Origin of the sequence: Bradyrhizobium sp. SZCCHNR2028 (genome assembly GCF_032380995.1) — a bacterium.
In the GTDB taxonomy this organism is placed as follows: domain Bacteria; phylum Pseudomonadota; class Alphaproteobacteria; order Rhizobiales; family Xanthobacteraceae; genus Bradyrhizobium.
On the sequence record NZ_JAUHJF010000003.1, the window covers coordinates 285,921 to 398,210 of the forward strand.

Below are 112,290 nucleotides of genomic sequence, written 5' to 3' on the forward strand. Positions count from 1 at the left end.
TGCGGTTGCGCTCGCGCTGGTCCCACAGCCTTCCAAGGGCAAATTGCAGCATGGCCAGCGCGCCCGCATCGCCGGCAACACTCTTGGCGAGGTCCTCGACGATTCCCTCGTCGAACTTGAGCCCGACCGTGGTGGCCGCGCTCTCGATGATGTGCTGCACTTCGGCAGCGTTGGGCGGCGCAAGCGAGAAGCGCGCGGCCGGGTTCTCCCCGAGTGACTTGAGCGCGGCGAGCTGAAGCGCCGGTTGCTGGTACCGCTCCTCGATAATGAGGATGGTCCGGTCCGGCTGGCCACGCGCTCCGACCAGTGCCTGAACAAAGCCCTCCCTCGTCTTCTCGTCCGAGCAGATCGTAAAGATCTGCTCGAGCTGATCGACAACCATGATAACGGGCCTCCCCGGAAATACGCCGTCGAGCAGGGCGCCAAAAAGCTCTGGCGAACGTTCGAGCTTCTGCTTCTGCTCGGTGATCCATGTTTCGAGTTTGGGTAATGCGGGATTGGCAGCCGCCTCATATATGCTCGTGAGCAACGCGGCGAACGGATCTGCTCTCGGAACTACGACCAGAACGAGCGGGCTCTTGCCTTCCCCGACAATCTGCGACTTCATCCTTGGGATGGCGCCGGCCATTACAATCGATGTCTTGCCGCTTCCCATCGGGCCGGTGACGAGCACTACTCGCTGTTCGCGAAGCTGCTCCAGAAGTCTTCGGACAGCCTCCTCGCGCCCGAAAAAGCGCCCTGCGTCGCCTTCGTCGAACGGGTTCAACCCTATGTAGGGATTGGCGGCGCTGGTGAGGTCCGGGGCGTGCGATGGGTCGAAGGGGGCGAGGGCGGGCAGCGTGGCAGAGAGAGCCTCCCGATCGCCGGCCGAAAACTGATACGACGTCCAGTAGGTAATGATGTTCTGGGCAGCCTCGCGGTCGGCCGGCGAATCTATCCATCGTCCCGCCGCCTGCGCCCGATCGACGAACTTATGGACGTCGGCAAGCAGATCTTGGTCGTTCTCTCGATCGCGGGCCGCGCGCATCAACGCGATGTGTTCGGCGCGCAATTCGGTTAGCGAGGTGAATGTTGACGGCACCGGTCCTGAGGCTTCCGGCGCAACTTGGTGATCTTTCGACATGGCTCACACCTTGTCAGACAGTTCTCGCAAAGGCTCACGGATCTTCAGGATGTCTCCACACTGCGCCTTGAGATCTCGATCGACATTGAAGAAGTGAAGAAGCGCCGTATCGCGGAATAGTTTGAAATTTCTGCGCAGCGTGCCGAAATTGGTAACGTGGCTGGCGATCGTCTCGTCGACCCGGCTGGCGTACTCCTTGGCATCCTTCGCCCAGTCCGCTTCAGCCTGCGTGGATGCGATCTCGTCGACGCGCGACTTGATCGCCGGCCAGAATTCCTTGAACAGGTCGAGCGATTCCGGTGTGTTCTTTTCGATGTTGTCTTCGGCCTCCCAGAAATCCTTCTCGATTCTCTGCCATTTGTCGTGTTCCGCAACCCGGCTACTCAGTTGCGACTTGATGTTCCTCAAAGATGCGATCGCCTCTTGAAGGTCGGCAGCCGACGCATCCCCTGCCGGTTTGGCGGCGACAGCATTGGCGAGGATTTCGCTCAGCTCTCTCAACGGGAGCTCTTCGGCATATCGGTTGAGCGATGCATTGACCCTGCTCTGTTCGGAGACGATCACGCTCCGAAACGGGAACACCGCAGTGATCACATCGTGCGTATCCTCGTCGCGAACGGCCTTCCGCAATTTCGGAATCGCCGATTCGAGCTCCTCTATCCAGCCCCGCACATGCGTCCGATCGGCGCCGACCTCCGGGAGCAGTTCGGCCGCCTCGCGCACGCGGCTGCAGATTTTCGCGAGGTCGATGACGTGTTGTTGGAGCCCGAACGATGCTTGCGGATCGCGCCCCAGTTCCTTGGCACAATCGATGATCTCGCGGTAATGTCGCAATTGGATGTCGTGCAGGCAATCGTGCAGCTCCTTGTAATGAAAAAGAGCGTCGATTCTGCTGCTGACCTGGTCGAGCGTTTTGCGCGAGGCGGCGACGACGGAGCGTATCCCGGCGTCCTCCTCGACTTCCCGACGCAGGCTATTGATCCCGGTGTTGAGTGTCTTGACGCTGGCCGGGGTGGAAATGCGATCGAGGTGCTCGTCGACAACCCTCTGAAGGGCCTCGTTGGACTGTTGATCCTCCCAGTTCTTGATGCCATTGAGCAGGTCGAGAAGCCGGCCGTCCCCTTCGACCATATCCAGGAGATCGAGGACGATGTTCGGTTTCGGCTGATCCCAGGACAGTCGATTGAAAACGACTTTGCCCATCGTCGTGCGAACCAGGATCTTCAGATCGTTCATGTTGAACGCATCGCAGATGCCATGGAGCAGCTTCTTGTCCAAGAGAGAGTCCGCCCCTTTCGCGGAGCCGGCAGCGTCTGTCTCGACCATGGCCTCTACGCCCTTTCACTTGAAGCGAAGCGGACCCGGCGCATCATGGCGCCTCGAACTCGATCTTGCCTGCAAGCCGCTGGCGGATCATTCCAATCGGAATGCCCTGATTGAATTTCGGCGAGCCCCAGGCAGGGTCGCCCATGTGATGCATCGCAACCAGCGACCATTCCATATTGAAGCACGGGGACCCCGATGAGCCTCGGTCGCTGTTAGTGGCATAGCGAACCCGTGTGCCGTTGCCGTTCACGCCGAGCACAGCTTGCGTGTCCACGGCGAGCTTCAAAGGGCTCCCGTCCGGATGCTGGGCTATCAGCAGCGGCATGTCGATCTCAAGTGGCGGCTGTGTCTTGGGCATTGCGATCCAGCGCCGTCGCGGGGCACCGGAGCCGGCGTTCTTGTCGATCGGTTCGTTGCCGATGGATCGCGCCAAGCGGGCGAGTACGAAATCGAGTTCGTCGACCGCTGGAAGATCTCGGTCCGGCTGACCTTCGGCCTCGGCCTGGCTGTAACGCGCGAAGTCGATGCGCCAATCTGAATCGTGCAGCGGCACGACAACTCCTTCCGAGCGCGAGCCATCGGTGAGAACCTTGTAATCAAAATGGCAGGCGATCGCGGCCGGACGTGCCGTCCCCTCGATCGCGGACTCGAGCACGTGATAGTTGGTCAGGATGAGATCCGGTCCGATCAAGAAGCCGGTCCCCATCGCGTTGCCGTCAAACTCAATGCGGCAAACTTGGCCCTCGATCTGTGCCATGCATCCCCGCCACACGCCCATATCGAAGGTCTTAAGTCGCGGACGCACGATCGCTTCGAGGCCGCTTGCGGTGGCACGCTCGGGCGCCGCGGTGACGGACTTGCCCGCGTTCTGTACCGACATCGTCGGCGCCATGCCGAACTTCTCGTAGAGGCGTCGTATCTTCTCGTGGTCAGGCTTCGTAAGATACGCAGCGCGGGCCAAATCGACGACGATCGTCGCGCCCTTTCGCTCCGCCCAGTCGATCAGTTGAAACGCCACGTAGTTGTTCGGACCGGGTGTAACAATGTCTTCCAGCCGTTCGTTTAATCGAACGCGGACCATCATCTCCAATTCTCTAGGATTGAACGCTGCGACAAGCGCTTCCTGGAACTCGCCGAAATCGATGCCCGGTATCATCGCACCAGATCCTGCGCGAACTGAGGTGCCCGCCCGGCCGACGACCGGCACACGACGTCTCGTTGAAGCCGATGGGCTCGTCATCTCGGTGCCCCTCATTGCTCCACAGAACAATGTGCTGCGCTCAAGCTCTACTTTCAAGAGTATTGTTGACCGTATGTAACCTCCCGCTGAAGTCACCGGAGGGACGGGAGGCCGCCAGATCCGGTCTGGAGAGTGTGGATCTTGTCGCGACGACCTCTGGTCGCATCGCATGCGGGCCACGCGATCGGGGCTACGTCCCGCGCCTCACCGCGAGCCGGTCAGCGGGGTGAGCAGACTGCCGTCGGAAGCGAACGCGGCGACGTGATCCGAGATGACGAACGAAGTAAGATCGCGCCCGACGACAAGCGGGCCCTGATAGGCCGTGCGCGTGCGCGCGACCAGCGCATCCTCCGGCACGTCCTGGACCGGCTTCACGGTCGCAAACACGATGTGCGAGTAGACTGCGAGCTTCGGCTTCGCCTCGCTGAAGATCCTGCCGGCCTCCTCGGGCGAGGTGTGGTGGTCCTCGATGGCGCGGTAGTTCGGGTAGGATTTCAGCAGCTCCGGATCGATGACGGCGACCTCATGGATCAGAAGATCGGCCCCCTTCGCCGCCTTCTCCACCCGCGGATCGGGCTTGGTGTCTCCGGACAGCACGACCTTCTTGCCGTCGAACTCGACGACATAGCCGAGCGCCGGCTTGATCTTCTCGCCGTGATTGACCTCGATGGCGCTGACCCTGACGCCGTTACGCTCGTAGACGACGCCCGGCCCGATATCGGCCGCGGCGAAGGCGACGCCTTCGGGCGGATAGTGCTCGTCATCGATGCGGATGCGGATGTCCTCGGAGAAGGCTTTGGTGAGATTCTCCGTCATCGCCACTGTTCCCTTCGGTCCGAACACGACCATCGGCCCCTTGCGCGAGGCCCAGGGCGTGCCGATCCATCCGCTCAGCCACATGTCCGGCAGCCCCACCACGTGATCGGAATGCAGATGGGTGAGGAAATGCGCGGTGACGCTGCCGAGCGGGATGTTCTTCTGGAACAGGCGGATCGTGGAGCCGCGTCCGAGGTCGAACAGCAGCCGCTCCGGCCCGGCCTCGATCAGGGTGGAGGCGCTGAAGCTCGACAGGCGCGGCGTCGGCGTGCCCGTCCCGAGCAGGGTCACCTTCATCTCGGCCGCCGCGGCCGGCGACGATCCAACCGCTGCGCAGACCACGACTGCCACGGCTCCCAACCAACTCCGCATGAACGTCTCTCCCGTCTTCACTGGTGTCATTGGCGCGATGCCGCGCCTGCCCATTCTATCAGCTCGTCAAAGGCCGTGGCAGCGTGCTGCAGGAGCACAACGTAACGCTGAATTAACCGTGCAGGACTTAGTTTCAACACTGGATCATCCGGCGCGCTAAGAGCCGGCTTTGAGTGGCGAAACATGGCGTTGCCGAACAAAAAACTCTCTCTTCCGGCCGCCGAGGAGCGCCGCCGTTTCCAGCGGGTCAAGGTCCACCTGCTCGGCCGCTACATGCTGCCGGACCGCCGTGAGTTTCCCTGCCAGGTGATCAACATGTCGCCGGGCGGCCTCGCGCTGCTCGCGCCGGGCATCGGCAATGTCGGCGACCGCGTGATCGCCTATCTCGACCATATCGGCCGCGTCGAAGGCAAGATCACCCGCATCATCGACAACGGTTTTGCGATGACGATCGGCGCCACCGCGCGCAAGCGCGACAAGCTCGCCGCGCAGCTGACCTGGCTCGCCAACCGCGACATCCTCAACCTGCCGGAGGATCGCCGCCACGACCGTATCATTCCGCGCAACCCGATCGCGGTGCTGACGCTCGAGGACGGCACCAAGATGACCTGCCGCATCATCGACATGTCGCTGTCGGGCGCGGCGATCGCGGCCGAGACCCGGCCGCCGCTGAAATCGCAGGTCATGCTCGGCCGCGTGCAGGCGCGCGTGGTGCGAAATCTCGAAGGCGGCTTCGCGATCGAGTTCCTGCACGCCCAGATCGCCGAAACGCTCGAAGACAGCGTTACCGCGCGGTAAAGCCGCAAGCCTCTGAAATCCCGCAACTTCACGGAGCACACGGCGTCCGCCACCGCGGGCGCCGTGTGGCGTTCGGCCAGCGCACAGGTGGTCCGGCGCGGTTAATGGCTGGCGGGCAAAGCGCGGCAGACCCTGCAACGGCAGCGGTTCCCGGCTTAATGCCGCGCATTCGATTCAACCCCGAACGATTCAAATTTTAGCTAAGTTCGATTCAAGTGAAAGTCGAATAAGCCCTTTGTTTTACTTGGATTTGCGTCAAATCCATCGTGGCGATTTAGCGGCAGCGAAAAATCTTTATGAGACACATGGTCCCAACGAAAACGGGGGGCCAAAAATGGTCAAGCGGACGGGACAGGCAAAAGGGTGGGCGGTCGCAGCCTTCCTGATGGCGATGGGCGGGATGGCGCATGCCGGCGATGACCGGGTGCTCTATGCGAGCCTTGGCGACACCGCACGGGCGCCGATCGGCTGGGTCGAGTTCTGCACCGAGACGCCCGAGGAATGCCGCGGCGGCGCGTCGCAGCCCCGCGACATCGTGCTGTCCCAGACCGCCTGGCGCGATCTGCTAAAGGTCAATCGCTGGGTCAACGAGAACGTCAAGCCCATCACCGACATGGACCATTGGGGCGTGGTCGAGAAATGGTCGCTGCCGACGGACGGCTACGGCGACTGCGAGGATTACGTGCTGCTGAAGCGCAAGCTGCTGATCGATGCCGGCTGGCCCCGCGAGGCGCTGCTGATCACGGTGGTGCGCGACAAGAAGGGTGAAGGACACGCCGTCCTCACCGTGAAGACCGACAAGGGCGAATACGTGCTCGACAATCAGAACGAGAGCGTCGTCGCCTGGACCGAGACCGGCTACCGCTTCGTCAAGCGGCAGTCGCAGGGCGATCCCAACGTCTGGGTCTCGCTCGGCGACGGTCGCCCGGCAGTGGCCACCGCCAGCGCAAGAGAACGCTAAGGCGTCCGCGAACGCTGATCAGAGAGGCGAGACACGAATTCGAGTTACGCGACCCGGTCACATCCCCACCCCTCCCCGTCCCAGACCGGTTCGCGCGCGGCCAGGCCTCCCCCAAGGCCTGGCCGCAACTTTTTTGAGCCAGCCGAAGTTCACGAAAACCGCTTGAATTCCACGGCTTGGCAGCACCGTTCCGGTCCCGCTCGCCGATCCCCCCGTCACTTCGGCCGCTCGGGCCAGGCCCGACTGACCTGATCGCGCAGTTCCTCGAGCCCGCACGCGAGGCGCAAGTCCTTCCGTATACTCGTTTTTCGAGGAGTCGGCGGCTGCTGCAGCCCCGCCATACAATCCAAGATCAGCAGTGTTCCACATCAACACGCGAAGATTGATCGCGCTGAGGCTGTGGTGCTAGAGTGCTTCCACTTTAGCGCGGGGCATTGCTATGGGGATGAACCTCGATGCCGTGATCTACTTGCAGCGGAACGGACATCTGACCGGCAGGAAAAACAGAATTCTCGATATCGGGCCGCAGACTATCTATTTCGCACGCGCCGAGCAGATCACGGAAATCGTCGAGCGCCTGGGACAGCCGCGTCCTGACGCAATAACGGTTGATCGGCTCGTCCACTTCTCGACGCCAAGAGCGGACGAGAGAACGACGATGCTTTCCGAGATCACGGATCTCGCAAACATCGAATATGAGGCGATCGATGTTTGTCCCGGGCTGAAGAACACCAACATCCTGGATCTCAACTTCGACGAACTCCCTTCGCAGCTCCGTGGCCATTTCGACGTGGTTCTCAACTTCGGCACCACCGAGCACATCGTCAATCAGTGGAACTGTTTCGAAGTGATGCATGACGCCATGAAGGTCGGCGGCGTGATCTACCATCAGCTGCCAGCGAGCGGCTATCTCGACCACGGATACTTCTGCTACACGCCGCTCTTCTTCCGGGAGCTTGCCCAGGCCAACGGCTACGAGATCGAGTGCCTCGCAGTCACCCATGCGGGCGAAAACCGGATCGACGCTCTCGGCATCACTTGTCTCGGCGGCGATACGATGTTGAGTGAGCCGGCCCATCTCGCCGACAACAATCGCGTCCCCCAGCTCAATCTTCACGTCATCCTGCGGAAGACGATCGACCAGGCGTTCCGCCCCTCGCTCGAGATCGCTACGACCCACAGCCAACTGAGCGAAAGGATGCGAGCTCGCTACAGCGACCTCCTCCAGTTGCAGGATCGCATCGAGGCGCTTGAGTCGGAACTCGGCAGAACGGTGAGCCCCCGCCTTATCCGCTGGCTGCAGAAGAACTACGCTCTGCTGCGTGGGAGCGCGCGCGCCCCCGTCCGGCTGCCATAGCGAAAAGTGGCCTACCGTTTCTCGAATTGTGATGCCAGAGAAGCGTAGCTGGCATCAGTATCTGCCATCGGGCGCAGCCGCGCCTTCAATCGACCAGGCCGTGGCAAAGGCTGCGGCCAGGATCTCTCGCGCGTCGGGCACGATCGACTGTCACCGTGAATCTCTCCACGACGCCGTGCTGAGAGCAGGCCGAGATGCAAGCGTCCGCCGTTAGAGGCCAGCGGCGATCTCGACCGTCCCAGCTCCATCACCCGCCAGGAAGCACGGAGGCTTGGGCCGGCAATGGACCATTGTTCAAGCACGTCTGCGGCAGTCGGTCGAACGCGCGAACAAACTCCGACGAGAACCGCTTCGAGCTGTCAAATGACAGATGAGCCTCGTCGACGAAGGTGAGATCGTCGCCGGTATCAGCATCGATATACATCGCCCCGATCGTCTCGGCGAGTTGCTTGGTCGGATCCGGCTTTGGCCAGATTTCGGTCGTCGGCATCGGGACCAGGACGACACAGTCGGCAGGCATGCCAATTCGCTTCAAGAAGTTGTTTGCCTCGATCGCCGAGAGCGGCACATTGACCTGAAAGTCCCGCAACTGGCTCCGACGAACTCGCGGGCGCTGGCGATCCGCCATCAGCACATCCCGCCAACGAAAATAGCCATCCACTGAGGATCTGAAGGCCGTCGGCGCAATTTCGCAGTCGACAAACCGTAAATTGCACAGGGCTGGCTGGGCCCACATCTCCCCCTTCTTGACCAGAGCCCGCCCGAGCTCCCATCCATCATGCAGCGCGGCCAAGGCGGGCTCGCTTACCCGATCGTTGAAATAGGGATCGACACCAATCACCAGCACACGCGGACGCAGATGGTGCTTCACCGCAAGCGCAGAGAAGAACGTCTGCTGGTCCTCATAGCCGAATCCGAGATTAAACTGCCGTAGACCGCGTGCGGCAAAATACGACCGCACTTCGGCCGTGCTGAAAGCAAACATCGTGCGGCTCGACCCAGTAAAGACCACATCGGCTGCCTTCAGGTTGGCAAGCGCCCTGCGCTCGATCCCGAACCAAAACGCAGCATGCTCGAAGTCTCCAAATCGGCGCGCGCTGCAGTAGCTGATGAACTGATCAGGCTCCGGCGCCAGCTTGCATCCGGCGATCGAGATCCCCCTGCCGCCATATGCGATCGGAGCCGCCAGGCAACCCGATACAATGACCATGGCAATATAGATCAACAACCAAAGTTTGTGCCCATCACGCACGCGCGCGCCCCCCCTCTGCCGGCCGGAAAAACGGTTAGCAAATACCACATTGTTCGCCATCACGCGCAAAAAATCGACTTAAGATTGAATTCAGAGTCTAACGCAATCAATAACGGTATTTTTATACTTATCTAAGCCGAGTTTCCGGCAAGCCGGGGTGAGCTGCCGGAACAAAAAAAAGCCCGGCGGCGCGGGGGTCGCGGACTTCGTAGTTCGGCGTCTTGCCGTGGGTCGCGGACGGTGGGAGGCACGTCATCGCCTCGCGTAAGGTCGTCTCGATGCGCAACTTTTTTTGGCCTTGCTTTGACGATATGTCGCAGGCGGGGCGCGGCAATGGCCGGCCAACCTTGTTTTCCCTCGACCGTCGGGTTTAGGTTGTCGGCATGATGATGATCCTGCGAAGCGCGACCCTGCTGGCCGCGGCCCTGACGCTGGCGAACTGCTGCATGTCCGGCACCGGCTGCTCGGGACCGCTGGCCTCGGCCGGCGCACCTGCAGCCACGCCGGCGATGGCCGCTGCGCCCGCCGTGATTGCCGCGCAGCCGACGAGCGCTGCGGCCGACTGGGACGGCCGTGTCGCCACCTCCGACGCCGACACCGAGATGGCGACGGAGCCGGACATCGGCACGCCGCGCAAAGGCGCCAAGCGCCGTGGCGACTCGCGGGTCGACGTGATGTCCGCGCAGTCGAGCTCCGGCTATCGGGGCCGGATGAGCTGGGAGGAGGAACAGGCGGCCGACCTCGCCGACGAGGCCCGCCTCAAGCAGAAGCTCACGATCTGCCGGAACTGCAGCGCAACGCAGTAAGCATCTGTCCCGCCGCATTTTTCGGCTGGTCGCGACCGCCGCACGGAACCGGCATGGTGCATGGCGCGGCGGCGCGCTTTCGGACTTGCAGGCCTCGCTTTTGTCGGATTTCCTAATCAAACCTTGACGACTTGGTTCGTCCGTCAGACGCTCGATTTGCGGGCTGGGCTCTGCTCGAGTTTTCGCCTCTCCCAGTTTTCGGGAGGAGCATCCGAAGCTTTTTCAATTTGGGTGGTTTCGTGATGAATCCGGTGACGCGCGACACCAGACGCTACCCCGAGAAGCTCAGCCCGAGCCCCGTCAAGGGCGCCCAGCCGATCGCGTTCGCAGCCGCGACGCTCGTGGTGCTGGTCGCGGGCATCGGCGGCATCATGTTGTGGCGTGCCCATGGGGGCGCGCCGGAAGCCGAGCGCGGCGCGGTGACGCGGCAATTGCAGGCGCGCACTGTGCAGGCGTCCGAGCAATTGGTGGAGAAGACCAAGGGCCTGGAAGCCACCCAGCAGGAATCGATCGATCAGCTGCAGATGATGCAGGAGCAGATGCAGAGCATGCGCCGCCTGCTCGCCGCCCAGCAGGCCGACACCAAGCGGCTCTCGGACCAGGTCTCGACCTTGAAGGACTCCATCGACGGCCTGCGCCAGTCCTTCGCCAGCACCCAGAGCTCGGAGCAGGCCGCGCCGGCCCCGCGCAACCGCAGCATCCGCGCCCGCGCCCATGCCAGCCGCAGCGGCCATCGGCATCGCCGCAACCGGTCCTGATATGGCCGGTCCTGACACCTGCTCGTAGAATTTCCCGCCGAATTTTCCCGGGCCCCTGTGAAGTGCTTCACAGATTGAAACCGGGAGTCACGCCATCCTGCCTTCACCGGATGGCGAGCCAATTTCAGGATGGCACAGGGCCAATTTCAATATCCGGGGCTGGCAAGGTCGTTGGCGCCATACTGCGCCGACGGCCTTGTTCTTTGTGGGATCGCGTTCGACCGCCCGGAACGGACCCGACTGCCGCGGCTCTCCGGCTGGTGACTTGCTTTTCCCAGTCAATTCTCGGCTCAATGCGCCCGCAAGACGCAGAGGAGCCCCCATGTCCGCCGATCCAGCACTGACCTCCGATGTCATCGGGCTGACCACGGTCGCCCCCTTCTCACGCCGCGGCTTCATGACCGCGTCCGCTGCCGTGACGGCCGGCTACACGCTGGCTGCCGGCCCGGTGCGGGCCGAGGTCATCACCACCGACAGCAATGGCCTGAATGCCGGAGATGCGAAGATCAAGGTCGGCGACCGCGACATGCCGGCCTATTTCGCCCGCCCCGCCAGCGCCAGCAGCCCGCCCGTCGTGCTGGTCGCGATGGAGATCTTCGGCCTGCATCAGTACATCAAGGACGTGACCCGCCGTCTCGCCAAGCTCGGCGCGTTGGCCGTGGCGCCGGACTACTACTTCCGCAGCGGGACCGACCTCACCAAGATCACCGAGATCAAGGACCTGCTGCCGATCGTGAATGCCAAGCCCGACGCGGAGCTGCTGTCGGACCTCGACGCGACCGTGGCCTGGGCCAAGTCGCAGGGCGGCGACAGCTCGCGCCTCGGCATCGTCGGCTTCTGCCGCGGCGGCCGCAACGTGTGGGAATATGCGGCGCATAGTTCGGCGCTGAAGGCGGGCGTCGCGTTCTACGGCCCGCTGATCGATCCGCCCAATCCGGCCTGGCCGAAGAGCCCGACGCAGCTTGCACCCGAGATGAAGGCGCCCGTCCTCGGCCTCTACGGCGAGGCCGACACCGGTATTCCCGTCGCCAGCGTCGAGGCCATGAAGGCCGCGCTCGCCGACAACAAGAAGACCGCGGAGTTCAAGATCTATCCCGGCGCGCCGCACGGCTTCCACGCCGATTATCGCCCCAGCTATCGCAAGGACGCCGCCGAGGACGGCTGGGTGCAGATGCAGGCGTGGTTCAAGAAATACGGCGTGCTGAGCTGACGGCCGCCGCCCGGGCGAGCGAACCGGGGAAGACTGCCCTTCCCCCCCCCCCCGCGAGACGTCCCGCTTGTCGCTTGCGCTCATGCGGGCTCCGGGCTGTCGGCGGTTAGCGCAGGCGATGATCGTCGCGACGGATCTTCGCCAGCTGCCTGCCGCCCTGCTCGAGCTCCCAGGCCATCCAGACCAGCGCTGCGCCCAGGCCGACGACGACGCCCATGAAGACCAACGTGAGTTCAGGGGATGTGAGTGTGTTCATCATGCCTGGATCCCATGCAAGCGTTGCGCCAGCTACTTCTCCGTTGCGCGCCGCCGATCGGAGCGACAACAAAAGGTGACGAGATGTCGTTAAGGCGAAGTGACCGGATCGGCCGGTCACCTCGCCCAAGCTTCATTCACACACCTCGACGTTCCGATAGCGCCAGCCGTGCGCCGTGCGCACGCGCTTGCGGGCGACGTAGCAGCCGCCGAGATCTTCGTAGGTGTACGGGTAGTAGTAAGGATAGCCTCCGTAACCGTAGTAGCCGGGATAGCCGAAGCCGAACCCGATTCCGAAGCCTGGACCAAAGCCATGATGATAACCGAATCCATGATGGAAACCGCCGCCATGAAAGCCGCCCGGCCCGCGCGCCGATGCCATGCCGGGCACCATCGCCGTCGCGATCACGGCACCCGCCAGCAATCCCATCAATCTCTTGCGCATCGATCCGTCTCCAAATTCAACCGGCATGACAATGTCATTGCACTCGGTACTCTCAGCCGAATGTCTCTAAGCCGAATTTGGAACGGCGCGGGGGCAACCCCGCTCACATCTGCGCGATCTCGATGTCGTTGTGTGACGTCCGGAGCCGCGGGCAATATTCAGCAACCGCGGCAGATGCTCTTGACCTTCCGGTCGACCGTCTTGTTCTCCTGCTGAATCTGCTCATCGGTCGCATCACCGGCGCGGTTCGGTCCCGTTGCCGCGGTGCCTCCCGCCGCTCCACGACCCGTGCCGGTCGTGACGCCGGAATTGCTCGACCCCGACCCGCTCGCGCCGGAGCCGGACGACTGAGCCGTGCCGAGGCTGTTAGTCCCGTTGGTGCCTGCCGCCCCCGGTTGCGACAGCCGCGAGGGATTGTTGCCGCTTCCGGCTTCGTTCTGCGCGTTGCCGAGACCGGCGGCGTTCCCTGATCCCGCGGCGATACCGGTCGTGCCGGTGCCGGCGGCCCCCGCACCCGGCGCGCCGCCGCCAGCGCCTCCTCCACCGCCCGCACCGCCTTGCGCGAACACCGCTGTGGCCGTGCTGAGGCCTGCAATCACGATCAAAGTGCCCAACGAAAATCTGGCCATGTGACCGTCTCCCTTTACGCTTCAACCCGACCGGGCGGACCGCGTTCCGGAACGAATGTTGGTCGGAGAGGATTGATGGGGCGAGGAGACCGAGGAGCCGTGCGCAAGCTGATCGCCTTCGACGAGGACACGTTCGGCAAGCTCAAGCAGCTGGGCCGCGATCAGATGCTGAGTCTGCAGGATCTCGCCGACGAGGCGTTCATGGACCTGTTGGAAAAGCACGGCGTACCGGCGGATCTGAAGGACGCGCTGCGCAAGAGCGCTGCGGAGGATGGCGATGGCGCAGGCAAGCCTGCGCGCAAACGGAAAAGCGAGACCGACGACAAGTCCAGAAACCAGTCGAAGCGCAAACCGAAGCAGAGAAGCAGGGCATCAGCATGAGCACCGACCCCGATCCGTTCGAGCAGGGCGAGCGCGCCGCGCACGAGAACATTCCGGCCGAGGCCAATCCCTACCACGACGGCAGCGAGCAGCATGCGCTGTGGGCGAGCGGCCACGAACGTGTCGCCAGCGCAGCCGAGGCCGGCGAGTCCGAAGGGACGGAAGGGACGTGAGCGATCTCCGATAGCCCGACAGTTCGATCCGCGGCGAGGTCAGCCGATCTTCTTCAGACCCTTGGTATAGCGCGGTCCCTTGGCGACATAGGCCTTGGCCGCGATACCCATGCGCTCGACCTGCGCCGGCTCCAGCGTGCGCACGACACGCGCCGGCGCGCCGATGATCAGCGAGTATTCCGGAAAATCCTTGCCCTCGGTGATGATGGCGCCGGCGCCGACGACGCTGCCGCGGCGGATGTGCGCGCCATTCATGATGATCGAGCCCATGCCGATCAGGGCGTCGTCCTCGACCGTGCAGCCGTGCAGGATCACGTTGTGGCCGACAGTGACATTGCGGCCGACGCGCAGCGGGAAGCCGGGATCGACGTGACAGGTGGCGTTGTCCTGGATGTTGGAGCCTTCGCCGATCTCGATCGAGTCATTGTCGCCGCGGATCACCGCGCCGAACCAGACGGTGACCTCCTTGGCGAGCTTCACCCGGCCGATCACGGTGGCATTGTCGGCGATGTAGTAGTTGCCGTCCGCCGGCAGCTCGGGCGCCTGCCCGTCGAGTTCGTAGATGGCCATCGAGGTCTCCCGTTCGCAGGTGACCTTGGCACAGCCGCCAGAGCGATTTCAAGCAACCGCGGCGGCGGCGCCCGGCACGGGAACTAGGTCAGCACGCCCGCGGCGCGCAGCGTCATCACCACGAAGGTGCCGGACATCATGCTCCAGAAGCCGGCGATGACGGTCGCCAGCATCACGAACTCGAAGCGGCGGCGCTCGATGCGCGCGCCGCGTAGCGTGTTGCGCATGATGATGAAGGGCGCGGCGAACACCAGGAACGGCACCGCGGCGAAGCGCCGGGGCGTGACGCCCTCCTGCAGCAGCTCGAAGCCCGGCGGACGTTCGGCATAGGCCTGATAGCCGCTCGCCAGGGCACCGGCCAAGGCGAAACCGATGAGGAGCGAGAACAGGGAATTGAACGCCTCTGCCGACATCGTACGCACTCACACACTTGCAGAACAGCCCGATGCTGGTTTGGCAAAAAGTGCTCGCGCCCGCCACATTATCCTTAAGGAACGGTTAACGGCGGCCGCAGCCGGTGCGCGGCTCCCTGCAGGTAAGTTTCTGCGGAATGCCGCATCGCCGTGGCATAGTCACCGCTGATTCGGCCTTGAGATCCCTGCCCGCCATGACGATGTTTTCGGTCCGCAGTGCCCGCCCTTCGAACGGACATGGCCATGCCGTGCCGATCATCCTGGGCTGCGTGCTGGCGGCGGCGGCGATCGCCCTCGTTGCCTACCTGCTCTGGCCGACCTGGCGCGCCAGCACCTTCAAGGGGCCCGAGCGCCTGCCGGTCAGCATCGGCAGCACCGTGTTCAACGTGCCGGCGGCCGCCATCCGGGTGAAGGTCCAGCGCCACACCGGCCCGCAGGAGCGCGTCGATCTCGGCTTCGAATATCCCTCGCTCACGCCGCCCGAGGCGCCGCATCACGTCAGCGCCGACCAGATCGATCAGGCGCCGCACCCGATCGATCGCATCTTCGTCTCGATATCGGCGCATCACGACGCGATGTCGCCCGAAACGCGACTGAAGACAATCTATCCGCGCTACCTCAATCCGGCTGCCGTGTCGGTGCAGGACGGGCTGAGCATGCGAAGCTTCCGCGCGGGCACACCGTACGACGTGGAGGATCTGTTCACGGCCGAGCAGCCTTTGCTGGTCGCCCGCTGCACGCGTGACGCCGCCACGCCCGGCATGTGCCTCAGCGAACGCCGCGTCGAGGGCGCGGATCTGATCTTCCGGTTTCCGCGCAGCTGGCTGTCACAGTGGCAGGACGTCGCCGCCGCGATGGAGCGGCTGACGGCGCAGATGCATGCGACGAAGTAGGAAGTAGTCAGTCGTAGCCCGGATGAGCGCAGCGATATCCGGGGTCTTTCGCCCAGCGCGTGTGAACCCGCATGTCGCTTGCGCTCATGCGGGCTACGCGCTCTAGGACTTACTCCACCAGATCGTCTTCCAGGATCGCCATCTGGAACTGGAACGAGCGATCGTCGTCCTCGTCGTCGACGAACAGCACGCCGATGAACTCCTCGCCGATATAGACTTCGGCGGAGTCCTCCTTCTTCGGCCGCGGCACTACACGGATCTTGGGATTGCCAAACACGCGCTTCAGATACGCGTCGAGCTTCCTGACTTCCTGAACGTCCACGGTGATCTCCAATCGACAGCGAGGTTTGCGGATGATGAGGACGTTGCAGCGCGAACGTCCGTGTCCTTGTGATTTCGACATTGTGATTTCGACATTCCGGCCCACCGATCGAGGCAAGACGAGCCGGCGATGTCGAACGACCTGAAAGGGACGCCGTGGATCTCACATTCACTCCGCCAAGACAAACGGCGGATCGTCAAATCCACAGACGCCGATGTGTTGGCACGAATTTCCCTGGATGAGAAGGTCTTGACTTCGCTGTCGCCGACGCGCTCGCGGCTCAGATCCCGATCGCGTTGATCATCTGATCCATGGTGCGCGACGGCTCCGCACAACCGGCCTCGCCGACGATCTTCGCCGGCACGCCTGCGACGGTGACGTTGTTCGGTACCGGCTTCACGACGACGGAGCCGGCAGCGATGCGCGCGCAATGACCGACTTCGATGTTGCCGAGCACCTTGGCGCCGGCGCCGATCAGCACGCCGTGACGAATCTTGGGATGCCGATCCTCGTTCTCCTTGCCGGTGCCGCCGAGCGTCACGCCATGCAAAATCGAGACGTTGTCCTCGATGATGGCCGTCTCGCCGCAGACGAAGCCTGTGGCGTGATCGAGGAAGATGCCGCGGCCGATGCGCGCCGCCGGATTGATGTCGGTCTGGAACACGGCCGAGGAGCGGCTCTGCAGATAGAACGCGAAATCCTTGCGACTCTTGCGATACAGCCAATGCGCCAGCCGGTGCGTCTGCAGCGCGTGAAAGCCCTTGAAGTAGAGCAACGGATCGATGAAGCGCGAGGTGGCGGGATCGCGATCGTAGACGGCGACGAGATCGGCGCGAAACGCATGGCCGAGGTCCGGCTCGTCGCGCAGCGCATCGTCGAAGGTCTGGCGGATCAGGTCGCCCGACAGCGCGGAATGATCGAGACGATCGGCAACCCGGTGCACGACCGAATCCTCGAGCCGGCCGTGGTGCAGAACGGTTGAATAGATGAAGGTCGCGAGCTCGGGCTCGCGGCGCACGATCTCTTCTGCCTCGTGGCGGATCCGATCCCAGATCGGATCAAGCGTCGCCAGCTTGCTGCCCTGCTGCGGATTGGTCTGGTGCATAGCCATGGCTGCTTCTCGCAGTTTCAGTGGGCGGGCCTTATAGCACGGCGCTGGGAACGATGTCCTCCGCGGGCTGCGCGAGGCCGGCGATCCATCCCAGCCAGCCCGCCTCCCAGAGAACACGGGATTGAGACATTTCCGTTACGCCCCGCCGGTGACGTCCCGGTTGCGCCGCCATGCCGTTCGGCACCGCGTCGGCTCAAGGTGGGCAGCCGGAACCCGAAATCAAGACGATCGTGGCGGAAGAAGCGGCGGACACCGTGGCTGCGGCAAAAGGAACCACCCGGGCACAGAAGGCCGACCATTCCCCCGTTCAATCCCGGGATCGGCTTTACCATCCATCGCTCTGCGTCTACTAGTGAATATCGCCCTGACCATATTGCGGCCATGGTGCTCCTGATCGGGGGGACACGGGTATCAGTAACACTCAGATCCTGGACGAACGCACGACCGAGGCCGGATCGGCCTGGCTCCCCGTCATCGTCATCCCGCTCTTCCTGGTCGCGCCGGCGCTGTGGAACGGCTACCCGCTGCTGCAGTGGGACACCGGGGGCTACCTCGCGCGCTGGTACGAAGGCTATCTGGTGCCGAGCCGCTCGACCGTGTTCGGGCTCTATCTGCATTGGGGCGAGGGCTCGAGCTTCTGGCTCAATCTCGGTCTGCAGGCGCTGGCAACGCTCTGGATCCTGCAGCTCACCTTGCGCGTGTTGGGACTGGCCCAGCCGCTGCGCCTGCTCTGGATCGGCCTGCTGTTGGTCCTGACCACCGCCCTGCCCTGGCTCGCCAGCATGCTGCTGACCGACATCTTCGCCGGGCTGTCGGTGCTGGCGCTGTACATCATGGTCACGCAGGCACGCCGGACCTCCGTGCTGGAGAAATGCGCGCTGTTCGGCTTCGTGGCCTTCGCCTCCGCCACCCACAGCGCCACGCTCGGCGTCCTGTTCGGCCTGTGCTGCGTCGGCTGGATCGCCTATCCCCGGCTGCGCCGGCAGATCGCGCTCTCGGGCCTGGTCCAGGCCAGCATGACCATCGTCGCGGGGGCGGCGATGCTGCTCGCGGCCAACTTTGCCCTGTCCGGCCAGCTGGCGTGGACGCCGGGCGGCACCGGCGTCGCCTTCGGCCGCATGCTCCAGGACGGTATCGTGGCGCAATATCTGAAGGATCATTGCGCCCGCGAGAAGCTGAAGCTCTGCCCCTATCGCAACGAGCTGCCGCCCACCGCCGACGACTTCCTGTGGGGCAACAGCATGTTCAACAAGCTCGGCCGCTTCGAGGGCATGAACGACGAGATGGGCTTCATCGTGAAGCAGTCGCTCGCGGCCTACCCGCTGTGGCAGGCCAAGGCGGCGGCGATCGCGACGGCGGAGCAACTGGTTCACGTCGCGACCGGCGAAGGCACCAGCGGCTGGGTGCCGCACACCTATGGCATCATCGAGCGCTACATCCCCTCGCAAGTCCGGGAGATGCGTGCGGCGCACCAGCAGCATTGGGAGATCAATTTCGCCGTCGTGAACTGGCTGCACGTGCCGGTCGCGCTGGGCTCGATGCTCGCGGCAGCAGCGATCGCCGCTCACGCGATCTGGCGGCGGCGGCGCGATGACGTCGCCCTGCTCGCCAGCACCGTGACGCTCGCGCTGCTCGGCAACGCCGTGATCTGCGGCGTGATCTCCGGCCCGCACGACCGCTATGGCGCGCGGCTGGTGTGGATCGCCACCTTCACGGCGCTGATCGCAGCCGCGCGCTGGTTCGGCGGCGAGCGTGCGGACGTGCCGACGGCATGAGGGCCCCGTAGCCCGCATGAGCGACAGCCGAAGCCGCGAGGCTTCGGCGAAAGCGACATGCGGGTTCACACGCGCTGCGCCGGAAAACCCGTGCGCTCCGCTCGCCCTGGCTCCGCGTTCAGCGCCGCGCCAGGAAATCCACCACGCCGGCCTTGTAGACCTTGTCGCCGACCGCGCGCATGTGGTCGCGGTTGGGAATGTCGAGCACCTCTGCACCCGGGATGAGCGCACCGAGCGCGGGCCCCGAGCCCGACACTTCGTCCGTCGTGCCGACCGCGACCAGCACCGGCACCGCGATGCGGCCCGCATCCTCCCGCGAGATCAAGCCGCGCGAGCCGCGCATGCAGGCAGCCAGCGCCAAGCGGTCCGAGCGGGTCTGGTCGGCGAAGGCGCGGAAGGTGCGGCCGACGGGATCGGTCACGTCGTCGATCGACGGCGCCTCGAGTGCCGAGGCGACGTTCTCGCCGGGTCCGCCGCCTTCGATCATCGCCATGCCGATGCCGCCGAAGATCGCCGAGCGCAGGCGTTGTGGAGTGTTCAAGGCAATATGCGCGGCGATGCGGCCACCGAGCGAGTAGCCCATCACGTCGGCGCTGGCGAGGCCGAGATGATCCATCAGCGCGGTGACGTCGCTCGCCATCTCCGCGATCGAATACAGCGCGGGGTCGTAGAGCTTGGCCGAATCGCCATGGCCGCGATTGTCGAGCGCGATCACCCGGCGGCCGTCCTTGCGCAACTCGGAGGTCCAGCCCGGATAGATCCAGTTGACGGTCTTGGTCGAGGCGAAGCCGTGGACGAGCACGATCGGATCGCCCTCCCCCTCATCGATGAAGGCGATTTCAACAGCGCCGTTGTGAAAGCTCGGCATCGGTCGCGGATCCCGGAATGTGCAAGGATTGATCTTGAGCCGCAGTCTAGCCGCAGGGCGCGGCCGCGACCAGTTCGGGACGGACCGCAGCGGCCTGCATCTGGCGCAGGCGGCGCCGCTTGCTCCGGTCGAGCCAGGCCTGGGTGGCCCGCTCGGCCATCGCCTTGAGCGAGGCGACGAAGCTGAGCAGCGTCATTAACGCGCCGAACAGCCACAGCGCGAGATTGAACGCGCCCGCGGTCAGCAGCAGCGCGCCGCGGCCGAGCAGCTTCAGGATCGCGCGGGTCTGCCCGCCCTTGGCCTCGGCCAGGCGGGCCGCACGGGCAATGTCCTTCGGCCCTTCGGCGAGCTTGAGCGAATCGAGCGCGCCACGCGTGCCGGCCTTTTCGGTGACGCGGCCGACATCCTTGGCGAGCCGCACCAGCGCGCCGGCCTTCTCGGCGCGGAACGCAGCCCGGATCGCGGTCGCGGTCTGGCCCGGCCGCAGCACCGAGCCCGAGGCCACCGCCTGCTGCAACAGCGGCGCATCGACAACCTCGCGCGCCGAGCGCCCGGCCCAGGCGGCGAGCCCCTCGCCGAGCCGGCCGACTTTCCGCGCGTCCTTGACCAGGGTGAGGCCCGCCCGCACCGGCGCGGCAGTCCCGACCGAGGCATAGGTCGCGGCCGTGACGGCAAGGCCCGCAGTCGCGAGACCCAGCACCAGCCGGTCGGTCTCCTCGCCCATCACCAGATGCTTGCCCTCGCGCACCGCGTCGCGGATGTCGCCGAACACGAAGAGGTCGCCGGCCACGGTGCCGGACAGGCTCGCGACGTCATCGGCCTGTCCGGTGACGAGCCCGCTGGCGAAGCGCTTGGCGACACTCCCCGGCGCCTTCTCGGCGGCCACGGCATCGCTCACCCGCTGGATCAGCGCCTCGTCGAGCGCAACGCGATGATCCTGTGCGAGCGCGACGAAACTCTCGGCGAGATCGGTATCGCCCGCCGCGAGCGCATCCTCGATGTTGCGAGCAATCCGCGCCGGATCGTTCTGCAGAACGGACGCAATCTGAAGCTCCGACAGCCTCGCCGGGTCATCCTGTGCCACGATGATGGCTCCGGCCCCATAGGCGTGCGGCCATATCGCAGCGCCGACCGCGGCGCTGACGGCAAGCCCGGCCAGCGCCAGACTGATTCCCAGCTTGATTCGCTTCGAGATCACGCCGCCTTCACGTTGTCGCGGGGACGATGCCGAAAGACATAGGATGTCCTGTGCCTGACACAACGGCCCCGACGAAAGAAGGGCTTCTCGGCGGGCCTGAGTTTGTGTCGAATCCACAGGCCACAACATAACGGCGTGCGTTGCACCAAACGCGGGTTCCCAACACTAGGAATTGGCCTTAAGGCTCAGTATGGTCGCGCCGTTTTCGACGCGTGCGGCCCTGCGACCTCAGTCCCGTCCTGCTCCGTCGTGCTGACCGCATACGCTCCCGTTGCCACGCGAGGTGATACCGATGGCCGATAACATCGTCCCGCATTTCCACAATGATGCCGGTGTCCCCGTCATCGAGATCGGCTCGCATGAGTTCATGTGCGTGGGCGCCAATCCGCCGTTCGATCATCCGCACGTGTTCCTCGATCTCGGCAACGACAAGGAAATCATCTGCCCGTACTGCTCGACGCTGTACCGCTATGCGCCGGACCTCGCCGCGGGCGAAGCGCGGCCGCCGGAATGCGTATTGAAGGACGTCGCCTGATCGGCGTGTCGTGGCATCGCGTACCGTCTATGTGGCTGGAGCCGGGATTGGCGGCCTGACGGCTGCGCTCGCGCTCGCCACCAAGGGCTTCCGCGTCGTCGTGCTGGAGAAGGCCGAACGGCTCGAGGAAGTCGGCGCCGGCCTGCAGCTGTCCCCCAACGCCAGCCGCATCCTGCTCGATCTCGGCCTGGGGCCGCGGCTGACCGCGCGCGCCGTGGTGCCCGACGCCGTCAGCATCATGAGTGCGCGGGCCGGCGGCGAGATCGCCCGCCTGCCGCTCGGCGAGGCCGCGAGCCAGGCGGCTGGCGCGCCCTATTGGGTCATCCACCGCGCCGACCTGCAGGCGGCGCTGGCCGCGGAGGTGATGGCGCATCCGGACGTCGAGCTGCGGCTCGGCTGCCAGTTCGAGGACGTCGCCGCCCACGCCAAGGGCCTGACCGTCGTGCATCGCCGCGGCAATGAGCGCCGCCAGGACGTGGCGCTGGCGCTGATCGGCGCCGACGGCGTGTGGTCGGCGGTCCGGCACCATCTGTTTCCGCAGGTCCGCGCCGCGTTTTCCGGCCTGATCGCCTGGCGCGGCACGCTCGACGCCCGGCAATTGCCACGCGAATTGACCGCAGCGCGGGTGCAGCTGTGGATGGGTCCCGAGGCCCATCTCGTCGCCTATCCGATTTCTGCCGGCCGGCAGGTCAACGTGGTCGCGGTGGTGCCGGGGACCTGGAACCGGCCGGGCTGGAGCACGGAGGGTGATCCGAGCGAGCTGAAGGCGGCGTTCGCCCCACCGCGCTGGCCTGCGACGGCGCGCCTGCTGCTCAACGCGGTCGACGGCTGGCGCAAATGGGCGCTGTTCGGCGTCCCCGAAGGCATCGAATGGACCGACGGCAGCGTCGCGCTGCTGGGCGATGCCGCGCATGCCATGCTGCCCTTTGCGGCGCAAGGCGCGGGAATGGCGATCGAGGATGCGGTGGTGCTCGCCAAGAGCCTGAGCGAGGCACGCCCGGACGGTCCCGGCGCGATCCCGGCTGCGCTCAAACGCTACGCCAAGCTGCGCCGTCCGCGCGTCGGCCAGGTGCAGCGCACCGCGCGCAATCAGGGCCGCCTCTATCACATGACCGGGCCGCTGGCGCTGGCCCGGGATCTCAGCATCAAGGCGCTCGGACCGCAGCGGCTGTCGGCGCGGCAGAGCTGGATCTACGACTGGCGGCTATAGGTTGCCGCTGCGGCTGCGGTCAGTAGACCGAGCCGTCGCGCGGCAAGATCGATGGTGCGCCGGAATTGCTCGAGGCCATCGGCCGCGCATTGCGCGCCGGCTTGACCGGCTTGCCACCCTTCGCGGCCGCCGGCGCCGGCGGCGTTTCCACGCATTTGTTGCGGCGCCAGGCCTCTTCGGCGAATTGCGACTGGCCCCTGATGGCGACATAATCGTTGCGATACGCGACCTCGGCGACGATGGCGCCGCCGGCTCCGGTCTCCGCCTTGGCCATCAGGCCCTGCAGCTCGGCCGCGCGCGCCGCGAGCGCCTTGCGCTCGGCTTCGAGCTGCTTGCAGTCGTAGAGATCGTATTTGGCGGGATCCGCGAAGGCCGTCGACACGCTGTCGCTCATGCCTGCGCAGCCTGAGAGCAGCCCACCCAACACGAACAGTCCTGCGGCGAGCGCGAGGCGACGGGAACGAAGGCGATCGGTGGTCATGCAGCCTCGATCATGCGGCGGCCTCGAGACGTCGACGCGATTGTGGGCCGATCGGCCGCGAACGGCGGCAGTGTTCGCCTCTGCGATGGTCTTCGGATTCGTCACGCTCACCTCGCCCTGCGACCGGTCCGCAAGGCATGCGGATCCGAATCGTTTTCTCGTGATGGGTCCGTGCCTTACAACGGCCGCTTCGTCCATGTCTTGCACCACGTGATCCCAGACTTGGCAAAGCGCTTCAACGCGAAGGCATCTCAAAGCAGCTGGTGACGGCCGGATTGAGGCTTTACCAAGGCGCTCTCGCTGGCTTAAGCAGAGGATGAGCTTCAGAGCCAAAGTGCAACCTCGTCCGGCCTCGCCGGATGGTGCGCCAGGTCTCTGAAATCAAAGCGCGGACGTGGCGGAATCGGTAGACGCAAGGGACTTAAAATCCCTCGATGGCAACGTCGTGTGGGTTCGAGTCCCACCGTCCGCACCAGCGCTATGCGCGCCTTCCTTGACCGCCCTGCCCGGCTCAGTTCAACGCCGCCAGCCGCTCGAGCTCGGCGAGATCGGTGACCTCCAGCGTGCCCTCCGAGATCGTCAGGATCTTGCGATCGCGAAACAGCGCCAGCACGCGGCTGACATGGACCGATGTCAGGCCGACGGCGTCGGCGATGTGCTGCTGCTTCAAGGGAAACGGATAGCGGTGATTCTGCATAACGCTGTGCGCCGCGACGCGCCGCATCAGGCTGAGCAGCAGATGTGCGATCCGACGCTCGGCCGGACGCTGGCCGAGAACGGTGATGAGCTCGTAGGAGGCCCGGCCGTTGTCGCCGAGCGAGCGGAACACCTCCATCATGACCAGCTCGTCGGCGCGGCACTGCTTGCGGACCTCCTCGCCATCGAGCCGGCTGACCTGGACCTGGGTCAATGCCTTGGCCGAGAAGCTCATGCCTTTGGCGAAGATCGCCGCCGGCGAGAAGATGTCGCCCGGCAGCAGGAAGCGCAGGATCTGGCGGCCGCCATCCGACAACTGGATGTAACGGAATGCCCAGCCGGTGCAGAGCACGAGCACTTCGTCGCGCGCCTCGCTCTGGCATTTGATCTGCTGGCCCGCCCGGACGGTGAAGAACTGCTGATGGAGCCGCGGCAGCGCCGACTGCTCCCCGCAGGCATTGAACAGCGCGGCACAGAATCCGGAATTGAGGTGAGTGCAGGAGACGCAGCGGGCGGCTAGATCGGGGTCTGATCGCAGCATCAAGGGGGGTGCTTGTGTCCAATCTGTCCGCCGAGCCGACTTCGTCGCGCGGCCGTCGGCACGCAGCGGCGGCCGCTCCGAGTGAGCGGATGCCGAAGCCTCCGGCATGCCTGACAGCTAAGATGGAACCGGTCCGCAGCGATATAACTTGGATTAATGACGTGGCTGAAAGTCGCGCATTCGTCCGCCCCGGCGGCCTTCACGGCGCGATCAGTCGTTTGGACGCGGATCTCACGCCCAAGCAATGATCGACGCGGCTAGCGCCTACGCCGCCTGCGCTCGCGCCGTCAGCTCCGCCATGGTGGTGGATTTGAAGCTCGGCCGCGCCTCCAGCCGTTCGATCCAGGCGACGAGATTGGAATGGCCGGCGGTCAGCTCCGTCCAGTCCGGCGTCAACGACAGGAAGCTCGCCTGCGGCGCGGCCTGCAGATCCGCCAGTGACAGATGGTCGCCGACCATGAACGGCTGCTCGCCGAGCAGCCGCGACAACTCGGCGATGACGGCTCTCGCCTGCGGCATCGCGCGCGCGATCGCGGCTTCGTCGGTGATCGTGCCGAAGAATTGCGGACCGACGATGCGCTGGAAGATGATGACGTTGCAGACGCCCTGGAACAGGTACCAGTCGCTAGTCCATACGCGCGGCCGGATTGACTTCCTCGTCTACGCGCAGCAGGTTACAACCTTTGCGGGACGAATTGTACTAGCCAAATGCATCGAGTGGTTTTCCATTCATTCGGGACGTGGGACCGGGGGGCCTCACCTTGCGCACAGTTTTGCTTGCTACTGCCTCGGGATTGATTGTTTTTGCATGCGCCGCCAGTAGCTGCGTGCAGGTCCCGCGCCGGGATGGGATCGCTGCCGTGGACGTCAATGCTGTCGTCAAACGGATTAAGTGCGACCTTAACAGGGCTGTTCTGGATAAGGCGTACTCCCTCTTCCCGGAAGAAAAGCTACCCGAACGGCGGCAGCCCTTCCTCTTTTTACGCTCGTGGGCTGCCAAGATTCGACTGACGGTCGCCATTGACGATAGCTTCCAGATCAATCCGGGAGCCTCGTACACGCAGCCACTCCGCACCGTGAACAATGTCGCCCAAACCTTCACGATCGGCGCGGGAGGTGGTTTGACGACGCAAGCGATCAGGCAGGAGGACGTAGAGTTTCTTATGTCGTTCAGGGATCTCGATGCGGAGAACGACAGCGGACGTCTGAAGACCGGGCTCTACGACTTCTGTCGTCCCGATCCTGGATTGCTGCTCGAGAGCGATCTGGGTTTAGACCGCCTCATTGACGCGGCTCTCAAGCCGGTCGAGACCGGCGTTTTGAGACCGGGCAACAATTTTGGACCGGGCGCATCGCCGCCGCCTGCCATTCCCAAACTGGACCTCCCGACAATCGTTGCCGAACGGCGAAAGGTCGATCCGAAGGCCATACCTGAGGATTCCATACGAACCATTGCGGCCCAGTCCGAAAAGATGAGGCAATTTTCAACTCAGCTCATTCAGAAATTCAACATTCCTGAACTGGCGGATAAGACCACCAAGGAGCTGACGGAGGCACCGTCGCCGAAGAATGAAAGCGCGGAACGGATCAAACAGATTCTTGCGAACTCGGCCGAAGCCACCCGCATCGAGACGAAGACACAGGCCATCATAAACAATGTGGTGAAGCCTCGTTACAGTATTGCGCAGGGAGCGCTCGACGGATCGTGCCTAAAGCCGGTCGCTGAAGCGCAGTTTGAGGCCATTGCACAATCAGCCAACGTTTCGACGTTCGTTATCAATATCGACAAGGCGGCCGAACTCACTTCTGATCATCCGACCACAGCGCCTCCATCTAAAGCGGACGAGGAGAGATTGAAGGAAGCCGCGGAGCAATCCGCGGCTGATCTCAAGAAATTGGTTGAGGCCCGCGACAAGGTCATCGTCGCCACGAATACGATGAGAGACGCCATGCTCACCTGTTTGGTTGAGACGAAGAAGATACAGGAGGAAAAGAAGAGAGAAGGCCCGGCGGTCTTCGATCCGGTGTCAACCATAAGTGAAACAGTCAATTTCTATATAACACTGACGGGAAGCGTCACACCGACCTGGAAATTGGTGCGGGTGACGGCACCCACCTCGGGAAATTTCCTCTCAGGCACGCGCAAGGATACAAATACTCTGATACTAAGTATGGGTCGACCGACACCTGGATCCAGCGCCGGACCTACGTCCGCCATCGACCAACAAATTCTCTATTCGATACTCGGACAGGCGATCCCAGCATCGAGGCCGTAGCGTCATTTCTCACGCGCCAGCTTACCATCGCGACGCAGAGTGTCGCTAATGGCCCTCGATGGCCAGCGTCGTAGCGATCGCGCCAATAGATGAACCGGGTGCGGGGTCGCCTTCACCTCACCGAAAACCCATTCTGGCGTGCTCTTATTGCGTCTCGAACCCATTGCACTCGACGTCACTCCTTTGGAATGACTTTGACCTCTTTCAGTAAACTTTTCAGTTTGCCTTGTCCGCCGAGCCAACAAATATCTGCAATGTCTTTTCGGTGTCCGCGTACGTTCGCAAGATCGAATTCTCGCCATCGATACCGGCCGTGGCGCTCAGCTTGCTCTTCGTCAAATCTGGATCTCCGACTGTCCTCGCTGCGTACTTGTCCAACTCTTCTTCACACTTTACGCGCGGATTGTAGAGAGCAAGCCGCACCAGTCCAATGCGCTTCTGCAGCGCATCGCCAAACGGCGAGACATATTGCGCATCCCATATCGGGAAGGATTCGGGATGCTCCATGAAGACCCCTTACGGAAACTCCGATTCGTCGCTGAGCTGTCGATCAAGGCCCTCCTTATTGGCGCCACGAAACCAAGGGGGAACGAACTCTTCAACAGGCTGCCCCCGGAACCTCTCCCCCGGCCACATCACCGCGCGTGCGCGGCGACAATCAAGGTGAGAACTCCGCGACGATGAGGATGAGAGAGCCGACCTGGCGAAAGAGAAAGAGCAGTCCTGCAGCCTCGTTCAGGAGGCCGATACGGCCCGGCTTTGTCCCGAACAGGACAGCGGACTCGGATCAGCGGCGCGATACAAGCTGACGCCCGCCTGATCCGACTTGAACGCAACGTCGCTCCATCAGTGATCTGATCTGCAGTGATCTGATCTACGGATCCGGCGTGGGGCAAGCCCTGCTCGCCGATGACGGCGCGACCGGCGGCTTGTTCCGCGGCGGCAGGCCCGCTCGGCTGGTCGCACCTAAACGACCTGCGGAGGCTACGCCGCATGCGCTCGCGCCGTCAGCTCCGCCATGGTGGTGGATCTGAAGCTCGGCCGCGTCTCCAGCCGGTCGATCCAGGCGACGAGGTTGGGGTGGCCGGCGGTCAGCTCCGCCCATTCCGGCGTCAACGACAGAAAGCTCGCCTGCGGCGCGGCCTGCAGATCCGCCAGTGACAGATGGTCGCCGACCATGAACGGCTGCTCGCCGAGCAGCCGCGACAACTCGGCGATGACGGCTCTCGCCTGCGGCATCGCGCGTGCGATCGCGGCTTCGTCGGTGGTCGTGCCGAAGAATTGCGGGCCGACGATGCGCTGGAAGATGATGACGTTGCAGACGCCCTGGAACAGGTACCAGTCGCTGATGTTCATCACCTGGTCCATACGCGCGGCCTGCCTGACGTCCGCGGGCGTCAGGGCCGGCTCGGGCAGCATGCGGTCGAGATAGCGCAGGATCGCCTGGGTCTCGTACAACACGAAGCCGTCATGCTCGAGCACCGGCACGCGCCCGAAGGGATGACGCGCCAGATGCGCCGCTCCCTTGGAGTCCCCCGGCGCCAGCGCGGCGAGCCGATACGGCGCGCCCTTCTCCTCCAGCGCGATCAGCACGCTGCGCCCGAACGGGCTTCCCGGCACGGAATGGACCACGAACTCGGACATCACGGTCTCCCCACTCTTATGATGATTTGCTCACGATGACGTCGGCGACCGCTCGGCCTCGGCCACGAAACGCTGCAGCAGCCCCGGCCAGCCGCCTTCGACGTCCCGCCGCATCGATGCGCCCGCCTCGCTGCCCATGGTTTCGAACTTGTGGTGCAGCAGCTCGACGCGGGTCACGTCCGCGCCTTCGACGACGAATTGCACATCGACCTCCGAGCGCATCGCCGCGTTCGGCTTCCACTGCGCATCGATCTGCCACAGCATGACGAAGCGATGCGGCGGCTCCCATAGCGTGATGGTCGCGACCGTGGTCGCCGTGCCGTCCTCAGCGATCTCGAGCCAGCGACCGCCGAGCTTCGGCTCCAGCAGCACCTTCTCGATCGGCTTGCGGCCGACCCCATGCGTATGCGGCCACCAGCGCGTCAGGCCGCGCGTGAAAACGTCGAACGCATGGTCGATCGGCGCCCGGACACGGACGAGCTTCCGAACCGGCGCGATCACGGCACCCTCACTCATCGATCCTCCCTTTCGTCTGCCGATGCGTGCGCTCCGCCTCGATCTTGAAGGCGAGCAGTGCGTCGTCCCAGAAGCTGTCGAGCCAGTCGCGGAGCTCGGCCAGCCCCTCACGGCGCAACGAGTAGATGCGCCGTACGCCTTCGCTGCGCTCCTCGACCAGCCCGGCATCCTTCAGCACCTTCAGATGCTGCGATACCGCCGGCCGCGACACCGGCATCCCGGCCGCAATCGCATGGACCGGGCGCGGCCCGCCGCGCAGCCGCTCGAGCACTTCCCGCCGCGTCGGGTCCGCCAACACGTTCAGCGTCGTTCCGTAAGCCATAGCTTACTGTAAGCTGCGACTTACATAATGGTCAAGGGCGGCAGGTCGGGGAACGCGAGAGCCTGATCCAGCAGATCTCACCACCACCGGTTGCAGGAAGAAACCCGCCATTAACCACAACCGACGAGGGTGGAACCAACGGCTACCGGCGTCCGGGCCGGTCACTGCGTGCGACCTCGCTCAGGCCAGCCGGGCTCGCCATCAATGAGAGGCACGATGCTGGGATTCCGCCGAAAGAACGAACCATCGGACGCCCCGCTTGCGTCCGACACCTCCGCACACGACGCCTTCCAGGACGCGCTGGCGCAGTGCCTCGGCGACTGGGCGGACGGCAAGCTCAATCGCGATGTCGCAGGTGTCGATGCTGCCGCGCTGCGCGCCAAGCTCAAGCCGCAGCTGATCGAGGCCATCCATCGCCTCGGCACTGCGCTCGCGGCCCGCGCGTCCCAGGATCTCGATTCGGTCGTCGACCTCTGCATCAACAGCAACGAAGCCTCGATCAGCGCGGCGCGCCTGATCGGCGCCTCCAACAATCAGTCCGAACGCTGTCAGAGTCTCGCTTCCGCATCGGTCGAGATGCAGGCCTCCGTACACTCCATCCGGTCGACGTCGACCGAAGCCGCTGCCGAGGCCGCCGCGACGCGCCGGGCCGTCGAGAACAGCGTGACCGCGGTACAACGGACGTTGCAGACGATGAACGGCATCGCCAGCTCCGTGCGCGACACCTCGGCGAAGATCGCCGATCTCAGCGCCGCCTCCGCCGAGATCGGATCCATCGTCGGCACCATCGACGCAATCGCCAACCAGACCAACCTGCTGGCACTCAATGCCACCATCGAGGCGGCGCGCGCCGGCGAATTCGGCAGGGGCTTCGCGGTGGTCGCAGCCGAGGTCAAGAACCTGTCGCAGCAGACGACCAAGGCGACCGAGGACATCAAGGGCCGCATCGAGCGGCTGCAAGCCGAGATGAGCGGCATCGTCGAGGCCATGGCCGGCGGCGCCAAGGCGGTCGAGGTCGGCATGTCCGAGATGAACGATCTGGCGCAGGCGATCGATCAGGCCGGCACCCGGACCGCGGTGGTCAGCACCAAGATGGACGAGATCTCCGGCATTCTCGCCGAGCAGTCCGCCGCAACCGACGAGGTCGCGCAGGGCATCACCATCATCGCCGATCTCGCGACCGCCAATGCCAACGAGGTGATGTCGCTCGCGGACACCATGGGCAAGACGGACGCGAAGGTCGGCAAGATGCTGGGCGAGATCGCCAAGCTCTCGCTCGACAACCAGGTCGTGAGACTGGCCAAGGCCGATCACGTGATCTGGAAGAAGCGGCTGGTGGACATGTCGGTCGGCCGGCTGCAACTTCGCGCCGACGAGCTCTCCGATCATCACACGTGCCGGCTCGGCAAATGGTACTATGGCGAAGGCGGCCAGCGTCTGGCCGGCGATCCGGCATTTCGCAACCTCGAACGCCCTCACGAGGCGGTGCATCGCCACGGCAAGGAAGCCGCGCGCCTGTTCAGCTCAGGGCGCATCGATGAAGCCCTCAACGAGATCGGCAAGGTCGAGGTCGCTTCCAGCGAGGTGTTGGCGGCGCTGGACGAGATCAGGGCCTCATAGCTACGAGGCTGCTGCCGACGTCACGTCACTCCATCCGCGCGTCATCCGGGGCGTGCGCAGCACGGGCCCGGAATCCATAGCCACAGGACAGAGCGTGGTGCGAGATGGCCATGGCGCTTGTCTTCGCCACATGACGGCGCGTGGATATGGATTCCGGGCTCATCGCTGCGCGATGCCCCGGAATGACGGCGAGAGAGCCGGCCCCGTCGGCAGTCGCGTAGCCCGGATGAGCGCGGCGACATCCGGGTCTCCTCCACAGCGCGTTTGAACCCGGATGTCGCTGTCGCTCATCCGGGCTGCGGCTACGGGCCGCGGCCGACGTCACGTCACTCGCTCTTGTCGACGTTCCAGAACACAGGCACGGCCTGCCCTTCCAGGACGCCGGTGATCGATTTGCGCCAGGCGCTCGGCATGAACCATTGCCCGAGCGGCACGTAGATCACCTGGTCGTAGACCTCCTGCTGAATCTGGGCGGCGATCCGCTTCTGGTCCTCCGGCTTCGTGGCCTTGGCGAAGGCGTCGCGCAGCTCCTCCATCTTGGGATCGTCGGGCCAGCCGAACGGGCTCTTCTGGCCGCGTGCGCCGACGAAGGTGCTGCCGATCGGATTGCCGGAGTCGGCGATCACCGAGTTGGTGAAGAACATGTTCCAGCCGCCCTCCTTGGGCGGCTTCTGGCTGGCACGCCGCGTCACCACGGTCTGCCAGTCCGTCGTCTGCAGATCGACCTTGAAGCCGGCCTCGCGCAACAGCTGCGCGGCGACCACCGGCTGCGCCTTCAGGGTGATCGCATCGCCCGGCGCGAGGATCACGACGGGCGTACCGTCGTAGCCGGCCTCGGCCAGCAGCTTCTTGGCCTGCTCCATGCCGTTGCCCTTCACCAGCGTCTCCGAGCCGATGTCGGATTCGAGCGGCGTGCCGCAGCCGAACACGGCGCCGCAGATCGTGTAGTACTTGGCGTTACCGACGAGCGCGTCGAGCACATCCTTCTGGTTCAGCGCCAGGAACGCCGCACGGCGGATCTTCACATTGTCGAACGGCGGAAACAGGAAGTTCATGCGTCCCAGGGTCTGGTAGCCGAACTTGTTCAGCACGTTCATCGAAAGATCGGGATTGGCTGATAGCACCGGCTCGAGGTCGAGCGGCGGGAATTCCATGAAGTCGATGTCGCCCGCCTGCAGCGCGTTGACCGCCGTCTGCGCATCGGGCATCGAGACCCACTCGACGCGGTCGACCTTCACCACCTTGCCGCCGGCCGTCCAGCTCGGCGGCTCCTTGCGCGGCACGTAGTCGGTGTTCTTCTCATAGACTGCCTTCACGCCCGGCTGGAATTCAGCCTTCACGAACTTGAACGGTCCGGAGCCGATCTGCTCCGAGATCTGCTGGTTCGCGGGCGTCTCGGCGAGACGCTTCGGCATCATGAACGGCACGTAGGAGGACGGCTTGCCGATCGACTCCAGCACCAGGCCGTAAGGCTCCTTCAGCTTCAAGGTGATGGTCTTGGCATCGGTGGCCTCCAGCGAGGCCGTGGCCTCCATCAGCTTCTGGCCCATGCTGTCGTTGCGGCTCCAGCGCTTCAGCGAAGCGACGCAGTCCTCGGCGGTGACCGGCGCTCCGTCGTGCCACTTCAGGCCGTCGCGCAAGGTGAAGGTGTAGGTCAGCTTGTCGTCCGAGACCTTCCACTCCGCCATCTGCGGCTGGACCTGAAACTTGGCGTCGGTCCCGAGCAAGGTGTCGTACACCATGTAGCCATGGTCGCGCGTGATGTAGGCCGGCGTGAACACGGGATCGATGACGCGCAGATCCGAATGCATCACCGCCGTGATCATCTTCTTGCCGGCGGCGAGGGCCTGGGTCGTCACGCCCGCCATCGACACGGCCATGACCGAGGCGACGAACCATGAAACGAGCGCGGATGAGGTCCGGCGCGAAGTATGTGACATGCGATCTCTCTTGGCGTGGCTTCCATCCGAGGGCCCTGATACCGATCAAGGCCTGACGAGGCGTCTTGCGTCGCGTCTGCAAACGCGGAGCAAAGAGTCTCGGCAAGGAGACTTGCAGCAGTTCCATCGCAGGTCAATCGCCATGGGCGCATGGGTCACCGCATCGCGCGGATGCACATAGCGCGGCTGCGACGATGGCGTCCCGCCATCTGGAACTCGGCTGCACCTGGTCCGTTATGCGCACCAGCAAGGAGCTTGACGATGCCGAATGAAGTCACCGAACCGCGGGATAATGGCCGACGTCCGACCGCACCTATCCGCACCGGCAAGACGCCACCCCAGGATCAGATCAGCCCGCCCTTGATGGTCGACGGCCTGGAAGCGGTCCGCGATCCGCACTGCTGAAGCGCGGCTCATGCACAAGGCGAGCGCAAGAACAAAAGAGAGACGCGGCGAAGTCTCCGCTTCACCGCGTCTCTCGTTGCGTCACGAGTTCGGCGCGCGGCCTACTCGCTCTTGTCGACGTTCCAGAACACCGGCGTGGCCGGGCCGTCGAGCACTCCGGTCAGCGACTTCCGCCAGCCGCTCGGGAGCAAATACTGGCCGAGCGGGATGTAGATCACCTTCTCGTAGTTCTGCTTCTGGATCTCGGTGGCGATCTTCTTCTGCTCGTCCGGCGAGGCGGACCGCGCATAGGCGTCGCGCAGCTTCTCGATCTCGGCATCCTCGGCCCAGCCGAACCAGCCGCCCTTGGTGCCGCGGCCGCCGATCGACACGTTCGCCACGGGATTGGCGACGTCGGCGCCGACCCAGTTGGTGAAGAACATGTTCCAGCCGCCCTCCTTCACGGGCTTCTGGCTGGCCCGCCGTGTCACCACCGTCTGCCAGTCGGTGGCCTGCAGGTCGACCTTGAAGCCGGCCTCGCGCAACAGCTGCGCCGCCACCACGGGCTGCGCCTTCAAGGTGGTGACGTCGCCCGGCGCCATGATCGCGATCGGCGTGCCGTCATAGCCGGACTCGGCGAGTGCCTTCTTGGCTTCCGCCATGCCGTTGCCCTTGATCAGCGTCTCGGCGCCGACATCGGTCTCGAGCGGCGTGCCGCACACGAACACGGCGCCGCAGATCTTCTGATACTTGTCGTTGCCGACGAGCGCGTCGAGCACGTCCTTCTGGTTCAACGCGAGGAAGGCCGCGCGGCGCACCTTCACGTTGTCGAACGGCGGGTTGAGGAAGTTCATGCGGCCGAGCGTCTGGTAGCCGAACTTGTTCAGCACGTCGATCTTGAGCTCGGAGTTCGACTCCAGCACCGGCAGCATGTCGTAGGGAAGGTTCTCCATGAAGTCGATGTCGCCCGATTGCAGCGCGTTCACCGCGGTCTGCGCGTCCGGCATCGTGACCCACTCGACGCGGTCGACCTTCACCACCTTGCCGCCGGACGTCCAGCTCGCCGGCTCCTTGCGCGGCGCGTAGTCGGTGTTCTTCTCGTACACCGCCTTCACGCCCGGCTGGAATTCCGCCTTGACGAATTTGAACGGGCCCGAGCCGATCTGCTCGGAAATCTGCTGGCCCTGCGGCGTCTCGGCGAGACGCTTCGGCATCATGAACGGCACCAGCGAGGACGGCTTGGCGATCGACTCCAGGACGAGTCCATAGGGCTCCTTCAACTTGAGCACGATGGTCTTGGCATCGGGCGCCTCCAGGCTCGCCGTGAAGTCCATCAGCTTCTGGCCCATGCCGTCGTTGCGGCCCCAGCGCTTCAGCGAAGCGACGCAGTCCTCGGCGGTCACCGGCGTGCCGTCATGCCATTTCAGGCCGTCGCGCAGGGTGAAGGTGTAGGTCAGCTTGTCGTCGGAGACCTTCCAGTCCGCCATCTGCGGCTGGACCTTGAAATTCGAATCGGTCGCCAGCAGCGTGTCGTAAACCATGTAGCCATGGTCACGGGTGATGTAGGCCGTCGTGAATCCGGGATCGATGACGCGCAGATCCGAATGCATCACCGCCGTGATCGTCTTCTTGCCGGCTGCGATGGCCTGGGTGCTCAGCGCCGTCGAGAGCGAAAGCACGGAAACGGCGAGGCTCGTCGCGAGCGTCAGACGTTTCCAGCGCGGGCTGTGGAACATTACGAGGTCTCCTGAGTGGATGGTTTGACCTGAAACTGATCAGATCCAGATCATTCGTTGGGCGTGCAGATCAATCCTTGTGCGAACTAACATGCTGTAAGTCGCAAGCTTTCGACAGTTGCAGAGGTCGCCTTTCGCGTCAATCCGCATTCAGCGCATGCGGCCCGTGGCTGACAATGCCGTTAACGTCTGCATAGCTTTCGCTTTACAAAGCGCGCCCGCCTGCGTCTCGTATCATGAGATCGCGACAATGCCTTGAGAGAGCACCAATGAATCCAGCCCATCTTCCCTTTGATACCGAAATCATGCTGCAGGGCTTGCGCGGCTGGGTCGAGTGCGAAAGTCCGACCTGGGACGCCGCCGCGGTGGAGCGCATGCTGGATCTTGCCGCGCGCGACATGGCGATCCTGGGTGCGACGATCGAGCGCATCGCCGGGCGCCAGGGTTTCGCCGGCTGCGTGCGCGCCCGATTCGCGCACCCGCGGCAGGGTGAGCCGGGCATCCTGATCGCCGGCCACATGGATACCGTTCACCCCGTCGGCACGCTGGCCAAGCTGCCTTGGCGCCGCGAGGGCAACAAATGCTATGGGCCCGGCATCTGTGACATGAAGGGCGGCAACTATCTCACGCTGGAAGCGATCCGCCAGCTGATCAAGGCCTCCATTGCGACGCCGCTGCCGATCACCATCCTGTTCACGCCGGACGAGGAGGTCGGAACGCCCTCGACCCGCGACATCATCGAAGCCGAGGCGCAGCGCAACAAATACGTGCTGGTGCCCGAGCCGGGCCGTCAGGATAATGGCGTGGTGACCGGCCGCTACGCCATCGCCCGCTTCAATCTCGAGGCGATCGGGCGCCCGAGCCATGCCGGCGCGCGGCTCGGCGCGGGTCGTTCCGCCATCCGGGAAATGGCGCGACAGATCCTCGCCATCGACGGCATGACAACGGAGGACTGCACCTTCTCCGTCGGCATCGTTCATGGCGGCCAGTGGGTCAACTGCGTCGCCACCACCGCCACCGGCGAAGCGCTCAGCATGGCGAAACGGCAGGCCGACCTCGATCGCGGCGTGGAGCGCATGCTGTCCCTGTCCGGCACCACCGACGACGTGACCTTCAAGGTGACGCGCGGCGTGACGCGGCCGGTGTGGGAGCCGGATTCCGGAACCATGGCGCTGTACGAGAAGGCGCGCGGCATCGCCGAGCAGCTCGGCATGGCGTTGCCGCACGGCTCGGCAGGCGGCGGCTCGGACGGCAACTTCACCGGCGCGCTCGGCATTCCGACCCTCGATGGCCTCGGGGTGCGCGGCACCGACATGCACACCCTGAACGAGCACATCGAGATCGACAGCCTCGCCGAGCGCGGCCGTCTGATGGCGGGGCTGCTCGCGACGCTCGACTAGATCGCGGCACACGACGCGCAGCCCGCATGAGCGTCAGCGACATGCGGGTCGCGCCCGTCCCCCGGGGGCACTGCGCGCGCCGGGCTACGCTGCGCAGCAGCACGGTTTCATTTTCCGGGACCTGCGCGGGGCGAGTGGACAATTACTCCGCAGCGCGCGCATGATGGCATGCGGCTTGCAAAGTTTCGCGCAAGGTTCGCCGCAAAAGTGCTGCGACATTGTTCGCATATGCGATGGTTCGCGCGGATCACGAACACCGTGTCGTCCCGTGTGCACGAGCAGATGAGCGAACACCGGAGACCTTGAAAGCGATGGATATCGGTGACATGCACACTCTCTCACGACGTTGCGCGCGTCGCCCCAGCACCATGAAGGCGGTTCTCTCGAGATGATCGGTTATCTGCTTCGCCGCATCCTCGCATCCATCCCCGTGATGGGCGTGGTGGCGCTGTTCGTCTTTCTCCTGCTGCGGCTGACGCCGGGCGATCCCGCCGCGATTCTCGCCGGCGACAACGCGACCCCTGAGCAGCTCGAGCGCATCCGCGCCACGCTCGGACTTAACGAGCCGCTCTACATCCAGTTCTTCACCTGGATCAATCAGCTGCTGCATGGCGATCTCGGCGTATCGCTGATCTCGAAGGTGCCGGTGCTGCAGATGATCGGCCAGCGCATCGAGCCGTCGATCTCGGTCGCGATCTCGACCATCATCCTGTCGATCCTCGTCGCCGTCCCGCTCGGCGTCATCGCGGCCTGGAAGCACGGCACCTGGATCGACCGTTTCGTGATGGCGCTTTCGGTGATCGGCTTCTCGGTGCCGGTATTCGTCATCGGCTACATCCTGATCCAGTTGTTCGCGATCAACCTGCGCTGGGTCCCTGTCCAGGGCTTCAAGAGCCTCAGCGCCGGCTTCGGCCCGTTCTTCGAGCGCATCATCCTGCCGACCTGCGCATTGTCCTTCATCTACGTCGCGCTGATCGCGCGCATGACGCGCGCCGCGATGCTCGACGTGCTCGGCGAGGACTTCGTGCGCACCGCGCGCGCCAAGGGCGTCAGCGAGATCGCGGTGCTGCTGCGCCACGCGTTGCGAAATGCGGCCGTACCCGTCATCACCGTGATCGGCTCCGGCTTCGCGCTGTTGATCTCCGGCGTCGTGGTCACCGAGAGCGTGTTCAACCTGCCCGGCATCGGCCGCCTCACCGTCGACGCCGTGCTGGCGCGCGACTATCCGGTCATCCAGGGCATGATCCTTCTCACCTCCTTCATCTATCTCGCGGTCAATCTCCTGATCGACCTCGCCTACACCCTGCTCGATCCACGCATCCGCTACTGAGGCCCTCATCCGATGGCGATCGTTACCACCCCTGAGCCGTCGATCCCGGTCACCACGCGACTGGGTCCCCGGTTCGGCTTTCTCACCTCGACCCCGATCATCGCCGTGGCGACCGTCTGCCTGTCGCTCATCGTGCTGATCTCGATCCTGGCACCGCTGCTGGCGCCGCACGATCCCGTGCTGCTCGCGCCAGCGCAGCGGCTCAAGCCGTCGAGCGCGCAACACCTGCTCGGCACCGACGCCTATGGCCGCGACCTGTTGTCGCGCACGATCTATGGCGGCCGCATCTCGCTTCTGGTCGGCGTCGGCGCCGCGATCATCTCGATCGCGATCGGACTCGTGATCGGCCTCGTCTCCGGCTTCTTCCGCTGGGTCGACGCCATCCTGATGCGCGTGATGGACGGCCTGATGGCGATCCCGAGCATCCTGCTCGCCATCGCCGTCGTCTCGCTGTCGGGCGCCAGCGTCGGCACCGTGATGATCGCGATCACCATCGTCGAGATCCCGCGCGTCGCGCGCCTGGTTCGCTCGGTCGTGCTGACGGCACGCGAGGAGCCCTATGTCGAAGCTGCGATTTCATTGGGCACGTCGATGCCCAAGATCATGTGGCGGCATCTGATGCCGAACACGATCGCGCCGCTGATCGTCCAGGGCACCTACATCTGCGCCGCCGCGATTCTCACCGAGGCGATCCTGTCGTTCCTCGGAGCAGGCATCAGCCCGGAGACGCCGACCTGGGGCAACATCATGGCCGAGGGCCGCTCCTACTTCCAGATCAAGCCATCGCTGATCTTCTGGCCAGGCCTGCTGCTGTCGATCGCCATCCTCTCGATCAACCTGATCGGCGATGCCGCGCGCGACGCGCTCGACCCGCGCATGAAGCAGCGCGAGGCCGGCAAGTGACAATGGTTTTTCGTCATCGCGAGCGAAGCGACGCGATCCAGGGGCCGCACCCGGAGCTCTGGATTGCTTCGTCGCTATCGCTCCTCGCAATGACGGTGGAGAAATGAACACATGACCGACACCATCCTCGACATCGACAATCTCGTCGTCACCGTCGGCAAGACGAAGAACCCGAACGGCCCGCGCATCATCGACGGCGTCTCGATCAAGGTCGAAAAGGGCGAGACGCTCTGCGTCGTCGGCGAAAGCGGCTCCGGCAAATCGGTGACGTCGCTGACCACCATGGGCCTGTTGCCGAAGAACGCGCTGCATGCCGTCGGCGGCAGCGTCAAGCTGGTCGGCGAAGAGCTGCTCACCGCGAGCGATCGCCGGCTGCGCGAGCTGCGCGCCACCCGGATGGCGATGATCTTCCAGGAGCCGATGACCGCGCTCAATCCGGTCGTGCCGGTGGGCCGCCAGATCGACGAGGTCCTGCGCGCGCATACGTCCCTCGATGCGCGCACGCGGCGCAAGCGCATCCTCGACATGATGGAGCAGGTCCACCTGCCCGACGTCGAGCGCATTTTCGGCTCCTACCCGCACCGCCTGTCGGGTGGCCAGCGCCAGCGCATCATGATCGCGATGGCGCTGGTGCTCGAGCCGAAACTCCTGATCGCCGACGAGCCGACCACCGCACTCGACGTCACCACGCAGAAGCAGATCCTCTCGCTGATCCGCGAGTTGCAGCGCGATCACGGCACCGCCGTGCTGTTCATCACCCACGACATGGGCGTGGTCGCCGAGATCGCCGATCGCGTCTCGGTGATGCGCCAGGGACGCCTGGTCGAGACCGGGCCGCTCGACAAGATCCTGCGGGCGCCCGAGATGGACTACACGCGCAACCTGCTCGCTTCCGTGCCCAGCCTGATCCCGCGCCCGCCGCGGCCGGACAGCACCGAGCCGGTGGTGCTGGAAACCAACGAGCTCGGCAAGGTCTATCGCGAGCGTTCGTTCCTCGGCAAAGCGCGCGAAGTCGTCGCCGCGCAGAACGTCACGCTCACCCTGCGCAAGGGCCGCACGCTCGGCATCGTCGGCGAAAGCGGCTCCGGCAAGTCGACGGTGGCCCGCTGCATCGTCCGGCTGATCGATCCGACCTCCGGCGGCGTCCGTCTGGCCGGCCATGAGATCTCGATCCTGACCCGGCGGCTGCTGCAGCCGCATCGCAAGCGGATCCAGATCGTGTTCCAGGATCCCTACCGCTCGCTCAACCCGCGGCTGACCGTCGGTGAAAGCATCGCCGAGGGACCGGTCAACTACGGCACCTCGCATGACAAGGCGATGGCGCGGGCGCGCGAGCTGCTCGAGCTGGTCGGCCTGCCCGCGGACGCGATCTCACGCTACCCGCACCAGTTCTCCGGCGGCCAGCGCCAGCGCATCGCTATCGCCCGCGCGCTCGCGCTCGATCCCGACGTGCTGGTCGCGGATGAAGCGGTGTCTGCGCTCGACGTCTCGGTACAGGCGCAGGTGCTGGAGCTGCTCGACGAGATCCAGCGCCGGCTCGGCATCGCCATCCTGTTTATCACGCATGACCTGCGCGTTGCCGCGCAGATCTGCGACGACGTCGTCGTGATGCAGAAGGGGCGCATCGTCGAACAGGGTCCGGCCGGCGAGATCCTGACGCATCCGAAGGAAGCCTACACGCGCGCGCTGCTCGAAGCGGCGCCGGGACGGAACTGGGACTTCGCCAACTTCCGGCCGGTGTCGGAAGCAGTGGCGTAGCAACGCCACCACCGCCGTCGCGGCAAGCGGTGAAGCAATCCAGACTGGATATCTAGACGGATCCTGGATTGCTTCGCAGCGAAGCAATCCAGGCGGCCCGGGGACTCTGAACTGCGTCGCTGAGCCGGCAAGGACCCACGACGAGACGCCACCGCGCCAACGCGCCGTCATCGTGGCCCGCATGCAAAACGGCATCGCTCGATCGCTTGCGTGGGCCGCGATACGCGGTCTAACGTCATCGCACCACCAACAGCCTGAGGCGGAGTGATGACGCGCGTCGCGATCGGCGGCTTTCTGCACGAGACCAATACATTCGCACCGACGAAAGCGGACTACGACGCGTTCATGCATGGCGGCGGCCGCGCCTCGATCGCCGATGCGGCCTCCGTGCTCACGACGATGCGCGGCATCAATGCCGGTCAGGCCGGCTTCATGGCGGTCGCAGAAGCCAACGGCTGGGACGTCGTGCCCACCATCGCCTGCGCGGCGAGTCCCTCGGCGCATGTCACCAGGGACGCGTTCGAGCGCATCACGACCGTGATGGTCGAGCGCATCAAGGCCGCCGGCCCGCTCGACGGCGTCTATCTCGATCTGCACGGCGCGATGGTGGCCGAGCATCTTGACGACGGCGAAGGCGAGATCCTGGCGCGCGTGCGCAAGGTCATCGGCCCGAACGTGCCGCTGGTCGCGAGCCTCGATCTGCATGCCAACGTCACGCCCGAGATGATGGCACGTGCCGATGCGCTGATCGCCTACCGGAAATATCCGCACACCGATATGGCCGACACCGGCCGCGCCAGCGCGGAGCACCTCGCGCTGCTGCTGCGCGCGAAGGAGCCGCTCGCGAAGGCATTCCGGCAATTGCCGTTCCTGATCCCGATCAGTTGGCAATGCACCAACGACCAGCCGACCAAGGGCATCTACGAGAAGCTTGCGGCGCTGCAGAGCGAGGCCGTGCCGACGCTGTCGTTCGCGCCCGGCTTTCCCGCCGCCGATTTCGCGCATTGCGGCCCGAGCGTGTTCGCCTATGGCCGGACGCAGGCCGACGCGGACGCCGCGGCGGATGCGATCGCGGCGATCGTCGCGGGCCACGAGGATGATTTCGACGGCCGCATCTACGCACCCGATGACGGCGTGCGCCATGCGATGACGCTGGCGAAGACGGCGACACGCCCGATCGTGATCGCCGACACCCAGGACAATCCCGGCGCGGGCGGCGATTCCGATACGACCGGCATGCTGCGCGCGCTGGTGCGCAACCGCGCCAGCCGCGCCGCGATCGGCATGATCTACGATCCGCAAGCGGCGCTCGCCGCGCATGCGGCCGGCGAAGGGGCCACCGTGACGCTGTCGCTCGGCGGCAAGAGCGGCATTCCCGGCGATGCGCCGTTCGAGGAGAGCTTCATCGTCGAGAAGCTGTCCGATGGCTGCTTCGTCGCGCCGGGTCCGTTCTACGGCGGCCGCAGGATGGAGATGGGCCTCTCGGCCGCACTCCGCATCGGCGACGTGAGAGTCGTGGTCTGCTCGCACAAGGCCCAGCTCGCCGACCAGGAAATGTATCGGTTCGTCGGCATCGAGCCGACCGCGCAGGCGATTCTGGTCAACAAGAGCTCAGTGCATTTCCGCGCCGATTTCGAGCCGATCGCGGAACATCTCCTGATCTGCGCCGCGCCCGGCGCGATGCCCGCCGATCCCTCCACTTTGCCCTGGACCAGCCTGCGTCCGGGCGTCCGCCTCAAGCCGAACGGTCCGGCGTTCAAAGCTTAAACCTCTCCAGGGAAACGCACCCATGCCCACCATCGATCGCATCCAAGGTTACGCCGACGAACTCACCGCCATCCGCCGCGACCTGCACGCCCATCCCGAGATCGGCTTCGAGGAGACGCGGACCTCCGGCATCGTCGCCGAGAAGCTCGCGCAATGGGGCATCGAGGTGCATCGCGGCCTCGGCGGCACCGGCGTGATCGGCGTGCTCAAGGGCAAAGGCGATAGCGGCAAGAGGATCGGCTTGCGCGCCGACATGGATGCCCTGCCGATGGAGGAGAACACCAACCTTCCGTGGCGCTCTACGATCCCCGGTCGCTTCCATGGCTGCGGCCATGACGGCCATACCACGATGCTGCTCGGCACCGCGCGCTATCTCGCCGAGACGCGCAATTTCGACGGCACCGTGCACTTCATCTTCCAGCCGGCAGAGGAAGGCCTCGGCGGCGCGCGGGCGATGATCAAGGACGGCCTGTTCCAGAAGTTCCCATGCGACGAACTCTACGGCCTGCACAACGCGCCGGACCTGGAGCACGGCGAGATCGCGATCCTGCCCGGTCCGGCCATGGCCGGCGCCGACTTCTTCGACATCCGGATTTCCGGTTACGGCGCCCATGGCGCGATGCCCGAGCGCTCCAAGGACGCGGTGGTGATCGCGACCAGCGTGGCACAGGCGATCCAGACCATCGTCAGCCGCAATGTCGAGCCGCTGCAGGCCGCGGTCGTCTCGATCACGCAGATCCACGCCGGCTCGGCCTACAACGTCATTCCCGGCGATGCCTGGCTGTGCGGCACCGTGCGCGCATTCTCGGACCCCGTGCGCGCGCTGGTGCGCGAGCGCATGCGCGCGATCTGCGCCGGCATGGCGGCGGCGTTCAATTGCGAGATCGATGTCGACATCCGCGACACGTTCAGCGTGCTGGTGAACCAGGAGGAGCAGTCCAAGGTCGTCGAGCAGGTCGCGCGCACCGTGGTCGAGCCGTCCAAGGTGCTGACCCGCTCGACGCCGAAGATGGGCAGCGAGGATTTCGCCGACATGCTGCAGACGATTCCGGGCGCCTATTTCTGGGTCGGCCATGAGGGCTCGGTGCCGGTGCACAATCCCGGCTACGTGCTCGACGACAAGATCCTGCCGATCGGCGCCAGCATGTTCGCCCGCATCATCGAGACTCGTCTGCCGGCAGCTTAGCGCTGATCTACGTCAATGAGCGGGCGCGAATTGAGATGAACTTCGGCAACGGAGCACCAGCATGCACAAGCCCGCCTCTGACGACATCACGTCGCTGCACGATCTCTCCGCCGTCGACCTGATCGCCGGCTATCGCGCGCGCCAGTTCTCGCCGTCCGAGGTGATGGACGACGTGCTGGCGCATGTCGCAGTGTGGGAGCCGCATATCAAGGCGCTGTATCTGCTCGATGTCGACGGGGCGCGGGCGGCAGCGAAGGCCTCGACCGAGCGTTGGGCCAAGGACGAGCCGGCAGGCGTCCTCGACGGCGTGCCGGCGACGGTGAAGGACAACATCGCCACCAAGGGCCAGCCGATGCCGCTCGGCGCAGCCAGCGTCACGCGCGCGCCGCTGGCGGCCGACGCGCCGCCGGTGGCGCGGCTGCGCGAGGCCGGTGCGATCATCTTCGCCAAGACCACGATGCCCGACTACGGCATGCTGTCGTCGGGCCTGTCGAGCTTCCATCCGCTGACGCGCAATCCGTGGGACCTGCGGATGAACCCCGGCGGCTCCAGCGCCGGCGCGGGTGCCGCGGCCGCAGCCGGCTATGGCCCGCTGCATGTCGGCACCGACATCGGCGGCTCGATCCGGCTGCCGGCGTCGTGGTGCGGTCTCGTCGGCCTCAAGCCGAGCTTCGGCCGCGTGCCGATCGATCCGCCCTATGTCGGCCGCGTCGCCGGGCCGATGACGCGCATCGTCGACGACGCTGCGCTGATGATGAGCGTGCTGTCGAAGCCGGACAGGCGCGACGGCACCAGCCTGCCGCCCTCGGACCTGCACTGGAAGGTCGCGGAGAAGCCGGTGCGCAAGCTGCGCATCGGCCTGATGCTCGATCTCGGCGACGTCGGCCAGGCGCTCGAGGAGCCGGTGCGTACGACGACGCTGGCGGCAGCCGAAGCGTTCGAGGGCGCCGGCGCCGTGATCAGCGAGGTCAAGGGCTTCCTGACGCGCGAGATGCTCGATGGTCTCGACAATTTCTGGCGTGCGCGGCTGTGGGACGATCTGGCGCGGCTGGCGCCCGAGGTGCGTGCGAAGACCCTGCCCTACATCCTGCAATGGGCCGAGCGCGGCGCCGCACTATCGGGCGTCGAGGTCATCAGGGGCTTCAACGTCACGATGACCTTGCGCGCCGCCGCAGCAAGACTCTTCTGCGACTACGACTACATCATCTCTCCGACCTCGCCCGGCGTGAAATTCCCCGCCGAGTTCGCCTCGCCGCTCAACGACCCCGAGAGGCCGTTCGAGCACATCACCTACACCGTGCCGTGGAACATGTCGGAGAACCCGGCGATCTCAGTCAATGCCGGCTATGACGCCGACGGCTTCCCGATCGGCCTGCAGATCATCGGCCGCCGCTTCGACGATGTCGGCGTGCTCGGGATGGCGAAGACGTTCGAAGGATTGCGCAGCGAGCAGCGGCCATGGCCGGTGGCGCCCTGACGGATTCGTAGGGTGGGCAAAGGCGCGTACACGGCGCTATCCACGCTCACCGCTGCTGACGGGCGCCGTGCCCACCGCCGGACCATCGGTGAAAATGGTGGGCACGTCGCCGCGCGCGATGCGCGCCGCGCCTTTGCCCACCCTACGGAATACCATACGCACTTGCCGCATGGCCTGATGCTTGCGCATCGGTCCGGAATGACGTTTCTAACAACGAGAACAATAACACATCAGGAAACACCCATGGCGTATCAGACCATTCTCTACGACGTCGCCGACAAGATCCTCACCATCACGCTGAACCGGCCGGAGAAGCTCAACGCCTTCACCGGCACCATGATGGAAGAGCTGATCGACGCCTTCGATCGCGCCGACAAGGATGACGGCGTCAGGGCGATCATCGTCACCGGAGCGGGCCGCGCCTTCTGCGCCGGAGCCGACCTCTCCTCCGGCGCCGACACGTTCGATCGCGATGCCAAGCGCGGGCCGGTGAAGCGCCGCGCCGATGGCCGCGTCGACTATTCTGATCCGCAGGTGCGCGACGGCGGCGGCCAGGTGACGTTGCGCATCTTCAAGTCGCTGAAGCCGGTCATCGCCGCGGTGAACGGCCCGGCCGTCGGCATCGGTGTCACCATGCAGCTCGCGATGGACATCCGCATCGCCTCGGAGGGCGCGCGCTTCGGCTTCGTGTTCTCCCAGCGCGGCATCGTGCCGGAGGCGGCGTCGAGCTGGTTCCTGCCGCGCATCGTCGGCATCTCGCAGGCGCTGGAATGGTGCTACACCGGCCGCGTGTTTCCGGCGCAGGAAGCGCTCGCCGGCCGTCTCGTCAGCAAGGTGGTGCCGCCGGAGGAACTATTGCCCACCGCCCGCGCCCTGGCGCGCGAGATCGCCGACAAGACCGCGCCGGTGTCGATCGCGCTGATCCGCCAGATGATGTGGCGCATGATGGGCGCCGACGATCCGATGGAGGCGCACAAGGTCGACAGCCGCGGCATCTACGCGCGCGGCCGCTCCGACGACGTCAAGGAAGGCGTGGTGTCGTTCCTGGAGAAGCGCCCGGCGCAGTTCAAGAACACCGTCACCGCCGACATGCCGGACTATTTCCCGTGGTGGGACGAGCGGGAGTATAAATAGAACGCTGTCATCCCGGACAAGCGCGCGGCACGCGCGCGCCGATCCGGGATCCATAGCCACCGGATGCCGTTTGGCGAAGAACGACGTCCAGGGTGCCGCACGATGGATCACGCGGTATGGGTCCCGGCGCTGAGGCCGGGACGACAGCGAGTGGCGCCCCGCGTCACTCCATCATCAGCGCCATGATCATCGGCGCCACGCGCTCGGCCGCTTTCGCTCGATGAGAAGCCAATCCCATCGCGTGCGATCGCTCACGCCGCCTTGATGCCGCGAATGAAGCCATCGACATGGCGGCGCATGCTCTCGGACTGGCGCAGCAGCTCCGCCGACGCCCCGAGCACCTGGCTGGCGGTGACGCCGGACTCGTTTGCGGCGGCCGTGACCTGCTGGATGTTCTGCGAAATCTCGTCGGTCCCCTTGGCCGCGTGCTGGACGTTGCGCGCCATCTCGCGCGTGGCCGCGCCCTGCTCCTCGACGGCATTCGCGATCGACGACGCGATCTCGTTCAGCTCGCCGATGGTCGTGGTGATGCCGCGGATGGCCCGGACGGCCTCACTCGACACCTCCTGCATTCCGGAGATCTGCGCGCGGATCTCGCCCGTCGCCTTGGCGGTCTGCTCGGCGAGCAGCTTCACCTCGCCGGCGACGACGGCAAAGCCGCGGCCGGCTTCGCCCGCCCGCGCGGCCTCGATGGTCGCATTGAGCGCGAGAAGGTTGGTCTGGCCGGCAATGTCGCTGATCAGCCGCACGATGTCGCCGATCCGCTCGGCCATGCTGGAAAGGCCCTGCACGGTCTCGTTGGTCCGCTGCCCTTCCGCGGCCGCCTTCTGCGCCATGTCGGCCGACTGCGTCACCTGACCGCCGATTCCCGCGACTGAGCTCGACAGTTGGTCCGTCGCCGCGGCCATCGTCTGCATGTTGCTCGATGCGGCCTCGGTCGCCTGCGCGACGCTGCTCGCTTCACTACAGGTCCGGCTCGCCGTCCGGTTCATCACGGCGGCCGTCGATTCGAGCTGTGCCGAGGCTGAGATCACGCTGTCGATCACGGCCGCGATATCGCCGCTGAAACGGTCGGTCAGCTCGCCGACGCGCTTGGCTTTTTCGGCGCGCTGGCTCATCGCTTCCGCATCCCTGGCGGCGAGCTCGGCGCCATGAATCATGTTCTCCTTGAAGACCTGCACTGCCCTCGCCATCAGACCGACCTCGTCGCGCCGATCGACCGCGTCGATCGCGGTGCTCACATCGCCCTTCGCCAGCCGCGTCATCGTATCGGCAAGTGCGTTGATCGGCCCGGTGATGCTGCGCGCCAGCGCGACGACGATCGCGAGGCTCAGCGCCAAGGCGAGCAGCAGCAGCACGCCGACGGCGGCGAGACTGGCCGTGGCCGCGGCCTGCTTGCCGGCCATCAGCTCCGACAGCTCAACGGCCAGAGCGTCTTCGACCTGCTTCAGGAGATCGATCCGCAGCGTGGCCGCATCGAACCAGGCTTTGCTCGCGAGCCCTTTGAAATCACCACTGACGCCGCCCTGCTCCACCACCTTGCGCATGGCAACGACGCCGTCGATCGCCGGCCCGGTCATCGCCGCATCGAACGCCGCGCGCCCTCTCGCCGAGACGGCGGCGCGAAATGCCGCGAAATAACTGTCCTGTGCTGCAGCCAGCCCTATGGCACGCGCATAGGCGGCCTGCTCGAAGCGACCGGCGGCAAGTCCTCCCGCCACGACGGCGCGCTCCAGGCCGGCGCGCTCCTTGCCTTCCGTCAGGTTGCCATAGGCGATGATCGCCTTGGAGATGTCGTCATCATCGCTCAGCGTCGACATGCTGCTGATCAGACTGGTCAGCCGGGCGACAATCTCGGTGAGAGCGCTGACGGCCGCCGCCGGCGTTATGGCTTGCGCGTCGATGTCGCCGCGATGGCGATCGAGCTGCGCCAACGCCTGCTCGCTCGCCTGCGCCGCCTCGGCCAGCGCGCCGCTCCGGCGCAGCCCGTCCAGCGCGGCGACCGCATGCGCGCGCTCGCCGTCGGTCAGCCTGCGCTGCTGATCCAGCTCGGCGCGCATCTGCGTGCCCTTGCTGCTGAGAAACGCCGACGACATGCCGCGCTCACGCTGCAGCTCATGAACGAAACGGCTGAGCTTGCCGACGGCTTCCGCCACCGGCTGCATGCGCGTCATCTCGACGCGCACCGCCCATTTCGTGGAGATCTCGTAGGCCGCCAACGCAGCCAATGTGAGGATGGGCAGCAATGCAGACAGGGCAATGCGGTGAAGTATCTTCGACGTCTTCAACATGATCGGCCTCAACCTGTCCGATCATTCTATGAATCCAGTGGTAAAAAAATACATAGACCCATCCGCCACATTTTTGGGCAGGCGCCTGCAAACTAATCCATCACCAACGCCACCCGGCCGATCGCCTTGCGCTCGATCAACAGCCGCATCGCCACTGCGTAATCCTCGAACGGCACACGGTGCGACACGTTCGGCCGCAGTCTGCCCTGCTCGGCGAAGGCCAGCAGCGCCGCCATGCGTCGCTCTCCGAGTTCAGGGTCCCTGCGCACGGCCTCGCCGGCGCGCACACCGAGCACGCTGGCGCCCTTCATCAGGATCAAATTGGTGCGTGCGAGCCCGATGCCGCCGGTGAAGCCGATCACGAGCAGCCGCGCGCCCCAGGCGATGCAGCGGACGCTGTGCTCGAACACCTCGCCGCCCACCGGGTCGAACACGACGTCGACGCCCCGCCCATCCGTGATGCGCTTGACGGCGTCGCGGAACGGCTCGCGCGCATACAGCACGAGATGATCGGCGCCACGCGCGCGTGCCACCGCGAGTTTCTCCTCCGAGGACGCTGCTGCAATGACCGTCGCGCCGAGCAGCTTGCCGATCTCGACGGCGGCGAGGCCGACGCCGCCACCGGCGCCGTGCACCAGCAGAGTCTCGCCGGGCTTGAGCTGGCCGCGATCGACCAGCGCGTGATGGGCGGTGCCGTGGCCGGCGAGATAGGTCGCGCCTTCCGCGTAGTCGAAGGTCGACGGCAGCGGCATGAGCTGGCTCCCCGCCACCACCGCCTCCTCGGCGTAAGCACCGAAGCGCATGCGGACGATGACCTTGTCGCCGACGGCATGGCCGGTCACGGCGGCGCCGATCGCGATGACATGGCCGGCCGCCTCCACGCCGGGCGTGAACGGCAGCTCCGGCTTGAGCTGATACTCACCCGCCGCCATGAGGATGTCCGGGAAATTGATGCCGGCGGCGCGGATCCTCACCCGCACCTCGCCGTCAGCCAACACACGAGACGGCAGGCTTTCCAGCCTCAGCTTCTCCGGCGGGCCGAGCTCGCGGCAAACGATCGCCCGCGGCATCAGCTGGCGCGCCCCTTCGCCCTTGCCAGCGCTTCGCGGATCAGCGGCAGCCGGTCGTTGCCGAAATACATGTCGGTGGCATTGACGAAGATGGTCGGCGAGCCGAAGCCGCCGCGCTTGACGACCTCCTCGGTGTTGATGCGCAGCTGGTCCTTGATGCCCTGCTGCGGGATCCCATCGAAGAACGCCTTCGGGTCGATGCCGACACGCCGGCACACCTCCGTCAGCACCGCATCCTGCGAGATGTCCTGGTCCTCCCCCCAATAGATCTCGAACACGGTCCGCGCGAACGGCACCATGTCCTGCCCCAGCCAGATGCAGCCGCGCATCGCCTTGACGCTGTTCACCGGAAACACCGTCGGCGGCATCTTGATCCTGAGCCCGGCCGAGCGCGCCCAGTCGCCGAGGTCCTTCAGCATGTAGGCCGCTTTGGCCGGCACCGGCTTCTCGCGTTGCGCATAGACGCTGGGATTGACGGTGTTGAAGATACCGCCGACCAGGATCGGCCGCCAGACGATGTCGACGCCGAACTCGCGCGCGAGCGGCTGGATATTGTGGAAGGCGAGATAGGTCCAGGGGCTGGAGCAGTCGAAGAAGAATTCGATCATGTGTGTTTCCTCAAGGTCTTGATGCGTTCGTCATCGAGAGCGCCACGGAGTCATTGAGACCATTAGTGTCGCCCCTGGATTGCTTCGCTGCGCTCGCAATGACGGCGGAGGCAGTTGGCGCACATCACTCTCTCCGTCATTGCGAGAAGCGTAGCGACGAAGCAATCCAGGGGCTGCAACATACGGTCTGGATGGCTTATCCCCGCTTATCCCCATGCTCCTCGCGATGCCGCGGAGCTCGCTCACGATCTCCCCATCATCTCCTTCGCGCGCGCGCCGAACATCACATGACGCGACTGCTCGTTGAACGGCTCCTTGACGAACTTGCCGATCGCAAGCCCCGCCTGCAGCTTCGGCCGGGCGCGCAACGCCGCGTACCAGCGCTTGATGTGGGGAGTGTCGTCGAGCGAAAACCCCTGCGCCTTGTGCGTCATCATCCACGGAAAGCAGGCGATGTCGGCGATGGTGTAGTCGTCGCCGGCGACGTAGGCGCCGGTCTTGCCGAGCTGCACCTCGAGCACGTGGAACAACCGTGCGACCTCGTCGCGGTAGCGCTGGATCGCATAGGGAATCTTTTCGGCGGCATAGAGCGCAAAATGGCCGTGCTGGCCCATCATCGGCCCGAGCCCCGCCATCTGCCACATCACCCATTGGATCACGCGCGAGCGCGCCCGCGTCTCCTGCGGCAGGAAACGGCCGGTCTTGTCGGCGAGATAGATCAGGATGGCGCCGGTCTCGAACACCGGGAACGGCGCGCCGCCATCGGCCGGCGCATGATCGACGATCGCCGGAATCCGGTTGTTGGGGCTGATCGCCAGGAACTCCGGCTTGAACTGGTCGCCGGCCCGGATGTCGACGGGAATGACGTTATAGGGCAGCCCGAGTTCCTCGAGCATGATCGAGATCTTCCAGCCGTTCGGCGTCGGCGCGTAATGGAGATCGATCATGCTTTCCCCGATTCCTTCCCCGGACCATTATGCCGCGCCGCGGAACACGCGAGGCGGCTTCGTTCTTCTGTACCTGAAGGGTAAGCCATGGCAGACAGGCGCTCAAGCCTGACCGCCCCCCTATGCTGGAGAGTTCGACCATGCTGTTTCCATCGACCATCGCAGGCTCGCTGCCGAAGCCGGAATGGCTGGCCGAGCCGAACGTGCTGTGGGCCCCGTGGAAGTCGAAGGGCGATGAGCTTGCGCGCGCCAAGCGCGACGCGACCATTCTCGCGCTGAAGCTGCAGGAGGATTCCGGCATCGACATCCTCACCGAGGGCGAGCAGTCGCGGCAGCATTTCGTGCACGGCTTCCTCGAGCGGGTCGAGGGCATCGACTTCGCGCACAAGGTCGAGATGGGCATCCGCAAGGACCGCTACAAGGCGATGGTGCCGCAGGTGGTGGCGCCGCTGTCGCTGAAGGGCCGCGTCCATGGTGACGAGGCGCGGATCGCGCGCACGCACACCACGCGCGCCGTGAAGTTCACCCTGCCGGGGCCGATGACGATCATCGACACCATCGCCGACAACTACTATGGCGACCGCGTCAAGATGGCGTTCGCCTTCGCGGAGCTGCTGAACCAGGAGGCCAAGGCGCTGCACGACGACGGCATCGACATGATCCAGTTCGACGAGCCCGCCTTCAACGTCTACATGGACGAGGTGCGCGATTGGGGCATCAAGGCGCTGGAGCGCGCCGCCGAGGGGCTGACCTGCCCGACGGCCGTGCACATCTGCTACGGCTACGGCATCAAGGCCAACACCGACTGGAAGGAGACGCTCGGCGGCGAGTGGCGGCAGTATGAGGAGACGTTCCCGGTCATTGACGCCAGCACCATCCAGCAGGTCGCGGTCGAATGCCGCAACTCGAAGGTGCCGATCGAGCTGCTCGGCCTGCTCAAGAACAAGATCGTGCAGGCCGGCGTCATCGACGTCGCCAGCGACGCGATCGAGACCGCCGAGGACGTCTGCAAGACCATCGAGGACGTCATGAAGGTGGTGCCGAAGGAGAACATCATCGCCACGACCAATTGCGGCATGGCGCCGATGCGGCGCGAGATCGCGGAGGCCAAGCTGATGGCGCTCGGCACCGGCGCAAAGCTGGCACGGCAGCGGTTCGCGTAGTTCGTAGCCCGCCTGAGCGCAGCGACATGCGGGTTCAACGCAGCACCGCACGAGACCTCGGATATCGCTTCGCTCATCCGGGCTACGAGGCTTGTGCGCTCGGATGCAGCACGGGCCGAAAGCCGGCCTCCAACGTGCGCAATGTGGACGGCGGCGTCAGCAGCCGCGGCGCCGTGAGATCGTCGCGCGCAGCACCGTAGCCGGTAAAGCACCAGGGCAGCGCCCTGCCCTGCACGACCAAGAAGCATTCTTCGTCGACCTGAACCATCGCGCCGTCGGGCAGCTCGCTCCACGGCATCGGCAGTGGGTGCAACCGCTTCCTGCCGCGCTCCAGCCGCTCGCGGTGCAGGACCTTGTCGATCTCCGCAGCCCGAACCCCGCTGACGCCATTGCCCTCTTCCCACGCGCCGCGAAACCGGTTGGCGTCGTCGCGACGGCAGTAGAAGCAGGGGCGATGGCCGGCGGCGAAGGCCGTGGCCTCGTCGAGGAAGAACAGCTCGGTCCAGCTGCGCCGTGCCATCACCTCCCGGCGGCGGCCGCGGAAGTTGCACAGGCAGACCAGCCAGGCGGAGCTCGACCAGCGCTTCCGCAGCAGCGTCTTCGTCGCGGGATCATGGATGATGCCGCGATTGCCGGTGAACAGGCCGCGATGCGGCGTGGCGACGATGTCGCCTGTAGGCGTCACGCGGTTCTGCAGAGGCATCCGTCTCCTCCGCCTTCGGCTCCGGAGCAGGCGAATAGCGAGTGGCGAATAGCGAGTGGCGAATAGCGAATAGGGCAACCACCAGCCCCTATTCCCTATTCGCTACTCCCTATCCGCCATTCGCGCCCTCCTCACGCCGCCCCGTCGCGCAGCGGCGGCGCGAAGGACAGCGCGGTGTCCCAGGGGAAGAATATCCAGGTGTCCTGCGACACCTCGGTGATGAAGGTGTCGACCAGCGGCCGGCCCTTCGGCTTGGCGTAGACGGTGGCGAAATGCGCGTCGGGGAGAATCTCGCGGACCATGCGTCCGGTCTTGCCGGTGTCGACGAGGTCATCGACGATCAGGAGCCCTTTGCCGGTGCCGCCACCGAGTTGCGCGGTGTCGTTTGAAATCCCCTTGAGGACCTGAAGCTCGCCCTGCTTGGTGTGGTCATAGCTCGCGATGCAGATCGTATCGATGACCCGCACGCCTAGCTCGCGCGCCACGATCGCCGCCGGCACCAGTCCGCCGCGGGTGATGGCCACCACGGCATGAAACGGCCCGATCTCGTTCAGCCGCCAGGTCAGCGCTCGGCAATCGCGATGAAACTGGTCCCAGGACACCGGGAAGGCCCGGCCCGCGCGCTCCTCTGCACTCAAAGTCTTGTCTGGCATCTCATCTCGTCCGTGAGTTCTCGAAAGCTGCCCCTGCTTTAGCGCGTCACGTTGAGCCCGGCGAGCATCTCCTTCACCGCAGCCATCGCGGCCGACAGCTTGTCCTGGTCGCGCGAGCGCACCACCAGATGCGTATTCGGCTTCTGGTCCTCGTCGATGAAGGGATAGCTGCCGATGATGGTGTCCGGGTGCGCCTTGGCGATCTCGCGCAAGGGACCGCCGATGTCGCCCTCGCGCGCATTGGCGCGCACCGTCTCGGACAGCATCCGCACGCCCGATTTCAGCTTCGGCGCCACGATGTCCATCATCGCCTGCATGATCGAGGGCACGCCGGCCATGACGATGACGTTGCCGAGCTTGAAGCCCGGCGCCAGGATGGTCGCGCTCTGGATCAGCTCGGCGCCATCGGGGATGCGCGCCATGCGCAGCCGCGCTTCGTTGAGCTCCTGCTCGCTCCAGCGCTCTCGGAAGCGCGCCACCACCTCGGGATGGTGGTCGATGCCGACGCCGAACGCCTTCGCGATCGCATCCGCGGTGATATCGTCATGGGTCGGACCGATGCCGCCGGTGGTGAACACATAGGTGTAGCGATGCCGCAGCGCGTCGAGCGCCGCGATGATGTCCGGCTCGTCGTCCGAGACCACCCGGACTTCCTTGAGGTCGATGCCGAGATTGGTGAGGTATTCGGCGATGAAGCCGATGTTCTTGTCCTTGGTCCGGCCGGACAGGATCTCGTCGCCGATGACCAGCAACCCCGCGGTGACGATCTCGCTCATGGTTTCTCCTCGCATCTGCCGTCTCTTTTGGCCCGCCACGGCGCCAATGTCATCCGGAACGTCGCAGTCTATGCCGCGGATTTGAGCACGACGCAGCCGGTTTTTCGGGCATGGCTTCAGCACCCCCCACGAAATGCCGCAGGAGAATGCATATCGCGCTGGCCCGGCCCTTGCTACCGTCATGCAGAGTCATGCAGTGTATGGCGAGGCTGGGACACACGGGCATCTATGGCAGTTGCGTTCGACGAAATGAACGAGCCGGGCGGCGAGGTCCGTCAGGCTTATCAGGAGCTGTCGCGGTGGCTGAAGGAAACGCCGCCGGAGGCGCTGGAGTATCGCCGCCACGAGGCGGAACTGCTGTTCCGGCGAATCGGCATCACCTTCGCGGTCTATGGCGAGGCGGAGGCGCAGGAGCGGCTGATCCCGTTCGACGTGATCCCGCGCATCCTGTCCGGCAAGGAATGGAGCTTGCTGGAAAAGGGGCTGAAGCAGCGCGTCAAGGCGCTGAACATGTTCCTGCGCGACATCTATCACGGCCGCGACATCCTGCGCGCCAACGTCGTGCCGGATGACCTGATCTTCCAGAACCCGGTCTTCCGCCCCGAGATGAACGGCCAGGACGTCCCCCATGACGTCTATGTCCACATTGCCGGCATCGACATCGTCCGCGTCGACGCCAACGACTTCATCGTGCTCGAGGACAACGCGCGCACGCCGTCCGGCGTGTCCTACATGCTGGAAAACCGCGAGATCATGATGCGGCTGTTTCCAGACCTGTTCGCGCGCCACCGCGTCGCGCCGGTCGAGCGATATCCGGACGAGTTGCTGTCGGCGCTGCGCTCGGTCGCGCCGCTCAGCGCCTCGGCCGAGCCGACGGTGGCGCTGATGACGCCCGGCATCTACAACTCCGCTTATTACGAGCACTCCTTTCTCGCCGACAAGCTCGGCATCGAGCTGGTCGAGGGCCGCGACCTCATCGTCAAGAACGATGAGGTGTTCATGCGCACCACCGAGGGGCTGAAGCGGGTCGACGTGATCTACCGCCGCGTCGACGACGACTTCCTCGACCCCCTCACCTTCCGCCCCGACTCGGCGCTCGGCGTGCCCGGCCTGATGTCGGCCTACGTCGCCGGCAACGTCACGCTCGCCAACGCGGTCGGCACCGGCATCGCCGACGACAAGGCGATCTACTCCTACATGCCAGACGTCGTGAAGTTCTATCTCGGCGAGGAGCCGATCCTGAAGAACGTGCAGACCTGGCGCTGCCGCGAGCCGCAGGATCTGTCCTACGTGCTCGACCATCTCGGCGAACTCGTGGTCAAGGAGGTGCACGGCTCGGGTGGCTACGGCATGCTGATCGGCCCGGCCGCCACCAAGGCGACCATCGAGGCGTTCCGCGACAAGCTCAAGCGCGAGCCGGAGGGCTTCATCGCCCAGCCGACCTTGGCGCTGTCGACCTGCCCGACCTGCGTCACGTCAGGGCTGGCGCCGCGCCATGTCGACCTGCGCCCGTTCGTGCTCACCGGACGCGACCACACCACCATCGTGCCGGGCGGCCTCACCCGCGTGGCACTGAAGGAAGGCTCGCTGGTGGTCAATTCCAGCCAGGGCGGCGGCACCAAGGACACATGGGTGCTGGATGAGTAAGCCTCGCCTCACAAACCTTCGATCCATACTTGCCTTTCCCGCCACCGAGGCGGGATCACTCCGCAGCTTGTAGATTGCCCATGCTGTCGCGCACCGCCGAAAACCTGTACTGGCTGGCTCGCTACGTCGAGCGCGCCGAGTATCTCGCCCGCACCATCGACGCCACCTTGCGCGTCACCGCCCTTCCCGCGGCCTATATCGGCAAGACCAACGAGTGGGAGTCGGCGCTGATGACCGCCGGCGTCAATGTCAGCTTCTACGAGCACTACTCCGAGGCCAACGAGCAGAACGTCGTCGAATATCTCTCGTTCAATCCGTCGAACCCGTCCTCGATCAAGAACTGCATCGAGGCCGCCCGTCTCAATGCCCGCTCGGTGCGCACGGCGCTGACCTCGGAGATGTGGGACACGCTCAACGGTTCCTGGATCGAGCTGCAGGAAGTCTGGAGCAAGGGGACCAAGACCCGCGAGGATCTCGCGCGCTTCCTGCGCTTCGTGCAGGAGACCTCGCTGCGCTTCGACGGCTCGGCCTACCGGACGATGTTGCGCAACGACGCCTACTGGTTCTCGCGGCTCGGCCTGCATCTGGAGCGCGCTGACAACACCGCGCGTATTCTCGACGTCAAATATCACGTGCTGCTGCCCGAGGACGAGCATGTCGGCGGCCCGCTGGACTATTATCAATGGACCTCGATCCTGCGTTCGGTGTCGGCGCTCACGGCCTATCACTGGGTCTATCGCGAGACGCTGAAGCCCTGGCTGATCGCGGACCTCCTGATCCTCAACGACACGCTGCCGCGCTCGCTGGCGAGCTGCTACGGCAACCTCGTCCGCAATCTCGACCAGATCGGCGTCGCCTATGGCCGTCAGGGGGCGGCGCAGCGCCATGCCCGTGGCGTCCGCAACCGGCTCGACCACTCCAACATGGACGACATCTTCCAGCGCGGCGTGCACGAGTTCATCCAGGAGTTCATCGCCGACAATTCGCGACTTGGAGAGATCATCACCAAGCAGTATCTGATCTGAGCGCCCGGAGCGCAGCGGAAACAGCGATGGGCGGCCGTCGGACTGTGTCTGCGAGACCACGTCCGGCGCCGGGCGCCCTCCCCTTCGCCCGAGGGGTCCTCCTTCCCCCTTTCAGGGAGAGGTGAAACGAGCTACCGCGGACAGCACATCTGACGAAGACTGGTCGACCGCCATGCGCCTGCGTATCTCCCATTCCACCACCTACCGGTACGAGCCAGCGGCGACCGGCGCCATCCAGATCATCCGCATGACGCCCGGCAGCAATGACGGCCAATATGTGGCGGAGTGGCAGATCGACGTGTCGACCGATGCCCGCCTCGACATGCATGAAGACGCATTCGGCAACGTCACCCATGTGATCACCCATGGCGCACTCGAGGACCTCACGATCACGGCCGAAGGCCTGGTCGAGACGCACGACACCGGCGGCGTGTTGAAGGGAGCGGACGAGCGCTTCCCGCCCAGCTTCTTCCTCCGGCAGACACCCCTCACGGCTGCCAATGCCGCCATGGCTGCCGTCGTGCGCGATCTGCGCGCGGAATCGGACAGCGACGTGCTCGGTCTTCTGCACACCCTGATGGTGCAGGTCTACGAGCACATGACCTTCGACGAGGATCCGACCCACAGCGGCACCTCGGCGGCGGAAGCTTTCGTGCTGAAGCGCGGCGTCTGCCAGGACTATGCGCATATCTTCATCGCCTGCGCGCGCGCCGCCGGCATCCCCGCGCGTTTCGTGTCCGGCCACTTCCTGCGCTCCGATGGTGCAGTGCACCAAGAAGCCGGCCATGCCTGGGCGGAAGCCTATGTGCCGAATCTCGGCTGGGTCGGTTTCGACGCCGCCAACTGCATCTGCACCACCGACGCCCATGTCCGGGTCGCCATCGGGCTCGATTATCTCGGCGCCGCCCCGGTGCGTGGCACCCGCTATGGCGGCGGCACCGAGACGCTCACCGTGAAGGTGAAGGTCGAGCAGGTCGGCCGCGGCGGTCCGTCGCAATCGCAGTCGCAGCGCCAGTCCTGAATTCCGGAACGCGCGCTCCACCCATGGTGTCATTCCGGGGCGCGCGAAGCGCGAGCCCGGAATCCATCAGGCGGCAGGATGGACGGAGGGATGGATTCCGGGATCGTCGCTTCGCTCCGCCCCGGAATGACGACCTTTTGTGGAGGGACCACTCATCCCGGCTTCGACATTGGCGGGGGTGGACGGGAGGCCGATTTTCGCTAGTAATTCGCGCAATGGCTCGAGGGGACTGAGATGACCTATTGCTGCGGAATTCTGGTGCGTGACGGCCTCGTCATGATCGCGGACACCCGAACCAACGCCGGTCTCGACAACGTCTCGACCTTCCGCAAGCTGCACATCTTCTCCAATCCGGGCGAGCGCATCGTGGCGGTCGCCAGCGCCGGCAATCTCGCCGTCAGCCAGTCCGTGCTCTCGACCTTGACCGAAGGGATGGAGGACCCCGAGACCGGCGAGGTCGAGACCCTGATGAACGCGCCGACGATGTTTCAGGCCGCACAGCGCATCGGCAAGGCGATCCGCATGGTGCACGCCACCGAAGGCCCGGCGCTGAAGGCCGAAGACATCTCGTTCGACGTCTCCTTCCTGTTCGGCGGCCAGATCAAGGGCTCGCGGATGCGGCTGTTCATGGTCTACACCGCCGGCAACTTCATCGAATGCACCACCGACACGCCCTATCTGCAGATCGGCGAGCACAAATACGGCAAGCCGGTGCTGGACCGCGCCATGCATTACGACGTCGAGCTCTACGAGGCGCTGAAGACGGGCCTGATCTCGATGGACTCGACGATGCGCTCCAATCTCGGCGTCGGCCTTCCGATCGACGTGCTGGTGGTGCGCGCGGAGGCCTGCGAGGCCGACCTCAACCACCGCATCGAGGCCGGCGAGCCCTATTTCCACGATCTCCGCTCGCGCTGGTCGGCGGCCCTGCGCGCGGCGCACAACAACATTCCAAGGCCGCCCTACAAGACTCAGAGCGAGTCGAAACACTGAAACTGCAGAACACTGCAAGACACGTGAACTGAAGGTGAGGAAACATGGCTGAAGCGGCAAAGAAGATCGCCCTGGTGACGGGCGCAGGCACGGGGGTCGGTCGCGCCGCATCGCTGGCGCTGATGAAGGGCGGCTTCACCGTGGTGCTGGTCGGCCGCCGCAAGGAGATGCTGGAGGAGACCGCGAAGCTCGGCGAGCCGGGCATGAGCCTGCCCGTCGCCGCCGACATGACCGATCCCGCCTCGATCGCGGCGCTGTTCGACACCGTGAAGTCGACCTACGGCCGACTCGACGTGCTGTTCAACAACGCCGGCATGGGTGCGCCGCCGGTGCCGTTCGAGGACCTCACTTTGCAGCAGTGGCAGTCGGTGGTGGCGACCAACCTCACCGCGCCGTTCCTGTGCACGCAGCACGCCTTCCGCATCATGAAGGATCAGTCGCCGCGTGGCGGCCGCATCATCAACAACGGCTCGATCTCGGCGCATGCACCGCGGCCGTTCTCCTCGCCCTACACCTCGACCAAGCACGCGATCACGGGTCTGACGAAAGCGTCGAATCTCGACGGCCGCGCCTATGACATCGCGGTCGGCCAGATCGACATCGGCAACGCCGAGACGCCGATGACCGAGCGCATGATCGGCGGCGTACTGCAGCCCGACGGCCGCATGATGCCGGAGCCGCGCATGGACGTGAAGGCCGTCGGCGACGCCGTCGCCTACATGGCCTCGCTGCCGCTCGACGCCAACGTCCTGTTCATCACCGTGATGGCGACCAAGATGCCGTTCGTGGGACGGGGCTAGTAGGGTGGGCAAAGGCGCTGACGCGCTGTCTCGGCAAACGAGATAGCAATGGCGCCGTGCCCACCGTCTGGCCGCTCATGATGCCGCTCAAGGGTGGGCACGCTGCCGCCCTTCGGGCGGCCGCTTTGCCCACCCTGCGGCAGGGTGCCTCCACGACTCCTACTCCAACCGCTCCACCTTCCGCAGCTCGGGAAACAGCTTCATCCACAGAAGCGCGACCGCGATGGTGCCGACGCCGCCGAGGATGGCGGCGGGCATGGCGCCGAGCAGCGCGGCGGTGATGCCGCTCTCGAACTGGCCGAGCTGGTTGGAGGCGTTGATGAACAGGAAGTTCACCGCGCCGACGCGGCCGCGCATCTCGTTGGGCGTCGCGAGCTGCACCAACGAGAAGCGGATCACGACGCTGATGGTGTCGGCGGCACCGAGAATGGCGAGCGCAGCGACCGAGATCCACATCACATGCGAGACGGCGAACACGACCGTCGCCGCGCCGAACACGATCACCGCCTGGAACATGCGCAGGCCGACGCGCCGCCGGATGGTGTAGCGCGCCAGCACCGCCGTCATCGCCAGCGCGCCGACCGCGGGCGCTGCGCGCAGCACGCCGAGCCCGAACGGCCCGGCCTGAAGGACGTCGCGCGCATAGATCGGCAGCAAGGCCGTGACGCCGCCGAGCAACACCGCGAACAGATCGAGCGAGATGGTGCCGAGAATCGCAGGATGGGCGCGGATGAAGCGGACGCCAGCGAACAGGTCGGCCTTGCTGCCGTCGATCCGCTCGACCGGAACGTCCTCCGGTACCTGCATCAGGCCGGTCAGCCCCATGCCGGCAATCCAGAACAGCATCATGATGCCATAGGGTAGACCCGGCGCGACCGCGTAGGCGAAGCCGCCGATGGCGGGACCGGCGATGGTCGCGAGTTGCGCGGCCCCGCTCGACAGTGCGCTCGCCCGCTGCAGCGTGCCTGCCGGGGCGATCAGCGGCAGCAGCGCCGCGGTCGCGGGGCTCTCGAACGCCCCGGCAATGCCGAGCACGAAGATCGCAGCAAACAGTTCGAATTCGCCGAGCTGACCGGCGTAGGCGCCCCAGCACAGATAGAGCGCCGTCAGCGCCTCGACGAGCTGACAGAGCTGCACGACGCGCTTGCGCTGGAATCGGTCGGCGGCGCTGCCGGCGACGAACACCAGCAGTGCCGTCGGCAGGAACTGAATCAGCCCGACCATGCCGAGATCGAAGGCGCGCCCGGTGAGATCGTAGATCTGCCAGCCGATCGCCACTGCGGCGATCTGGCTCGCAAAGCGCGACAGGCTGCGGGACGACAGGAAGAACAGGAACGCGCTTTGCTTCAAGAGATCGCGCGCGCCGATCGGGACGGTGGACGACATGGTGGCGCCTGCGTGACGCAGGCCCAACTGCTTGTCAATCGCAAGCCCCGCATGGCCGCACGGCATTGCGCGCGGCTGTTCCCTGCGCTCATAATGAAACGGGGGTCGGGGGATCTGATGCTGCAGCTGCAATCGGGGTTCGGGATCGTCGCGCTGCTCGCGATCGCATGGGCGCTCGGCGAGAACCGGCGCGCGGTGTCGCTGAAGCAGGCCGCGCTTGGCCTCGTGGTCACGATCCTGACCGCGCTCGTCCTGCTCAAGGTCCCCGCGGTTGCCCGCGCCTTCGGCGCCATCAACGACGTCGTCGGCGCCATCTCGTCGGCCTCGCGGGCCGGCACCTCCTTCGTCTTCGGCTATGTCGGCGGCGGCGCCCTGCCCTTCGACCTCAAGGCGCCCGGCGCCGATTTCGTGCTCGCCTTCCAGGCGTTGCCGATCGTGCTGGTCATGAGCGTGCTGACCACGCTGCTGTTCTACTGGCGGGTGCTGCCGCCCTTGGTGCGCGGCATGGCCTGGCTCTTGGAGCGCACGCTCGGCGTCGGCGGCGCCGTCGGCCTGTCGACCGCCGCGAATGTCTTCCTCGGCATGGTGGAAGCGCCGCTGTTCATCCGGCCGTATCTGGCGCAGATGACACGCAGCGAATTGTTTCTCGTCATGACCGGCGGCATGGCCGGAATCGCCGGCACCGTGCTGGTGCTCTACGCCACGCTGCTTGCGCCGCTGATCCCCGATGCCGCCGCGCATTTCGTCATCGCCTCGGTGCTCGGCGCGCCGGCGTCGATCCTGATCAGCCTGATCATGGTGCCGGAGACGTCGAAGCAACTCACCGGCGGCGCGCTCGGCGAGGAGACGCAGGCCACCTCGACGATGGACGCGATCGTCAAGGGCACCAGCGCCGGGCTCGAACTGCTGATGAACATCGTCGCGCTGCTGCTGGTGCTGGTCGCGCTGGTGCATCTTGCCAACGCGATCCTGTCGCTGTTGCCCGCCATCGGCGGCGCCGACATCTCGCTGCAGCGGCTGCTCGGCCTCGTCATGGCGCCGGTGTGCTGGCTGATGGGCCTGCCGTGGTCGGAGGCCGTCACGGCCGGCAGCCTGATGGGCACCAAGACGGTGCTCAACGAGCTGATCGCCTATGTCGAGCTGGCGAAGCTCGATGCGACGGCGCTCGATCCGCGCGCGCGGCTGATCATGCTGTACGCGATGTGCGGCTTCGCCAACTTCGCCAGCCTCGGCATCATGATCGGTGGACTCGGTACGATGGCCCCGACACGGCGCGACGAGATCAACGCGCTCGGCCTCAAATCAATCGTCTCCGGCACCCTCACCACCTGCCTGATGGGTGCGATCGTCGGGCTGCTGACGTGAGCTGAGCTCGGTCGTCATCGGCAGCAGTTGCGGCACGATCCTCGCCATCACGAGCTGGGAGCCCTCCGCCGTGAGATGCGCATGATCGAACGACAGCGGGACGTCGCCGACCGTGAGCGGACAGCGGCCGTTCTCGCAGACCGCCGACAGGATCGAGATGTAGGACAGGCCTTCGCTCGTCGACAGCGCCGCCTGCATCGCCTGATCCAGCGCAAAGATATCGGACCGGACGAACGCAACGGGATCCGGCGCCATGCCGCGCAAGGTGGCGCGCGCCAGCATCGAGGGCAGCCGCGCCCGGAATTGCACGGAGGGACCGAGCAGCACCACCGCAATGCCGGCCTCGCTGAGACGCGCCAGCGTCAGCCTGAGATCGCGCACCATGCCGGCAAAGCGCGGCGGGCGGGCGTTCTCGAGCCAGTCCGCCGACATCACCACGAGATCGGGCCGCGCCGTCACGAAATAGTCGCGCATCTGGCTTGCCAGGGCGCGGCAGGCCGCGATCCCCTGCGTCTCCGCGCTGAAGGTCGGCATGCAGGTCGGCTGGCTCGCCTGCATGACGTTGACGGCCTGCGGATCGATGCTCGCGGCGAGGCCGTGATAGTAGTGGGCCGCAAAGCTGTCGCCCCACAGCAGCACGTTGACCTTGCCGCTCACCGGACGGAGACAATCCCCGGGCACGCGCCCGTCCGGCGTCGTGAAGCAGGTGCCATAGCGATAGACCGGCTTCATGTCGTAGGCGTTGTAGGCGTCCAGCCGCTGCGCCGCGCGGTCGGCGTCCGACACGGCGCTGGCGCGTAGCAGGCCGACGCCGCTGCCGGCCAGCAGCAGCAGGCTCGCCAGCGCCGCAAGACCGAAGGCCGCGCGCGGGGTCGCTGCGAGCTGGCGATTGCGGAACGGTTGCTCGATGAAGCGCCAGGACAGCGTGGCGACCGCGACCGTGAGCGCGAACAACGCCGCCCGCTCCCAGCCGTCGAGCGCCAGGCCGGGCTTGGCGAAGCGCGCGAAGGCGAACAGCGGCCAGTGCCACAGATACAGCGAATATGAGATGCGGCCGACGAACGCCGCTACGCCGAGCGGTGACAACGGGCTACGCGGCACATTGGCAACGCCGACGCCGCTCCACAGGAACAGCGCCGCGCCAAGGCATGGCGCGAGCGCGTCGACGCCGGGAAAGCCCGGTCCGGGGCGCAACGCCAGAATCGGCACCGCCATCAGCAGCAGCGACAGCGCGCGGGCGCCGCGCTGGGCGAGACCCGGCCGCGGTGCGGGAAGTCCGGAAATCGCGACCAGGCCGCCGAGCAGGAATTCCCAGGCGCGCGGCGGGCTGAGGAAGAACGCACTCGCGGACGCGCCGCCTCGCATCAGCAGCAGACCGAGCGCGAACGAGCCGGCAGCCAGCAGCGCCAGCGTGACCGGCAGCGCCAGCCGTCGCCCGCGCGCTATCAGCAACACGGCCCAGACCACGACGGGGAGTACCAGATAGAACTGCTCCTCGACGGCGAGCGACCAGGTGTGCAGCAGCGGCTTCTCGACCGCGGCGTGGTCGAAATAGCCGGACTGCTGCCAGAAGAAGATGTTCGAGGTGAAGGTGACGACGGCGGCCGCGGAACGGAAGAACTCGGCGCGCTCGGAGCCCAGCATGTCCTGCGACGCCGGGAGCGCCGCGAACGCCACCATGGCGTAGAGCGCCGGCAGCAGCCGCCGCACCCGCCGCTCGTAGAATTGCGCGAACGAAAAGCGGCCCGCCGCCATCTCCGCGGCAATGATGCCGGTGATCAGGTAGCCGGAGATGACGAAGAAGATGTCGACGCCGACGAAGCCGCCGAAGATCGCCGGCGCCTCGAAATGGAATGCGACAACGGAGAGCACCGCGATGGCGCGCAGCCAGTCGATGTCCTCGCGATGGGCGGCACCTGAAGCCGAACCGGCGCCCGCGTTGGCGATGCGAGGCTGCACCGATGCGCGCGTGCGAGGCGCGCGCGGGATCGTGGGAGCGAACTGGACGACGAAGCGCGGCAACGGGACGGGTACGCCTTTACGCAAGCCCGCGGCGAACACCTCTTACGGATTCGTCGCCGGCCCATCCGTCCCAGTGACGCGAGACCGGATGTCAACACACACGCGCGATGGGACCGCCGTCCATCGCACGCAAATGTTTCCATCCATTTCTGTCGGCTTTACGTCGACAGTTCGACGGTTTTGAAGTCGGCCGGCAGGATCACTTCCAGCAGCTCGACGTCGTCGGAATAGTCGAGGATCATGTGCCGGATCTTCGGCGGCTGAGTCCAGCAGCTGCCCTCCTGCATCAGCGTCTCGCCGACGCCTTCGAGGTAGCTCTTCACCCAGCCCTTGAGCACATAGACCATCTGGAAGTCGACCGCGTGGGTGTGCAGCTTGGAGACTTCGTGCGGATTGCATGGCGGCAGCATGCGGATGACATGCGCGCGCGCCAGCCCGTGAGTCGCGTCGGCGATGCCGAGGTCGCGGTAAACAGCATAGGCGCGCAGGCCGTCGGCCTTGAAGTCCTCCTCGCGGTGATGGCTGATGGCGACCTTCTGTTTGCGCCGGCGCGGCGCCGGCGCTGGTCGCCCCTTGCTCGCGAGCGCCTTGCGCGCCGAGGGCGCAGCCGCCCTACCCGGCTTGGCGGGCGCCGCGGAGGCGGTCTTCGCCGTCGGCTTTGTTTTTGCGGTTTTTCGCGGCGCGGCTTTCGCGGCGGCGCGTGATGCTGATTTGGCGGTGCGGCTCTTCTTGGCCATGGCGCTCTCCCTGCGTGTCCTCGCACGCGAGGATAGCACAACCTGCCGCTTTGCGGGTCGACCGATCGACGACCTCAACAGGGCCGAGGCAGCGCTTAACCCGGATGAGCGAAACGACATCCGGGGACTCACGCGCGTCCGCGTTGAACCCGGATATCGCTTCGCTCATCCGGGCTACGCGTCAGCCTCAATGCAGCCGGAAGATGCCGTCGACGGCGCGCAGCTCGGCCGGCTTGATCAGCTTGGAATGCGCCACCGTGACCGAGTACAAGGGGCCCTCGATCTTCTCCTGCCAGAACGCCAGGAAGTCCTGCAGCGCGGGGAATTTCGGAAACAGGTCGTAGTTCTGCCAGACATAGGTCTGCAGCAGCGAGCGGTGATCCGGCATCCGATACAGGATCTGCGCCGTCGTCAGCCCGTAACCCAGCACCTGTTTCCGAAAGTCCTCGGAAACCTCAACCTTCGACACCATGCCAACCTCCGTTTCTGGAGCGCATGTCCGTGTGGCCAACCGGGATGGAGCCACCCGGCAAAGATGCGCTCACTGCCAAGAAATGTGACGCATGTCCTCAACCCATCTCAAGCTTAAATGTTTAACGACATGTTGAAAAATGCTGCATTAGCAGCCACTTAGCCCAGGTGCTAATACGGGGTTTCATGGTTCGTTCCGCTCCCGTTAACGCTATCGGAACGCTTTGGCAGAGCCCGCAGTTGACTGCTAATTTTTCTGCTACAAGCCCTTGTCCGGCTGAATGCTCTCCCCTAAATCCAGCCCACGTGCTGGCACTCGCCGGCACCGACTGCCAAAATTCCAGAAACTGACAATCGCCTCAATAGCTTAGGAGGACTGTATGGCTTTCCGTCCGCTTCACGACCGCGTCGTGGTCAAGCGCATCGACGCCGAAGAGAAGACCGCTGGCGGCATCATCATCCCCGACTCGGCCAAGGAGAAGCCCTCGCAGGGCGAAGTGATCGCGGTGGGCCCGGGCGCCCGCGACGAGAGCGGCAAGCTGGTCCCGCTCGACGTCCAGGTCGGTGATCGCGTGCTGTTCGGCAAGTGGTCGGGCACCGAGGTCAAGATCGACGGCCAGGAGCTGCTGATCATGAAGGAAAGCGACATCATGGGCGTGCTCACCGACACCGCGTCGAAGAAGAAGGCCGCCTAAGCCCAACCCGCTCAACGCTCACCCTGAGGAGCGCCTGCGGGCGCCCTGCCCAGGGTGAGACGACCAATTCAACCCAGGGAAACCCAATATGTCAGCAAAAGACGTTAAGTTCGGCGTCGACGCCCGCGATCGCATGCTGCGCGGCGTGGACATCCTCGCCAATGCCGTCAAGGTCACGCTCGGCCCGAAGGGCCGCAACGTCGTCCTCGACAAGTCGTTCGGCGCTCCCCGCATCACCAAGGACGGCGTCACCGTCGCCAAGGAGATCGAGCTCGACGACAAGTTCGAGAACATGGGCGCACAGATGGTGCGCGAAGTCGCCTCCAAGTCCGCTGATGCGGCCGGCGACGGCACCACCACCGCGACCGTGCTGGCCCAGGCCATCGTGCGCGAAGGCGCCAAGGCGGTTGCCGCCGGCATGAACCCGATGGATCTGAAGCGCGGCATCGACCTCGCGGTCGAGGCGGTCGTTGCAGACCTCGTCAAGAACTCCAAGAAGGTCACGTCGAACGACGAGATCGCCCAGGTCGGCACCATCTCCGCCAACGGCGACGCCGAAATCGGCAAGTTCCTGGCCGACGCCATGAAGAAGGTCGGCAACGAGGGTGTCATCACCGTCGAGGAAGCCAAGTCGCTCGAGACCGAGCTCGACGTCGTCGAGGGCATGCAGTTCGACCGCGGCTACATCTCGCCCTACTTCGTCACCAACGCCGACAAGATGCGCGTCGAGATGGATGACGCCTACATCCTGATCAACGAGAAGAAGCTGTCGTCGCTGAACGAGCTGCTGCCGCTGCTCGAGGCCGTGGTGCAGACCGGCAAGCCGCTGGTCATCGTCGCCGAGGACGTCGAGGGCGAGGCGCTCGCCACCCTGGTCGTCAACCGCCTGCGTGGCGGCTTGAAGGTCGCGGCCGTCAAGGCTCCGGGCTTCGGCGATCGCCGCAAGGCCATGCTGCAGGACATCGCGATCCTGACCGGCGGCCAGGCGATCTCGGAAGACCTCGGCATCAAGCTCGAGAACGTCAACCTCTCCATGCTCGGCCGCGCCAAGAAGGTGATGATCGACAAGGAGAACACCACGATCGTCAACGGCGCCGGCAAGAAGGCCGACATCGAGGCGCGCGTTCAGCAGATCAAGGCGCAGATCGAGGAGACCACCTCGGACTACGACCGTGAGAAGCTGCAGGAGCGTCTGGCCAAGCTCGCGGGCGGCGTCGCGGTGATCCGCGTCGGCGGTGCGACCGAGGTCGAGGTCAAGGAGCGCAAGGATCGCGTGGATGACGCGATGCATGCGACCCGCGCGGCTGTCGAGGAAGGCATCCTGCCGGGCGGCGGCGTCGCCCTGCTGCGTGCTTCCGAGCAGCTCAAGGGCCTGCGCACCAAGAACGACGACCAGAAGACCGGCATCGAGATCGTCCGCAAGGCGCTCTCCGCCCCGGCCCGCCAGATCGCGATCAACGCGGGCGAGGACGGCTCGGTCATCGTCGGCAAGATCCTGGAGAAGGACCAGTACGCCTATGGCTTCGACAGCCAGACCGGCGAGTACGGCAACCTGGTCTCCAAGGGCATCATCGACCCGACCAAGGTGGTTCGCGCCGCGATCCAGAACGCTGCCTCCGTGGCTGCGCTGCTGATCACGACCGAAGCCATGGTCGCCGAGCTGCCGAAGAAGAACGCCGGCGGCCCCGCAATGCCTCCGGGCGGCGGCATGGGCGGCATGGACTTCTAAGGTCCAGCCTCCTCAAGAGATACGAAGGGCGCGGCGAAAGCCGCGCCCTTTTTGTTTCGCCGGGGCCCGAATGTCGCCGGGGCTCATGCGGGCTTCGTCGCTAAACTCCTCTCCGCCATCATTCCGGGGCGTTCAAGCGCAAAATGGCGAAGCCATTTTGGAGCAGCGCGAATGAGCCCGGAATCCATAGCCCGAGCGGTGGTTGGTTGAAGACAGACGCCACAAGCACCTCGCACCACGCGACGGCCTGTGGCTATGGATTCCGGGCTCGCGCTACGCGCCCCCCGGAGTGACGAACGCAGAGCGCGCGCCTTGTGCGACGCGCCCCCTCACCTGCTCCGCCGATACATCACGTCCGTCCGCAGCACGTATTTGCGCCCCTTCGTCACGGGATCGCCGCGATGCATGATCGGGTGATGAAACAGCAGCGCCATGCCTTTCTTCGGAATGATCCGGAACGGACCATCCGGCATCAGGCCGGTGTCGTCGCAGAACGACGTCGTGCCACCTTCGAAATCATCGTTCAGATAGATCATGAAGGTGAACTGGCTCCGCTCGCCATCGTCACGCTCGAAATGGCCGTCGCGATGCCATTCGAACTTCTGTCCGACATCATAGCGATACAGCCGCAGCCGCTCGTTCAGCCCGACCGGCTGCCAGCGATGCTGGAACGACGGTGCGAGATGGCCGGCGAGCCGCTGATAGAGCCCTTGCGCGCGCTCGGTATCGTCGACGATGACGAGATCGTTGTTGCGATAGTCCTTGACGCTGCGCGGCGCGAACAACGTCGCCTCCTCGAAGCCCATCTGCTCGCCCAAGCGGATGTAGTCCTCGCACTCGGCAGTGGAGAAGAAGTTCGCAATCGTCTCGATATTGTCGGCGTGCCAGGTCAGCTCGGTCATGATCGTGTCTCCGTCATCGTTGCGCAATCGCGTAGCCCGGATGAGCAAAGGCCGGCGCCTTGCGGGCGCAGGCCGGAGCGACATCCGGGGTCTCACGAACTGCACGTGCGGACTCGCATGTCGCTTGCGCTCATGCGAGCTACGAGGGCGCGCTCAATCCTTAAACGGATCGAACTCGCCCTCGCCCGCCATCACCACGGCGAACGGCCGCAGCGTATGCACCACCCTCACCGAGCCGGCGTGCTCGGCCAGCACCTCGGGCAGACGGCGATAGGCCATCGGGCTCTCGTCGAGATCGGCGCCGATCAGGGTGACGCCGCGGCCCTGCAGCCAGGCGTCCATCTCGTCGCGCGTGAAGCGCCGCTTGGCCTCCCTGCGCCCGAACAGCCGCCCGGCGCCGTGCACCGTGGAGTACAGCGAGGCCTTGGCCTCCTCCGACTCCACGCCCTCGATGATGACGGCGTCGTCGCCCATCGAGCCGCCGACGAAACCGCGCTGGCCCGGGAAGGCCGGTGTGGCGCCCTTGCGCACCACCCACAGGTCACGCTCGTCATGGGTCTCACGCCAGGCGTAGTTGTGGTGGTTGTGCACGCTGTCGGTGACCGCACCGCCGATGATCCGGCGCACGCGCTCGGTCACCCACTCGCGTCCCGCATAGGCGTAGCGCCCGGCGAGCTGCATCGCGGCGATGTAGCGCTGCCCAACCTCCGAGTCCTCGTCGACCACGGCGGGCGGCACGTTCATGCCGTCCTTGCCGCCGGCGGCCTTGAGGTAGCGCGTCGCCGAAGTATGGCCGAGCCCACGGCTGCCGAAATGCACGCCGATCCAGACGAAGCCGGCCTCGTCGCGCATCAAATCGACATAGTGGTTGCCCGACCCGACCGTGCCGAGCTGTCCGACGGCCTTCTGCCGGTACGCGTCCATGTCGGAGCAGCGCCACGCCTCGGTATCGTCGAACAGTTCATGCTCGACACGCTCAGCGTTCTTGCGGCCGACGCCGAACGAGATCACCCTGGCGACATCCTTTATGATGGTGCCGACCTTGTCCTCGATCGCGCTGAACCGCGTGTCGAGCCGGACCGCCATGTTGCCGCAGCCGATGTCGAAGCCGACCCCGGAGATGCTGATCTGCTTCTCATAGGCGATCACGCCGCCGACCGGCTGGGCATAGCCGAGATGACCGTCGGCGCAGATCACCCCGGCCACGGCATTGCCGACCGCCATGCAGCTCCTCATCTGCGCGATGGTCGCATCCTCGTGACGGCCAAACACCTTCAGCGGGCTGTTCTGATACCGCGCGGCCTGTGGCCGGCTCGCGACCGTGTCGCCCAGCGCCGTGGCCTCGCGCGCCAGCTGCTCCTGGCGCGCGGCGTCGCGGAACGTGCACCACAGCGGCATCGACCGCTGCCCGGGCCGCTCGACCCGCGCATCCGGATCGAGCCCGGCCTCGATCGCCAATTGTCTCGCGCGCTCCTGATAGGGATCGGCTCGCATGTGATCCTCCTCACTCGTTCATGCATGACCCTGCCGCGCCGGCGTGGCGCTGCAATGATCGGGACTTGCACGGCGTGACGCCGCGCAAGTCCGGTGGTGCAAACAGAGGGACGGATCTGATCGGAGTGTCCCGGATGGGACATCAGCCTGGCGGATCGTCTCTCTGGCGTTCAAGACAGAGGGACGATCCCGCTGCCTCGCTACGCTGCTAGTTGATTGTGACGGGACAGCGCGCTCCCCGCGGAGACTGCCGGCACGCACAGGACGCAATCACGGCGCCGCAGTTGCGGCAGCGCGCTGTCCTCTATCTGACGCGGGGTCGAAATCGGCATGGCTCTCTCGCTGGCGGATGTCCGCCGGATAAGTTGGCGCGTGCTCTTACAGGATTTTAAGTACGTAGCCCGGATGAACGAAGCGGCATCCGGGTTCGTCCGAACTACCTGTGAGACCCCGGATATCACCCACGCCGACGCCCTTTGGGCATCGGCGCGGGCTCATCCGGGCTACGCGTTCGTTTCTTCACCGCTCGAGCTCCACATCCCAGTACAAATAATCCTGCCAGGTCACGTGCAGGAATCTCGGCGGAAACAGGCGCTGCGCGGCCATCAGCTCGTGCCGTGCCGGCTCGAACGGCGGCCGCCGCGGCTTGAGGTGGCGCCGGTCCTTGCGCGCGTTGCAGGGACTGCAGGCGGCGACGATGTTGGTCCACGACGTCTCGCCGCCGTCGACGCGCGGCACGACGTGATCGAAGGTCAGCTCGCCGTGGAGATAGCGGCCACCGCAGTACTGACATTCGAAGCGATCGCGCAGGAACACGTTGAAGCGCGTGAACGGGACGCGCGTCGCCGGCCTGACGTAATCGCGCAGCGCGATCACCGACGGCAGCCGCATGGTGACGCTCGGGCTGCGCACGACGCGGTCGTACTCTGCGACCACGACGTGCGACTCGCCGACAACGGCCCTGATCGCGTCCTCCCAGCAGACCACCGACAGCGGGAAATAGCTCAGCGGCTGGAAGTCGGCGTTGAGAACCAGCGCCGGGTTTGTTGCTGACATCGTCGACCTCCTCTCTTCGCTTCATCTGCCCGGTCGTGTTGGCGCCCATGACGGGAATCGAACCCGCCTTCCCGGATCGACAATCCGGTCCCTTCACCAGACGGGAACATAGGCCATGTCATCGCGCCCGGACTGCACCGGGCATGGTCATCGTCAATCAGTCGAACGCGACCGGAGCGTGCTCCAGCTGAACGCCGTTGATGTAGTCGAGATAGATCTGGCGAGCCCGTGCCTCGCTGACGCCGCGGCACGTCATGACGATGCGCACGAAGGCAACCGCCACCGGCGAGCACAGCGCTCGGGCGTGGTCGACTATCTCGGAATCTGGGCTCATCATGCGGGTCATCAGACCCTCCGCTATGTCTGCGGAGGGTGAGATCCCGCCGCCGGTTATGCTCTTGCTGGAATTTCGCGTCCCGATGTCGTCAGGGACAGCACGAGATCATTCGGACCCTGACAGGCGACGCCCATGCCGGACCCATCGCGCGACCAGTTAAGCGGTCGTTCGTTGGCGGGGGCGTTCGCGAGATGTGAGCGTAGGCTCAACACGGTCGTGGTCCTCAAGAGCGCGCCGGCGAACGGCGCGTCAATTTCGATGGGGCAGAGCTATGCGCAGAATTTTCCGAAGCCGTCAAGGCCGGAGGGGGAAGCGATGACGGCGCGCCTCCGGCGACGCGACAGATTTGCAACGACCAGATTGGTCGTCGGGCAAATCAGTTGCACATTATCGCGAGCTCCAAGGCCGCAATCGGCCATGCGGGAGGTCGAAAACGCGTGCGCGCGAAAATTCGTTTGTCGAGCCGGGTCAATGGGATCGCCCCGCTCACCACCAACCCCGAACATTTTCCTGTTTCCAAAAATCAGAAACCGTGCATTCTATGCCGGTCCCGTCCTCATGAGAGGGGCGCTTCGCGATCGTCATGAACGTGGAGGCGGGATGCGGTGGGCGCGTCGGGTTGCAGCGTGATCTGATCACGCGGACGAACGATCCGGTGCGCACGGCGAAGTCGTGATGTCCTGGCACCCCGATGCTGGTGTCAAGGTCGGAGAGACGAATGCTCCGACCGATGGTGGCCAGAAAGCCCGGCGCACCAGGGAGACCACGTATAAGCCGTAAGGCCATCGCGCGGGGAATGCCGGATGATGCGGCTGAACCTGTGGTGACTGCCGCCTGCTTTTTCTTCTGCAGGCGGGCCATGGGTGAGGCCCTCACCCGGCATTCCCCGCGCCCTCTCTCGAATTTCGAGGGCGATCTCGCCGGCAACACTCGGGCTTCATTCGCCGCGAGAATGCGACGTCGTGTCCAGGGGTGTTCGAGCTGTGTATCCGTTTGCCCTTCTTCCCGTGCGATCGCGTGAAGCGGTCGCCCGGAGCGACGCCGATCCCGAAGCCGCATCAGAAATCGTGCGCTCGTGACTGCACGGCACCCAATGGATTCTCGATCTTGTGGCTCTAAAAGTGCATGCTCTTGGAGATCGGGAGATCGGACGAGCGCTGCAAGTGAATGCGCCCTCTCCCACAAGGGGAGAGGGTGCTGTATCGCGCAGCGTAGTAGTTGGCGATATAGCACTCGTGCGACGGGATTCACGGCGCACCTTTGCACGCCCTACAGTTCGGAACTACTGCCGAGTGTGAGGGCGACCATGCAGATCCCACCTCAACATCTCCTGCCCGTCTCACTCGATGCGCGAGAGCACGGCGAGCTTGCGGATGCCCTTGTTCTTGTAGGCATCGAGGAACGCGTAGTAGTCGCGGAACGAGACGCAGCCATTGGAGTCGCCGTTCGGCCCGAGCATGAAGGTGTGGGCCAGGAGGCCGTTGCGGCCGTGGATGGCGTCCTCGCCGCCGATCGGATTGAGCCGCAGCGCCGGCACGCCGTGGAACAACGCCTCGCGCGGCTTCAGCTCGTAGATGTGCGGCGGCGTCACGCCGCGCATCTTGATCTTCTCCGAGCTCGGCTTGTCGAGGTTGTCGCCGAGGCCGGAATGTGCCTCGAGCTTGGTGCCGTCGGGCAGATACACCGCCTTGGCCGAGATGTCGTAGACTGCGGTGCTCAAATCATACGGCGGCCGGCCGCCGCGGGTCGGATCCTTGGCGATGCTGGCGGTGATGTTGGAATCAGCCGAGGCATAGGCCAGGAGGCCGCCATCCTGGTTCTCCGGCTTGCCCCAGAGCTTTTCCTGGATCGAATGCCGGTCGCCGGCGATCGACAGCACCGCCGCCTTGGCGCGCTCGGTCATCGCGCGCAGCGAGAAGCCACTGCTCTTCGGCGGATTGGCCTCGGCGGCCTGCGCCGGCGTCGCGGGCTGCGCGGCCGGCTTGGCATTGGCGAGCGCCAACTGCATCGGCGGCCGGGCATCCTTCTTCGGCGCCTCGGCGACCTTCGCAGTCTCGGCCGGCTTGGCTTCGACCGACTTGGCCTCGATCTGCTTGGCCTCGATCTGCTTGGGCGCGGCTTCGGCGAGCCTGGGCAGCGGCGGCGCGCCGTTCGCGGCGTTGGAGGCGACGCCCTGCGGCACGGCCGCGCCGAAGCGGTCGTTGAACATCTGCGGCGTGATGGCGGCGACCGTGGTGACGGGCGGAGATTCCGGGAATGCCGAGAAGGCCTCACCCACCGCATCGGCGGCGCTGCGCGTCGCAAGCCGCGGCGCCGGGCGCACGACGGGCTCATCCTGCTCGATGCTGCCCAGGGTCGGATAGGCATCGGCCGCGATGATCTTGGTATAGACCGTCACAGCGCAGCCCCCGATCAGGCATGCGATTGCCGCACCACCGATCAATTTGTGAGAGAACGCGATCAGGGAAGACTTCCTGCGATTTCGTGCGGCCAACGCAGCTCGACTGTTACTCATTCACTCACGCCCGAACGAATACTCGATAACTCTCGCTCGATGCGCCACGGACAACCGCTTTGCATCTCGCAGAAGCACAGAGCTTCATTAGGGCGACTTTTAGTTAAATGCTGATTAAGTTTTGGCAGATTAAGGGCGGGTTAACCATGGACGTCTGTTTTGCCGGCAAACAGGGCAAAAACAGGGCGAAATTCCAGCCAAAAGCAATATTGCCGCCCCAGGCCGTTCCTGAGGAGCAGCATTCGACGGCCGCCGGAATCCGTAAACCATCGCAGGCCGCGTTAACGATTGAGCTCTGCCAGAGGGGCGCTATCGATGACTCACGTTTAGGCGTGCTGACGAGGGAAAGGGCGTAGTTTTCACTTGTTCAAGGCCCCTGCTCGGACATGGTCTTGCCGATCTTCTCGACGCGTCTGAAAGCATTGGTCACGTACAATCGCATGTCGCCCGGTCTCCGCGGCAATCGGATCAGGACGGTCGTGGTCCAAGGCGCAATGGCGACGGCAGCCGCAGGTGGACCGCATCCGTAACAAGCCGGGATTTTCCGCGCTGTGGACACCGGCGGCGGTATGGTAGGGAACGATTCTCGGCAACACTCCGCCGGCGAATCGTACCGCGTCCGCTCCCTGCCGAACACGACACGAGAGGACTCCATGCAGATCCCCGACCGGAAGCTGGCCTTCGTCTTGGCCGCGAGCAATCACGGGACGATGATCGTCAACCGGCTCGACTATCGCATGGTCGACGCCAACCGGGGCTACGGCGTCGGCTATCAGATCCTCGACACGGGGGCTTTCGATCCGGGCGAGGTGCAGCTCGCCGTCCGCCTGCTCGGCTTGCGCCGCCGGCACCATGGCGATGGCGCCGTCGCGATCGACTGCGGTGCCAATATCGGCGTCCACACCATCGAATGGGCGAAGGCGATGACCGGCTGGGGATCCGTGCTCTCGATCGAGGCGCAAGAACGGATCTACTACGCGCTCGCCGGCAACATCGCGATCAACAACTGCTTCAATGCGATCGCCATCCATGCCGCAGTCTCGTCGGAGCGCGGCGTGCTCAACATCCCAAGCCCGAACTACCTGACCCCATCGAGCTTCGGCAGCCTCGAGCTGCGCCAGCGTCCCAACACCGAGTTCATCGGCCAGGCCATCGACTATGCGGAAAACACCGTCGAGGTGCGCAAGCTCCCGCTGGACGATTTCAATCTGCCGCGCTGCGACCTGATCAAGCTCGACGTCGAGGGCATGGAGATCGAGGCGCTCGAAGGCGCGGCGGCGACGATCGAACGCTGCACGCCGATCATGCTGATCGAGAAGATCAAGACCGATGCGGAGCAGCTGCGGCAATGGCTGGATTGCCGCGGCTACAAGACCATCGATGCCGGCATCAACATGGTCGCAATTCATGCGCGGGACAAGGCGCTGGCGGACATCATCCCGCAACAGCCCTGAAGCGGGCGTCAGCGCTGCAGCTCCGGCGGCGGGGTGCGGTCGAGCACCTCCCGCTTGGGCTCGCTCAGCGCATAGAAGGCATAGGTCTCGATGGTCAAAGGTCCACGCCTGCGTTCGGCCTCGCCGATCTTCTCGACGCGGCCGAATGTATTGCTGACGTAGAACCGCGATGCGATCTGGACCTCGTCCACGAGCAGCTGCGTGCCCGCCAACTGCGCCGGATCCGGCTCCGGAAAATTGACCCAGCGGATGCGCTGGATCGGCTGCAGCACGCAGGTCCCGGACGGAAGATAGAACGACAGCCAGGCGGTGGTGCCATAATCCATCGCCAGCACGCAGGAGGCGCCGGCGCGCACGCGCGCTGCCTCGATCTCGGCAGCCAGGGGGCGCCAGCCGACGCCGACGCTGCGGACGGTGGCATCGCGCCGATAACCGGACAGCAGGCCCGTGTTGGCCTGCACGATCAGCGCGACGAACATCACGACGCCGGCGGGCACGGCCCAGCGCAGGCAAAAGTCCGCCGTGCGCTGCTCGCGCGGGGACCAGGCGACAAGACGGGCCGCCGCAGCGGCAGCCACCACGAAGGCCGGATAGATCGGCGCGAACCAGTTGGCTTCGACGCGGGCATGCAGCGAATGCCACACGAAATAGGCGACGATGACCCAGACCATGGCCTCGATCAGGACGCGGGCCGCCGCGTCCCCTGCCCTGCGCCGGGCCAACCCATAGAGACCCATCACGCCGAGGATGAAGACCAGCGGCATGGCGAAGGCGAACTGCGTCGGGATGATCTCGGCGATGTAGACCGGACGAACCTCCTCGACCCTGGCGCGGCCGAGCTGCTTGATGAACGACACCCATTGGTGATCGGCATTCCACAGGATCACCGGCGAGAAGATCGCGAACGCCAGGCCGCCGCCGAGATAGGGCCAGGGCGAGGCCAGCCAGTGCCGCAGCTTCGGCACGGCGACCAGCCAGATCAGGATCGCCGCACCGAAGAACAGCGACGTGTATTTCGACAGCAGCGCGGCACCGACCGCGGCACCGACCGCAAGCCACCAGACGCCCCGGCCGGTCTCCAGAACCTTGGCGCAGAAGAACAGCACGAAGCTGGAGGCCACCAGCAGCGGCGCATCCGGCGTCACGATCAGGGTGCCGACCGCAGCCATCAAGGTGACGTTGAGCAGCAGCGCCGCAGTCGCCGCAACCCTCACGCTGCCGAACAGGATCTCGGCCGTGCGGTACACCGCGTAGCTCATGGGCAGGCCGAGCAGGATCGAGACCAGCCGCACGCCGAGCTCACTGTCGCCTGCGATCAGCGTGCCCGTGCGGATCACGACCGCGACCATCGGCGGGTGGTCGTAGTAGCCGCCGGCGAGATGCTTCGACCACATCCAGTAATAGGCTTCGTCGAAGGTGATCGGCGTGACCGCAGCGGCGATCAGCCTGAGCACGACGAGGCCTATGATGGTCAGCCAGACATTGCGGACCAGCCGGGCGTCGTCGGCGACGGCCGCAGAGGTCATCGCTTGCGCCAGACGAACAATCCGGAGATCGCGTAATTCCAGACCACGCCCATCAGCGCGCCGGCCGCGCCCGCCAGCCACCAGATCGGCTCCTGGTCATAGACCGAGAAGGCGACGCCGACATTGGCGAGCAGGCCGACCGAGCAGACCAGATAGAACGCGAGCAGGCCGCGCAGAATGGCAAAGCCCTTCAGCCGCTGGTCGCGATAGGTGAGGAAGTTGTTGAGGATGAAGTTCGAGGTCATCGCGATGAAGGCACCGAGCGCCTGCGCCTCCGCGAACGGCATGTCGAACGCATTGAGACCAAGAAAGAGCGTGGCCAGATGCACGACGAGGCCGGTGCCGCCGACCATGGCGAACAGCAGGAAGCGCAACGACACCACGTCGTTGGTCATCTTGGCCAGCACGAGGCCGAGGAAGTCGAGGGCGACCATCGAGTCGAGCTTGCTCTCGCCATGCAGGCGCGAGCCGAACGTATAGGGCACCTCGACGGTGCGCAGGCCGCCTTCCGCGCTCGCAATGATGTCGAGCAGGATCTTGAAGCCCTGCATCGACAGCTTCGGCGCGATCTGTTCGAAGCGGTCGCGGCGGATCATAAAGAAGCCGCTCATGGGATCGTTGACCTCGACCTTGAGCGCGCGGCGCGCGATCTCGGTGGCGAAGGCGCTGGCCCCGGCCCGCTTGCTGTCGAAGCTCGCGGCGCTGCCGCCCGCGATGTAGCGACTGCCGACGACGAGCTCGGCGGCGCCACTCTGCAAGAGCGCCAGCATCTTCGGCAGCTGGGTCTCGTCGTGCTGCAGATCGGCGTCGATCACGGCGGCATAGGGCGCACTGGCGGCCAGGATGCCCTCGATGCAGGCACCGGACAGGCCGCGGCGGCCGATCCGGCGGATGCAGCGGACGCGTTTGTCGCTGCGCGACAATTCGCGCACCACCTGCCAGGTGCCGTCCGGAGAGTTGTCGTCGACGAATACGACCTCCCACGGCACGTCCCTGAACGCCGCCTCCAGCCGCCGGTACAGCGTGGTGACATTGTCGCGCTCGTTGAAGGTCGGGACGACCACCGAAACGATCGGAATATCAGCGGTTTGCGGCGGCGCGGGCATGGCCGGTCGGAGGACATCGTTCATGGTGCGGATGCGTATATCTGCCGCGTTCCACACTGCCAAGCGCAACGGCTGAAGGAGGGCCCAAAAAGGCCGGACTGTGGTGCCGGCTTGCATCGCTCCCAAGCGAGGGGCCCAAAATGCCAACGACCACAAACAAAGGGTGCGCGTACATCCGGCGCAACCGCTCTGCCGTGGTCGTCTCGGTGCCGGAGCCGTTACAGCTCGACGTCACCGTCCCGACCAAGATGGGGCGCCTCGGCTGGATTGCAAGGGGCCCCGGCCGGCCTAGTTCGGAACCTCACGGACCACGGGTCCGCGCACGGCCGGAGCCACCGGAACCGTCTGCACCGGGGTTGGCGGCACCTCGACCTTGGCCGGCTGCATCTGACGGGCCATCGGCCCGACGGGAACATAGTAGAAGGCTGCCGCAAGCACGGCAGCGGCGACAATCGCCCCCAGCAGGCCGCCGACCGATTCCGCTCTCATTGCCATATCTCCCCTTCCCGGCCCGTGCCCTGGATACACGAGGCTCCGGAGCACGGGAAGAGTGACGGCGCAACAGCGCCGAACTGGTCAGAACCGGCCCGGTTGACTATCGTCTCCCTACCGCAACACCCTCACCAATCAGCATCGGAATCGATCCGTGAGCAAAGCCCCTGCACGCGCCTCGCAATCCAAGAGCCACATCTACATCGGCATCGGCGGCTGGACCTTCGCGCCCTGGCGGGGCGTGTTCTATCCGGACAAGCTGCCGCAGTCGAAGGAGCTCGAATACGCCGCCTCGAAGCTGACCTCGATCGAGATCAACGGCACCTATTATGGCTCGCAGAAGCCGGAGAGCTTCCGCAAGTGGGCACGCGAGGTGCCGGACGGCTTCATCTTCTCGCTGAAGGGGCCGCGCTTCGCCACCAATCGCCGCGTGCTCGCCGAGGCCGGCGATTCCGTGAAGCGCTTCTACGACACCGGCGTGCTCGAGCTCGGCGACCGGCTCGGCCCGGTGCTGTGGCAGTTCGCGCCGACCAAAAAGTTCGACGAGGCCGATTTCGGCAAGTTCCTCGAGCTGTTGCCGCGCGAGCTCGACGGCCGCAAGCTGCGTCACGTCGTCGAGGTCCGCCATGACAGTTTCTGCGTCCCCGGCTTCGTCGCGCTGCTGCGCGAGTTTGCAACGCCGGTCGTGTTCGCCGAGCACGGCAAATATCCGGCGATCGCCGATGTCGTGGGTGACTTCGTCTACGCCCGACTGCAGAAGGGCAATGACGAGCTTGCGACCTGCTATCCGCCGAAGCAGCTCGACGCCTGGGCGAAGCGATTGCAACTGTGGGCCGGCGGCGGCGAACCGGACGACCTGCCACGGGTTGACGACAAGCCGGCGAAGAAGACGCCGCGCGACGTATTCGCCTATGTCATCCACGAGGGCAAGGTGCGCGCGCCGGCTGGCGCGATGGAGCTCATCGAGCGCGTGAGCTGAGGCAGGAGGCGCATGATGGCCAAGAGCAAGACCCTGTTCACCATCGGCTATGAGCACACGCCGGCCAAGGCCGTGCTCGATGAGTTGCAGGCCGCCGGCGTCAAGCTGCTGGTCGATGTGCGCGCGGTGGCGGCCTCGCGCCGGCCGGGCTTCTCAAAGAGCCAGCTCGCTGCCGGGCTCGACGAGCGCGGCATCGGCTATGTGCATCTGCGCGGGCTCGGCACGCCGAAGGAGGGCCGCGAGGCCGCCCGCAGCGGCCATTACGACACGCTGCACAAGATCTACAGCGCGCATCTGAAGACGCCGCAGGCGAAGGAGCAGATGGACGAGCTGGCCTCGCTCGTGAAGAGCGCCGGTCCCGTCTGCCTGCTCTGCTACGAGCGCGACCACGCCCATTGCCACCGGCAATGGATCGCCGAGATCATCGAGGACCGCGATCAGGTCAAGGTGAAGAACCTGGTCGCGCAGCAGGTCTGACGCCTCACTCCACCGCGCAGGTGAAGGATGACGCCTGCTCGATGTCGCCGCTGACATATTTGGCGAATTTCGGCCACGGGCACAGCGGCCGCGTTCGCTGCGGGCTCCATGTCGATGGGAGCTCCTTGTTGGCCGCATTGACCGAGGCCGTGATCGCCTCCGGCGTCTTGCCCTTCTCGACCCAGTCCATCAGCGCGCCCAACGCATCGAACTTCTCCAAGGTGACGCCGCCGCCGCAATGGGTCTCGCCGGGCAGCGCAAACAGCCGCGCGAACGTATCGGCCTTGCCCTGCACATTGGCATTGAGCTTCTCGTACCAGCGGACGGTGTCGTTGATCGAGAACACCGGATCGGCCTGGCCGTGATAGATCAGCATCTTGCGGGCGCCGCCCTGGAACGCCGGCAGGGTCGGGTTGTCGACCGCAGGCGGGGCCATGAAGTCCATCGCAGACTCGGTGAATGGACCTTCCTTGGCGTAGATCTTCGGTGCGTCCTTGTCGAAATCATAAGTCTGCAGCTTCTCGACGAGCTTGTCGGGCGAGCCTTCGATCTCGACTGGCGGCGTCGAGAAGATGTAGTTGAGCGATGCGCCGCCCATGGTGGCAATGATCGGAAGGTTGTTCCACGGCGCCACCGGGCTCTCGACCTTCCAGGCGCGCCAGTTGCCGGTGCCGACCCCGCCATCCACCGGCCAGTCGGAATACAGCGGCTCGCCCTTCGAATTGTGCGGGCCCGCGAAGACTTTCTTCAAAGCATCGACCTTGGCGGCCGGCAGGCAGGCCTCGGTCGCACCAGCGGCGCAGCGGAGGCTGTCGAAATTGAACGCTTTCTGGCACGCCTTCAGGTTCGCCGTCAGCCCATCCTTGGCGCCGTCGAGCTCGTCGCAGACCTCCGTGATCTTGGAAGCGATAAGCTTGGCATCCTCCCGCGTGATCGACTTGCGGATGTCGACATCGGCCTTGGTCAGCGCCTGCACGTCCCAGGCGTGCTGCACGGCAGCGCGCGGCAGGTTGAAGCCGGGATTGCCGACCAGGAAGCCGTCATACTGCTCGGGCATGCGCTCGGCGGCCACCATGGTGTGGCGGCCGCCATTGGAGCAGCCGGCGATGTAGGAATAGTCCGGCTTCCTGCCGTAATGCGCCGAGATGATCGCCTTCGCGATCGGGGCTAGCGTGATGTCGGCCGAATAGCCGTAGTCGCGGCGCGCCTGCGGATCGAGCCCGAAAGCTGAGCCGGACGCAAGCCCGCGCGGCTTGTTGGCGGGATCGTTACCGGAGTGGCCGCTGTCCGACGACAGCACGGCAAAGCCGCGGGCGAGCGGCGTCATACCGCCACCGACGAGACCGTCGGCCTTGTCGCCGAGCGCCGGCACCACGACGCCATCATTGCCGCCATTGACCTGATGCAGGAGGCGGCCGTTCCACGTCTCCGGCAGCCGCATCTCGAACTGGATCGCATACGCATGGCCGTCGACGCCGGTGCGCTCATTGACCTTGCCGGACAGAATGCAATGCCGCGGCAGCCCGTCGGCGGCCTCCTGCAGCTTCGATCCCGTCAAGGCCAGCCCCGGAACCTTCAACGCCTCGGCCGTCACCTTGCTACAGGCAACATCCTCAGCCCGCACCGCCTCCAGGCCGGCTGCGCACACGATGCCTGCTGCGGCCAAAAACGACGCCCCGGTTCGGATCATGCGTTCCCCCTGATCATGCTTTTCGTTGAGGGCAGTTAAACGCGGAGACCATCCAATGTAAATCTCAGACGTCGGGCGACGGGTCGCCTGCGTCAGTGCAATTGCCAGATCTCGAACGGCCGGTCGTAGCCGCGCACCGACACCGCGCCGTGGAAGACGGCGTCGCGCGCCCCGTCGCCGGCCGCCTGCCGCACCTCGCTCGAGATCAGGAGGTGCGAATCGAACTCCTTGTTCAGCGCCTCGAGCCGCGAGGCGAAGTTCACGGTGTCACCGATGACGGTGTACTCTTTGCGCCGCGGCGAGCCGATGCTGCCGGCGACCACCTCGCCGAGATGAAGACCGATCCCGATCCGCAGCGGCCAAGACGACATCGCGTTGACGCGCTCCATCGCGGCCACCATCTCGCGCGCAGCCATGACCGCCTGCGCGGCGGCATCGCGCGACTCGAACGGCGCGCCGAACAGTGCCAGGAAGCCATCGCCGAGGAACTTGTTCACGATGCCCCCATGGCGCTCGAGGATCTCGACCAGCACCGCGAACGCGCCATCGAGACGATCGACAACCTGCTGTGGCGTCTTCGACCGCGCCGCCGCGGTGAAGCCGCGGAAGTCGACGAACATCACCGCGACCTCACGGATGTCGCGCGCCTCCGCCGTCCCCTCCTTCATCAGGCGCTCGACGACCTGGGGCGAGACGTGCTGGCCGAACAGATCGGTGACCCGGTCGCGCGCCGACGCAGCCTCGATGCTCGCCGCGAACTGGCGTCGCAGCTGCACGCTGACGGCACCGGCGAGCATCCCGCACAACAGGATGATGAAGCTGCGCTCACCGTGATAGTAGATCTCCGGATTCTGACTGAGATCGATCGAAGGCCGATCGATCAGTGCCACCGCCAACAACTCCACCGCGGCAACCAGACCGGTGAAGCTCGACAGCCAGAAATCGAGACGAAGCGTCGAGAGAACGATGAAGATGAAATAGACCAGCGGCACGCCGAAGCCCAGCGCCTTGTCGTGGCCGATGCCCTCGATCTGCAGGATGAGGACGAACGTTGGCAGCGAGGTCTCGACCAGGGCGCTGACATAGCGCCAGATCACCGGCACGTCCCGGCCGTGGCGGATGTCCGCCTTGATCCTGAACAGGATGAGAGTCTCGAAGCTGATGAATGCGACGATGATCGCGTAGACGTAGAGGACCCCGATCCGGCTCGGCCAGATCCACTCCGAGATCCTGGGCTCGAAGATTTCGACCAGCACCGACATCACGAGAAACAGAGCCGCAGTGGCGATCAGCGCCCTCACGCGCAGCAGCTCGGTGTTCAACGTCTGACGCATCAGCGCCTGGTCGAACTCGGCCAGCGCTGCCGCCGGCGCTTCGTTCGCCTGTCCTCCTCCCACGATCTGCATCTTGCCTCAGCCGTTCCTGCTCCCGGCCGCCATTGTGCCTCAATCGAGGGTGCGGCGGAAGCGCAGGACGGCGACCGTCATCGCGAACAGCATGAGACCGAACAGGGCGATCGTATCATGCTGCAGGTTCTGGAGCGTCGAGCCCTTGAGCATGATGGCGCGGACGATGCGCAGATAATGCGTCAGCGGCAGGCACTCGCCGAGAATCTGCGCCCATTGCGGCATTCCGAGGAAGGGAAACATGAATCCGGACAACAGGATGCTCGGCAGGAAGAACATCATCGACAGCTGCATCGCCTGCAGCTGATTCTGCGCCAGGGTCGAGAAGGTGTAGCCGATCGAGAGGTTGGTCGCGATGAATAGCGTCGACAGCAGCGCCAACAGCAGCAGGTTGCCCATGATCGGAACGCCGAACAGCAGGACGCCGATGCCGATGATGATCGTCGCCTGCAGGAAGCCGACCATCACATAGGGGATGATCTTGCCGAGCATGACCTCGACCGGCTTGATCGGCATCGACAGCAGGCTCTCCATCGTGCCGCGCTCGATCTCGCGCGTCACCGAGAGCGCGGTGAAGATCAGCATGGTCATGGTCAGGATGGTGCCGACGAGGCCCGGCACGATGTTGAGCCGCGACGAGGCCGCCGGGTTGTAGCGCGCGTGGGCCCTGATCTCGAACGGCGTCGTGACGGGATTGCCGGTGTAGAGATCGTGCGCGAGCGCGGTCTGCACGATCATGCCGAGCGAGGACAGTGCCGAGGATGCTGCGACCGGATCGGTCGCGTCGGCCGCAACGAGCAAGGCCGGCCGGTCGCCGCGGCGGACCGCGCGCTCGAAGCCGCGCGGGATCTCGACGCCGAACAGGACCTTGCCGGACAGCAAGAGATCGTCGAACTCGGCGACGCTCGTGACTTCCCGGGTGAAGCGGAAATAGGCGGTGTTCTCCATCGCCTTTAGGATCGAGCGGCCGAGATCGCTGTCCTCCTGCAGCAGCACCGCCGCCGGCAGATGATGCGGCGTGGTGTTGATGGCGTAGCCGAACAGCATCAGCTGCATCACCGGGATCATCACGATCATCGCGAACGAGACCCGGTCGCGCTTGAGCTGGATGAACTCCTTGACCAGCATCGCGTAGGTGCGCCGCCAGAAGCCGAAGCGGGACTCGGGAGATGCCTGGTGGACGGCCGCGTCGCTCATTGGAAGTTGTCCCGTGAGCGGTTCATCAGGTCGATGAAGACGTCCTCGAGCGAGGGCGCGGCGGGCTGCCAATGCAGATCAGCCTTGTCGCGCCAGGACGCGATCGCGGCGTCCAGCGCGTTGCGGTCGCGGCCGGACACGTGCAGACTGGTGCCGAACGGCGCCACCATGTCGACACCCGGCTTGCCGGTGAGATCTGCCGCGAGTTCGCGCAGATCATCGCCGCTCACCGTGTATGTGGTGAGCGCCGATTGCGCGATCACTTCGGAGACCGTGCCGTGCGCCAGCAGATGACCATAGGCGATGTAGGCGATCTCGTGGCAGCGCTCGGCCTCGTCCATGTAGTGGGTCGAGACGAGCACGGTCAGCCCTTCGCCGGCGAGCGCGTGGATCTCGTTCCAGAAATCGCGCCGCGCCTTGGGATCGACGCCGGCGGTAGGCTCGTCGAGCAGCAGCAATTGCGGGTTCGGCAGGGTGCAGGCCCCGAGCGCCAGCCGCTGCTTCCAGCCGCCCGACAACTCGCCGGCGAGCTGCCGCTCGCGGCCGGCAAGCCCGAGCCGCTGCACCATGTCGCGCGCGGCCTGGCGCGGATCGGGCATGCCGTAGAGGCGCGCGACGAATTCGAGGTTCTCCCGCACCGACAGGTCCTGATAGAGGCTGAAGCGCTGCGTCATGTAGCCGACCAGGCGCTTGATCTTGTCGGCATCGCGGCGGATGTCGAAGCCGAGGCAGGTGCCCTCGCCTCCGTCGGGTGTCAGCAGGCCGCACAGCATCCGGATGGTCGTGGTCTTGCCCGAGCCGTTCGGGCCGAGAAAGCCGTAGATCGAGCCGCGCTTCACTTGCATCGACAGATCATGCACGACCTCGCGGCCGTCGAAGGATTTGGTCAATCCCTGGACGTCGATCGCGATCTCGGCGGGACCCGTTCCGTTCATTGCTTGTCCGCCACCGGGGTCTTCGGATCAGGCGTTTTGGAACGCGGATAGATGCTGACGGGTTGGCCGACGCGCAGTGCATCCGGCCGCGACGGCCGCGCCTGGATCAAATAGACGAGCTTGTTGCGCTCATCGAGGCTGTAGATCACCGGCGGCGTGTACTCCGCCGAGGTCGCGAGGAAATAGACGCGTGCCGTCAGGTCATCAGCGCAATTGTCGCAGGTGACGCGGACCTCGTCACCGATCGCGAGTTTCGGCAGATCAGGCTCGGGCACGTAGAAGCGCAGCTTCATGTTGCCCGGCGGCATGATCGACAGCACCGGCCGTTGCGCCGCGACCATCTCGCCCTCGCGGAAGTAGATCTGCTGGATGGTGCCCGCGACCGGCGCCACGCCCTTGCGCCGTGCCAGCCGCGTCTGCGAGGTCACGAGATGGGCCTCGGCGACGCGCAGCGCCGAAACGGCGGAGTCGAGCGTCGCCTGCGTCCCCGCGCCCGTCTTGCTCAGGGCCGCGGCGCGGTCATAGGTCTGCTGCGCATTGGCCAGCGTCGCCTTGGTCTGGTTGAGATCGGCCTGCTGCAGATCGTCGTCGACCGAATAGAGCGGATCGCCGACCTTGACCACGTCGCCCTCATGCACGTTCAGCTTCGTGATCCGACCCGCTTCGTCCGGGCTGACGAAGATCATGTCGGCCTCGACCCAGCCTTGATAGCCGGGATCGCGCGTCTCCTTGCAGCCGTTGAACGTGAAGGCCGTGACCAGCACGGCAAGGCAGTGCAGCAGGCTCATGTCGGCCTCCTCGCGCCAAAGATCAGATCGAGATGGGTCTGCAGCATCGCTTCGGCGTCGAGCGGCGCATGTCGTTCGAACAGGCTCTTCCAGAGCACCGCAACCATCATCGGCGCGATCATCAGTTGCGGATGTTGCACCAGCTTGGGCTCGCGGATCTCACCGCTGACGATCCCGATCTGGATCAGGGCGCGCATGGCCGCGAGACCACGGGAAACGACCTCGCGGTAGTAGAAGTCGGCAATCGCGGGAAAACGGGGCCCCTCTGAAATGATGAGCCGCACGAGATCACCGCGCCGCGTGCCGGCGACCTCCTGGAGGAACATCCGCGCCAACCCCTCGACCATGTCGCGCACCGAGCCGCCGGCCGGCGGCGGCGCGGCAAGACGGCCGACGAAGGGCACGATCGCGGTCCGGATCAATTCCTCGAACATCGATTCCTTGTCCTTGAAATGCAGATAGATCGTGCCCTTGGCCACGCCGGCCCGCTTGGCGATGTCGTCCAGCCGGGTCGCCGCGAAACCGCGGGCAATGAACTCGTCCATCGCCGCTTGCACGATCGCCGCGCGGCGCTCGGCGGAGCGATCCGCCCGGCGCGACGTGGCAGCTCCCGCGTCCGCTGTCTTGACGGCCTGAACTCTGCGCTCGGACAATTTCGAAGGTTTCGACATCGAACAATTATGACTGACTGGTCAGTCAATGTAAAGAGGCCTCGCGGAGGCCGGTCTCGGCACGCGTCAGGAGGCCGTACCCGACAGCGCGCGGCCCCCCGTCAGACGACGCCGGCCGCGATCACGCACAGGATCTGATGTAAGGCCGATTGATCTCCCAGAGCTCGTCCACGATCTGGCGCGCAGCGGCGGCCGAGTTGACCACGGGATCGATGAGCAGCGCCTGCAACGCGAGATCCTTGGAGGCAGTCATGGCCGCCTGCACCGCCAGCTGCTGGACCTGAACCTGGACCGACATCAGCTTGGCGACGGCATCTGGAAGCGGGCCCAGCGACACCGGATGGATACCGACGCGATCCGCGACAACGGGCACTTCGACGGCGGCCTCGGCAGCCAGGTTGGGAATGACGTGACGGTTCAGAACGACGCCGGATTCGATGACCTGCTTCCGATCGTGCAACACCGAGCCGATCACGGTGACCGCGCGCTCTCCGGAGGGCATTCGCCACCAGTCCGGCATGCCGGCCCTGCCCGCCAGGACCTCGTCGATCTGCCGGATCAGCTTGGCCCGCTCCGCCTCGTCCCACGCGAAGTCGTACCCGCTCTCGCCCGCTTCCCAGCCATAGGCGAGATACTCGCCGACATGGCTGTCGCCGCAGCCCAGCCAGAAGCCGAAGTCGCGCAACAGCGCCCGCGTCAGCGGCGCGACCTTGGGGTCGTGGCTCCCAGCCTTTTCGCGGAGCAGTGGATAGAGATCGGCCCCGCTGTCGCGATCCCGGATCTGCATGAGACATTGGAAATGGTTGAGCCCGACGCCCCACACGTCCACGCGCTCCTCGGCCAGTCCCAGAATGGAAGCCACCTGGCTGCGCGCGATGAAGATGCCGTGGCACAGGCCGATATGCGCGAGGCGGCTGTGAAGCCCCAGCGCGAGGATGATGCGGCTCTCGGGATTGGAGAAGTTGATGAGCAGCGCGTCCGGACAGCGCCGCTCCATCTCGCGCACGAAGTCGAATACGACCGGCAAGGTGCGGAGCGTGAAGAACAATGCGCCCGGCCCGCCATTCTCGCCCAGCGTGTGACGGATGCCGTATTTGCGCGGCACCTCGAAATCGAGCTTCCACAGGCGGTTGCGGTCGATCGCGGTGGCATGGATCACGAAGCCGGCGCCGTCGAGCGCCGCGCGCCAATCCGTGGTCGCCTCGATCTTAAGGCCGGCGCCGGAGAGGTCGTTGAGCAGCCGGGCCAGTGCTTCCGACCGGGCCAGCCGGGTCGGGTCGCGGCCGACCAGCACGAGCGTAGAACCCGCGAGATCATGCGTCGAGAACAGGTCCCGGAACACGCTGAGTCCAAAGGACGCGCTGCTCGCGCCGAGGAAGACGATCTTGGTGACGGCTGCCATGAACAATTTGTGCCAGCGCCGCGCGTCCCCATTCCTGATCCAGATCAAACCGCCGCCCCAATGTTCGGCACGGCGGCGCGTCAATCGGTCTTGCTGATCAGCCGAAGTCGAGCACCACGCGACCGTCGATCTTGCCGGCCTTCATGCGGTCGAAGACGGTGTTGATCTCCGACAATGGCGCCGTGGTCACCTCGGCCGTCACCTTGCCGTCCGCGGCGAACGCGATGGCTTCGTCGAGATCACGCCGGGTGCCGACGATCGAGCCGCGCACGGTGATGCGCTTCAGCACGACATCGAAGATCGGCGTCGGGAATTCGCCCGGCGGCAAGCCGACCAGGCTGACCGTCCCCTTGCGGCGGACCATGTGCAGCGCTTGGGCGAATGCCGACGTCGACACCGCGGTGACCAGCACGCCATGCGCGCCGCCGCCGGTGATTGCGATCACCCGCTCCACGGCATCCTTGTCGAGTGCGTTGACGGCGTGCTCGGCGCCGGCCTCCAGCGCGAGTTTCAGCTTGTCCTCGGCGATGTCGAGACCGATCGCCTTCAGCCCCATCGCCTTCGCATACTGGATTGCGACATGACCGAGGCCGCCGACGCCGGAGACCACCACCCACTCGCCCGGTCGCGTGTCGGTCTCCTTCAACCCCTTGTAGGTCGTGACGCCGGCGCAGAGGATCGGGGCGATCTTGGCGAAGTCCACATTGGCCGGCAGGCGCGCGGCGAACGCCGCGGATGCGATCACGTATTCCGCGAAGCCGCCGTTCACGCTATAGCCGGTGTTGTGCTGGTGCTCGCACAAGGTCTCCCACCCGGTCTCGCAATATTCGCAGCGCAGGCAGGCATCGTGCAGCCACGCCACGCCGACGGCATCGCCGACCTTGAAGTCGGTGACGCCGGGCCCGAGCGCGGCGACGATGCCGGCCGCCTCGTGACCGGGGATGAACGGCGGCACCGGCTTCACCGGCCAATCGCCGGAGGCGGCATGAAGGTCGGTGTGGCAGACGCCGCACGCCTTCACCCTGACCAGAAGCTCGCCCGGCCCCGGCGCAGGAATCGGAACGTCCTCGATGACCAGCGGCTTGCCAAAGGCTTTGACGACGGCGGCTTTCATGGTCTGCATCTGTCTGCTCCTCATGTCGCGGCGCAAACTAACGACGTCGGCGTATTCCGGTCTTGATCGGCATCAAGCCGCGCCGCTGCATGAAGTAACAGTTTGATGACCGCGCAATGTGCCCGTGGCTGTCAGGCGTGAAATTTGAGTCCGTCGACGACCTTGTCGACCAGCTTGCGCTCCGCGCGAAACGCCAATCCCACCAGATTGAGATCGGCGCGCGCCACCGCCTTCACGGCATCACGGTTGGCCTCGTCATGCGTGGTCTTGAACATGTCCTCGGTGTAGAGCGCCGGCTTCACGCTGCGCGACAGCGCGCGATCCAGAGCACGCGCCAACGCTGCACGATCCGGCGCGCCGTAGATCAGGATCGGCTGCCCGATCAACGCGTGATACAGGGTTGCCGAGCCGTCCTCATAAGGCGCGCCGATGCATTCGGGAAATGCCGCGGCGATGCCGCTGGAAAGAAACGCCGCGACGTTCAGCTTCTGCCAGGCTTCGAGATCGTCGCGAATGATCAGCGCGATCTTGGTGTCGAATTGCATGTCACTTCCAGAGTTCGATGTCATCGAACGCTCAGAATAGCCGAGCCGCTCTCGAGGTGAAGCATCGAATTGAAAGCGCGGACGAGCAACCCCGGCAGCCCATCCTCTGAGACATCAGGCTCAGATCAGCCCTTGGCGTCGCACACCCAGGCGCGGATGACGCATTCCTTGCCGCCATATTTGTAGCATTCCCGGGTCGCCTCGTTGAGCGTGGTCGAGATCGTCGGCCGAACAGCATAGCCGTGGGCGCCGCAGGGATTGGTGAGATCGACCGCGAACGCGGCGCAGGCCTTCTTCATCGTCACCGCGGTGCAGTCGCCCTTGCACTGCTTGAGCGCCGCAGCCTTGGCGAGATGCTCCGCCGGATAGTCGAACGCCTGGCCATAGGCGGCGCACCGGCCAATGGCAAACGCGCCGGCGGCATGCGCCGGGCTGATGGCGCCGTAGCTCGCGATGCGCGCAACGCCAACGAGAACGGTCAATCCAAATGCAAACAGCGCGACACGGCGCGCAGCAGTCGAAGCGATCACTTTTTCCTCCCCCGAGGCCCAATGTCGGCAAATCTAGCCGGGGGTCGTTGAAACTTGGTGAATGGGAGGTTGAGAGCGGGCGAGGTCCGTAGCCCGCATGAGCGCAGCGATATGCGGGGGCGCTGCAGCCGTGGAGAGAGACTGTCCCCGCATGTCGCTTACGCTCATGCGGGCTACGCTGGCTCAGCCCGCCGGGCGGCTTCCAGCGCTTGCGGCGTGTCGATGTCGAGAAACGCGCTTTCACCGTCGACCGGCACCTCGGCGACGGCCTCGGTGTGCTTGGCGATCAGGTGCCGCGCGCCGACGTCGCCGTCCAGCGTCATCAGCTCGGCGAAGAAGCGGCGCGACCACAGCACCGGGTTGCCGCGGCGTCCCTCGGACACAGGCACCACGATCAAATTGCCGCGATCAGGCGCGAACGCGCCGATCAGACGGTCGAGCAGATCCGAGGACACCATCGGCATGTCGCCCAGGCACACGACCGCGCCATCGACGCCCTCAGGCACCGCGGCAATGCCTGATTTCACCGAGCTGGCGAGGCCGCCGGCGAAATCCGGGTTGCGGACGAAGTGGACGTTGAGGTCTGACAGCGCCTGCTCGACCAGCTCGGCCTGATGACCGGTGACGACGATGACCTCACCGGCCTTGGAGGCCAGCGCCTGCTCGGTCACGATGCGCACCAGCTTCTTGCCGTCGAGCTCGGCCAGCAGCTTGTTCGGCCCTCCCATGCGGGTCGAGCGTCCCGCAGCCAGCACGACCGCGGCGACCTTGCGTTCGCCCTCGGCCTCCGGCTTGGCGCGCGGCTGCGGCCGTGTCACGATCTCCATGAGGAGTCCGCCCACGCCCATGGCCGTGAGCTCGGCGCGGGTGACCTTGATGCCGGCGAGCAGCCGCATCAGCACCCAGTCGAAACCGTTCTCCGCCGGCGAACGGGCGCAACCGGGGGCGCCGAGCACCGGCACACCGGCGGCGCTACCGATCAAGAGCAGATTGCCGGGATCCACCGGCATGCCGAAATGCTCGATCGCACCGCCGATGCCGGTGATCGCGGCGGGAATGACGTCGCGGCGGTCGGCGATCGCGGACGCGCCGAACACGATGACGAGCTCGGCGCCCAGCGCCAACAGCTCCCTGATCGCAGCGGCCAGCGCGGCCTGCTCGTGCGGCACGCGGCGCTCCGCGATGATGGTGGCGCCGGCCGGCGCGAGCCGCTCTGCGGTGACGCGCAGCGTCTTGTCGATGACCTTGGGCGCGAGCCCAGGAAGAAGCGTCGAGACGACGCCGACGCGCTTGATCACATAGGAGGCGATGCTGAGCGCGCCCCTGCCCGCCGCAGCGACGGCGGCATCGCGCAGACGGCCTTCGACGCCGAACGGGATCAGCTTGACGGTGCCGACCATCTCGCCTTCGACCACCGGCTTGAAGGCCGGCAAGGTCGCAAAGGTGATGGCCTCGTCGACTCCGTTGATGCGCTCGACGGCGGCGCGGTCGATCATCAGCACGCCGGCCTGCGCCGCGAACAGATTGGCGCGCCCGGTGAAGGCGCGATCGACGTGAATGCCTTTGCCTGCGACGACCTTCGCGACGTCGGCAGCCGCCTCGTCCTCCGAGACATCGCCCGCCTCGAGCCGGACGACCACGATCTCCTTGACGCCCTCTCGGGCCAGCGCCTCGACCTCGGCGGGACCGATCAGCGTGCCCTTCTTCAGCACCAACGATCCCTTGCGCAGGGTGTGCACGGTCACCCCGCCGATCGCTTCAGTCGGACTGGCAGGACCGAACTTCATGCCGCCTGCTCTTTCTCCTTGGCCGGCAGCCGCAACGTGGCGGTGATCTCGGCCATGATCGAGACCGCGATCTCCGACGGCGACACCGCGCCGATGGCGAGCCCGATCGGCGCATGGATGCGGGCGATGTCGGCGTCGCTGGCGCCTTGGGCGCGCAGGCGGTCGCCGCGCTTGGCATGCGTCTTCCGTGAGCCGAGCGCGCCGATATAGAAGCAGTCGCGCGAGAACGCGTGCAGCAGCGCCGGATCGTCGATCTTCGGATCATGCGTCAGCGCGACAAAGGCCGTGTAGTGATCGACGTTGAGCGGCGGCAGGGCCACGTCGGGCCATTCGGCGATCAGCGGCACGTCGGGGAAGCGCTCGGGGCTGGCGAAGGCCGTGCGCGGATCGATGACGGTGACGTCATAGCCGAGCGACTTGGCGATCGGTGCCAGCGCCTGGCTGATATGGACGGCGCCGATGATGACGAGCCGCGCCGTCGGCGCGTAGACGTTGAGGAACAACCGCTTGCCGCCCACCTCGACCATGCCGCTCTTGCCCATCCGCAGTTGCGTTGCGAGCTCGTTGCGCAAGGGATCGGCGGCGATGTCGGCGGCCTTGACCAGACGCTGCTCGCCGGTGGCGACGTCGGTGACGAGAATGGCCGGGCGGCGCGCGGCGCGCTCGGCATTGAGCTCGGCCAGTGTTCCCAATTGCATCGGTCAGCCCACCTTCTCGACGAACACGCGGATGGTGCCGCCGCACGACAGCCCGACGTTCCAGGCGGTCTCGTCGGCGACGCCGAACTCCAGCATCTTGGGCTGACCGCTGGAGATCACGTCCAGCGCCTCGGTGACAACAGCGCCCTCCACGCAGCCGCCGGACACGGACCCTAAGAACGTGCCCTCGTCGTTGATCACGAGGTTGGACCCGACCGGGCGCGGCGCCGAGCCCCAGGTCTCGACCACGGTGGCGAGCGCCACGCCGTGACCGGATTTGTGCCAATCCTCGGCGGCCTTGAGGATGTCTTCGTCGCGGTTGAGCATGACTATCTCCTTCTCAGGCGGCGGGCCGGATCGCGCTGCGCTGATGCGGCGGCAGCGGCGACGACAGCGCCGAGATCAGCGTCCCGATCGAGGTCAAGTTATGTACCGGGCGGAATTCGTCAACGTGGGGCAGCATGGTTTTGATGCCCTGCGCCTTCGCCTCGAAGCCGGAATAGCGCAGCAGCGGATTGAGCCAGATCAGCCGCCGGCAGGAGCGGTGCAACCGGTCCATCTCGAAGGCGAGCTTGCTGTCGGCCTCGCGCTCCAGCCCGTCGGAGATCAGGAGCACGATCGCGCCCTGCCCGAGCACGCGGCGCGCCCACTGCTTGTTGAAGGTCTGCAGCGAGGTGGCGATCCGCGTGCCGCCGGCCCAGTCCTCGACATTGGCCGAGCAGCTCGCCAGCGCCTCGTCGGGATCGCGCTGGCGCAGCGCCCGCGTCACGTTGGTCAGCCGCGTGCCGAACAGGAATACCGAGACGCGCTTGCGCGCATCGGTAATGGCATGCAGGAAATGCAGGAACAGGCGGGTGTACTCGCTCATCGAGCCGGAGATGTCGAGCAGCGCCACGATCGGTGCCGGCTTCTCAATTCTCCCCAGGCGATGGAAGTTGATGATCTCGCCTTCGGTGCGAAGCGCCTGGCGCAGCGTCTTGCGCATGTCGATGCGGTGGCCGCGCGGGTCCGCGGTGTGGCGGCGCGTTTTCAGCTCGGCCTGCGGCAGCCGCATCTTGGCGATGGCGCGTGCGACCTCGGCGATCTCCGCCGCGCTCATCTGCGCAAAGTCCTTCTTCTGCAGCACCTCGCGGTCGGACACCGCGAGCCGCAGGTCCTGCTCCTGCGCCTTCGGCTCCTCATGGGTCTGCGGCTGCGACATCGCCTCCTGCACCCGGCGCGAGGCCGGCGGCGGCTTCTTCTTGGCGTGGTCCGGCAGCGGCACCGAATCGAGCATCGACTTCCATTCCTCGGCGGGACGGAAGAACAGGTCGAAGGCCTGGGCGAAGATCAGCGCATGCTCGTGGCGCTTGACGAAGATCGATTCGAGCGTGGTGAAGACGTCCGCCCGCTTGCCGATGTCGATCACTTCGAGCGCGGTCATGGCATCGATGACAGCACCCGGACCGACCGGAAGGCCGGCGGCGCGTAGCGCCCGCGCGAAGCCCGCGATGTTGTCGGCGATGCCGCCGGTCGGCGGCGCGAGGTGATTGATGGGCGTGGGCATCGGTCTATCCCCTCGTCATTCCGGGACGTGCCTCAAACTGAGTTCATCATTCCGGGGCAACCCAAAGGGCTGAGCCCGGAATCCATACTCACGGTCGTGGTTATGGATTCCGGGCCTGCGTGCTGCGCACGCATCCCGGAATGACGACCTTCGCTGTGGCGCGACCGCGGCTCAAGTTTCGCTGGTCGCGTCCTTGATCGCCTTCTGCAACGCATCCCCCTGCATGCGGGCGATGTCGTCCTGATACTTCAACAGCGCGCCCAGCGTGTCGCCGACGACCTCGGCATTCAGCGAACGCGCATCGAGCTCGGTCAACGCCGTGGCCCAGTCCAAGGTCTCGGCGACCCCTGGCGACTTGTAGAAGTCCTGGTCACGCAGCGCCTGCACGAAGCGCACGATCTGCTGCGACAGCCGCTGCGAGATGCCGGGCAGCCGGGTCTTGACGATGGCGAGCTCGCGCTCGGCGGAGGGATAATCGACCCAGTGATACAGGCAGCGCCGCTTCAGCGCGTCATGGATCTCGCGGGTCCTGTTCGAGGTGATGATGACGATCGGCGGATGCGGCGCCTTGACGGTGCCGAACTCCGGGATCGTGACCTGGAAGTCGGAGAGTATCTCCAGCAGATAGGCTTCGAACGCCTCGTCCGCGCGGTCGAGCTCGTCAATGAGAAGAACCGGCGCGCCTGCGACATCCGGCTCCAGCGCCTGCAGCAGCGGGCGCTTGATCAGATAGCGGTCGGCGAAGATGTCCGACGTCAACTGATCGCGGTCGACCTCGCCGCCCGCTTCCGCCAGCCGGATCGCGATCATCTGCGCCGCTGAATTCCATTCGTAGACGGCGGAGGCGACGTCGAGACCCTCGTAGCACTGCAGCCGGATCAGCTTGCGGCCGAGCGCGGCCGACAAGACCTTGGCGATCTCGGTCTTGCCGACGCCGGCCTCGCCCTCGAGGAACAGCGGCCGGCCCATCCGCAGCGACAGATAGGTCACCGTCGCCAGCGATCGCTCGGCCAGATAGCCGCGCGAGGACAACAATTCGAGCATCGCGTCGACCGATGCTGGCAGGGCCGGAGCACTCATGGGCGAGACCGCTTCCTTCCTCACGCGTCCGTCACGAAGCCGGAGCCTCCGGTTCGGCGGCTCCCTCCGATGCGGTTGAGGCCTTGGCGCCGGCATTGGCCGCATCCACCGCGCGGCGCGCCAGCACACCGATCAGATGGGCGCGATATTCGGCGCTGCCGTGAATGTCGCTGTTGAGGCCTTCGGCCGAGACCGAAATTCCCTCCAGCGCCTTCGGCGAGAAACGCTTCTGCAGCGCTTCCTCGAAAGCAGTGACGCGAAACACGCCATTGCCGCCGGCGCCGGTCACGGCGACGCGCACGTCCGAGGGACGACGGGCGACGAACACGCCGACCAGCGCATAGCGCGAGGCCTGGTTGCGGAACTTCACGTAAGCGGCCTTCTTCGCCAGCGGAAAGCTCACCTTGGTGATGATCTCGTCCGGCTCCAGCGCGGTCGTGAACAGCCCGAGGAAGAACTCCTCGGCCTTCAGCTTGCGCTTGTTGGTGACGATGGTGGCGCCGAGCGCGAGGCATGCTGCCGGATAGTCCGCGGTCGGATCGTTGTTGGCAATCGAGCCGCCGATGGTGCCGCGATGGCGCACCGCGGGATCGCCGATCAGGCTCGCCAGATGTGCGAGCGCCGGAATGGCCTCGCCGACCGTTGCGGAGTTGGCGACGTCGGCATGACGCGCCATCGCGCCGATCACCAGGTTGCGGCCTTTCACCTCGATCGTATCGAGCCCCTCGACATGGGAGAGATCCACCAGATGCGGCGGGCTCGCGAGCCGCTGCTTCATGACCGGCACCAGCGTGTGGCCGCCGGCGACCAGCTTGGCGTCTTCGTTCTTGGTGAGGAGATTGGCGGCCTGGCGCACGGTCGCCGGCCGATGATATTTGAATTCGTACATGGGGAAATGTCCTGTGCGCAGCGGGCCGACTGGGGCGAGGTCAGACGTTTAGGCGAGGTCCGATTTGGCCATCGCCTTGGCGCCGGCGGCGATCGATTGCACGATGTTCTGATAGCCGGTGCAGCGGCAGAGATTGCCTTCCAGCTCCTCGCGAATGGTCTCTTCGCTGAGCTCATGTCCCTTGCGATGGACGAGATCGACCGCGGTCATGATCATGCCGGGCGTGCAGAAGCCGCATTGCAGGCCATGGTGTTCGCGAAACGCTTCCTGCATCGGATGCAGCGGCGCGCCGTCGGCGGCGAGCCCCTCGATCGTCCTGACCTCATGACCATCGGCCATCACGGCCAATGTCGTGCAGGACTTGACCGCCTTGCCATCGAGATGGACGACGCAGGCGCCGCATTGCGACGTGTCGCAGCCGACATGGGTGCCGGTGAGGCGCAGATTCTCGCGCAGGAACTGCACCAGCAGCGTCCGCGGGTCGACGTTCGCCGTGACGGGATTACCGTTCACAATCATGGAAATCTTGGCCATTCAGGACTCTCTATTATCCGCGCGACAGCGTTGCACTGCAGCGCAGCCAGCAAAATCAGTCGAAAACCATCATATGGGCGCTCCCGGCGGCGGGCAACCTCGCCCCCGGCCGCGCATGGGTCGGTTGCGGTCAGCCTTGAACGGCCTTGGCGAAGTTGGCGAAGAATTCGTCGGCGAGTTTCTTGGCGGTGCCGTTGATCAGCCGCTGGCCGAGCTGCGCCAGCTTGCCGCCGATCTGTGCCTCGACATTGTAGGTCAACAGCGTGCCACCGTCCTTGTCCGCCAGCGCAACGACCGCACCGCCCTTGGCGAATCCCGCGACGCCGCCCTCACCTTCGCCGGAGATCTTGTAGCCGTTCGGCGGATCGAGATCGCTCAAGGTGACCTTGCCCTTGAAGCGCGCGGAGACCGGTCCGACCTTCATCTTGGCGACTGCGCGGAAGCCACCGTCCTCGGTCTTCTCCAGTTCCTCGCAGCCGGGAATGCAGGCCTTGAGCACCTCCGGATCGTTCAGCTTGGCCCAGACCTGCTCTCGCGGAGCGGCCAGCTGGACCTCGCCCGTCATCGTCATTGCCATGTGCATCTCCCCCGATTGGCGCGGTTAGAGGCATTCAAGTAAAGCACCGAACGTCCAAAAGGAAGGGCGAGCAGCGACCGGAAGCGTTGCAGAAAAGCCGGAGCACCGCAGCATTCCGGATCTCGCCGCCGTTGAGTTTTGATTGGCAGACGGCGGTGGGGGTGGTTAGTTCGCCATCGAATCTGCACGATTCCTCCGGCGGCGCGGCCGCCTGCGACAAGGATTCCGCTCATGCCGATGATCGATGCCGACGGCTGTCTGTTGAATGTCACCGTCGAGGGCCGCGACGGCGGACCGACCCTGATGCTCTCGAACTCGCTCGGCTCGACGCTGCAGATGTGGGAGCCGCAGATGCGCGCCTTCACGCAGGTGTTCCGCGTGATCCGCTATGACCGGCGCGGTCATGGCAAGTCGCAAGTGCCGCCCGGGCCCTACTCGATCGAGCGATTCGGCCGCGATGCGCTGGCGACTCTCGATGACCTCAACATCGAGAAGGTGCACTGGTGCGGCGTGTCGATGGGCGGCATGGTCGGCCAGTGGCTCGCGGCCCACGCTCCTGAACGTGTAGGCAAGCTCGTGCTCGCCAACACCACCTGCTACTACCCCGATCCGGCAATCTGGGACGCCCGCATCAAGGCGGTCGAGGACAACGGACTCGATGGAATCGCCGACACGGTCATCGCCGGCTGGCTGACTCAGGAGTTTCGTGATCACAATCCCGACGTTGCCGACCGGATGAAGGCAATGCTCGTGGCCACCCCGGTCGAGGGCTATCTCGCTTGCTGCAAAGCACTGCGGGCGCTCGACCTGCGCGAGGACCTGCCGGCCATCAAAAGCCCAACCCTCGTCGTGGCCGGCCGCTACGACAAGTCGACGCCGATCGCGATGGCGGAAGCGATCCGCAGCCGGATCCCCGGCGCCAGCATGACCATCGTCGATGCCGCGCACATCTCGAATGTCGAAGCGGCGGGCCAGTTCAACGATGCCGTGCTGGGCTTTCTGACCCAGCGCTGACGCACCGCGATGGATCAGGGCGTTACGCCTGCTGCGGCGCCGGCGTCGCCGTGGGCCCCATCTTCGGCGGAGCGGATGCGGAGGACGGCGAGGCTTGCGTCGACGGCTTCTCCACCAGCATGACGATGGCCGTGCCGAGCAGCATCAGGAGTTCCGTGGCATGCAGACGCAGTGCCTGGGGCTCCCCGAATTTGGCGGCCATGATCATGCTGAAGAAGGCGAGCATGCTGCCGAAAGCGAGCCCGATCGACAGCGCCTCGACATAGCCGGCCACCTTTCGCACCCGCGGAACCAGGATCAGGACCAGAAACATCGCGAAGAAGCCTGCGACCGTCAGTCGCGCCAGCGCAAGCAGCCAGGCGGCGCGGACCGTCTCGATGCCCGACAGCTGCAGGTAGTCGCTGATGAACAAGGCCACCGCAATATTGGGCCGCGCGAACAGCCCCTGGATCGGCGACACCATGATCTGAAACGCGATGATGGTCCAGGCGGGCACGAAATAGAGCGCCAGCAGCACACCGTTGACGCAACTGAGCCGCCAATTCCTGATCACGCAATCCTTGATCATGTCACGCCCACCTTTCCATCCCACAAACCGCCCGCCCGGCCGATTTCCAGACGAGCTAACGCGCGGCGAACGCGCCCGGCAATTTAAACCATTCGTTTACCTTAACAGGGTGGCGACGGGCGCGATCCACTAACGGTCACCGTCCAAGAGGCCGTGCCGATGACCTCGCCGATCAGGCCTCGACTTCCCGCGTGACAATGGCCTTCCCGGCCATCAACGCCTCCTCGAACGTCTGCATCGCATCCGACATTGCGCGCCCGCTTCGTCTTCAGCACCGCGATGCGGCTGCTCCGCTGAATGATCGCCGTAACCGACGCCTGCATCGGGGTCACGATCGATGCGCCGGCAGTCCGATCGCGTCGATGGCCACTGCACCGCAATTATGTGCGCCGCGCCATCATTGCTTTTGACTATCGTCAAAGTAGCTAGACAATGTGATACTATCTTAAGACGAGCGCTGCTGCGTTTCGCACAGCTCGATCGTCATGCGGCAAGCAGCCGCCGAGCGGGAGTACTGCATGAGACTGGCTCGGATCTTCATCGGCATCCTCCTGCTGGCCGGCGGCCTCTACATCCTGGTCGGCGAGCATTTCGCCGGAACTTCAGGCGACGCGACCGTCAATGCCCGGCTTTACGTCGTGCGCGCGCCGATCGAAGGCCGCGTGACGCTGGGGGTGAGCCATATCGGCGTCAGGGTCAACGCCGGGGAACTCATGGCCGAGATCGTCGACGACCGGTTCGACACCACGCGCCTGCTCAATCTCGAGCGCGACCGTGACGAGCAGAAGATCGCGCTCAAGCGGGTTCCGGCGCAGCGTTCGGCGCTCGAGCAAGCGCGGGCCGCCTTCGCGGCCCAGTCGGCCAACTACAAGACCGGCCGCGTCCGCCAGATCGCGGCACGCATCGCCGAGGCCAAGGCGGCGGAGGATGCCGCGGCCGCCCGGCTGAAGCTCGCTGATCTCACCTTCACGCGGGCCAACGAGCTGAAGGAACGCGGGGTCCAGACGGTCGCCGGCCTCGACCAGGCCAGCGCCTCGCTCGATATCGCCAAGCAGGATTTGGAAAGCGCGAAACAGCGCACCAACTATGTCGAGACCGAGCTCGGCTCCGCGCAATCGGGGGTCTTCATCGGCGACTCCTACAACGACGTGCCGTTCTCGATGCAGCGCATTCACGAGCTCGACCTGCGCCTCGCCGAACTTGCCGTGGACGAGCAGCAGATCCAATCCCGCCTGGTCCAATACGAGCAGCAGATCAACGCCGAACGCGTCCGGATCAACCGACTGACCTCGGCGACGCTGAGGGCCCGCGTCCCGGGCATGGCCTGGGATTTCCTCGTCGACGACGGCGAATATGCCCGTCGCGGTCAGGATCTCGCCAAGCTGGTGGACTGCAACAGTCTCGTGGTGACCGCGAGCGTTCCCGAAAGTCTCTACGCCAGCCTGTCGATCGGCGCCCCGGTGCAGTTCCGTCTGTTCGGAGACGACCGGATATTCGATGGGACGGTGACACGTCTCGGCGGCTCGGGCGCCTCGCAACTCTACGCCAATCTCGCCGTCGGCCCGACGCCGCAGCACTTGCAGCGCTTCGACGTCACCGTTGCGGTGCCAGATCTCGCCAAGCAGCCGGATCTGTCCTGCGCCATCGGGCGCACCGGCCGGGTGATCTTCACCAGCGGACCGATCGCGGCATTGCGCGGCTTCGTCGCCCGGTACGGCTACTGATGCCGACGCTGTCACCATTCCTGTCCGCGTTCGCAGTCGTTGCGATCATCGTAGGGCTGCGCGTCCTGGTGTTGCCCCTCCTGGACCCGAAGATATGGTACTGGCGGACCCTGCTCCTCAGCGGCTCGATCCTGCTGGCCTGGCGCTATGTCGCCTGGCGCTTCACCGAGACCCTTGCTCCGCCCGGCCTCACGCCGGATGGGATCCTCAGCTGGGGCTTCGCCATTCTCGAAGCGCTCACCGTTGTTTCGTCGTCCTTCGCCTTCCTGATCCTGACCAGGACCAAGGAGCGGACGACGGAGGCTGATCGCCATGCCGGCTGGTGGCTTCCGAGGCCGCCGCCTCGGGTCGACATCTTCATCACCACCTACAACGAGCAGCTCGAGGTCCTGGAGCGAACCATTGTCGGCGCCAAGGCGATCACCTATGCGGCATTGCGCGTCTTCGTCCTCGACGACGGCAGCCGGGCCTGGCTCCGGGATTACTGCACCGAGCACGGCATCGGCTATGTCGCCCGTACCGACAAGTCGCACGCCAAGGCCGGCAACATCAACAATGCCTTGCGGCTGCGCGCGGCGGATGCGGACCGGCCGGATTTCGTCGCCGTTCTCGACGCCGACTTCGTGCCTCATCTTGACTTCGTCGAGCGGACGCTCGCGTTGTTCCACGATCCGGCTGTCGGCCTCGTACAGACACCCCAGCACTTCTTCAACCCGGACCCGATCCAGCACAATCTCGGCATCGGCGCGTCCTATCCCGACGAGCAGCGCCACTTCTTCGACAACGTCGAGCCGGCGCGCGACGCCTGGGGCATCGCAATGTGCTGCGGCACCTCCTCGATATTCCGCGTCTACGCCGTAGAGATGATCGGCGGCGTGCCGACCGAGAGCGTCACCGAGGATTTCCTGCTCACGCTGCGCCTGTCCGCGCACGGCTACCAGACCGTCTACCTGAACGAGGCGTTGTCGGAGGGATTGGCGCCGGAAGGCCTTGCGGAATACGTCACGCAGCGCGGCCGCTGGTGCCTCGGCCTCATGCAGATCGTGCGCAACGTCTACAATCCATTCGGCTCCCATGGTCTCGACTTCTTCCACCGGCTCAGCGTGCTCGACTCGCTGCTTTACTGGACGTCGACCTATCCGTTCCGCCTCGCCGCGCTGATCTGTCCACTGCTTTACTGGTGGGGCGGGGTGACCGTGGTGAACGCCTCGATCGCCGACATCATCCGGTATTACGGCCCCTATTATCTCTCGATCATGTACACGCTGAACTGGCTGTCCAAGGGACTGTTCATACCGATCGTCAACGATGTCTCGCAGATCGTCGCCGCCTGGCCCGTGCTCCGCGCCGCCGCTCTCGGCCTGCTCTCCCCCGGTCCGCACAAATTCTCGGTGACCGCCAAGGGCGGCGATCGCGCCAAGATCATCGTCCAATGGCCGCTGATGCGGCCCTTCCTGATCCTGATGGCGCTGACGATCGGTGGCATGATCGTGTCGCTGACGTCCGATTTTGTCTTCAATACCACGGGGACCGCGGGAGACGGCGTCATCGTCGTGATGTTCTGGACGGTCTACAACATTCTGGTGCTGTCGGTCGCGATCGCCGTGTGCATCGACCGTCCGCGCTACAACCGGCCGCAACGCCAGATCGTCGAGCCGATAACCCTGACAGTCGACGGCGAGCCGCAACGCGGCTGGATCGTCAATCTCGGCCCCGGCGGCGCACGCGTCAGCGGTCCGGTCGGCCTTGCGACCGGCGCCATCGGCACGCTCACTTTGCCCCTGATCGGCGATATCCCGACCAAGGTCGCGGCGCCGACCAACGACGGCTACCGGCTCATATTTACGGTGACGCCGCAGCAGCGCGCCCAGATCATCGAGCGGCTGCACACCGCGAGCGGAGTGCCCGGCGCCGACAGCGGCGATCTCGGCCGCATGCTGAAAGAACTCGCGCGAGCCGTGGCCGATTGAGGAGAAGACGATGACGAGGCGACGGTGGAGCTTACAGACAGCGGTGTTCCTCGGCGGCACGACACTGATCGCCGTGACGGCGCTGGCCGTTGCCATCCTCTATTCGGCGTCGCTGCAGCGGCGCGGCGAGGAGCTCGCGATCGAGCAGCTGAGGACGCGCGGTGAGCTCAGCGCAAACCTGCTGGCGCGACAGATGTACGGCACGTGGATCGACGTGTCGCGGCTCGCCGCGATCATCGACCCCGCCGACGTCGCCGAGGCGCGCCGACAGATCCAGTTCGTGAGCCAGTTCCAGCCGCGCTATGCCTGGCTCGGCATCGCCGACCCCGGCGGCAAGGTCATCGCGAGCAAGGACCGGATGCTGGAAGGACAAAGCGTCGCCGACCTGCGCTGGTTCCGGCATGGACTCGGGGTGCCGACGGCGGTCGATGATCGCGAACCAGAGACCCTGGGCCGGATGTTGCAGGCCGCTTCGGGACCGGACCGCTTGATCGCCATGTCGGCTCCGCTGATGCACGACGGCGCCCCCGCCGGTGTCATCGGGGCCCAAATCGATTGGAAATGGGTGATCGAATCCGTCGCGGCGCTGGCGTCGCGCGACATCGATCTGGTGTTGCTGTCGCGCGAGAGCATCGTGCTGTTCGGCCCGCCGGATCTCGTCGGCAAGCAACTGACGATCGGCTCGGCGCAGGCCGCAAGCCGCGGGGCCCCGGTCGCGCTCATCGAGCGATGGCCCGACGGCAAGGACTATTTCACCGTCACGTTCCCCACCGTGAAGTACGCCGATCTGCCGAGCTTCGGCTGGTCCCTTCTGATCCGGCAGGACGCCGTTGCCGCGATGCTGCCGACCCGCCAGCTTGTGCGCTCGTTTTGGTTCAACGTTGCCGGTGGCGTGTTCTCGATCCTGGTGCTGCTCAATTTCGCCGCGAAATGGGTGGCGACGCCGATGCGCCGTCTTGCCCAGGCCGCCGAGACCATGGTGAAAGATCCGTTTTCCGGCATGGTGGCTCGGGAAACCCGGTACGATGAGGCGACGCGGCTGCGCGACGCCTTGGTCAAGCTCCAGTCGAAGCTGATGGCAAAAGTGCCTGGTCCGACGGAAGACGGCGGTAGCGGCATATGAGCGGCGCCAGCGACACGATCAGCTCGATGCGCTCGACGCCGAAGGTCGCGGCCCTCGTCGCTCGCGCCTCCTTCGCCATCATTGGCCCCAGCGGCTAGCCCGAGCGGCGGCGAGAGAATCCGAGCTGAAAGCGAATCCTCCAGAGTCCACGCCAACGAGCGGTCCTGCAGACGCGGGTCCTGGTATTGCTGGCCGGGACGCGGGCTGCCCCTCCGTGTCCCTCATCTTGCCGGTTCGGTCTCCCGGCCCGACTCTGGTGCCCCTGGTTCTTGTCCGCCAGCCTGCTCACGGGGTTCTCGCTTCGCTACCGCGCGCAACCAGTGCGAGAGCACCTCCTTCGGCGGTAGGTGCTGTGTTCCGCGGTGGTCATTTGATGGCGATGGCCGGACCCGAGAAAGGCACGGGAACCGCGCCGTCAAAGGAGGCGGGATAAGCCCGCAATTGTGGCACTGCACGCTGTTGCGGCACCCGGTTCCTAGCTGTTAGTACTGGCCCACGCGTCGCCTTGGGCGCGGGTGCGATCTCCAGGCATACCAGCACCTGCTCTGCAAGGCCCCCGCCGCGTTGCGAACCGGTATCGGCAGTCTCACTCACGGCAGTTCATGGATTATTTCGCGCAACAGCTCATCAATGGCCTCGTCCTTGGCTCGATCTACGGCCTGATCGCCATCGGCTACACCATGGTTTATGGCATCGTCGGCATGATCAATTTCGCCCATGGCGACATCTTCATGATCGGCGGCTTCATCGCACTGATCTCGTTCCTGGTCCTGGTGTCACTGGGCCTGACTGCGGTTCCGGTAATTCTGCTGATCGTGCTGCTGGTCTCGATGGCCATCACGGCGCTCTATGGCTGGACCGTCGAACGCATCGCCTATCGCCCGCTGCGGCACTCGTTCCGCCTGGCGCCGATGCTGTCCGCCATCGGCATGTCGTTCGTGCTCACCAACTATTCGCAGGTGTCGCAGGGCGCGCGCGTCAAGCCGGTGCCGCCGATCATCACCGGCGGCTATACCCTGCACGAGGGTGCGGGCGGCTTCGTCGTCCAGCTCTCCAACATCCAGATCGTGGTGGTCATCACCACCATCGTTCTGCTCGCGCTGTTCACCTGGCTGGTATCCCGCACGCGGCTCGGGCGCGACATGCGCGCCTGCGAGCAGGACCAGACCATGGCGGCACTGCTCGGCGTCGACGTCGACCGCACCATCTCGATGACCTTCGTGATCGGCGCGGCGCTCGCTGCCGTCGCCGGCATGATGTACCTGCTGTATTACGGTCTGGTCGATTTCTTCATGGGCTTCGTCGCCGGCATCAAGGCGTTCACGGCGGCGGTGCTCGGCGGCATCGGCTCGCTGCCGGGCGCGATGCTCGGCGGCCTCGCGATCGGACTGATCGAGACGTTCTGGTCGGCCTATTTCTCGGTGGAGTACAAGGACGTCGCGGCATTCTCGATCCTCATCGTCGTGCTGATCTTCCTGCCAACCGGCCTGCTCGGCCGGCCCGAAGTCGAAAAAGTCTGAAGATGGAGTCCGCGTGAGCGCGTCCCTTCCCGCCTCGTCGAAAGGCTCCGAACCGGTCGGAGCCGCCTTCATCCTCAAGAAGGCCTTTCTCAGTGCGCTGGTCGCTCTCGGTCTGTTCTCCCTGATGGTCGGCGTCCGCACCGAAGCGGGCCAGAGCGGCCAGCTCGTATACTGGACCCGCTTCGGCGACCTCGCCAGCCTGGTTGCGGCGGTGTTCGTCGGCTCGATCGCGGTCGAGCTGCTGCGGCTGTGGCTCGGACCGCGCGGCGGCCTCGGCAGCTTCGTGCCGCCGTCCGTGCAGAGCGGCATGTCGGTAGCCGGCCGCTATCTCGCGCCGGCGCTGCTGATCTTCACCTTCCTGGTGCCGGTGATCTTCTACAATCAGCGCTATATTCTCGACCTCGGCATCCTGGTCCTCACCTACGTCATGCTGGGCTGGGGCCTCAACGTCGTGGTCGGTCTCGCCGGCCTGCTCGACCTCGGCTACGTCGCGTTCTACGCGGTCGGCGCCTATTCCTACGGCCTGCTCTCGACCACCTTCGGCCTGTCGTTCTGGATCTGCCTGCCGCTCGCCGGTATTCTCGCCGCATTCTGGGGCGTGCTGCTTGGCTTTCCGGTGCTGCGGCTGCGCGGTGACTACCTCGCCATCGTCACCCTGGCCTTTGGCGAGATCATCCGCCTCGTCCTCATCAACTGGCAGGACGTGACCGGCGGTCCCAACGGCGTCTCCGGGATTCCGCGACCGACGTTGTTCGGCATTCCGCTCACACCGGGCGAAGGCGGCCTTGCATCGATGCTCGGCATCCCGTTCTCGCCGACGCATCGCATCGTGTTTCTGTTCTATCTGATCCTGGCGCTGGCACTCCTGACCAACTGGGTCACCATCCGGCTGCGCCGGCTGCCGATCGGCCGGGCCTGGGAAGCGCTGCGCGAGGACGAGGTCGCCTGCCGCGCGCTCGGCATCAACATCACCACCACCAAGCTGACCGCATTTGCGACCGGCGCGATGTTCGGCGGTTTCGCCGGCGCCTTCTTCGCCACGCGCCAGGGCTTCATCAGCCCGGAATCCTTCACCTTCCAGGAATCGGCGCTGGTGCTCGCCATCGTCGTGCTCGGCGGCATGGGGTCGCAGCTCGGCGTGGCGCTGGCGGCGCTCGCCATGATCGGCGGCTTCGAGCTGTTCAGAAGCCTCGAGGGCTACCGCATGCTGGTGTTCGGTCTCGCCATGGTGCTCGTGATGATCTGGCGGCCGCGCGGCATTGTCGGCCATCGCGCGCCGACCGTATTCCTGGAAAAATCCAAGAGCATCTCTTCGGACCTCGTCAAGGAAGGCCACGGATGAGCTCCGCTCCCATTCTCGCACTTGAAAACCTCACCATGCGCTTCGGCGGCATCGTCGCCGTCAATGCGCTGTCGTTCACCGCGCAACGCACGCAGATCACGGCCCTGATCGGCCCCAACGGCGCCGGCAAGACCACCGTGTTCAACTGCATCACCGGCTTCTACAAGCCGACCTCCGGCGTCATCCGCCTGACCCATGATGACGGCGCGCAGTTCGAGATGCAGAAGCTGAAGGACTTCAACATCTCCAAGCAGGCCAAGGTGGCGCGGACGTTCCAGAACATCCGGCTGTTTCCGGGCATGACGGCGCTCGAGAACCTGATGGTCGCGCAGCACAACGCGCTGATGCGCGCGTCCGGCATGACGGTGCTCGGGCTGCTCGGCGTGCCCTCGTGGCGCGCGGCCGAGCAGAACGCGATCGATGCGGCCGTGTTCTGGCTGAAGCGCGTCGGGCTGATCGACCGCGCCGACGACGCGGCCGGCAATCTCGCCTATGGCGACCAGCGTCGGCTGGAGATCGCGCGCGCGATGTGCACCTCGCCGGCCCTGCTCTGCCTCGACGAACCGGCCGCCGGCCTCAACGCGCGCGAGAGTGCGGCCCTCAGCGAGTTGCTGCTGTCGATCCGAGCCGATCACGCCACGTCGATCCTGCTGATCGAGCACGACATGAGCGTCGTGATGGAAATCTCCGATCGGATCGTCGTGATGGACTACGGCGTCAAGATCGCGGAAGGCACGCCGCGCGAGATCAGGGATGATCCCAAGGTCATCGCGGCCTATCTCGGCACCGACGAGGAAGAGGCCGCAGCCGTGATGGAGGCAGAGGCGTGAGCGCGTCCCTCCTCGCAATCCGCAGCCTGCGTGCCTCCTACGGCAAGATCGAAGCGCTCAAGGGCGTCGATCTCGACATCAAGCCCGGCGAGATCGTCGCGCTGATCGGCGCCAACGGCGCCGGCAAGTCGACCCTGATGATGTCGATCTTCGGGCGGCCGCGCGCGAGCTCCGGCAACATCGTCTACGACGGCAACGACATCACACAGGTGCCGACGCATCAGATCGCGCAGCTGCGCATCGCGCAGTCGCCGGAGGGACGCCGCATCTTTCCGCGCATGAGCGTCGCGGAAAACCTGCAGATGGGCGCCGACGCCGGCGAGACGACCGACGCGGAGCGGGCCAGCATGCTGGAGCGCGTCTTCGCGCTGTTCCCGCGCCTGAAGGAGCGCATCGACCAGCGCGGCGGCACGCTGTCCGGCGGCGAGCAGCAGATGCTGGCGATCGGGCGCGCGCTGATGAGCCGGCCGCGTCTGCTGCTGCTGGACGAGCCCTCGCTCGGCCTGGCGCCGCTGATCGCTCGCCAGATTTTCGACGCCATTCGGACACTCAACCGCCAAGACGGTCTGACCGTGCTGATCGTCGAGCAGAACGCCAATCACGCGCTGAAGCTCGCCCATCGCGGCTACGTGCTGGTCAACGGCCTGATTACGCTGTCGGGCACCGGCACCGAGCTGCTGCAGCGGCCGGAGATCCGCGCTGCCTATCTAGAGGGCGGCCGCCACTGAGGCGGAGCCCTCAAAATCCGGCCGAAATGACATTAGTCCTTCGTAGGTGTCGTCGAAAATTGCCGGTGACTTCGCTGGAAAATCAGCCACAATGCGCGCGGTCTGCGGCCCGCCGTTCGGGCCGTTCCGTGTCGACCTACCCCCCGCGAGGATTTCTCATGAAACCACTCAAACTCATCGGCTTGGCTCTGGGCGCATCGCTGGCGCTCTCGACCGCTGCTTTCGCCGAAGACATCAACATCGCCGTGGCCGGCCCCATGACCGGCAGTGAATCGGCCTTCGGCCGCCAAATGCAGAACGGCGCCGAGATGGCGGTAGCCGACCTCAATGCTGCCGGCGGCGTGCTCGGCAAAAAGCTCGCACTGCAGGTGGGTGACGATGCCTGCGATCCGAAGCAGGCGCGTTCGGTTGCCGAAAAGCTCGCCGGCTCCGGCATTCCGTTCGTCGCCGGCCATTTCTGCTCGTCGTCGTCGATCCCGGCCTCCGAGGCCTATGCCGACAGCAACGTCCTGCAGATCACGCCGGCCTCGACCAACCCGCTGTTCACCGAGCGCAAGCTGTGGAACGTGGCGCGCGTCTGCGGCCGCGACGACCAGCAGGGTCTCGTCGCCGCCAACTACATCGCGAAGAACTTCAAGGGCAAGAACATCGCGATCCTCAACGACAAGACCACCTACGGCAAGGGTCTCGCCGACGAGACCAAGAAGGCGCTCAACAAGGCCGGCGTCACCGAGAAGATGTTCGAGTCCTACAACAAGGGCGACAAGGACTTCAACGCGATCGTCTCCCGCCTGAAGCGTGACAACATCGATCTCGTCTATGTCGGCGGCTATCATCAGGAAGCCGGCCTCATCCTGCGCCAGATGCGCGACCAGGGTCTCAAGACCATCCTGATGGCGGGCGACGCGATGAACGATAAGGAGTTCGCCTCGATCACCGGCCCGGCCGCGGAAGGCACGCTGTTCACCTTCGGCCCCGAGCCGCGCAACAAGCCGACCGCGAAGGCGATCGTGGACAAGTTCAAGGCCAAGAACATCGATCCCGAGGGCTACACGCTCTACACCTACGCCGCGATCCAGGTCTGGTCGCAGGCGGTGAAGAAGGCCAACACCACTGACGCCAAGAAGGTGATGGACACCATCAAGGCCGGCGAGTGGGACACCGTTCTCGGCAAGCTCGGCTTCGACGCCAAGGGCGACATCAAGCAGATCGACTACGTCGTCTACAAGTGGGACGCCAAGGGCGGCTACGCCGAGCTCGGCGGCAAGGGCTCCTGACAAAACTCCTGATCCGCTTCGATCATCATCAGCAAAATGCAAACGCCCCGGTCCTGGACCGGGGCGTTCTGCTGAGAGCTTGGTTCGTCGTTGAAGCGCCTGCAGGACAGTGGGGAGCCACGTCGTACGGAGAGTAAGTAACAGGCCGGCTCAGCCGGCACAGGCCGAAAGCGATGGGGCTCCCTTCGCCGCCACTGCCGCACGGGCCGTTTCGACGGCACGCATCAGTTCGGCCGGGCGGAACGGTTTCTGCAGGTAAACGACCCGGGTCAGTTCGTCCGACATCGACGCGCCATCAAAGGCGGTCATGCCGGAGACGGCGACCACCGGCACGTCGGGAACCAGCGCGCGCATACTGCTGACCAGATCGAGCCCGTTGGAATCATCGAGATAGATGTCGACGATGACGGCATCGAACGCCTGGTCGCGGAACAACTGCAGTCCGGACGCAGCGGTCCCCGCTTCGACCACGTCGAACTGATTGACGCGCAGCACCATACAGATCATGGCGCGCACATCCTTCTGATCGTCGACCACCAGAATCCGTGGCATCAACTTCTCCAGAATTTTCCGTTGGACAACCTACAACCTAGAAGGAAATTGAGCACAACTACCGGTATATTTATCCCATTGGGGTAAAGGTGCAGTTACTTTAACTATCGACTCATTCTACAGAACGTCGCGATCTGGTACCATACAACCTTTATTAGAATATATAAACTTTTCGCGCGCCAGTCATCGACTCCCTTTTTTGCATGTTGGCTCCCGTTGCGCAGGATTCCCGGAGATGCAGAGCATCGAGGATCACCGCGAAGTCCTGCTGTCGACGTCCACCGCGACGCGCCGAGACCAGATCGCAGCACTCGCTGCGGTTGCGATCTCGACCTTGCTGTTTGCCGCCGCCGCTCCCTTTGCCAAGGTGGAGTTGCCGGCGGTGCCTGCGTTCATCGCGAGCTACCAGTCGGCGCTGGCGCTGAACGATCTCATCACCGCGTTCCTGCTGTTCTCGCAGTTCGTGCTGCTGCGTTCGCGACCGCTGCTGTGGTTGGCCTCGGGTTACCTGTTCACCGCGCCGGCCTCGCTACTGCACACGCTGGTGTTCCCAGGCCTGTATTCTCAGACCGGCCTGCTCGATGCAGGTCCGCAGACCGCAGTCTGGATCTACATGATCTGGCACGGCGCGTTCCCCCTGTTCGTTCTGGCCTATGCGCTGGACGACCGTCGCCGTCCGACGCCCGTTGGGTCGGTTGCGCTGTCGCTATCGGTCGCCGTGCTCGGCGTGGCGATTGCACTTGCGGCGCTCACCTGGGCGGTGATCGCCCATGATACGGCGCTGCCCGCGCTCGTCCGCGATGACGCTGCCACGCCGGCTTTGAAAGTCGTGGTCGGCGCCATCTGGTGCGTGACATCGGCTGCCCTGCTCGTCCTGGCGCTGCGCAGGCCGCACAGCATTCTCGACCTCTGGGTCATGGTGGTGCTGTGCGCCTGGCTGTTCGACCTCTCGCTCTCCTCGTTGCTCAACGCCGCCCGGTTCGACCTCGGCTACTACGCGGGCCGCATCTATGGCTTGCTGGCCGCGAGCTTCGTACTCGGCGTCCTGCTCGCCGACAATGTCAGCCTGCAGGCGAGGCTCACGCGGCTGCTGCAGCAGCAGCGCCGGCAGAGCGAAAGCGAGCGGGCACGCTTCATCGCGCGCGAGCGACTGTTCAGCGCTGTGGTGGAATCCTCCAACGACGCCATCATCACGCTGACGCTGCAGGGCAAGATCACGTCCTGGAATCGCGCCGCCGAACACCTGTTCGGATACGGCGCAGACGAGGCGCTTGGCAACGACATCGGCCTGATCGTGCCCGCCGAACGGCGCAGCGAGGTCGATCGCATCCTGAGCCGGATCGGCGGCGGCGAGAAGATCGAGCATCACGAGACGATCCGCCGCCACAAGGACGGCCGCGAGATCGAAGTATCGCTCGGCGTGTCGCCGATCCTCGACGCGCATGGTGTGGTCATCGGCGCCTCGAAGGTGGCGCGCGACATCACCGAGAGCAAGCGCACCCGAACCGCCCTGACCCGTGAGACCGAGGAGCGCCGCCGCATCTTCGAGACCTCGCAGGACCTGATCCTGGTTGCCAACTCCTACGGACAATTGATGCAGGTCAGCCCGAGCGCGGTGGACGTGCTCGGCTACCGGCCGGAGGAGATGGTCGGCCGCAATGCCAGCGACTTCGTCTATCCGCCCGAGCTCGAGGCGGTCCGTAGCCAGATGCGCGCCTGCCGCCGCGGCCGCGACGTCCACAATTTCGAGGCGCAGCTGTTGCACAAGGAAGGCCGCGGCGTCGTCCTGAACTGGATGGCGAGCTGGTCGGACCCGGTGCAGCGCCACTTCTTCGTCGGCCGCGACCTCACCGAGAAGCGCGCCGCCGAGGCGCAATTCCGCCAGGCGCAGAAGATGGAGGCGGT

Annotated in this window: 109 protein-coding genes and 2 tRNA genes (2 of these 111 running past the window's edge); 47 read left to right on the forward strand and 64 right to left on the reverse strand. The window is 65.4% G+C overall.

What is annotated here, in order from left to right; genetic code table 11:
• The 4 genes from QX121_RS07240 to QX121_RS07255 all read right to left on the reverse strand — a co-directional run.
• On the reverse strand, nt 1-1,123 hold the 5' portion of the coding sequence (locus tag QX121_RS07240; RefSeq protein ID WP_315737501.1) for a tetratricopeptide repeat protein. The gene continues 2,009 nt to the left of window position 1, outside the view; 1,123 of the gene's 3,132 nt are visible here — the first part of the coding sequence; it begins with the start codon at nt 1,121-1,123; the stop codon falls past the left edge of the window.
• A 3-nt stretch (nt 1,124-1,126) separates the two neighbouring features.
• Complete coding sequence (locus tag QX121_RS07245; RefSeq protein WP_315771090.1) at nt 1,127-2,401, reverse strand: hypothetical protein; 1,275 nt, start codon at nt 2,399-2,401, stop codon at nt 1,127-1,129.
• Nucleotides 2,402-2,492: 91 nt separating this feature from the next.
• A complete protein-coding gene (locus tag QX121_RS07250; RefSeq protein ID WP_315776690.1) occupies nt 2,493-3,605 on the reverse strand; it encodes a trypsin-like peptidase domain-containing protein in 1,113 nt (370 codons plus the stop codon).
• Between the two features lie 288 nt (nt 3,606-3,893).
• A complete protein-coding gene (locus tag QX121_RS07255) occupies nt 3,894-4,877 on the reverse strand; it encodes an MBL fold metallo-hydrolase (RefSeq protein ID WP_315811534.1) in 984 nt (327 codons plus the stop codon).
• Nucleotides 4,878-5,060: 183 nt separating this feature from the next.
• Here QX121_RS07255 and QX121_RS07260 point away from each other — a divergent pair, with 183 nt between their 5' ends.
• The 3 genes from QX121_RS07260 (at nt 5,061) to QX121_RS07270 (ending at nt 7,993) form a co-directional block, all read left to right on the forward strand.
• Complete coding sequence (locus tag QX121_RS07260; protein ID WP_315737497.1) at nt 5,061-5,675, forward strand: PilZ domain-containing protein; 615 nt, start codon at nt 5,061-5,063, stop codon at nt 5,673-5,675.
• A gap of 334 nt (nt 5,676-6,009) precedes the next feature.
• Nucleotides 6,010-6,636 carry a transglutaminase-like cysteine peptidase gene (locus QX121_RS07265; RefSeq protein ID WP_315737496.1) on the forward strand — a complete coding sequence of 209 codons (627 nt, stop codon included), beginning with the start codon at nt 6,010-6,012 and terminating at the stop codon, nt 6,634-6,636.
• Between the two features lie 445 nt (nt 6,637-7,081).
• The gene (locus QX121_RS07270; RefSeq protein WP_315780715.1) at nt 7,082-7,993 is read left to right on the forward strand and encodes a methyltransferase domain-containing protein; all 912 of its coding nucleotides are present in this window, start codon (nt 7,082-7,084) and stop codon (nt 7,991-7,993) included.
• A gap of 247 nt (nt 7,994-8,240) precedes the next feature.
• Here QX121_RS07270 and QX121_RS07275 read toward each other — a convergent pair whose 3' ends face one another.
• Nucleotides 8,241-9,305: a hypothetical protein gene (locus QX121_RS07275; protein WP_315811535.1), complete on the reverse strand. Its 1,065-nt coding sequence runs from the start codon at nt 9,303-9,305 to the stop codon at nt 8,241-8,243.
• Between the two features lie 323 nt (nt 9,306-9,628).
• On the opposite strand from QX121_RS07275, the gene QX121_RS07280 reads away from it, so the two are divergent.
• The 3 genes from QX121_RS07280 to QX121_RS07290 all read left to right on the forward strand — a co-directional run bounded on the left by QX121_RS07280 (nt 9,629) and on the right by QX121_RS07290 (nt 12,019).
• Entirely contained in the window at nt 9,629-10,051 is a 423-nt protein-coding gene (locus QX121_RS07280; protein WP_315776694.1) for a hypothetical protein, read from the forward strand.
• A gap of 242 nt (nt 10,052-10,293) precedes the next feature.
• Nucleotides 10,294-10,809, forward strand: a complete 516-nt coding sequence (locus QX121_RS07285; RefSeq protein ID WP_315811536.1) for a hypothetical protein — start codon at nt 10,294-10,296, stop codon at nt 10,807-10,809.
• A gap of 397 nt (nt 10,810-11,206) precedes the next feature.
• Nucleotides 11,207-12,019 carry a dienelactone hydrolase family protein gene (locus QX121_RS07290; protein WP_409999093.1) on the forward strand — a complete coding sequence of 271 codons (813 nt, stop codon included), beginning with the start codon at nt 11,207-11,209 and terminating at the stop codon, nt 12,017-12,019.
• Between the two features lie 106 nt (nt 12,020-12,125).
• Here the strand turns inward: QX121_RS07290 and QX121_RS07295 are convergent, their stop codons facing one another.
• The 3 genes from QX121_RS07295 to QX121_RS07305 all read right to left on the reverse strand — a co-directional run bounded on the left by QX121_RS07295 (nt 12,126) and on the right by QX121_RS07305 (nt 13,348).
• The gene (locus tag QX121_RS07295) at nt 12,126-12,278 is read right to left on the reverse strand and encodes a hypothetical protein (RefSeq protein ID WP_315737739.1); all 153 of its coding nucleotides are present in this window, start codon (nt 12,276-12,278) and stop codon (nt 12,126-12,128) included.
• A gap of 129 nt (nt 12,279-12,407) precedes the next feature.
• The gene (locus QX121_RS07300; protein ID WP_315780709.1) at nt 12,408-12,719 is read right to left on the reverse strand and encodes a hypothetical protein; all 312 of its coding nucleotides are present in this window, start codon (nt 12,717-12,719) and stop codon (nt 12,408-12,410) included.
• A 158-nt stretch (nt 12,720-12,877) separates the two neighbouring features.
• Nucleotides 12,878-13,348 carry a hypothetical protein gene (locus tag QX121_RS07305; RefSeq protein ID WP_315780707.1) on the reverse strand — a complete coding sequence of 157 codons (471 nt, stop codon included), beginning with the start codon at nt 13,346-13,348 and terminating at the stop codon, nt 12,878-12,880.
• 99 nt (nt 13,349-13,447) lie between these two features.
• On the opposite strand from QX121_RS07305, the gene QX121_RS07310 reads away from it, so the two are divergent.
• Together QX121_RS07310 and QX121_RS07315 are read left to right on the forward strand one after the other, a co-directional pair.
• Nucleotides 13,448-13,729: a hypothetical protein gene (locus tag QX121_RS07310; RefSeq protein ID WP_315776697.1), complete on the forward strand. Its 282-nt coding sequence runs from the start codon at nt 13,448-13,450 to the stop codon at nt 13,727-13,729.
• Nucleotides 13,726-13,902: a hypothetical protein gene (locus QX121_RS07315; RefSeq protein ID WP_315811537.1), complete on the forward strand. Its 177-nt coding sequence runs from the start codon at nt 13,726-13,728 to the stop codon at nt 13,900-13,902. The genes QX121_RS07310 and QX121_RS07315 overlap by 4 nt, the downstream gene beginning before the upstream one ends.
• 39 nt (nt 13,903-13,941) lie before the next feature.
• On the opposite strand, the gene QX121_RS07320 is transcribed toward QX121_RS07315, so the two are convergent.
• Together QX121_RS07320 and QX121_RS07325 are read right to left on the reverse strand one after the other, a co-directional pair.
• Nucleotides 13,942-14,472: a gamma carbonic anhydrase family protein gene (locus QX121_RS07320; RefSeq protein ID WP_315737487.1), complete on the reverse strand. Its 531-nt coding sequence runs from the start codon at nt 14,470-14,472 to the stop codon at nt 13,942-13,944.
• An 83-nt stretch (nt 14,473-14,555) separates the two neighbouring features.
• Nucleotides 14,556-14,885, reverse strand: coding sequence for a DUF6949 family protein (locus QX121_RS07325; RefSeq protein ID WP_172115419.1), 330 nt, complete (start codon nt 14,883-14,885; stop codon nt 14,556-14,558).
• A gap of 194 nt (nt 14,886-15,079) precedes the next feature.
• On the opposite strand from QX121_RS07325, the gene QX121_RS07330 reads away from it, so the two are divergent.
• On the forward strand, nt 15,080-15,778 hold the full coding sequence (locus QX121_RS07330; protein ID WP_315776699.1) for a hypothetical protein: 699 nt from the start codon (nt 15,080-15,082) through the stop codon (nt 15,776-15,778).
• Nucleotides 15,779-15,887: 109 nt separating this feature from the next.
• On the opposite strand, the gene QX121_RS07335 is transcribed toward QX121_RS07330, so the two are convergent.
• Together QX121_RS07335 and cysE are read right to left on the reverse strand one after the other, a co-directional pair.
• Nucleotides 15,888-16,100 (reverse strand): DUF3126 family protein, encoded by a 213-nt coding sequence (locus QX121_RS07335; RefSeq protein WP_006611186.1) that lies wholly within the window; start codon nt 16,098-16,100, stop codon nt 15,888-15,890.
• Nucleotides 16,101-16,380: 280 nt separating this feature from the next.
• Complete coding sequence (cysE, locus tag QX121_RS07340) at nt 16,381-17,211, reverse strand: serine O-acetyltransferase (protein ID WP_315737485.1); 831 nt, start codon at nt 17,209-17,211, stop codon at nt 16,381-16,383.
• Nucleotides 17,212-17,381: 170 nt separating this feature from the next.
• On the opposite strand from cysE, the gene QX121_RS07345 reads away from it, so the two are divergent.
• Together QX121_RS07345 and QX121_RS07350 are read left to right on the forward strand one after the other, a co-directional pair.
• The gene (locus QX121_RS07345; protein WP_315811538.1) at nt 17,382-17,564 is read left to right on the forward strand and encodes a hypothetical protein; all 183 of its coding nucleotides are present in this window, start codon (nt 17,382-17,384) and stop codon (nt 17,562-17,564) included.
• 225 nt (nt 17,565-17,789) lie between these two features.
• Nucleotides 17,790-18,986: a hypothetical protein gene (locus QX121_RS07350; protein WP_315811539.1), complete on the forward strand. Its 1,197-nt coding sequence runs from the start codon at nt 17,790-17,792 to the stop codon at nt 18,984-18,986.
• 118 nt (nt 18,987-19,104) lie between these two features.
• Here the strand turns inward: QX121_RS07350 and QX121_RS07355 are convergent, their stop codons facing one another.
• Both QX121_RS07355 and QX121_RS07360 read right to left on the reverse strand, forming a co-directional pair.
• Complete coding sequence (locus QX121_RS07355) at nt 19,105-19,854, reverse strand: alpha/beta hydrolase (RefSeq protein ID WP_315780698.1); 750 nt, start codon at nt 19,852-19,854, stop codon at nt 19,105-19,107.
• 46 nt (nt 19,855-19,900) lie between these two features.
• A complete protein-coding gene (locus QX121_RS07360) occupies nt 19,901-21,052 on the reverse strand; it encodes a hypothetical protein (RefSeq protein WP_409999091.1) in 1,152 nt (383 codons plus the stop codon).
• Nucleotides 21,053-21,344: 292 nt separating this feature from the next.
• Here QX121_RS07360 and QX121_RS07365 point away from each other — a divergent pair, with 292 nt between their 5' ends.
• Complete coding sequence (locus QX121_RS07365) at nt 21,345-21,587, forward strand: zinc-finger domain-containing protein (RefSeq protein WP_006611181.1); 243 nt, start codon at nt 21,345-21,347, stop codon at nt 21,585-21,587.
• A 10-nt stretch (nt 21,588-21,597) separates the two neighbouring features.
• A complete protein-coding gene (locus QX121_RS07370; protein ID WP_315737481.1) occupies nt 21,598-22,797 on the forward strand; it encodes an FAD-dependent monooxygenase in 1,200 nt (399 codons plus the stop codon).
• A gap of 19 nt (nt 22,798-22,816) precedes the next feature.
• Here the strand turns inward: QX121_RS07370 and QX121_RS07375 are convergent, their stop codons facing one another.
• Entirely contained in the window at nt 22,817-23,278 is a 462-nt protein-coding gene (locus QX121_RS07375) for a hypothetical protein (RefSeq protein WP_315811540.1), read from the reverse strand.
• 388 nt (nt 23,279-23,666) lie between these two features.
• Here QX121_RS07375 and QX121_RS07380 point away from each other — a divergent pair.
• Nucleotides 23,667-23,753: transfer RNA gene (locus QX121_RS07380), tRNA-Leu, on the forward strand.
• Between the two features lie 36 nt (nt 23,754-23,789).
• Here QX121_RS07380 and QX121_RS07385 read toward each other — a convergent pair.
• Both QX121_RS07385 and QX121_RS07390 read right to left on the reverse strand, forming a co-directional pair.
• Nucleotides 23,790-24,515: a Crp/Fnr family transcriptional regulator gene (locus QX121_RS07385; RefSeq protein ID WP_315737479.1), complete on the reverse strand. Its 726-nt coding sequence runs from the start codon at nt 24,513-24,515 to the stop codon at nt 23,790-23,792.
• Nucleotides 24,516-24,779: 264 nt separating this feature from the next.
• Nucleotides 24,780-25,163 carry a glutathione S-transferase family protein gene (locus QX121_RS07390; protein ID WP_315811630.1) on the reverse strand — a complete coding sequence of 128 codons (384 nt, stop codon included), beginning with the start codon at nt 25,161-25,163 and terminating at the stop codon, nt 24,780-24,782.
• Nucleotides 25,164-25,375: 212 nt separating this feature from the next.
• Here QX121_RS07390 and QX121_RS07395 point away from each other — a divergent pair, with 212 nt between their 5' ends.
• On the forward strand, nt 25,376-26,791 hold the full coding sequence (locus QX121_RS07395) for a hypothetical protein (protein WP_315811541.1): 1,416 nt from the start codon (nt 25,376-25,378) through the stop codon (nt 26,789-26,791).
• 216 nt (nt 26,792-27,007) lie between these two features.
• Here the strand turns inward: QX121_RS07395 and QX121_RS07400 are convergent, their stop codons facing one another.
• The 4 genes from QX121_RS07400 to QX121_RS07415 all read right to left on the reverse strand — a co-directional run bounded on the left by QX121_RS07400 (nt 27,008) and on the right by QX121_RS07415 (nt 29,273).
• On the reverse strand, nt 27,008-27,298 hold the full coding sequence (locus QX121_RS07400) for a hypothetical protein (protein WP_315811542.1): 291 nt from the start codon (nt 27,296-27,298) through the stop codon (nt 27,008-27,010).
• Nucleotides 27,299-27,775: 477 nt separating this feature from the next.
• Nucleotides 27,776-28,435, reverse strand: a complete 660-nt coding sequence (locus QX121_RS07405) for a glutathione S-transferase family protein (protein WP_315811543.1) — start codon at nt 28,433-28,435, stop codon at nt 27,776-27,778.
• A 30-nt stretch (nt 28,436-28,465) separates the two neighbouring features.
• Complete coding sequence (locus tag QX121_RS07410) at nt 28,466-28,951, reverse strand: SRPBCC family protein (protein ID WP_315811544.1); 486 nt, start codon at nt 28,949-28,951, stop codon at nt 28,466-28,468.
• Nucleotides 28,944-29,273: a metalloregulator ArsR/SmtB family transcription factor gene (locus tag QX121_RS07415; protein ID WP_315780685.1), complete on the reverse strand. Its 330-nt coding sequence runs from the start codon at nt 29,271-29,273 to the stop codon at nt 28,944-28,946. The genes QX121_RS07410 and QX121_RS07415 overlap by 8 nt, the downstream gene beginning before the upstream one ends.
• Nucleotides 29,274-29,489: 216 nt before the next feature.
• Between QX121_RS07415 and QX121_RS07420 the strand changes: the two genes are divergently transcribed.
• Nucleotides 29,490-30,893: a methyl-accepting chemotaxis protein gene (locus tag QX121_RS07420; protein WP_315811545.1), complete on the forward strand. Its 1,404-nt coding sequence runs from the start codon at nt 29,490-29,492 to the stop codon at nt 30,891-30,893.
• A 326-nt stretch (nt 30,894-31,219) separates the two neighbouring features.
• On the opposite strand, the gene QX121_RS07425 is transcribed toward QX121_RS07420, so the two are convergent.
• Nucleotides 31,220-32,833 (reverse strand): ABC transporter substrate-binding protein, encoded by a 1,614-nt coding sequence (locus QX121_RS07425; RefSeq protein ID WP_315811546.1) that lies wholly within the window; start codon nt 32,831-32,833, stop codon nt 31,220-31,222.
• 261 nt (nt 32,834-33,094) lie between these two features.
• On the opposite strand from QX121_RS07425, the gene QX121_RS07430 reads away from it, so the two are divergent.
• Nucleotides 33,095-33,238, forward strand: coding sequence for a hypothetical protein (locus QX121_RS07430; RefSeq protein WP_315780679.1), 144 nt, complete (start codon nt 33,095-33,097; stop codon nt 33,236-33,238).
• A 101-nt stretch (nt 33,239-33,339) separates the two neighbouring features.
• Here the strand turns inward: QX121_RS07430 and QX121_RS07435 are convergent, their stop codons facing one another.
• Complete coding sequence (locus QX121_RS07435) at nt 33,340-34,953, reverse strand: ABC transporter substrate-binding protein (protein WP_315811547.1); 1,614 nt, start codon at nt 34,951-34,953, stop codon at nt 33,340-33,342.
• A 269-nt stretch (nt 34,954-35,222) separates the two neighbouring features.
• Here QX121_RS07435 and QX121_RS07440 point away from each other — a divergent pair, with 269 nt between their 5' ends.
• The 8 genes from QX121_RS07440 to QX121_RS07475 all read left to right on the forward strand — a co-directional run bounded on the left by QX121_RS07440 (nt 35,223) and on the right by QX121_RS07475 (nt 45,908).
• Nucleotides 35,223-36,353 carry a M20/M25/M40 family metallo-hydrolase gene (locus QX121_RS07440; protein WP_315811548.1) on the forward strand — a complete coding sequence of 377 codons (1,131 nt, stop codon included), beginning with the start codon at nt 35,223-35,225 and terminating at the stop codon, nt 36,351-36,353.
• A gap of 388 nt (nt 36,354-36,741) precedes the next feature.
• Nucleotides 36,742-37,683: an ABC transporter permease gene (locus QX121_RS07445; RefSeq protein ID WP_315776713.1), complete on the forward strand. Its 942-nt coding sequence runs from the start codon at nt 36,742-36,744 to the stop codon at nt 37,681-37,683.
• 12 nt (nt 37,684-37,695) lie between these two features.
• The gene (locus QX121_RS07450) at nt 37,696-38,586 is read left to right on the forward strand and encodes an ABC transporter permease (protein WP_315714711.1); all 891 of its coding nucleotides are present in this window, start codon (nt 37,696-37,698) and stop codon (nt 38,584-38,586) included.
• 111 nt (nt 38,587-38,697) lie between these two features.
• Nucleotides 38,698-40,344 (forward strand): ABC transporter ATP-binding protein, encoded by a 1,647-nt coding sequence (locus QX121_RS07455; RefSeq protein WP_315759519.1) that lies wholly within the window; start codon nt 38,698-38,700, stop codon nt 40,342-40,344.
• Between the two features lie 267 nt (nt 40,345-40,611).
• On the forward strand, nt 40,612-42,111 hold the full coding sequence (locus QX121_RS07460) for a M81 family metallopeptidase (RefSeq protein WP_315811549.1): 1,500 nt from the start codon (nt 40,612-40,614) through the stop codon (nt 42,109-42,111).
• Nucleotides 42,112-42,133: 22 nt separating this feature from the next.
• Nucleotides 42,134-43,297, forward strand: a complete 1,164-nt coding sequence (locus QX121_RS07465) for a M20 aminoacylase family protein (RefSeq protein ID WP_315811550.1) — start codon at nt 42,134-42,136, stop codon at nt 43,295-43,297.
• A gap of 61 nt (nt 43,298-43,358) precedes the next feature.
• Nucleotides 43,359-44,774, forward strand: a complete 1,416-nt coding sequence (locus QX121_RS07470) for an amidase (protein WP_315811551.1) — start codon at nt 43,359-43,361, stop codon at nt 44,772-44,774.
• 243 nt (nt 44,775-45,017) lie between these two features.
• A complete protein-coding gene (locus QX121_RS07475; RefSeq protein ID WP_315811552.1) occupies nt 45,018-45,908 on the forward strand; it encodes a crotonase/enoyl-CoA hydratase family protein in 891 nt (296 codons plus the stop codon).
• A gap of 251 nt (nt 45,909-46,159) precedes the next feature.
• On the opposite strand, the gene QX121_RS07480 is transcribed toward QX121_RS07475, so the two are convergent.
• From QX121_RS07480 to QX121_RS07495, 4 genes are all read right to left on the reverse strand, one after another.
• Complete coding sequence (locus tag QX121_RS07480) at nt 46,160-48,199, reverse strand: methyl-accepting chemotaxis protein (RefSeq protein WP_315811553.1); 2,040 nt, start codon at nt 48,197-48,199, stop codon at nt 46,160-46,162.
• Nucleotides 48,200-48,291: 92 nt separating this feature from the next.
• The gene (locus tag QX121_RS07485; protein ID WP_315811554.1) at nt 48,292-49,269 is read right to left on the reverse strand and encodes an NADPH:quinone oxidoreductase family protein; all 978 of its coding nucleotides are present in this window, start codon (nt 49,267-49,269) and stop codon (nt 48,292-48,294) included.
• Nucleotides 49,269-49,877 (reverse strand): 2-hydroxychromene-2-carboxylate isomerase, encoded by a 609-nt coding sequence (locus QX121_RS07490; protein ID WP_315811555.1) that lies wholly within the window; start codon nt 49,875-49,877, stop codon nt 49,269-49,271. Before QX121_RS07490 ends, QX121_RS07485 begins: the two co-directional genes overlap by 1 nt.
• A 242-nt stretch (nt 49,878-50,119) precedes the next feature.
• Nucleotides 50,120-50,824, reverse strand: coding sequence for a glutathione binding-like protein (locus QX121_RS07495; RefSeq protein ID WP_315811556.1), 705 nt, complete (start codon nt 50,822-50,824; stop codon nt 50,120-50,122).
• A gap of 140 nt (nt 50,825-50,964) precedes the next feature.
• Here QX121_RS07495 and QX121_RS07500 point away from each other — a divergent pair, with 140 nt between their 5' ends.
• Nucleotides 50,965-51,987, forward strand: a complete 1,023-nt coding sequence (locus tag QX121_RS07500; RefSeq protein WP_315737459.1) for a methionine synthase — start codon at nt 50,965-50,967, stop codon at nt 51,985-51,987.
• 82 nt (nt 51,988-52,069) lie between these two features.
• Here QX121_RS07500 and QX121_RS07505 read toward each other — a convergent pair whose 3' ends face one another.
• From QX121_RS07505 to QX121_RS07515, 3 genes are all read right to left on the reverse strand, one after another.
• A complete protein-coding gene (locus tag QX121_RS07505; RefSeq protein ID WP_315811557.1) occupies nt 52,070-52,690 on the reverse strand; it encodes a hypothetical protein in 621 nt (206 codons plus the stop codon).
• Nucleotides 52,691-52,821: 131 nt separating this feature from the next.
• Nucleotides 52,822-53,343 (reverse strand): xanthine phosphoribosyltransferase, encoded by a 522-nt coding sequence (gene gpt, locus QX121_RS07510; RefSeq protein ID WP_315771080.1) that lies wholly within the window; start codon nt 53,341-53,343, stop codon nt 52,822-52,824.
• Between the two features lie 38 nt (nt 53,344-53,381).
• Nucleotides 53,382-54,119, reverse strand: coding sequence for a competence/damage-inducible protein A (locus QX121_RS07515; RefSeq protein ID WP_315759531.1), 738 nt, complete (start codon nt 54,117-54,119; stop codon nt 53,382-53,384).
• 228 nt (nt 54,120-54,347) lie between these two features.
• Between QX121_RS07515 and QX121_RS07520 the strand changes: the two genes are divergently transcribed.
• The 5 genes from QX121_RS07520 (at nt 54,348) to QX121_RS07540 (ending at nt 59,605) form a co-directional block, all read left to right on the forward strand.
• A complete protein-coding gene (locus QX121_RS07520) occupies nt 54,348-55,766 on the forward strand; it encodes a circularly permuted type 2 ATP-grasp protein (protein ID WP_315811558.1) in 1,419 nt (472 codons plus the stop codon).
• Between the two features lie 80 nt (nt 55,767-55,846).
• A complete protein-coding gene (locus QX121_RS07525; RefSeq protein WP_315737453.1) occupies nt 55,847-56,791 on the forward strand; it encodes an alpha-E domain-containing protein in 945 nt (314 codons plus the stop codon).
• A gap of 172 nt (nt 56,792-56,963) precedes the next feature.
• Nucleotides 56,964-57,812, forward strand: a complete 849-nt coding sequence (locus QX121_RS07530) for a transglutaminase family protein (RefSeq protein ID WP_315737452.1) — start codon at nt 56,964-56,966, stop codon at nt 57,810-57,812.
• A gap of 234 nt (nt 57,813-58,046) precedes the next feature.
• Complete coding sequence (locus QX121_RS07535; RefSeq protein ID WP_284419127.1) at nt 58,047-58,805, forward strand: peptidase; 759 nt, start codon at nt 58,047-58,049, stop codon at nt 58,803-58,805.
• 44 nt (nt 58,806-58,849) lie between these two features.
• Nucleotides 58,850-59,605: an SDR family oxidoreductase gene (locus QX121_RS07540; protein WP_315811559.1), complete on the forward strand. Its 756-nt coding sequence runs from the start codon at nt 58,850-58,852 to the stop codon at nt 59,603-59,605.
• A gap of 159 nt (nt 59,606-59,764) precedes the next feature.
• On the opposite strand, the gene QX121_RS07545 is transcribed toward QX121_RS07540, so the two are convergent.
• The gene (locus tag QX121_RS07545; RefSeq protein WP_315811560.1) at nt 59,765-60,991 is read right to left on the reverse strand and encodes an MFS transporter; all 1,227 of its coding nucleotides are present in this window, start codon (nt 60,989-60,991) and stop codon (nt 59,765-59,767) included.
• Nucleotides 60,992-61,108: 117 nt separating this feature from the next.
• Here QX121_RS07545 and QX121_RS07550 point away from each other — a divergent pair, with 117 nt between their 5' ends.
• Nucleotides 61,109-62,356 carry a NupC/NupG family nucleoside CNT transporter gene (locus tag QX121_RS07550; protein ID WP_315737449.1) on the forward strand — a complete coding sequence of 416 codons (1,248 nt, stop codon included), beginning with the start codon at nt 61,109-61,111 and terminating at the stop codon, nt 62,354-62,356.
• Here the strand turns inward: QX121_RS07550 and QX121_RS07555 are convergent.
• The 3 genes from QX121_RS07555 to QX121_RS07565 form a co-directional block, all read right to left on the reverse strand.
• Complete coding sequence (locus tag QX121_RS07555; protein ID WP_315811561.1) at nt 62,294-64,315, reverse strand: acyltransferase family protein; 2,022 nt, start codon at nt 64,313-64,315, stop codon at nt 62,294-62,296. The two genes, QX121_RS07550 and QX121_RS07555, sit on opposite strands and share 63 nt — an antisense overlap.
• A gap of 221 nt (nt 64,316-64,536) precedes the next feature.
• A complete protein-coding gene (locus tag QX121_RS07560) occupies nt 64,537-65,115 on the reverse strand; it encodes a cupin domain-containing protein (RefSeq protein ID WP_315811562.1) in 579 nt (192 codons plus the stop codon).
• Between the two features lie 187 nt (nt 65,116-65,302).
• The gene (locus QX121_RS07565; RefSeq protein ID WP_315776727.1) at nt 65,303-65,587 is read right to left on the reverse strand and encodes an usg protein; all 285 of its coding nucleotides are present in this window, start codon (nt 65,585-65,587) and stop codon (nt 65,303-65,305) included.
• A gap of 379 nt (nt 65,588-65,966) precedes the next feature.
• On the opposite strand from QX121_RS07565, the gene groES reads away from it, so the two are divergent.
• Nucleotides 65,967-66,281, forward strand: coding sequence for a co-chaperone GroES (groES, locus tag QX121_RS07570; RefSeq protein ID WP_008966485.1), 315 nt, complete (start codon nt 65,967-65,969; stop codon nt 66,279-66,281).
• An 88-nt stretch (nt 66,282-66,369) separates the two neighbouring features.
• Nucleotides 66,370-68,010, forward strand: coding sequence for a chaperonin GroEL (gene groL / locus QX121_RS07575; protein ID WP_315714737.1), 1,641 nt, complete (start codon nt 66,370-66,372; stop codon nt 68,008-68,010).
• Nucleotides 68,011-68,339: 329 nt separating this feature from the next.
• Here groL and QX121_RS07580 read toward each other — a convergent pair whose 3' ends face one another.
• The 7 genes from QX121_RS07580 to QX121_RS07610 form a co-directional block, all read right to left on the reverse strand.
• On the reverse strand, nt 68,340-68,912 hold the full coding sequence (locus QX121_RS07580; protein ID WP_315811563.1) for a 2OG-Fe(II) oxygenase: 573 nt from the start codon (nt 68,910-68,912) through the stop codon (nt 68,340-68,342).
• 153 nt (nt 68,913-69,065) lie between these two features.
• Nucleotides 69,066-70,406, reverse strand: a complete 1,341-nt coding sequence (locus QX121_RS07585; RefSeq protein WP_315811564.1) for an RtcB family protein — start codon at nt 70,404-70,406, stop codon at nt 69,066-69,068.
• Between the two features lie 519 nt (nt 70,407-70,925).
• Entirely contained in the window at nt 70,926-71,462 is a 537-nt protein-coding gene (locus QX121_RS07590; RefSeq protein ID WP_315759261.1) for an HNH endonuclease, read from the reverse strand.
• A 39-nt stretch (nt 71,463-71,501) separates the two neighbouring features.
• Nucleotides 71,502-71,576 (reverse strand) — tRNA-Asp (locus QX121_RS07595).
• Between the two features lie 43 nt (nt 71,577-71,619).
• Nucleotides 71,620-71,808, reverse strand: a complete 189-nt coding sequence (locus tag QX121_RS07600) for a hypothetical protein (RefSeq protein ID WP_315798293.1) — start codon at nt 71,806-71,808, stop codon at nt 71,620-71,622.
• 477 nt (nt 71,809-72,285) lie between these two features.
• Entirely contained in the window at nt 72,286-72,660 is a 375-nt protein-coding gene (locus tag QX121_RS07605; protein ID WP_315811565.1) for a hypothetical protein, read from the reverse strand.
• A 478-nt stretch (nt 72,661-73,138) separates the two neighbouring features.
• The gene (locus tag QX121_RS07610) at nt 73,139-74,314 is read right to left on the reverse strand and encodes a DUF2778 domain-containing protein (RefSeq protein ID WP_315811566.1); all 1,176 of its coding nucleotides are present in this window, start codon (nt 74,312-74,314) and stop codon (nt 73,139-73,141) included.
• 653 nt (nt 74,315-74,967) lie between these two features.
• Between QX121_RS07610 and QX121_RS07615 the strand changes: the two genes are divergently transcribed.
• Nucleotides 74,968-75,768 carry an FkbM family methyltransferase gene (locus QX121_RS07615; protein ID WP_315737440.1) on the forward strand — a complete coding sequence of 267 codons (801 nt, stop codon included), beginning with the start codon at nt 74,968-74,970 and terminating at the stop codon, nt 75,766-75,768.
• Nucleotides 75,769-75,776: 8 nt separating this feature from the next.
• Here QX121_RS07615 and QX121_RS07620 read toward each other — a convergent pair whose 3' ends face one another.
• The 3 genes from QX121_RS07620 to QX121_RS07630 all read right to left on the reverse strand — a co-directional run bounded on the left by QX121_RS07620 (nt 75,777) and on the right by QX121_RS07630 (nt 78,889).
• Entirely contained in the window at nt 75,777-77,294 is a 1,518-nt protein-coding gene (locus tag QX121_RS07620) for a glycosyltransferase family 39 protein (RefSeq protein WP_315811567.1), read from the reverse strand.
• Entirely contained in the window at nt 77,291-78,424 is a 1,134-nt protein-coding gene (locus QX121_RS07625) for a glycosyltransferase family 2 protein (protein WP_315737438.1), read from the reverse strand. The genes QX121_RS07620 and QX121_RS07625 overlap by 4 nt, the downstream gene beginning before the upstream one ends.
• 264 nt (nt 78,425-78,688) lie before the next feature.
• The gene (locus QX121_RS07630; RefSeq protein WP_315737437.1) at nt 78,689-78,889 is read right to left on the reverse strand and encodes a hypothetical protein; all 201 of its coding nucleotides are present in this window, start codon (nt 78,887-78,889) and stop codon (nt 78,689-78,691) included.
• A 157-nt stretch (nt 78,890-79,046) separates the two neighbouring features.
• On the opposite strand from QX121_RS07630, the gene QX121_RS07635 reads away from it, so the two are divergent.
• Nucleotides 79,047-79,871, forward strand: coding sequence for a DUF72 domain-containing protein (locus tag QX121_RS07635; protein ID WP_315737436.1), 825 nt, complete (start codon nt 79,047-79,049; stop codon nt 79,869-79,871).
• A 15-nt stretch (nt 79,872-79,886) separates the two neighbouring features.
• Nucleotides 79,887-80,348, forward strand: a complete 462-nt coding sequence (locus tag QX121_RS07640) for a DUF488 domain-containing protein (protein ID WP_315779835.1) — start codon at nt 79,887-79,889, stop codon at nt 80,346-80,348.
• 4 nt (nt 80,349-80,352) lie between these two features.
• Here the strand turns inward: QX121_RS07640 and QX121_RS07645 are convergent, their stop codons facing one another.
• The 18 genes from QX121_RS07645 to QX121_RS07730 all read right to left on the reverse strand — a co-directional run bounded on the left by QX121_RS07645 (nt 80,353) and on the right by QX121_RS07730 (nt 97,737).
• Nucleotides 80,353-82,038: a tannase/feruloyl esterase family alpha/beta hydrolase gene (locus tag QX121_RS07645; protein ID WP_315811568.1), complete on the reverse strand. Its 1,686-nt coding sequence runs from the start codon at nt 82,036-82,038 to the stop codon at nt 80,353-80,355.
• A 92-nt stretch (nt 82,039-82,130) separates the two neighbouring features.
• Nucleotides 82,131-83,444 carry an adenylate/guanylate cyclase domain-containing protein gene (locus tag QX121_RS07650; RefSeq protein WP_315811569.1) on the reverse strand — a complete coding sequence of 438 codons (1,314 nt, stop codon included), beginning with the start codon at nt 83,442-83,444 and terminating at the stop codon, nt 82,131-82,133.
• A gap of 39 nt (nt 83,445-83,483) precedes the next feature.
• Complete coding sequence (locus tag QX121_RS07655; RefSeq protein WP_315811570.1) at nt 83,484-84,641, reverse strand: ABC transporter permease; 1,158 nt, start codon at nt 84,639-84,641, stop codon at nt 83,484-83,486.
• Entirely contained in the window at nt 84,638-85,576 is a 939-nt protein-coding gene (locus QX121_RS07660) for an ABC transporter ATP-binding protein (RefSeq protein ID WP_315811571.1), read from the reverse strand. Before QX121_RS07660 ends, QX121_RS07655 begins: the two co-directional genes overlap by 4 nt.
• Complete coding sequence (locus tag QX121_RS07665; protein ID WP_315737430.1) at nt 85,573-86,364, reverse strand: efflux RND transporter periplasmic adaptor subunit; 792 nt, start codon at nt 86,362-86,364, stop codon at nt 85,573-85,575. Before QX121_RS07665 ends, QX121_RS07660 begins: the two co-directional genes overlap by 4 nt.
• The gene (locus tag QX121_RS07670) at nt 86,361-87,035 is read right to left on the reverse strand and encodes a TetR/AcrR family transcriptional regulator (protein ID WP_315776740.1); all 675 of its coding nucleotides are present in this window, start codon (nt 87,033-87,035) and stop codon (nt 86,361-86,363) included. The genes QX121_RS07665 and QX121_RS07670 overlap by 4 nt, the downstream gene beginning before the upstream one ends.
• Nucleotides 87,036-87,156: 121 nt before the next feature.
• Nucleotides 87,157-88,437, reverse strand: coding sequence for an alpha-glucosidase/alpha-galactosidase (locus QX121_RS07675; RefSeq protein ID WP_315776741.1), 1,281 nt, complete (start codon nt 88,435-88,437; stop codon nt 87,157-87,159).
• Nucleotides 88,438-88,534: 97 nt separating this feature from the next.
• Complete coding sequence (adhP, locus tag QX121_RS07680) at nt 88,535-89,560, reverse strand: alcohol dehydrogenase AdhP (protein ID WP_315776742.1); 1,026 nt, start codon at nt 89,558-89,560, stop codon at nt 88,535-88,537.
• A 122-nt stretch (nt 89,561-89,682) separates the two neighbouring features.
• Nucleotides 89,683-90,096, reverse strand: a complete 414-nt coding sequence (locus QX121_RS07685) for a DUF2000 family protein (RefSeq protein WP_315811572.1) — start codon at nt 90,094-90,096, stop codon at nt 89,683-89,685.
• A gap of 125 nt (nt 90,097-90,221) precedes the next feature.
• Nucleotides 90,222-90,626 (reverse strand): DUF4189 domain-containing protein, encoded by a 405-nt coding sequence (locus tag QX121_RS07690; RefSeq protein WP_315737425.1) that lies wholly within the window; start codon nt 90,624-90,626, stop codon nt 90,222-90,224.
• A gap of 173 nt (nt 90,627-90,799) precedes the next feature.
• The gene (locus QX121_RS07695) at nt 90,800-92,413 is read right to left on the reverse strand and encodes a molybdopterin-binding/glycosyltransferase family 2 protein (RefSeq protein ID WP_315811573.1); all 1,614 of its coding nucleotides are present in this window, start codon (nt 92,411-92,413) and stop codon (nt 90,800-90,802) included.
• The gene (locus QX121_RS07700; protein WP_315776744.1) at nt 92,410-93,111 is read right to left on the reverse strand and encodes an XdhC family protein; all 702 of its coding nucleotides are present in this window, start codon (nt 93,109-93,111) and stop codon (nt 92,410-92,412) included. Before QX121_RS07700 ends, QX121_RS07695 begins: the two co-directional genes overlap by 4 nt.
• A gap of 3 nt (nt 93,112-93,114) precedes the next feature.
• Nucleotides 93,115-93,438, reverse strand: coding sequence for an XdhC family protein (locus QX121_RS07705; protein WP_231326115.1), 324 nt, complete (start codon nt 93,436-93,438; stop codon nt 93,115-93,117).
• Between the two features lie 13 nt (nt 93,439-93,451).
• Nucleotides 93,452-94,657: a VWA domain-containing protein gene (locus QX121_RS07710; RefSeq protein WP_315776745.1), complete on the reverse strand. Its 1,206-nt coding sequence runs from the start codon at nt 94,655-94,657 to the stop codon at nt 93,452-93,454.
• A 171-nt stretch (nt 94,658-94,828) separates the two neighbouring features.
• On the reverse strand, nt 94,829-95,737 hold the full coding sequence (locus tag QX121_RS07715) for a MoxR family ATPase (RefSeq protein ID WP_315737420.1): 909 nt from the start codon (nt 95,735-95,737) through the stop codon (nt 94,829-94,831).
• A 31-nt stretch (nt 95,738-95,768) separates the two neighbouring features.
• A complete protein-coding gene (locus tag QX121_RS07720; protein ID WP_315811574.1) occupies nt 95,769-96,626 on the reverse strand; it encodes a xanthine dehydrogenase family protein subunit M in 858 nt (285 codons plus the stop codon).
• Between the two features lie 48 nt (nt 96,627-96,674).
• On the reverse strand, nt 96,675-97,160 hold the full coding sequence (locus tag QX121_RS07725; RefSeq protein ID WP_006612357.1) for a (2Fe-2S)-binding protein: 486 nt from the start codon (nt 97,158-97,160) through the stop codon (nt 96,675-96,677).
• A gap of 130 nt (nt 97,161-97,290) precedes the next feature.
• Nucleotides 97,291-97,737, reverse strand: a complete 447-nt coding sequence (locus QX121_RS07730) for a carbon monoxide dehydrogenase subunit G (protein ID WP_315759237.1) — start codon at nt 97,735-97,737, stop codon at nt 97,291-97,293.
• A 231-nt stretch (nt 97,738-97,968) separates the two neighbouring features.
• Between QX121_RS07730 and pcaD the strand changes: the two genes are divergently transcribed.
• Complete coding sequence (pcaD, locus tag QX121_RS07735) at nt 97,969-98,751, forward strand: 3-oxoadipate enol-lactonase (RefSeq protein ID WP_315811575.1); 783 nt, start codon at nt 97,969-97,971, stop codon at nt 98,749-98,751.
• Nucleotides 98,752-98,773: 22 nt separating this feature from the next.
• Here the strand turns inward: pcaD and QX121_RS07740 are convergent, their stop codons facing one another.
• Nucleotides 98,774-99,319 (reverse strand): hypothetical protein, encoded by a 546-nt coding sequence (locus QX121_RS07740; RefSeq protein ID WP_315737415.1) that lies wholly within the window; start codon nt 99,317-99,319, stop codon nt 98,774-98,776.
• A gap of 518 nt (nt 99,320-99,837) precedes the next feature.
• Between QX121_RS07740 and QX121_RS07745 the strand changes: the two genes are divergently transcribed.
• The 8 genes from QX121_RS07745 to QX121_RS07780 all read left to right on the forward strand — a co-directional run bounded on the left by QX121_RS07745 (nt 99,838) and on the right by QX121_RS07780 (nt 109,833).
• Nucleotides 99,838-101,043, forward strand: coding sequence for an HlyD family secretion protein (locus QX121_RS07745; protein ID WP_315737414.1), 1,206 nt, complete (start codon nt 99,838-99,840; stop codon nt 101,041-101,043).
• The gene (locus QX121_RS07750; RefSeq protein WP_315811576.1) at nt 101,043-103,013 is read left to right on the forward strand and encodes a glycosyltransferase; all 1,971 of its coding nucleotides are present in this window, start codon (nt 101,043-101,045) and stop codon (nt 103,011-103,013) included. The genes QX121_RS07745 and QX121_RS07750 overlap by 1 nt, the downstream gene beginning before the upstream one ends.
• 43 nt (nt 103,014-103,056) lie before the next feature.
• The gene (locus QX121_RS07755) at nt 103,057-104,136 is read left to right on the forward strand and encodes a hypothetical protein (RefSeq protein WP_315811577.1); all 1,080 of its coding nucleotides are present in this window, start codon (nt 103,057-103,059) and stop codon (nt 104,134-104,136) included.
• Between the two features lie 602 nt (nt 104,137-104,738).
• Nucleotides 104,739-105,656, forward strand: a complete 918-nt coding sequence (locus tag QX121_RS07760) for an ABC transporter permease subunit (protein ID WP_315737411.1) — start codon at nt 104,739-104,741, stop codon at nt 105,654-105,656.
• 13 nt (nt 105,657-105,669) lie between these two features.
• Nucleotides 105,670-106,998 (forward strand): high-affinity branched-chain amino acid ABC transporter permease LivM, encoded by a 1,329-nt coding sequence (gene livM, locus QX121_RS07765; protein ID WP_315811578.1) that lies wholly within the window; start codon nt 105,670-105,672, stop codon nt 106,996-106,998.
• On the forward strand, nt 106,995-107,828 hold the full coding sequence (locus QX121_RS07770) for an ABC transporter ATP-binding protein (RefSeq protein ID WP_315759230.1): 834 nt from the start codon (nt 106,995-106,997) through the stop codon (nt 107,826-107,828). The genes livM and QX121_RS07770 overlap by 4 nt, the downstream gene beginning before the upstream one ends.
• Entirely contained in the window at nt 107,825-108,556 is a 732-nt protein-coding gene (locus QX121_RS07775) for an ABC transporter ATP-binding protein (protein WP_315737408.1), read from the forward strand. The genes QX121_RS07770 and QX121_RS07775 overlap by 4 nt, the downstream gene beginning before the upstream one ends.
• A 158-nt stretch (nt 108,557-108,714) precedes the next feature.
• Nucleotides 108,715-109,833, forward strand: coding sequence for a branched-chain amino acid ABC transporter substrate-binding protein (locus tag QX121_RS07780; protein ID WP_315737407.1), 1,119 nt, complete (start codon nt 108,715-108,717; stop codon nt 109,831-109,833).
• 150 nt (nt 109,834-109,983) lie between these two features.
• Here QX121_RS07780 and QX121_RS07785 read toward each other — a convergent pair whose 3' ends face one another.
• On the reverse strand, nt 109,984-110,385 hold the full coding sequence (locus QX121_RS07785) for a response regulator (RefSeq protein WP_315750016.1): 402 nt from the start codon (nt 110,383-110,385) through the stop codon (nt 109,984-109,986).
• Between the two features lie 235 nt (nt 110,386-110,620).
• On the opposite strand from QX121_RS07785, the gene QX121_RS07790 reads away from it, so the two are divergent.
• Nucleotides 110,621-112,290: the 5' portion of a PAS domain S-box protein gene (locus QX121_RS07790; RefSeq protein ID WP_315811579.1), read on the forward strand. It continues 1,105 nt past the right edge of the window; 1,670 of the gene's 2,775 nt are visible here — the first part of the coding sequence; it begins with the start codon at nt 110,621-110,623; its stop codon lies beyond the right edge, outside the window.

What these genes read in the sequence shown, in the direction of transcription:
- QX121_RS07770 (WP_315759230.1), top strand. Translation starts at nt 106,995, where the DNA reads ATGAGCTCCGCTCCCATTCTCGCACTTGAAAACCTCACCATGCGCTTC.
- QX121_RS07760 (WP_315737411.1), top strand. Translation starts at nt 104,739, where the DNA reads ATGGATTATTTCGCGCAACAGCTCATCAATGGCCTCGTCCTTGGCTCG.
- QX121_RS07540 (WP_315811559.1), top strand. Translation starts at nt 58,850, where the DNA reads ATGGCTGAAGCGGCAAAGAAGATCGCCCTGGTGACGGGCGCAGGCACG.
- QX121_RS07695 (WP_315811573.1), bottom strand. Translation starts at nt 92,413, where the DNA reads ATGAAGTTCGGTCCTGCCAGTCCGACTGAAGCGATCGGCGGGGTGACC.
- QX121_RS07480 (WP_315811553.1), bottom strand. Translation starts at nt 48,199, where the DNA reads ATGTTGAAGACGTCGAAGATACTTCACCGCATTGCCCTGTCTGCATTG.
- QX121_RS07425 (WP_315811546.1), bottom strand. Translation starts at nt 32,833, where the DNA reads ATGTCACATACTTCGCGCCGGACCTCATCCGCGCTCGTTTCATGGTTC.
- QX121_RS07500 (WP_315737459.1), top strand. Translation starts at nt 50,965, where the DNA reads ATGCTGTTTCCATCGACCATCGCAGGCTCGCTGCCGAAGCCGGAATGG.
- QX121_RS07745 (WP_315737414.1), top strand. Translation starts at nt 99,838, where the DNA reads ATGAGACTGGCTCGGATCTTCATCGGCATCCTCCTGCTGGCCGGCGGC.
- QX121_RS07450 (WP_315714711.1), top strand. Translation starts at nt 37,696, where the DNA reads ATGGCGATCGTTACCACCCCTGAGCCGTCGATCCCGGTCACCACGCGA.
- QX121_RS07610 (WP_315811566.1), bottom strand. Translation starts at nt 74,314, where the DNA reads ATGAGTAACAGTCGAGCTGCGTTGGCCGCACGAAATCGCAGGAAGTCT.
- QX121_RS07330 (WP_315776699.1), top strand. Translation starts at nt 15,080, where the DNA reads ATGACGATGTTTTCGGTCCGCAGTGCCCGCCCTTCGAACGGACATGGC.
- groL (WP_315714737.1), top strand. Translation starts at nt 66,370, where the DNA reads ATGTCAGCAAAAGACGTTAAGTTCGGCGTCGACGCCCGCGATCGCATG.
- QX121_RS07345 (WP_315811538.1), top strand. Translation starts at nt 17,382, where the DNA reads ATGCCGTTCGGCACCGCGTCGGCTCAAGGTGGGCAGCCGGAACCCGAA.
- QX121_RS07305 (WP_315780707.1), bottom strand. Translation starts at nt 13,348, where the DNA reads ATGGCCAGATTTTCGTTGGGCACTTTGATCGTGATTGCAGGCCTCAGC.
- QX121_RS07620 (WP_315811567.1), bottom strand. Translation starts at nt 77,294, where the DNA reads ATGACCTCTGCGGCCGTCGCCGACGACGCCCGGCTGGTCCGCAATGTC.
- groES (WP_008966485.1), top strand. Translation starts at nt 65,967, where the DNA reads ATGGCTTTCCGTCCGCTTCACGACCGCGTCGTGGTCAAGCGCATCGAC.
- QX121_RS07250 (WP_315776690.1), bottom strand. Translation starts at nt 3,605, where the DNA reads ATGATACCGGGCATCGATTTCGGCGAGTTCCAGGAAGCGCTTGTCGCA.
- QX121_RS07385 (WP_315737479.1), bottom strand. Translation starts at nt 24,515, where the DNA reads ATGCTGCGATCAGACCCCGATCTAGCCGCCCGCTGCGTCTCCTGCACT.
- QX121_RS07355 (WP_315780698.1), bottom strand. Translation starts at nt 19,854, where the DNA reads ATGCCGAGCTTTCACAACGGCGCTGTTGAAATCGCCTTCATCGATGAG.
- QX121_RS07615 (WP_315737440.1), top strand. Translation starts at nt 74,968, where the DNA reads ATGCAGATCCCCGACCGGAAGCTGGCCTTCGTCTTGGCCGCGAGCAAT.
- QX121_RS07465 (WP_315811550.1), top strand. Translation starts at nt 42,134, where the DNA reads ATGCCCACCATCGATCGCATCCAAGGTTACGCCGACGAACTCACCGCC.
- QX121_RS07535 (WP_284419127.1), top strand. Translation starts at nt 58,047, where the DNA reads ATGACCTATTGCTGCGGAATTCTGGTGCGTGACGGCCTCGTCATGATC.
- QX121_RS07375 (WP_315811540.1), bottom strand. Translation starts at nt 23,278, where the DNA reads ATGACCACCGATCGCCTTCGTTCCCGTCGCCTCGCGCTCGCCGCAGGA.
- QX121_RS07410 (WP_315811544.1), bottom strand. Translation starts at nt 28,951, where the DNA reads ATGAGTGAGGGTGCCGTGATCGCGCCGGTTCGGAAGCTCGTCCGTGTC.
- QX121_RS07520 (WP_315811558.1), top strand. Translation starts at nt 54,348, where the DNA reads ATGGCAGTTGCGTTCGACGAAATGAACGAGCCGGGCGGCGAGGTCCGT.
- QX121_RS07435 (WP_315811547.1), bottom strand. Translation starts at nt 34,953, where the DNA reads ATGTTCCACAGCCCGCGCTGGAAACGTCTGACGCTCGCGACGAGCCTC.
- QX121_RS07440 (WP_315811548.1), top strand. Translation starts at nt 35,223, where the DNA reads ATGAATCCAGCCCATCTTCCCTTTGATACCGAAATCATGCTGCAGGGC.
- adhP (WP_315776742.1), bottom strand. Translation starts at nt 89,560, where the DNA reads ATGCAGACCATGAAAGCCGCCGTCGTCAAAGCCTTTGGCAAGCCGCTG.
- QX121_RS07560 (WP_315811562.1), bottom strand. Translation starts at nt 65,115, where the DNA reads ATGGCCAAGAAGAGCCGCACCGCCAAATCAGCATCACGCGCCGCCGCG.
- QX121_RS07290 (WP_409999093.1), top strand. Translation starts at nt 11,207, where the DNA reads ATGACCGCGTCCGCTGCCGTGACGGCCGGCTACACGCTGGCTGCCGGC.
- QX121_RS07660 (WP_315811571.1), bottom strand. Translation starts at nt 85,576, where the DNA reads ATGAACGGAACGGGTCCCGCCGAGATCGCGATCGACGTCCAGGGATTG.
- QX121_RS07475 (WP_315811552.1), top strand. Translation starts at nt 45,018, where the DNA reads ATGGCGTATCAGACCATTCTCTACGACGTCGCCGACAAGATCCTCACC.
- QX121_RS07325 (WP_172115419.1), bottom strand. Translation starts at nt 14,885, where the DNA reads ATGTCGGCAGAGGCGTTCAATTCCCTGTTCTCGCTCCTCATCGGTTTC.
- QX121_RS07585 (WP_315811564.1), bottom strand. Translation starts at nt 70,406, where the DNA reads ATGCGAGCCGATCCCTATCAGGAGCGCGCGAGACAATTGGCGATCGAG.
- QX121_RS07260 (WP_315737497.1), top strand. Translation starts at nt 5,061, where the DNA reads ATGGCGTTGCCGAACAAAAAACTCTCTCTTCCGGCCGCCGAGGAGCGC.
- QX121_RS07670 (WP_315776740.1), bottom strand. Translation starts at nt 87,035, where the DNA reads ATGTCGAAACCTTCGAAATTGTCCGAGCGCAGAGTTCAGGCCGTCAAG.
- QX121_RS07580 (WP_315811563.1), bottom strand. Translation starts at nt 68,912, where the DNA reads ATGACCGAGCTGACCTGGCACGCCGACAATATCGAGACGATTGCGAAC.
- cysE (WP_315737485.1), bottom strand. Translation starts at nt 17,211, where the DNA reads ATGGCTATGCACCAGACCAATCCGCAGCAGGGCAGCAAGCTGGCGACG.
- QX121_RS07625 (WP_315737438.1), bottom strand. Translation starts at nt 78,424, where the DNA reads ATGAACGATGTCCTCCGACCGGCCATGCCCGCGCCGCCGCAAACCGCT.
- QX121_RS07515 (WP_315759531.1), bottom strand. Translation starts at nt 54,119, where the DNA reads ATGAGCGAGATCGTCACCGCGGGGTTGCTGGTCATCGGCGACGAGATC.
- QX121_RS07415 (WP_315780685.1), bottom strand. Translation starts at nt 29,273, where the DNA reads ATGGCTTACGGAACGACGCTGAACGTGTTGGCGGACCCGACGCGGCGG.
- QX121_RS07710 (WP_315776745.1), bottom strand. Translation starts at nt 94,657, where the DNA reads ATGCCCACGCCCATCAATCACCTCGCGCCGCCGACCGGCGGCATCGCC.
- QX121_RS07485 (WP_315811554.1), bottom strand. Translation starts at nt 49,269, where the DNA reads ATGCCGCGGGCGATCGTTTGCCGCGAGCTCGGCCCGCCGGAGAAGCTG.
- QX121_RS07495 (WP_315811556.1), bottom strand. Translation starts at nt 50,824, where the DNA reads ATGATCGATCTCCATTACGCGCCGACGCCGAACGGCTGGAAGATCTCG.
- QX121_RS07525 (WP_315737453.1), top strand. Translation starts at nt 55,847, where the DNA reads ATGCTGTCGCGCACCGCCGAAAACCTGTACTGGCTGGCTCGCTACGTC.
- QX121_RS07420 (WP_315811545.1), top strand. Translation starts at nt 29,490, where the DNA reads ATGCTGGGATTCCGCCGAAAGAACGAACCATCGGACGCCCCGCTTGCG.
- QX121_RS07565 (WP_315776727.1), bottom strand. Translation starts at nt 65,587, where the DNA reads ATGGTGTCGAAGGTTGAGGTTTCCGAGGACTTTCGGAAACAGGTGCTG.
- QX121_RS07490 (WP_315811555.1), bottom strand. Translation starts at nt 49,877, where the DNA reads ATGATCGAATTCTTCTTCGACTGCTCCAGCCCCTGGACCTATCTCGCC.
- QX121_RS07550 (WP_315737449.1), top strand. Translation starts at nt 61,109, where the DNA reads ATGCTGCAGCTGCAATCGGGGTTCGGGATCGTCGCGCTGCTCGCGATC.
- QX121_RS07255 (WP_315811534.1), bottom strand. Translation starts at nt 4,877, where the DNA reads ATGCGGAGTTGGTTGGGAGCCGTGGCAGTCGTGGTCTGCGCAGCGGTT.
- QX121_RS07505 (WP_315811557.1), bottom strand. Translation starts at nt 52,690, where the DNA reads ATGCCTCTGCAGAACCGCGTGACGCCTACAGGCGACATCGTCGCCACG.
- QX121_RS07265 (WP_315737496.1), top strand. Translation starts at nt 6,010, where the DNA reads ATGGTCAAGCGGACGGGACAGGCAAAAGGGTGGGCGGTCGCAGCCTTC.
- QX121_RS07285 (WP_315811536.1), top strand. Translation starts at nt 10,294, where the DNA reads ATGAATCCGGTGACGCGCGACACCAGACGCTACCCCGAGAAGCTCAGC.
- QX121_RS07460 (WP_315811549.1), top strand. Translation starts at nt 40,612, where the DNA reads ATGACGCGCGTCGCGATCGGCGGCTTTCTGCACGAGACCAATACATTC.
- QX121_RS07720 (WP_315811574.1), bottom strand. Translation starts at nt 96,626, where the DNA reads ATGTACGAATTCAAATATCATCGGCCGGCGACCGTGCGCCAGGCCGCC.
- QX121_RS07630 (WP_315737437.1), bottom strand. Translation starts at nt 78,889, where the DNA reads ATGAGAGCGGAATCGGTCGGCGGCCTGCTGGGGGCGATTGTCGCCGCT.
- QX121_RS07400 (WP_315811542.1), bottom strand. Translation starts at nt 27,298, where the DNA reads ATGGAGCATCCCGAATCCTTCCCGATATGGGATGCGCAATATGTCTCG.
- gpt (WP_315771080.1), bottom strand. Translation starts at nt 53,343, where the DNA reads ATGCCAGACAAGACTTTGAGTGCAGAGGAGCGCGCGGGCCGGGCCTTC.
- pcaD (WP_315811575.1), top strand. Translation starts at nt 97,969, where the DNA reads ATGCCGATGATCGATGCCGACGGCTGTCTGTTGAATGTCACCGTCGAG.
- QX121_RS07785 (WP_315750016.1), bottom strand. Translation starts at nt 110,385, where the DNA reads ATGCCACGGATTCTGGTGGTCGACGATCAGAAGGATGTGCGCGCCATG.
- QX121_RS07315 (WP_315811537.1), top strand. Translation starts at nt 13,726, where the DNA reads ATGAGCACCGACCCCGATCCGTTCGAGCAGGGCGAGCGCGCCGCGCAC.
- QX121_RS07740 (WP_315737415.1), bottom strand. Translation starts at nt 99,319, where the DNA reads ATGATCAAGGATTGCGTGATCAGGAATTGGCGGCTCAGTTGCGTCAAC.
- QX121_RS07545 (WP_315811560.1), bottom strand. Translation starts at nt 60,991, where the DNA reads ATGTCGTCCACCGTCCCGATCGGCGCGCGCGATCTCTTGAAGCAAAGC.
- QX121_RS07590 (WP_315759261.1), bottom strand. Translation starts at nt 71,462, where the DNA reads ATGTCAGCAACAAACCCGGCGCTGGTTCTCAACGCCGACTTCCAGCCG.
- QX121_RS07645 (WP_315811568.1), bottom strand. Translation starts at nt 82,038, where the DNA reads ATGATCCGAACCGGGGCGTCGTTTTTGGCCGCAGCAGGCATCGTGTGC.
- QX121_RS07445 (WP_315776713.1), top strand. Translation starts at nt 36,742, where the DNA reads ATGATCGGTTATCTGCTTCGCCGCATCCTCGCATCCATCCCCGTGATG.
- QX121_RS07675 (WP_315776741.1), bottom strand. Translation starts at nt 88,437, where the DNA reads ATGGCAGCCGTCACCAAGATCGTCTTCCTCGGCGCGAGCAGCGCGTCC.
- QX121_RS07705 (WP_231326115.1), bottom strand. Translation starts at nt 93,438, where the DNA reads ATGCTCAACCGCGACGAAGACATCCTCAAGGCCGCCGAGGATTGGCAC.
- QX121_RS07455 (WP_315759519.1), top strand. Translation starts at nt 38,698, where the DNA reads ATGACCGACACCATCCTCGACATCGACAATCTCGTCGTCACCGTCGGC.
- QX121_RS07685 (WP_315811572.1), bottom strand. Translation starts at nt 90,096, where the DNA reads ATGCAATTCGACACCAAGATCGCGCTGATCATTCGCGACGATCTCGAA.
- QX121_RS07715 (WP_315737420.1), bottom strand. Translation starts at nt 95,737, where the DNA reads ATGAGTGCTCCGGCCCTGCCAGCATCGGTCGACGCGATGCTCGAATTG.
- QX121_RS07300 (WP_315780709.1), bottom strand. Translation starts at nt 12,719, where the DNA reads ATGCGCAAGAGATTGATGGGATTGCTGGCGGGTGCCGTGATCGCGACG.
- QX121_RS07270 (WP_315780715.1), top strand. Translation starts at nt 7,082, where the DNA reads ATGAACCTCGATGCCGTGATCTACTTGCAGCGGAACGGACATCTGACC.
- QX121_RS07470 (WP_315811551.1), top strand. Translation starts at nt 43,359, where the DNA reads ATGCACAAGCCCGCCTCTGACGACATCACGTCGCTGCACGATCTCTCC.
- QX121_RS07700 (WP_315776744.1), bottom strand. Translation starts at nt 93,111, where the DNA reads ATGCAATTGGGAACACTGGCCGAGCTCAATGCCGAGCGCGCCGCGCGC.
- QX121_RS07430 (WP_315780679.1), top strand. Translation starts at nt 33,095, where the DNA reads ATGCCGAATGAAGTCACCGAACCGCGGGATAATGGCCGACGTCCGACC.
- QX121_RS07320 (WP_315737487.1), bottom strand. Translation starts at nt 14,472, where the DNA reads ATGGCCATCTACGAACTCGACGGGCAGGCGCCCGAGCTGCCGGCGGAC.
- QX121_RS07275 (WP_315811535.1), bottom strand. Translation starts at nt 9,305, where the DNA reads ATGGCGAACAATGTGGTATTTGCTAACCGTTTTTCCGGCCGGCAGAGG.
- QX121_RS07600 (WP_315798293.1), bottom strand. Translation starts at nt 71,808, where the DNA reads ATGACCCGCATGATGAGCCCAGATTCCGAGATAGTCGACCACGCCCGA.
- QX121_RS07655 (WP_315811570.1), bottom strand. Translation starts at nt 84,641, where the DNA reads ATGAGCGACGCGGCCGTCCACCAGGCATCTCCCGAGTCCCGCTTCGGC.
- QX121_RS07280 (WP_315776694.1), top strand. Translation starts at nt 9,629, where the DNA reads ATGATGATGATCCTGCGAAGCGCGACCCTGCTGGCCGCGGCCCTGACG.
- QX121_RS07405 (WP_315811543.1), bottom strand. Translation starts at nt 28,435, where the DNA reads ATGTCCGAGTTCGTGGTCCATTCCGTGCCGGGAAGCCCGTTCGGGCGC.
- QX121_RS07650 (WP_315811569.1), bottom strand. Translation starts at nt 83,444, where the DNA reads ATGCAGATCGTGGGAGGAGGACAGGCGAACGAAGCGCCGGCGGCAGCG.
- QX121_RS07640 (WP_315779835.1), top strand. Translation starts at nt 79,887, where the DNA reads ATGGCCAAGAGCAAGACCCTGTTCACCATCGGCTATGAGCACACGCCG.
- QX121_RS07530 (WP_315737452.1), top strand. Translation starts at nt 56,964, where the DNA reads ATGCGCCTGCGTATCTCCCATTCCACCACCTACCGGTACGAGCCAGCG.
- QX121_RS07750 (WP_315811576.1), top strand. Translation starts at nt 101,043, where the DNA reads ATGCCGACGCTGTCACCATTCCTGTCCGCGTTCGCAGTCGTTGCGATC.
- QX121_RS07780 (WP_315737407.1), top strand. Translation starts at nt 108,715, where the DNA reads ATGAAACCACTCAAACTCATCGGCTTGGCTCTGGGCGCATCGCTGGCG.
- QX121_RS07730 (WP_315759237.1), bottom strand. Translation starts at nt 97,737, where the DNA reads ATGGCAATGACGATGACGGGCGAGGTCCAGCTGGCCGCTCCGCGAGAG.
- QX121_RS07665 (WP_315737430.1), bottom strand. Translation starts at nt 86,364, where the DNA reads ATGAGCCTGCTGCACTGCCTTGCCGTGCTGGTCACGGCCTTCACGTTC.
- QX121_RS07365 (WP_006611181.1), top strand. Translation starts at nt 21,345, where the DNA reads ATGGCCGATAACATCGTCCCGCATTTCCACAATGATGCCGGTGTCCCC.
- QX121_RS07725 (WP_006612357.1), bottom strand. Translation starts at nt 97,160, where the DNA reads ATGGCCAAGATTTCCATGATTGTGAACGGTAATCCCGTCACGGCGAAC.
- QX121_RS07295 (WP_315737739.1), bottom strand. Translation starts at nt 12,278, where the DNA reads ATGATGAACACACTCACATCCCCTGAACTCACGTTGGTCTTCATGGGC.
- QX121_RS07605 (WP_315811565.1), bottom strand. Translation starts at nt 72,660, where the DNA reads ATGGCCCGCCTGCAGAAGAAAAAGCAGGCGGCAGTCACCACAGGTTCA.